At 63.8% G+C, this 113,674-nt stretch carries 93 protein-coding genes and 1 riboswitch (1 of these 94 only partly in view); of the genes, 58 read left to right on the top strand and 35 right to left on the bottom strand.

All coding sequences use genetic code 11. The annotated features are described in order from the left end of the window. Positions 1–157 precede the first annotated feature (157 nt). Positions 158–1,957 (bottom strand): acyl-CoA dehydrogenase, encoded by a 1,800-nt coding sequence (locus tag BVH03_RS20950; protein WP_075962981.1) that lies wholly within the window; start codon positions 1,955–1,957, stop codon positions 158–160. Positions 1,958–2,117: 160 nt separating this feature from the next. Here BVH03_RS20950 and BVH03_RS20945 point away from each other — a divergent pair, with 160 nt between their 5' ends. Then, positions 2,118–2,963 (top strand): 23S rRNA (adenine(2030)-N(6))-methyltransferase RlmJ, encoded by an 846-nt coding sequence (locus BVH03_RS20945; protein WP_075963001.1) that lies wholly within the window; start codon positions 2,118–2,120, stop codon positions 2,961–2,963. 234 nt (positions 2,964–3,197) lie between these two features. Here the strand turns inward: BVH03_RS20945 and BVH03_RS20940 are convergent, their stop codons facing one another. The 6 genes from BVH03_RS20940 to aceE form a co-directional block, all read right to left on the bottom strand. Further along, the gene (locus BVH03_RS20940) at positions 3,198–4,448 is read right to left on the bottom strand and encodes an HD-GYP domain-containing protein (RefSeq protein ID WP_075962980.1); all 1,251 of its coding nucleotides are present in this window, start codon (positions 4,446–4,448) and stop codon (positions 3,198–3,200) included. A 71-nt stretch (positions 4,449–4,519) separates the two neighbouring features. Continuing rightward, positions 4,520–4,717, bottom strand: coding sequence for a putative motility protein (locus tag BVH03_RS20935; RefSeq protein WP_075962979.1), 198 nt, complete (start codon positions 4,715–4,717; stop codon positions 4,520–4,522). Between the two features lie 16 nt (positions 4,718–4,733). Continuing rightward, a complete protein-coding gene (gene msrA / locus BVH03_RS20930; protein WP_075962978.1) occupies positions 4,734–5,387 on the bottom strand; it encodes a peptide-methionine (S)-S-oxide reductase MsrA in 654 nt (217 codons plus the stop codon). 57 nt (positions 5,388–5,444) lie between these two features. After that, complete coding sequence (locus BVH03_RS20925) at positions 5,445–8,108, bottom strand: EAL domain-containing protein (protein WP_075962977.1); 2,664 nt, start codon at positions 8,106–8,108, stop codon at positions 5,445–5,447. A gap of 312 nt (positions 8,109–8,420) precedes the next feature. Then, positions 8,421–10,409: a dihydrolipoyllysine-residue acetyltransferase gene (gene aceF / locus BVH03_RS20920; protein ID WP_075962976.1), complete on the bottom strand. Its 1,989-nt coding sequence runs from the start codon at positions 10,407–10,409 to the stop codon at positions 8,421–8,423. An 11-nt stretch (positions 10,410–10,420) separates the two neighbouring features. After that, positions 10,421–13,069 carry a pyruvate dehydrogenase (acetyl-transferring), homodimeric type gene (aceE, locus tag BVH03_RS20915; protein WP_075962975.1) on the bottom strand — a complete coding sequence of 883 codons (2,649 nt, stop codon included), beginning with the start codon at positions 13,067–13,069 and terminating at the stop codon, positions 10,421–10,423. 268 nt (positions 13,070–13,337) lie between these two features. Here aceE and glnE point away from each other — a divergent pair, with 268 nt between their 5' ends. The 15 genes from glnE (at position 13,338) to BVH03_RS20840 (ending at position 31,184) form a co-directional block, all read left to right on the top strand. Then, positions 13,338–16,283: a bifunctional [glutamate--ammonia ligase]-adenylyl-L-tyrosine phosphorylase/[glutamate--ammonia-ligase] adenylyltransferase gene (gene glnE / locus BVH03_RS20910; RefSeq protein ID WP_075962973.1), complete on the top strand. Its 2,946-nt coding sequence runs from the start codon at positions 13,338–13,340 to the stop codon at positions 16,281–16,283. A 43-nt stretch (positions 16,284–16,326) separates the two neighbouring features. Next, positions 16,327–17,364, top strand: a complete 1,038-nt coding sequence (gene waaF / locus BVH03_RS20905) for a lipopolysaccharide heptosyltransferase II (protein ID WP_075962972.1) — start codon at positions 16,327–16,329, stop codon at positions 17,362–17,364. After that, positions 17,365–18,366 carry a lipopolysaccharide heptosyltransferase I gene (gene waaC, locus BVH03_RS20900; protein ID WP_075962970.1) on the top strand — a complete coding sequence of 334 codons (1,002 nt, stop codon included), beginning with the start codon at positions 17,365–17,367 and terminating at the stop codon, positions 18,364–18,366. It begins immediately after the preceding gene. 20 nt (positions 18,367–18,386) lie between these two features. Further along, entirely contained in the window at positions 18,387–19,508 is a 1,122-nt protein-coding gene (locus BVH03_RS20895; RefSeq protein WP_075962969.1) for a glycosyltransferase family 4 protein, read from the top strand. A 133-nt stretch (positions 19,509–19,641) separates the two neighbouring features. Further along, entirely contained in the window at positions 19,642–20,469 is an 828-nt protein-coding gene (gene rfaP, locus BVH03_RS20890; protein ID WP_075962968.1) for a lipopolysaccharide core heptose(I) kinase RfaP, read from the top strand. Beyond that, positions 20,466–21,203, top strand: coding sequence for a lipopolysaccharide kinase InaA family protein (locus tag BVH03_RS20885; RefSeq protein ID WP_075962967.1), 738 nt, complete (start codon positions 20,466–20,468; stop codon positions 21,201–21,203). The genes rfaP and BVH03_RS20885 overlap by 4 nt, the downstream gene beginning before the upstream one ends. Then, positions 21,200–21,949 (top strand): lipopolysaccharide kinase InaA family protein, encoded by a 750-nt coding sequence (locus tag BVH03_RS20880; RefSeq protein WP_075962965.1) that lies wholly within the window; start codon positions 21,200–21,202, stop codon positions 21,947–21,949. The genes BVH03_RS20885 and BVH03_RS20880 overlap by 4 nt, the downstream gene beginning before the upstream one ends. Next, positions 21,946–23,376, top strand: coding sequence for a lipopolysaccharide kinase InaA family protein (locus BVH03_RS20875; RefSeq protein ID WP_075962964.1), 1,431 nt, complete (start codon positions 21,946–21,948; stop codon positions 23,374–23,376). Before BVH03_RS20880 ends, BVH03_RS20875 begins: the two co-directional genes overlap by 4 nt. A gap of 76 nt (positions 23,377–23,452) precedes the next feature. Continuing rightward, the gene (locus tag BVH03_RS20870) at positions 23,453–25,228 is read left to right on the top strand and encodes a carbamoyltransferase (protein WP_075962963.1); all 1,776 of its coding nucleotides are present in this window, start codon (positions 23,453–23,455) and stop codon (positions 25,226–25,228) included. Between the two features lie 2 nt (positions 25,229–25,230). Next, positions 25,231–26,307, top strand: coding sequence for a polysaccharide pyruvyl transferase family protein (locus BVH03_RS20865; RefSeq protein ID WP_075962962.1), 1,077 nt, complete (start codon positions 25,231–25,233; stop codon positions 26,305–26,307). Positions 26,308–26,541: 234 nt separating this feature from the next. After that, positions 26,542–27,669: a glycosyltransferase gene (locus BVH03_RS20860; protein WP_075962961.1), complete on the top strand. Its 1,128-nt coding sequence runs from the start codon at positions 26,542–26,544 to the stop codon at positions 27,667–27,669. A gap of 19 nt (positions 27,670–27,688) precedes the next feature. Next, the gene (locus tag BVH03_RS20855) at positions 27,689–28,597 is read left to right on the top strand and encodes a DUF6625 family protein (protein ID WP_075962960.1); all 909 of its coding nucleotides are present in this window, start codon (positions 27,689–27,691) and stop codon (positions 28,595–28,597) included. Continuing rightward, positions 28,594–29,508 (top strand): glycosyltransferase family 2 protein, encoded by a 915-nt coding sequence (locus BVH03_RS20850; RefSeq protein ID WP_256574771.1) that lies wholly within the window; start codon positions 28,594–28,596, stop codon positions 29,506–29,508. Before BVH03_RS20855 ends, BVH03_RS20850 begins: the two co-directional genes overlap by 4 nt. 37 nt (positions 29,509–29,545) lie before the next feature. Further along, positions 29,546–30,298: a glycosyltransferase gene (locus BVH03_RS20845; RefSeq protein ID WP_218189556.1), complete on the top strand. Its 753-nt coding sequence runs from the start codon at positions 29,546–29,548 to the stop codon at positions 30,296–30,298. A gap of 34 nt (positions 30,299–30,332) precedes the next feature. After that, positions 30,333–31,184: a glycosyltransferase gene (locus BVH03_RS20840; RefSeq protein WP_256574774.1), complete on the top strand. Its 852-nt coding sequence runs from the start codon at positions 30,333–30,335 to the stop codon at positions 31,182–31,184. Here the strand turns inward: BVH03_RS20840 and BVH03_RS20835 are convergent. Then, on the bottom strand, positions 31,165–32,406 hold the full coding sequence (locus tag BVH03_RS20835) for a hypothetical protein (RefSeq protein ID WP_143486017.1): 1,242 nt from the start codon (positions 32,404–32,406) through the stop codon (positions 31,165–31,167). The two genes, BVH03_RS20840 and BVH03_RS20835, sit on opposite strands and share 20 nt — an antisense overlap. Positions 32,407–32,429: 23 nt before the next feature. Between BVH03_RS20835 and BVH03_RS20830 the strand changes: the two genes are divergently transcribed. The 6 genes from BVH03_RS20830 to BVH03_RS20805 all read left to right on the top strand — a co-directional run bounded on the left by BVH03_RS20830 (position 32,430) and on the right by BVH03_RS20805 (position 39,233). Then, positions 32,430–33,206, top strand: coding sequence for a lipopolysaccharide kinase InaA family protein (locus BVH03_RS20830; RefSeq protein ID WP_075962955.1), 777 nt, complete (start codon positions 32,430–32,432; stop codon positions 33,204–33,206). A 116-nt stretch (positions 33,207–33,322) separates the two neighbouring features. After that, complete coding sequence (gene msbA / locus BVH03_RS20825) at positions 33,323–35,143, top strand: lipid A export permease/ATP-binding protein MsbA (RefSeq protein ID WP_075962954.1); 1,821 nt, start codon at positions 33,323–33,325, stop codon at positions 35,141–35,143. Positions 35,144–35,253: 110 nt separating this feature from the next. Further along, on the top strand, positions 35,254–36,306 hold the full coding sequence (locus BVH03_RS20820; RefSeq protein ID WP_083640130.1) for a glycosyltransferase family 9 protein: 1,053 nt from the start codon (positions 35,254–35,256) through the stop codon (positions 36,304–36,306). Next, on the top strand, positions 36,306–37,217 hold the full coding sequence (locus BVH03_RS20815; RefSeq protein WP_075962952.1) for a glycosyltransferase family 2 protein: 912 nt from the start codon (positions 36,306–36,308) through the stop codon (positions 37,215–37,217). The genes BVH03_RS20820 and BVH03_RS20815 overlap by 1 nt, the downstream gene beginning before the upstream one ends. After that, entirely contained in the window at positions 37,210–38,358 is a 1,149-nt protein-coding gene (locus BVH03_RS20810) for a glycosyltransferase (RefSeq protein WP_075962951.1), read from the top strand. The genes BVH03_RS20815 and BVH03_RS20810 overlap by 8 nt, the downstream gene beginning before the upstream one ends. Next, on the top strand, positions 38,355–39,233 hold the full coding sequence (locus tag BVH03_RS20805) for a glycosyltransferase (RefSeq protein WP_075962950.1): 879 nt from the start codon (positions 38,355–38,357) through the stop codon (positions 39,231–39,233). Before BVH03_RS20810 ends, BVH03_RS20805 begins: the two co-directional genes overlap by 4 nt. A 28-nt stretch (positions 39,234–39,261) precedes the next feature. Here BVH03_RS20805 and BVH03_RS27000 read toward each other — a convergent pair whose 3' ends face one another. Then, a complete protein-coding gene (locus BVH03_RS27000; protein ID WP_075962949.1) occupies positions 39,262–39,924 on the bottom strand; it encodes a lipopolysaccharide kinase InaA family protein in 663 nt (220 codons plus the stop codon). Next, positions 39,921–41,105, bottom strand: a complete 1,185-nt coding sequence (locus BVH03_RS26995; protein WP_256574770.1) for an O-antigen ligase — start codon at positions 41,103–41,105, stop codon at positions 39,921–39,923. The genes BVH03_RS27000 and BVH03_RS26995 overlap by 4 nt, the downstream gene beginning before the upstream one ends. Positions 41,106–41,213: 108 nt before the next feature. Between BVH03_RS26995 and BVH03_RS20790 the strand changes: the two genes are divergently transcribed. From BVH03_RS20790 to hldE, 3 genes are all read left to right on the top strand, one after another. Continuing rightward, on the top strand, positions 41,214–42,110 hold the full coding sequence (locus BVH03_RS20790) for a GNAT family N-acetyltransferase (RefSeq protein ID WP_075962948.1): 897 nt from the start codon (positions 41,214–41,216) through the stop codon (positions 42,108–42,110). Positions 42,111–42,114: 4 nt separating this feature from the next. Next, the gene (locus BVH03_RS20785; protein ID WP_075962947.1) at positions 42,115–43,536 is read left to right on the top strand and encodes a PIG-L deacetylase family protein; all 1,422 of its coding nucleotides are present in this window, start codon (positions 42,115–42,117) and stop codon (positions 43,534–43,536) included. Between the two features lie 82 nt (positions 43,537–43,618). Continuing rightward, positions 43,619–45,040: a bifunctional D-glycero-beta-D-manno-heptose-7-phosphate kinase/D-glycero-beta-D-manno-heptose 1-phosphate adenylyltransferase HldE gene (gene hldE, locus BVH03_RS20780; RefSeq protein ID WP_075962946.1), complete on the top strand. Its 1,422-nt coding sequence runs from the start codon at positions 43,619–43,621 to the stop codon at positions 45,038–45,040. Positions 45,041–45,095: 55 nt separating this feature from the next. Here hldE and BVH03_RS20775 read toward each other — a convergent pair whose 3' ends face one another. The 4 genes from BVH03_RS20775 to BVH03_RS20760 form a co-directional block, all read right to left on the bottom strand. Then, positions 45,096–46,055 (bottom strand): metal ABC transporter ATPase, encoded by a 960-nt coding sequence (locus tag BVH03_RS20775; RefSeq protein WP_075962945.1) that lies wholly within the window; start codon positions 46,053–46,055, stop codon positions 45,096–45,098. Between the two features lie 70 nt (positions 46,056–46,125). After that, positions 46,126–46,962 carry an aldo/keto reductase gene (locus tag BVH03_RS20770; protein ID WP_168175655.1) on the bottom strand — a complete coding sequence of 279 codons (837 nt, stop codon included), beginning with the start codon at positions 46,960–46,962 and terminating at the stop codon, positions 46,126–46,128. Continuing rightward, entirely contained in the window at positions 46,959–48,131 is a 1,173-nt protein-coding gene (locus BVH03_RS20765) for an FAD-binding oxidoreductase (RefSeq protein WP_075962943.1), read from the bottom strand. Before BVH03_RS20765 ends, BVH03_RS20770 begins: the two co-directional genes overlap by 4 nt. A 39-nt stretch (positions 48,132–48,170) precedes the next feature. Beyond that, positions 48,171–48,503 (bottom strand): multidrug efflux SMR transporter, encoded by a 333-nt coding sequence (locus BVH03_RS20760; RefSeq protein ID WP_042553924.1) that lies wholly within the window; start codon positions 48,501–48,503, stop codon positions 48,171–48,173. An 86-nt stretch (positions 48,504–48,589) separates the two neighbouring features. On the opposite strand from BVH03_RS20760, the gene BVH03_RS20755 reads away from it, so the two are divergent. Continuing rightward, a complete protein-coding gene (locus tag BVH03_RS20755) occupies positions 48,590–49,477 on the top strand; it encodes a LysR family transcriptional regulator (RefSeq protein ID WP_075962942.1) in 888 nt (295 codons plus the stop codon). A gap of 51 nt (positions 49,478–49,528) precedes the next feature. Further along, positions 49,529–50,809, top strand: coding sequence for a lipid IV(A) 3-deoxy-D-manno-octulosonic acid transferase (waaA, locus tag BVH03_RS20750; RefSeq protein WP_075962941.1), 1,281 nt, complete (start codon positions 49,529–49,531; stop codon positions 50,807–50,809). A 170-nt stretch (positions 50,810–50,979) separates the two neighbouring features. On the opposite strand, the gene BVH03_RS20745 is transcribed toward waaA, so the two are convergent. Next, the gene (locus tag BVH03_RS20745) at positions 50,980–52,410 is read right to left on the bottom strand and encodes a TolC family outer membrane protein (RefSeq protein ID WP_075962940.1); all 1,431 of its coding nucleotides are present in this window, start codon (positions 52,408–52,410) and stop codon (positions 50,980–50,982) included. A gap of 140 nt (positions 52,411–52,550) precedes the next feature. Beyond that, positions 52,551–52,657: riboswitch (TPP riboswitch) on the top strand. A 309-nt stretch (positions 52,658–52,966) separates the two neighbouring features. Here BVH03_RS20745 and thiC point away from each other — a divergent pair. Next, positions 52,967–54,853 (top strand): phosphomethylpyrimidine synthase ThiC, encoded by a 1,887-nt coding sequence (thiC, locus tag BVH03_RS20740; protein ID WP_075962939.1) that lies wholly within the window; start codon positions 52,967–52,969, stop codon positions 54,851–54,853. Positions 54,854–54,897: 44 nt separating this feature from the next. On the opposite strand, the gene BVH03_RS20735 is transcribed toward thiC, so the two are convergent. Then, positions 54,898–55,653 carry an RsiV family protein gene (locus BVH03_RS20735; RefSeq protein WP_256574769.1) on the bottom strand — a complete coding sequence of 252 codons (756 nt, stop codon included), beginning with the start codon at positions 55,651–55,653 and terminating at the stop codon, positions 54,898–54,900. Positions 55,654–55,823: 170 nt separating this feature from the next. On the opposite strand from BVH03_RS20735, the gene BVH03_RS20730 reads away from it, so the two are divergent. From BVH03_RS20730 to BVH03_RS20690, 9 genes are all read left to right on the top strand, one after another. Next, a complete protein-coding gene (locus tag BVH03_RS20730; RefSeq protein WP_075962938.1) occupies positions 55,824–56,441 on the top strand; it encodes an NUDIX domain-containing protein in 618 nt (205 codons plus the stop codon). After that, positions 56,432–56,884 (top strand): DUF1249 domain-containing protein, encoded by a 453-nt coding sequence (locus BVH03_RS20725; protein ID WP_075962937.1) that lies wholly within the window; start codon positions 56,432–56,434, stop codon positions 56,882–56,884. Before BVH03_RS20730 ends, BVH03_RS20725 begins: the two co-directional genes overlap by 10 nt. Positions 56,885–56,998: 114 nt before the next feature. Continuing rightward, positions 56,999–57,817, top strand: coding sequence for a 3',5'-cyclic-AMP phosphodiesterase (cpdA, locus tag BVH03_RS20720; RefSeq protein ID WP_075962936.1), 819 nt, complete (start codon positions 56,999–57,001; stop codon positions 57,815–57,817). A 65-nt stretch (positions 57,818–57,882) separates the two neighbouring features. Further along, positions 57,883–58,464, top strand: a complete 582-nt coding sequence (locus BVH03_RS20715; RefSeq protein ID WP_075962935.1) for a YqiA/YcfP family alpha/beta fold hydrolase — start codon at positions 57,883–57,885, stop codon at positions 58,462–58,464. A gap of 45 nt (positions 58,465–58,509) precedes the next feature. Beyond that, positions 58,510–60,408: a DNA topoisomerase IV subunit B gene (parE, locus tag BVH03_RS20710; RefSeq protein ID WP_075962934.1), complete on the top strand. Its 1,899-nt coding sequence runs from the start codon at positions 58,510–58,512 to the stop codon at positions 60,406–60,408. Then, positions 60,408–61,391: an esterase-like activity of phytase family protein gene (locus BVH03_RS20705; RefSeq protein ID WP_075962933.1), complete on the top strand. Its 984-nt coding sequence runs from the start codon at positions 60,408–60,410 to the stop codon at positions 61,389–61,391. The genes parE and BVH03_RS20705 overlap by 1 nt, the downstream gene beginning before the upstream one ends. Next, a complete protein-coding gene (locus BVH03_RS20700) occupies positions 61,388–61,912 on the top strand; it encodes a TIGR02281 family clan AA aspartic protease (protein ID WP_075962932.1) in 525 nt (174 codons plus the stop codon). Before BVH03_RS20705 ends, BVH03_RS20700 begins: the two co-directional genes overlap by 4 nt. 7 nt (positions 61,913–61,919) lie before the next feature. Next, a complete protein-coding gene (parC, locus tag BVH03_RS20695; RefSeq protein WP_075962931.1) occupies positions 61,920–64,175 on the top strand; it encodes a DNA topoisomerase IV subunit A in 2,256 nt (751 codons plus the stop codon). A gap of 255 nt (positions 64,176–64,430) precedes the next feature. Continuing rightward, positions 64,431–65,135 carry a membrane integrity-associated transporter subunit PqiC gene (locus tag BVH03_RS20690; protein ID WP_083640129.1) on the top strand — a complete coding sequence of 235 codons (705 nt, stop codon included), beginning with the start codon at positions 64,431–64,433 and terminating at the stop codon, positions 65,133–65,135. A gap of 10 nt (positions 65,136–65,145) precedes the next feature. Here BVH03_RS20690 and BVH03_RS20685 read toward each other — a convergent pair whose 3' ends face one another. Then, on the bottom strand, positions 65,146–66,087 hold the full coding sequence (locus BVH03_RS20685; RefSeq protein ID WP_075962929.1) for a LysR family transcriptional regulator: 942 nt from the start codon (positions 66,085–66,087) through the stop codon (positions 65,146–65,148). 143 nt (positions 66,088–66,230) lie between these two features. Here BVH03_RS20685 and BVH03_RS20680 point away from each other — a divergent pair, with 143 nt between their 5' ends. Both BVH03_RS20680 and sstT read left to right on the top strand, forming a co-directional pair. Beyond that, positions 66,231–67,619 carry an L-serine ammonia-lyase gene (locus tag BVH03_RS20680; protein WP_075962928.1) on the top strand — a complete coding sequence of 463 codons (1,389 nt, stop codon included), beginning with the start codon at positions 66,231–66,233 and terminating at the stop codon, positions 67,617–67,619. Between the two features lie 251 nt (positions 67,620–67,870). Further along, a complete protein-coding gene (gene sstT / locus BVH03_RS20675; protein ID WP_075962927.1) occupies positions 67,871–69,112 on the top strand; it encodes a serine/threonine transporter SstT in 1,242 nt (413 codons plus the stop codon). Positions 69,113–69,328: 216 nt separating this feature from the next. On the opposite strand, the gene BVH03_RS20670 is transcribed toward sstT, so the two are convergent. Further along, positions 69,329–70,513, bottom strand: a complete 1,185-nt coding sequence (locus BVH03_RS20670; RefSeq protein ID WP_075962926.1) for an NAD(P)/FAD-dependent oxidoreductase — start codon at positions 70,511–70,513, stop codon at positions 69,329–69,331. 265 nt (positions 70,514–70,778) lie between these two features. On the opposite strand from BVH03_RS20670, the gene BVH03_RS20665 reads away from it, so the two are divergent. Beyond that, on the top strand, positions 70,779–71,513 hold the full coding sequence (locus BVH03_RS20665; RefSeq protein ID WP_075962925.1) for an ABC transporter substrate-binding protein: 735 nt from the start codon (positions 70,779–70,781) through the stop codon (positions 71,511–71,513). Between the two features lie 7 nt (positions 71,514–71,520). Here BVH03_RS20665 and BVH03_RS20660 read toward each other — a convergent pair whose 3' ends face one another. The 8 genes from BVH03_RS20660 to BVH03_RS20625 all read right to left on the bottom strand — a co-directional run bounded on the left by BVH03_RS20660 (position 71,521) and on the right by BVH03_RS20625 (position 82,573). Next, positions 71,521–72,753 carry a diguanylate cyclase domain-containing protein gene (locus tag BVH03_RS20660; protein ID WP_075962924.1) on the bottom strand — a complete coding sequence of 411 codons (1,233 nt, stop codon included), beginning with the start codon at positions 72,751–72,753 and terminating at the stop codon, positions 71,521–71,523. A 23-nt stretch (positions 72,754–72,776) separates the two neighbouring features. Next, positions 72,777–74,156: an ATP-dependent RNA helicase DbpA gene (dbpA, locus tag BVH03_RS20655; protein ID WP_075962923.1), complete on the bottom strand. Its 1,380-nt coding sequence runs from the start codon at positions 74,154–74,156 to the stop codon at positions 72,777–72,779. A 73-nt stretch (positions 74,157–74,229) separates the two neighbouring features. Next, positions 74,230–75,645, bottom strand: a complete 1,416-nt coding sequence (mdtD, locus tag BVH03_RS20650; RefSeq protein ID WP_075962922.1) for a multidrug transporter subunit MdtD — start codon at positions 75,643–75,645, stop codon at positions 74,230–74,232. 110 nt (positions 75,646–75,755) lie between these two features. Further along, positions 75,756–77,465 carry a choline dehydrogenase gene (gene betA / locus BVH03_RS20645; protein WP_075962921.1) on the bottom strand — a complete coding sequence of 570 codons (1,710 nt, stop codon included), beginning with the start codon at positions 77,463–77,465 and terminating at the stop codon, positions 75,756–75,758. 139 nt (positions 77,466–77,604) lie between these two features. Beyond that, positions 77,605–79,077: a betaine-aldehyde dehydrogenase gene (betB, locus tag BVH03_RS20640; RefSeq protein WP_075962920.1), complete on the bottom strand. Its 1,473-nt coding sequence runs from the start codon at positions 79,075–79,077 to the stop codon at positions 77,605–77,607. Between the two features lie 384 nt (positions 79,078–79,461). Further along, the gene (gene betI, locus BVH03_RS20635) at positions 79,462–80,052 is read right to left on the bottom strand and encodes a transcriptional regulator BetI (protein WP_075962919.1); all 591 of its coding nucleotides are present in this window, start codon (positions 80,050–80,052) and stop codon (positions 79,462–79,464) included. A 314-nt stretch (positions 80,053–80,366) separates the two neighbouring features. Beyond that, on the bottom strand, positions 80,367–81,050 hold the full coding sequence (locus tag BVH03_RS20630) for a response regulator (protein WP_075933483.1): 684 nt from the start codon (positions 81,048–81,050) through the stop codon (positions 80,367–80,369). Continuing rightward, positions 81,047–82,573: an ATP-binding protein gene (locus BVH03_RS20625; RefSeq protein ID WP_075962918.1), complete on the bottom strand. Its 1,527-nt coding sequence runs from the start codon at positions 82,571–82,573 to the stop codon at positions 81,047–81,049. The genes BVH03_RS20630 and BVH03_RS20625 overlap by 4 nt, the downstream gene beginning before the upstream one ends. Positions 82,574–82,741: 168 nt before the next feature. Between BVH03_RS20625 and BVH03_RS20620 the strand changes: the two genes are divergently transcribed. Then, a complete protein-coding gene (locus tag BVH03_RS20620) occupies positions 82,742–84,616 on the top strand; it encodes a potassium transporter Kup (protein WP_143486016.1) in 1,875 nt (624 codons plus the stop codon). Positions 84,617–84,874: 258 nt separating this feature from the next. Here BVH03_RS20620 and BVH03_RS20615 read toward each other — a convergent pair whose 3' ends face one another. Beyond that, positions 84,875–85,510 (bottom strand): class I SAM-dependent methyltransferase, encoded by a 636-nt coding sequence (locus BVH03_RS20615; protein WP_075962916.1) that lies wholly within the window; start codon positions 85,508–85,510, stop codon positions 84,875–84,877. Positions 85,511–85,611: 101 nt separating this feature from the next. Between BVH03_RS20615 and BVH03_RS20610 the strand changes: the two genes are divergently transcribed. The 9 genes from BVH03_RS20610 (at position 85,612) to BVH03_RS20570 (ending at position 94,176) form a co-directional block, all read left to right on the top strand. After that, a complete protein-coding gene (locus BVH03_RS20610) occupies positions 85,612–87,969 on the top strand; it encodes a DNA polymerase II (RefSeq protein ID WP_075962915.1) in 2,358 nt (785 codons plus the stop codon). Between the two features lie 93 nt (positions 87,970–88,062). Beyond that, positions 88,063–88,614, top strand: coding sequence for a sugar O-acetyltransferase (locus BVH03_RS20605; protein ID WP_075962914.1), 552 nt, complete (start codon positions 88,063–88,065; stop codon positions 88,612–88,614). A gap of 135 nt (positions 88,615–88,749) precedes the next feature. After that, a complete protein-coding gene (locus BVH03_RS20600; RefSeq protein WP_075962913.1) occupies positions 88,750–89,388 on the top strand; it encodes a peroxiredoxin in 639 nt (212 codons plus the stop codon). A 9-nt stretch (positions 89,389–89,397) separates the two neighbouring features. Continuing rightward, complete coding sequence (gene ssuE, locus BVH03_RS20595) at positions 89,398–89,985, top strand: NADPH-dependent FMN reductase (protein WP_075962912.1); 588 nt, start codon at positions 89,398–89,400, stop codon at positions 89,983–89,985. 103 nt (positions 89,986–90,088) lie between these two features. Further along, positions 90,089–91,054, top strand: coding sequence for a sulfonate ABC transporter substrate-binding protein (locus BVH03_RS20590; protein WP_075962911.1), 966 nt, complete (start codon positions 90,089–90,091; stop codon positions 91,052–91,054). Positions 91,055–91,109: 55 nt separating this feature from the next. Continuing rightward, positions 91,110–92,258: an FMNH2-dependent alkanesulfonate monooxygenase gene (ssuD, locus tag BVH03_RS20585; protein ID WP_075962910.1), complete on the top strand. Its 1,149-nt coding sequence runs from the start codon at positions 91,110–91,112 to the stop codon at positions 92,256–92,258. A 50-nt stretch (positions 92,259–92,308) separates the two neighbouring features. Then, positions 92,309–93,100, top strand: a complete 792-nt coding sequence (gene ssuC, locus BVH03_RS20580) for an aliphatic sulfonate ABC transporter permease SsuC (RefSeq protein ID WP_075962909.1) — start codon at positions 92,309–92,311, stop codon at positions 93,098–93,100. Continuing rightward, positions 93,097–93,909: an aliphatic sulfonates ABC transporter ATP-binding protein gene (gene ssuB, locus BVH03_RS20575; protein WP_075962908.1), complete on the top strand. Its 813-nt coding sequence runs from the start codon at positions 93,097–93,099 to the stop codon at positions 93,907–93,909. Before ssuC ends, ssuB begins: the two co-directional genes overlap by 4 nt. Positions 93,910–93,960: 51 nt before the next feature. Continuing rightward, positions 93,961–94,176, top strand: coding sequence for a molybdopterin-binding protein (locus BVH03_RS20570; RefSeq protein ID WP_013793202.1), 216 nt, complete (start codon positions 93,961–93,963; stop codon positions 94,174–94,176). A 316-nt stretch (positions 94,177–94,492) separates the two neighbouring features. Here BVH03_RS20570 and BVH03_RS20565 read toward each other — a convergent pair whose 3' ends face one another. Further along, positions 94,493–96,025 carry an AhpA/YtjB family protein gene (locus BVH03_RS20565; RefSeq protein ID WP_075962907.1) on the bottom strand — a complete coding sequence of 511 codons (1,533 nt, stop codon included), beginning with the start codon at positions 96,023–96,025 and terminating at the stop codon, positions 94,493–94,495. Between the two features lie 179 nt (positions 96,026–96,204). Here BVH03_RS20565 and serB point away from each other — a divergent pair, with 179 nt between their 5' ends. Beyond that, on the top strand, positions 96,205–97,413 hold the full coding sequence (gene serB / locus BVH03_RS20560) for a phosphoserine phosphatase SerB (protein WP_075962906.1): 1,209 nt from the start codon (positions 96,205–96,207) through the stop codon (positions 97,411–97,413). Between the two features lie 255 nt (positions 97,414–97,668). Here serB and BVH03_RS20555 read toward each other — a convergent pair whose 3' ends face one another. The 5 genes from BVH03_RS20555 to BVH03_RS20535 form a co-directional block, all read right to left on the bottom strand. Further along, positions 97,669–99,732: an EAL domain-containing protein gene (locus BVH03_RS20555; protein WP_075962905.1), complete on the bottom strand. Its 2,064-nt coding sequence runs from the start codon at positions 99,730–99,732 to the stop codon at positions 97,669–97,671. A gap of 63 nt (positions 99,733–99,795) precedes the next feature. After that, positions 99,796–101,592 carry a molecular chaperone gene (locus BVH03_RS20550; RefSeq protein WP_075962904.1) on the bottom strand — a complete coding sequence of 599 codons (1,797 nt, stop codon included), beginning with the start codon at positions 101,590–101,592 and terminating at the stop codon, positions 99,796–99,798. A gap of 129 nt (positions 101,593–101,721) precedes the next feature. After that, positions 101,722–102,579 carry an archaetidylserine decarboxylase gene (gene asd / locus BVH03_RS20545; protein ID WP_168175653.1) on the bottom strand — a complete coding sequence of 286 codons (858 nt, stop codon included), beginning with the start codon at positions 102,577–102,579 and terminating at the stop codon, positions 101,722–101,724. Positions 102,580–102,636: 57 nt separating this feature from the next. After that, the gene (locus BVH03_RS20540; protein WP_075962902.1) at positions 102,637–103,452 is read right to left on the bottom strand and encodes a rhodanese-like domain-containing protein; all 816 of its coding nucleotides are present in this window, start codon (positions 103,450–103,452) and stop codon (positions 102,637–102,639) included. A 66-nt stretch (positions 103,453–103,518) separates the two neighbouring features. Next, on the bottom strand, positions 103,519–105,030 hold the full coding sequence (locus BVH03_RS20535) for an HDOD domain-containing protein (protein ID WP_075962901.1): 1,512 nt from the start codon (positions 105,028–105,030) through the stop codon (positions 103,519–103,521). 121 nt (positions 105,031–105,151) lie between these two features. On the opposite strand from BVH03_RS20535, the gene motA reads away from it, so the two are divergent. After that, the gene (motA, locus tag BVH03_RS20530) at positions 105,152–106,003 is read left to right on the top strand and encodes a flagellar motor stator protein MotA (RefSeq protein ID WP_075962900.1); all 852 of its coding nucleotides are present in this window, start codon (positions 105,152–105,154) and stop codon (positions 106,001–106,003) included. A gap of 5 nt (positions 106,004–106,008) precedes the next feature. After that, entirely contained in the window at positions 106,009–107,043 is a 1,035-nt protein-coding gene (gene motB, locus BVH03_RS20525; protein ID WP_075962899.1) for a flagellar motor protein MotB, read from the top strand. A 28-nt stretch (positions 107,044–107,071) separates the two neighbouring features. On the opposite strand, the gene rsgA is transcribed toward motB, so the two are convergent. Further along, on the bottom strand, positions 107,072–108,103 hold the full coding sequence (gene rsgA / locus BVH03_RS20520) for a small ribosomal subunit biogenesis GTPase RsgA (RefSeq protein WP_075962898.1): 1,032 nt from the start codon (positions 108,101–108,103) through the stop codon (positions 107,072–107,074). A 118-nt stretch (positions 108,104–108,221) separates the two neighbouring features. Here rsgA and BVH03_RS20515 point away from each other — a divergent pair, with 118 nt between their 5' ends. Further along, complete coding sequence (locus BVH03_RS20515; RefSeq protein ID WP_075962897.1) at positions 108,222–109,013, top strand: class I SAM-dependent methyltransferase; 792 nt, start codon at positions 108,222–108,224, stop codon at positions 109,011–109,013. Between the two features lie 27 nt (positions 109,014–109,040). Continuing rightward, positions 109,041–109,583: an oligoribonuclease gene (gene orn, locus BVH03_RS20510; RefSeq protein ID WP_075962896.1), complete on the top strand. Its 543-nt coding sequence runs from the start codon at positions 109,041–109,043 to the stop codon at positions 109,581–109,583. Here orn and queG read toward each other — a convergent pair whose 3' ends face one another. Then, complete coding sequence (queG, locus tag BVH03_RS20505; protein WP_075962895.1) at positions 109,584–110,654, bottom strand: tRNA epoxyqueuosine(34) reductase QueG; 1,071 nt, start codon at positions 110,652–110,654, stop codon at positions 109,584–109,586. Between the two features lie 58 nt (positions 110,655–110,712). Between queG and BVH03_RS20500 the strand changes: the two genes are divergently transcribed. The 3 genes in view from BVH03_RS20500 to BVH03_RS20490 are tightly spaced (at most 8 nt apart) and all read left to right on the top strand, a layout consistent with a single transcriptional unit that may run on beyond the window. Beyond that, on the top strand, positions 110,713–112,212 hold the full coding sequence (locus BVH03_RS20500; RefSeq protein ID WP_075962894.1) for a bifunctional ADP-dependent NAD(P)H-hydrate dehydratase/NAD(P)H-hydrate epimerase: 1,500 nt from the start codon (positions 110,713–110,715) through the stop codon (positions 112,210–112,212). Further along, entirely contained in the window at positions 112,200–112,667 is a 468-nt protein-coding gene (gene tsaE, locus BVH03_RS20495) for a tRNA (adenosine(37)-N6)-threonylcarbamoyltransferase complex ATPase subunit type 1 TsaE (RefSeq protein WP_075962893.1), read from the top strand. Before BVH03_RS20500 ends, tsaE begins: the two co-directional genes overlap by 13 nt. 8 nt (positions 112,668–112,675) lie before the next feature. After that, positions 112,676–113,674, top strand: the 5' portion of a protein-coding gene (locus tag BVH03_RS20490) for an N-acetylmuramoyl-L-alanine amidase (protein ID WP_218189557.1). Its footprint extends 432 nt past the window's final position; 999 of the gene's 1,431 nt are visible here — the first part of the coding sequence; the start codon lies at positions 112,676–112,678; its stop codon lies off the right edge, out of view.

Genomic DNA, 113,674 nt, shown 5'->3' with positions numbered 1-113,674 from the left:
ACTGCTTTGCCCGCGACCTTCGCCCTGGATATAACCCATAAACGACAATGCCCCTATCAACCGATAGAGGCATTGTCTTCAACTCACCCTCGGACTGCTAGGTTTTCACACAGTCTGGTCTGGACCCGTTTTTTATTGTGGACTTTCCTCGCAGGGCCTAGAACCAGGCGTCCTGCATCGCCAGGCAGGTATCGTCGCGGCGCGCCAGGATGTCCAGGTCGTGGTGGCAGCTTGGCACTTCGCGCAGCAGGAAGTAGCGCGCGGCCTGCAGCTTGCCCTCATAGAAGTCGATATCGGCGCCAGTGCCCGCCAGCCGGCCTTGCTCGGCGCGCACTGCTTGCTCCAGCCAGCGCCAACCAAGCACCAGGTGGCCGAATGCCTTGAGGTATAGCGCCGAGTCGGCGAGTGCGACGTTGACGCGACCCTGTTGCAGATCACCGAGCAGGCCCAGGGTAACCTCGGACAAGCGTGCCAGCAGGGCTTGCAAGGGCTGGCGCAGGGCGTCCAGCTCGCTGAACGGCTCGGCCCGCTGGCAGGTGTCGGTGATTCGCTGGTGCAAGGCCTGTAGTGCGGCGCCGCCGTGCTGACCGACCTTGCGGCCCAACAGGTCGAGGGACTGAATGCCGTGGGTGCCCTCGTGGATCGGGTTGAGGCGGTTGTCGCGGTAGTACTGCTCCACCGGGTGGTCACGGGTGTAGCCATGGCCGCCGAGAATCTGGATCGCCAGGGCATTGGCCTGCAGGCAGTATTCGGACGGCCAGGATTTGGCGATCGGCGTGAGCAGGTCGAGCAACTGGGCGGCCTGTTCACGCTGGGCGGCGTCCTCGAGGGTCTGGCTGTCGTCGACCAAACGTGCGCAGTACAGCACCAGGTCGAAACCGCCTTCCACGTAGGCTTTCTGCGCCAACAGCATGCGGCGCACGTCGGCGTGCTCGATGATCGCCACCTGGCCGCCGGCCTGCTTGGCATCGGGCAGGCGCCCCTGGGGGCGCTGGCGGGCGTAGTCGAGCGAATACAGGTAGCCGGCATAGCCGAGCATCACCGCGCCCATGCCGACGCCGATGCGCGCCTCGTTCATCATCTGGAACATGTAGGCGAGCCCGGCGTGGGGTTTGCCGACCAGATAGCCTACGCAATTGCCCTGATCGCCGAAGTTCAGCGCCGTCGAGGTGGTGCCACGCCAGCCCAGCTTGTGGAACAGGCCCGCCAGCACCACATCGTTGCGGGCGCCGAGGCTACCGTCGTCGTTGACCAGGAATTTCGGCACGATGAACAGTGAAATACCCTTCACACCGGCTGGCGCGTCGGGCAGGCGGGCCAGCACCAGGTGGACGATGTTCGCGCTGAGGTCGTGGTCGCCACCGGAAATGAAGATCTTGTTGCCCTTGAGCCGGTAGCCGCCGTCGCCTGCCGGCTCGGCGCGGGTGCGGATATCGGCCAGGGAGGAACCGGCGTGGGGCTCGGTCAGCGCCATGGTGCCGAAGAAGCGCCCGTCGATGATCGGCTGCAGGAAATGGCGCTTCTGCACGTCGTCGCCAAAGGCTTCGATCAGGTTGGCGGCGGCCATGCTCAGCAGCGGATAGGACGCCGTGGCGATATTGGCCGCCTGGAAATGCGCGAAGCAGGCCTGGGACAACAGGTTGGGCAGCTGCATGCCGCCCAGCTCGAAATCTCGCGTGGCGTTCAGGAAGCCGGCCTCGTTGAAGGCCTGCAGCGCTGGCTTGACCTCGGCGATCAGCTGCGCGCCGCCATCGACGAATCTGGGCTCGTGTTCGTCGTTCTTGCGGTTGTGCGGGGCGAACAGGTTTTCGGCGATGCTGCGTGCGGTGCCCAGCGCAGCGTCGAAGGTTTCCCGGTTGTGCTCGCTGAATCGCGGGCGCTGGCTGAGTGCCTCGGCATCGAGCACTTCGTAGAGTTCGAATGCCAGGTTGCGGGCGCTGAGCAAGGTATCGGACATGGTGGCTCTCCGGTGGAATGAAGCCAGTCTAGAGGGCAGCTCGGGCGTGGCCAGCATCATCGAAGCCGGTGATACCCTGGGAGAAGCCGGACGGCGTCCGCCGGGCGCTGCGCCAGGCGCCCAGGCCGGCTACAATTCGCCTCCTGCTCAGGAGCCGATGATGAATTACCGCCACGCCTTCCACGCCGGCAACCACGCCGATGTGCTCAAACACCTGGTGCTCTGCCGCCTGTTCGCGCTGCTGGCGCGCAAGGACGCGCCCTATGCCTACCTGGACAGCCACGCCGGCGTCGGCCTCTACGACTTGCAAGGTGACCAGGCCAGCCGTACCGGTGAATGGCGCGAAGGCATCGGCCGGCTGTGGGAGGCCACTGACGCACCCGAGGCGCTGCTCGACTACCTGGAAGTGATTCGTGCGATGAACCCCGATGGCGTGCTCCGTCATTACCCCGGCTCGCCCGAACTGGCCCGCTTGCAGACCCGTGAACAGGACCGCCTGCACCTGAACGAGAAGCACCCGGACGACGGCCAGGCGCTCAAGGAAAACATGGCCGGCGACCGCCGCGTGGCCGTGCACCTGGGCGAAGGCTGGCACCTACCGCGTGCCTTGCTGCCAACGCGCGAGAAACGGGCAGTGATGCTGATCGATCCGCCGTTCGAGAAGGCCGATGAGCTGGAGCGCTGCGTGACCGCCCTCAACGAGGCGATCGGGCGCATGCGTCAGACCATCGTGGCGGTCTGGTACCCGATCAAGGACGAGCGCCAGCTCAAGCGCTTCTACCGCGACATGCAGAAGAGCGCCGCACCAAAGTTGTTGCGCGCCGAGCTGCTCGTCCACCCGGCCGACGATGCCGGGCGCCTCAATGGCTCCGGCCTGCTGATCAGCAACCCACCATGGGGGTTGGAAGAGGAGCTGCGGGCATTGCTGCCCTGGTTGGCCGAACGCCTGGCGCAAAGCCAGGGCAACTGGCGGCTGGATTGGCTGATCGCCGAGCAGCAGCCCTGATGACCTATTAACGATCTTTAAGCGTCGATTTTGGCAGCAAAGTGGCGGGAGCGATCGTTCGCGTAACTCGTAGGAGGGGCTTTAGCCCCGAGCTCTTTGCACCCTCATATAGCTCGGGGCTAAAGCCCCTCCTACAAAAAACAGCAGAGCCCGATGTCCGCTTCTGCCTTTAGCTGCCGCTTCATGCGTAATAAAGATCATGAACACTGCCGCAAACGTTCAAGCCGACGGCTGCTAGCGGCGCCGTGGGTCGACAAAATAGCTCAGTTGCTGGCGCGGGTTGAGGTATTCCAGCGCTTCGGGTGGTAGCTGGGAGGGGCGGATGCTGGCGGCGATGGCCAGTTTCGGCTCGGCTTCCAGGTTGACGATCAGCGCTTCCTCCTTTGGCACTGCCGGATCGTAGATGATCAGGGTCGGTTTCAGCGGCAAGGTCGGGTGCATGCCCAGCACCAGCGCATAGCGTTCGTCCTCGAGCTGCACCAGGCTGCCAGGCGGATAGACGCCCATGCAGCGGATGAAGGCCTTCAGGGCGACGTCGTCGAAACGCACCCGATACTGCGGCAGGAACATCCGTGCCAGCGCCTCGTGGGGGCTCAGGGCGGTTCGCGGGTCGATCGGGTTGCACAGGTTGTCGAAGTGGTTGGCGATGCACACGATGCGGCTCAGGCGGCCGATGGAAGCCTCGCGCAGCTGCTGTGGATAACCGCTGCCGTCACAATGTTCATGGTGCTCGTGGATGATGCGCAGCACATCGTCATCGAGCATCAGCTTCTCGCCCATGCGCTTGCCGTAGAGCGTGTGCATTTCCAGCAACTGTTGCTCGGCGCGGGTCAACGGTGGCGGCTTGAGCAGCACCTTGCTGGGCAGTTCCAGCTTGCCGATGTCATGCAGCAGGGCGCCCATGCCGAGCATGTGGCTGGCTTCGGCGTCCAGGCCCAGTTGGCGGCCGAGCATCATCGACAGCACGGTGACGTTCAGCGAGTGCAGGTAAGAGTCCTCGGCTGCCTTGCCATTGATGCTGTGCAGGGCGACGCCATCTTCGCCGAGCATGGTGGTAACCAGCTCGTTGACCAGCGCACCGGCCTGCTTGACCGATTCCTCCGGCTGGTTGCGCAGGCTCTGGTTGAGGGTCTTGACCCGCTGGCTGGCTTGCACGAAGGCGCGGTCGACTTCCGACAGGCGTTTGCGCAGCACGCTGAGCTGCTTGACCCGCGCCTGACGGGCCTGTTCCTGGGGATCGGGCGGCGGCGGCGCGGCAGGCTGTTCGACCGGCGCTTCGGCCAGTGGCAGGGGCGCGCAGTCACTGCGCGCCGGATCATAACGCAGGCGCTTGAGACCCAGGGTGCGCAGCTGCTTGAGCTGGCCGTCGTCCTTGATCTTGAAATTGCTGAACGCGAACGAATGTTCCCACCAGCTCAAATCGAGCTGGATGTAGAGCCCGACGCAGAGCTGCTCGGGCGAAATGTAGGGCAGGTTGGCGGGCATCCGGTGCTCGTCGATTACTGGCTAATTGCCCACAAGTCTAGTCGGGCTGACGATGGGATGGCAGTAATTCGTCAGGCCATCACGTCGATGCTGTTGCCCAGGTTTGGCGGATTGGCGGGAGCACTGGCGGGTGAAGCGGCCTGCACCAGGCCGCTGACGCTGGCGGCCTGCAGTTCGAGCGTCTTGCGCAGCAGCAGGAGCGACATCTGCGCGGAGAACTGCGCCGATGCCTGACTCGATACCTGACTGGCGATGCTACTCAGCTCCACGGTCGCTTGCTCCTATTCAGGCCTGCGCTGGCAGGCACACACCGGTGCCGCCCAGCCCGCAGTAGCCCTCGGGGTTCTTGGCCAGGTACTGCTGGTGGTAGGCCTCAGCGTAGTAGAAGGTTGGCACGGAAGCGATCTCGGTGGTGATCTCGCCCAGGCCGGCCTTGCGCAGCTCCTCCTGGAACTGCTGCTGGCTGTGCCTGGCGGCGGCGAGCTGCTGTTCATCGACGCAGTAGATGGCCGAGCGATACTGGCTGCCGATGTCGTTGCCCTGGCGCATGCCCTGGGTGGGGTTGTGCACTTCCCAGAACACCTTGAGCAGATTTTCGTAGCTGGTCAGCTTGGGATCGAACACCACCAGTACGACTTCGGCGTGACCGGTCAGGCCCGAGCAGGTCTCTTCATAGGTCGGGTTCGGCGTATGGCCGCCGGCATAGCCCACTGCGGTGGTCCAGACGCCGGGCTGCTGCCAGAACCGCCGCTCGGCGCCCCAGAAGCAGCCGAGGCCGAACAGCGCGGTCTGCAGGTCAGCGGGGAAGGGGCCTTGCAGCGGGTTGCCGTTGACGAAATGCGCCTCTGGCACCGAAATCGGGGTTTCGCGACCCGGCAGCGCCTGCTCGGCGCTGGGCAGTTCGAGTTTGTGGGCGAGAATTTCCGAGCGTAGAGCCATGTTGACCGTTCTCCGAATCGTTGTGCTGGGTAGACCACGGTGGCTGACGGAGGTTGTTTACCGTCTGGCGGCCGGGCGTCGCGAGTAGCGCTTGAGACTTTCTACCAGATCACGGCCCGGTATGGGGCGATCGAATAGATAGCCCTGGCCGATATCGCAATGCTGACGGCGCAGGAAAGCCAGCTGCGCGTGCGTCTCGACGCCTTCGGCGACGACCTTGAGCTTGAGGTTGTGGGCCATGGCGATCACCGCGGAGGTAATCTCCATGTCATCCTCGCTCTCGGGGATGTCCTTGATGAAACTGCGATCGATCTTGATCACGTCGATGGGAAATTTCTTCAGGTAGCTGAGCGACGAGTAGCCGGTGCCGAAGTCGTCCATGGCCAGGGTCAGGCCCAGTTGCTTGAGGGCGTTGAGCTGGCTGCGGGTGCCGTCGGTGGCCTCCAGCAGCAGCCCTTCGGTCAGTTCCAGTTCGAGCAGGTTCGGTGGCAGCTGTTCTTCTTGCAGAATCGCGGCGATCGAGCCGACCAGGTCCGGGTCGCTGAACTGCTTGGGCGACAGGTTGATGGCCACCTGGAGATTGCCCAGCCCGACGGCGGTGAGTTGCTTGCTCATTCGGCAGGCCTGGCGCACCACCCATTTGCCGATCGGCACGATGAGCCCGGTTTCCTCGGCCACGCTGATGAACTGGTCCGGGCGGATCATGCCTTTTTCCGGGTGCTGCCAGCGCAGCAGCGCTTCCATGCCCAGCAACTGACCGGTCTTCAGGCACAGTTTGGGCTGGTAGAACACCTCGAGCTCGTTCTGCGTCAGGGCGCGGCGCAGGTTGTTCTCGACGAACAGCTTGTAGTTGGCTTCCTCGTTCAGCACATCGGTGAACACCTGCATCTGGTGCTTGCCGTTGGCCTTGGCCTTGTGCAGTGCCAGGCCGGCATGTTTCATCAGGGTTTGCGGGTCGGCGCCATGTTCGGGCGAGCAGGCCAGGCCCACGGAGCCGCTGATGATGATCAGCTGGTTGTCGACGAACAGGGGCTTGTCGAGGGTTTCCAGCACCTGCTGGGCGATCAGTTGGCCACGCTGGCTCTCGCAGTTATCGAGCAGGATGGCGAATTCGTTGCTGGCGAAGCGCGCCAGGGTGCCTTCGCCGCTGAAGCTGTTGCGCAGGCGCTTGGCGAGGCTGACCAACAGCTTGTCGCCGGTCTGGTGGCCGAGGGTGTCGTTGATGCGCTTGAAATTGTCGATGTCCACCAGCAGCAGGCTGACCGGTGCGGTACCGCTGCTGAAGCGCTTTTCCAGCGCGCGGATGAAGGCGTAGCGGTTGCCCAGGCCGGTGAGGTTGTCGCTGTAGGCCAGGCGTTCGATGCGCTGCTGAGACTGCTTGGTCTCGGTGATGTCTTCGTAAATGCCGATGTAGTGGGTCAGGGTGCCGTCGTCGGCATGTACCTTGGAGATCGAGAACTGGCTCCAGTAGGGTTCGAGGTTCTTGCGCCGGCTCTTGAACTCGCCCTGCCAGCTGTTCTGCTCGGCGAGCCCGGATTCACTGTCGAACAGCAGTTCGCTGAGGTTTTCCAGGGCCGGCAGCTCGGCGAGCTGACGGCCCTGCACCTCGTCGGCGCTGTACTGGGTGATGGCCGTGAAGCTGGGGTTCACATACTCCACCATGCCGTCACGGTTGAGCAGGATGAAGGCGCTGGCGCTCTGCTCGACGGCGCGCTGAAACAGATACAGGGCGCTGGTGGCGTTGCGTCGTTCCTGGTTGCTCAGCACGTTGGCGTACTGGTCGGCCAATTCGCCGACAAAGGCGACTTCGTCCGCCTGCCAGGCGCGAGGGCCGCCGGTGTGCTCCAGGCACAGCACGGCCACCAGTTCGCCGCCGACTCGAATGCTGGCATCGAGAATCGCCGACACCGATTTGGGGCGCAGATAGTCGTCGAACAGCTCGCGGGTACGGGCGTCGTTCTCGGCATCGTGGGCGTGTAGCGCGCGCCCCTCCTTGAGTGCACGCAGGTAGTTCGGGTAGCGCCGGCCGTCTATCGGCAGCGGCGTCTCGTGACGGCCTTGCTCCTGCAGGTAGAGCGCCACGGGTTCGAGGGTATCGCCATTGATATGCCAGATGCCGGCACGCGCCACCCCGTAGATCTCGCAGGCGCTGCGGGTGATCAGTTCGGCGGCCTCGCGGCGCTGGTCATTGCCCTGATAGCGCTGACTGGCCAGGCGCACGATGAGCTGCTGCTGGGCGAAGGCACGGGTTTGCTGCTGCAGCTCGCTTTGGCTGCGCTGCAGGTCTTCGAGCGAGTCTTGCTGCTTGAGGGGCGTGGCGGTTGTCTCGTCGCTGGTAACCAGCAGGTAGCCGCGCAGCAGGGCCCGGCCACGTTGCTTGAACGGCTCGCCAAGCTCCATCAGCCGCAGCGGGCCCTGGGGTGTGTGCAGGGTGTAGCGCACCAGGTAGCGCGAGTTTTCCACCAGCTGCTGCTGGATGGAGTCGTGCAGCCGGTAACGCGCCTCGGGCTCCATCAGGCTCGCGTAGGGTGTTTCCACGAGGTTGCAGAGATCGCTGGGCGGGATGCCGAACTGTTTTTCGCAGGTTGCATCGATGAACAGCAGGAGCCAGTTCGCCTCATTCATCCGCTCGAAACGCATCATGCCGAGCCGCGAGGGCACGGGTAATTGCGTCACGACCTCGGCCATGGCACGGCCTGCGGTATCGGGATGGCTCTTCATCGAATGGCTGTATCCATCGGCTGGCACAGGTTACTGCCCGGCCACTTCACTATAGCGCTAACGAGGGGATTACCGTATCTGCTCCAGCCACCATGGGGCGGTAGTGGAGGCCTAGGTTGCACCATGGTGTGGCGGCTGACAAGAAGTCTAATGGCATTGTGCTGTCTTTATTTCAACTGTCTGATTTGAAAAGGATATTGGATCGAGAAAAAGGGGGATGAACGGTCGGTCGTATACCATCGACAGGGTAAAAAAAACCCCGCCGGATCGGGCGGGGTCGAGGATACGAGCGTGGCGCTCGAAACGGTTCGCTTACAGCAGCATGGTGCGGATGTCGGTCAGCACATCGCCCAGGCGCTTGGTGAAGCGGGCAGCGGCCGCACCGTTGATCACGCGGTGATCGTAGGACAGCGACAGCGGCAGCATCAGCTTGGGCTGGAAGGCCTTGCCATCCCACACCGGCTGGATGGTCGCCTTGCTGACACCGAGGATCGCCACCTCCGGCGCGTTGACGATCGGCGTGAAGCCGGTGCCGCCAATGTGACCGAGGCTGGAGATGGTGAAGCAGGCACCCTGCATGTCGTCAGCCGACAGCTTCTTGTTGCGCGCTTTCTCGGCCAGTGCAGCGGCTTCGGCAGCCAGTTGCAGCAGGCTCCTCTGGTCGACGTTCTTGATCACCGGTACCAGCAGGCCGTCCGGCGTGTCGACGGCGAAGCCGATGTGCACGTACTTCTTGCGGATCACGGCCTTGCCGCTCGGCGCCAGCGAACTGTTGAAGTCCGGCAGCTCCTTGAGCAGGTAGGCGCAGGCCTTGAGCAGCAGTGGCAGTACGGTCAGCTTGACGCCCGCTTTCTCGGCGACGGCTTTCTGGGCGACCCGGAAGGCCTCCAGCTCGGTGATGTCGGCCGAGTCGAACTGGGTCACGTGCGGCACGTTGAGCCAGCTGCGATGCAGGTTGGCGGCGCCGACCTGCATCAGGCGGGTCATCGGCACTTCTTCGATTTCACCGAATTTGCTGAAATCGACGGTCGGGATCGGCGGAATACCGGCACCGCCGGTCGCGCCGGCAGCAGAAGCGGCAGGCGCCGACTTGGCCTTCTGCAGCTCGGCCTTGACGTACGCCTGCACGTCTTCCTTGAGGATGCGACCTTTCGGGCCACTACCGGGCACCGCGCCCAGCTCGACGCCGAACTCGCGGGCCAGCTGACGCACGGCCGGGCCGGCGTGTACCTTGCTGGCATCGCGGCTCGGAGCAGCGGCAGGAGCGGCTTGCGGCGCGGCTTTGGCAGGTGCGCTGCCCTGCACGTTGGCCGGCTTGGCCTGCTCGGGAGCAGCAGCAGGCGCCTGGGCAGCGGCGGCCGGTTTGGCGGCAGCCTTGCCTTGAACCTTGAGGGTCAGGATCAGGTCGCCGGTCTTGGCTTCGTCACCGACCTTGATGGCGATGCTTTCGATCACGCCGGCTTTGGGAGCGGGGATCTCCATGCTCGCCTTGGCCGATTCCAGGGTGATCAGCGATTGCTCGGCTTCCACACTGTCGCCAGCCTTGACCAGCATCTCGATGACGCTGGCAGCGTCGGCGCCGATGTCCGGGATACGCACTTCTTCAGTGCTCTCACCGGCCGGCTCTTCGGCAGCGGCAGAGGCAGGTGCTTCGGCCTGGGCCTGGGCCGGAGCGGCCGCAGGAGCTGGCGCGCTGGCAGCCTGCTTCTGGGCGCCTGCAGCACCCTTGAGCACCAGGATCAGGTCGCCGGTGCCGACCTCGTCACCGACCTTGACCGATACGCTTTCCACCACGCCGGCAGCCGGCGACGGGATTTCCATGCTGGCCTTGTCGGACTCGAGGGTGATCAGCGATTGATCGACCTCGATGGTGTCGCCCGGCTTGACCGCCACTTCGATGATGCTGGCCTTGGCGCTGGAACCGATGTCCGGCACCTTGACTTCCTGAGGCTCGGCGCTGCCAGCCGACTGAGCTTGCGGCTCGGCGGCCGGTTGCTCGGCGGCAGCAGGCGCTGCCTGTTCGGGCGCCTGCTCCTGCTTCTGCTCGGCCGGCGCGGCCTCGGCGTCGCCTTCCACGTCCAGTTCGAGCAGCTCGTCACCTTCTTTCAGGGTGTCGCCGAGCTTGACCTTCAGGCTCTTGACGACGCCGGCCTTGGGGGCCGGGATTTCCATGCTGGCCTTGTCCGACTCGAGGGTCAGCAGGCTTTGGTCGGCCTCGATGCGGTCGCCGACCTTGACGAACAGCTCGATGATTTCACCCTCACCGCCGCCGATGTCGGGTACGCGAATCAATTCACTCACAATGCGTCTCCTCAGCAGTCCAGTGGGTTACGTTTTTCGGGGTCGATACCGAACTTGACGATGGCCTCGGCCACGGCCTTGCGTTCGATCTGACCGCGGTCGGCCAGCGCTTCGAGCGCGGCCAGAACGACCCAGCGGCGATCCACTTCAAAGAAGTCACGCAGTTTGCGACGGCTGTCGCTGCGGCCGTAACCGTCGGTGCCCAGGACCTTGTATTCCTTGACCGGAACCCACTGACGAACCTGTTCGGCGAACAGCTTCATGTAGTCGGTGCTGGCAATGACAGGGCCCTGACGGCCGCTCAGGCACTGCTCGACATAGCTCTTCTTGGGCTCCTGCTCCGGATGCAGGCGGTTGCTGCGCTCCACGGCCAGGCCGTCACGACGCAGTTCATTGAAGCTGGTCACGCTCCACACATCGGCGCCGATGTTGTAGTCGTTACGCAGGATCTTCGCCGCTTCGCGAACTTCGTTGAGGATGGTGCCGCAGCCCAGCAGTTGCACGTGGTGGGCGGCTTCCTTGTTGTCCTCTTCGAGCAGGTACATACCCTTGATGATGCCGCCTTCGACACCGTCGGGCATGGCCGGCTGCTGGTAGTTCTCGTTCATCACGGTGATGTAGTAATAAACGTTTTCCTGCAGGGTCATCATCCGGTGAGTGCCTTCGCGCATGATCACCGCCAGCTCGTAGGCGTAGGTGGGGTCATAGCTGCGCACGTTGGGGATGGTGCTGGCCAGGATATGGCTATGGCCGTCTTCGTGCTGCAGGCCTTCGCCGTTCAGCGTGGTGCGACCCGAGGTGCCGCCCAGCAGGAAGCCGCGGGTCTGGCCGTCGCCGGCAGCCCAGGCCAGGTCACCGATACGCTGGAAGCCGAACATCGAATAGAAGATGTAAACCGGCAGCATCGGTGTGTTGTAGTTGCTGTAGGCGGTACCGGCAGCGATGAAGGAGGAGAACGCGCCGGCCTCGTTGAGGCCTTCCTGGAGGATCTGGCCGTCCTTCTCTTCGCGGTAGTACATCACCTGGTCGCGGTCGACCGGCTCGTACAGCTGACCGACAGGCGAGTAGATACCTAGCTGGCGGAACATGCCTTCCATACCGAAGGTACGCGCCTCGTCAGCGAGGATCGGCACGATGCGGCTGCCCAGCTCCTTGTCCTTGACCATCGAGGCAAGGATGCGCCCGAACGCCATGGTGGTGGAGATTTCGCGGTCACCCGAGCCATCCAGAACGGCCTTGAGGGTTTCCAGCGGCGGGGTGGGAATGCTGATACTGCCGCGGTTGCGTTGCGGCAGGTGGCCACCGAGCTTCTCGCGGCACTTGCGCAGATATTTCATTTCCGCGCTGTCTTCGGCAGGACGGTAGAACGGCAGTTCTTCGAGCTGCGAGTCGTTCAGCGGAATGTCGAAGCGATCGCGGAATTTCTTCAGCGACTCGATATCGACCTTCTTGGTGTTGTGCGCGGTGTTCTTCGCTTCGCCGGCGCCGGTGCCATAACCCTTAATGGTCTTGGCCAGGATGACGGTCGGCTGGCCTTTGTGGTTGACCGCCTGGTGGTAGGCCGCATAGACCTTGTACGGGTCGTGGCCGCCGCGGTTGAGGTTGAAGATTTCCTCGTCCGACAGCTTCTCGACGCGCTTGAGCAGTTCCGGATCGGCACCGAAGAAGTGCTTGCGCACGTAGGCACCGTCTTTGGCCTTGTAGTTCTGGTATTCGCCGTCGATGGCCTGGTCCATGCGGCGCTGCATGCGGCCGTCTTCGTCCTGGGCGAACAGCGGGTCCCACATACGGCCCCAGATGACCTTGTTGACGTTCCAGTTGGCCCCGCGGAACACGCCTTCGAGCTCCTGGATGATCTTGCTGTTGCCGCGAACCGGGCCGTCGAGGCGCTGCAGGTTGCAGTTGATGACGAAGATCAGGTTGTCGAGGTTCTCGCGGCCGGCCAGGGAGATGGCGCCCAAGGTTTCCGGCTCGTCGGTCTCGCCGTCACCGATGAAGCACCATACCTTCTGCTTGCCGGCCGGGATGAAGCCGCGGTTTTCCAGGTACTTCATGAAGCGTGCCTGGTAAATCGCGGTGATCGGGCCCAGGCCCATGGAAACGGTCGGGAACTGCCAGAAGTCCGGCATCAGGTGCGGGTGCGGGTACGACGACAGGCCGCCGCCGTCCACTTCCTGGCGGAACTTGAGCATCTGTTCTTCGCTCAGGCGGCCTTCCAGGAAGGCACGGGCGTAGATGCCGGGCGATGCGTGGCCCTGGTAGTAGATCAGGTCGCCGCCGTGTTCTTCGGTCGGCGCCTTGAAGAAGTAGTTGAAGCCGATGTCGTAGAGGGTCGCGCTGGAGGCGAAGGTGGAGATGTGGCCACCCAGATCGGGGTCCTGCATGTTGGCGCGCATGACCATGGCCAGTGCGTTCCAGCGAACGATCGAGCGGATGCGGCGTTCCATGAACAGGTCGCCCGGCATGCGCGCTTCACGCGTGACCGGAATGGTGTTGCGGTAGGGAGTGGTGATCGAATAGGGCAGCTGTGTGCCGCTACGAGTGGCCAACTCACCCAGGCGCGTCATCAGATAGTGGGCACGGTCTTCGCCTTCCTTGTCGAGGACGGATTCCAGCGCGTCCAGCCATTCCTGGGTTTCGATTGGATCGAGGTCTTGCATGGCTTGCTCCAGAGCGGAAAGGCTTCCAGAATCGGAAACCAGATGCGTGGCCGGCTTTTTGGGCGGGCACATTAATTCTTGGATGTACCGGTTGGGTAGATCCGGCTTCGTGTAGTTTTACTACATTTCGTCGGCGATTTCAGCTTTCTCGATCGACTCAGTCGTAGCGAAACTACAATCAAATCAGGCGAGAGCCAGAAGCGGCGAGCCTTCGCAGGGTCTGCGCCGGTTTTCCACCAGGCTCGCAGCCCGCCGAAAAGGATAGACCATGAGCTTGCCCGCGCTCGTCTCTTTGCCTGCCACGCTCCACCCCATCGCCCAGCGTGCCGAACAATCGCTCGCCGAGGCGTTCATGGCCTCGTCCGCTGACGCCGCTGCCGCTTTCGTCGCCTGGCCGGCCCAGCGCAAGGAGCACCTGCAGCGCGTGACGGCCGCCAGTGACTTCGTGACGCAGCAGGGCCTGCGCGACCCGCAGATGCTGCTCGACCTGGCCGCCAGCGGCGAGCTGGAACGGCGCCTGGCGGGCGGTGAATTGCGCGCTCAGCTCGCCGAGCAGTTGCAGGCATGCGCGGACGAGAACGCCCTGGCGTGCAGCTTGCGGCGTTTTCGCAACCGCCAGCAGGTGCGCATCATCTGGCGAGACATCAGCCGCCAGGCGGATCTGGTGGAAACCTGTCGCGACCTGTCCGACCTGGCCGATGCCTGCATCGACCTGGCCTATCACTGGCTGTACCCCCGGCATTGCGAGCAATTCGGCATGCCGGTCGGGCGCCGCAGCGGTGAGCCGCAGCACATGGTCATTCTCGGCATGGGCAAGCTCGGCGCCTTCGAGTTGAACCTGTCGTCGGATATCGACCTGATCTTCGGCTACCCGGAGGGTGGCGAGACCCAGGGCGTGAAGCGTCCGCTGGATAACCAGGAGTTCTTCATCCGCCTGGGCCAGAAGCTGATCAAGGCGCTGGACGCCATCACCGTCGACGGCTTCGTGTTCCGTACCGACATGCGCCTGCGCCCCTATGGGTCGAGTGGCGCGCTGGTGTTCAGCTTCAATGCGCTGGAGCAGTACTACCAGGACCAGGGGCGCGACTGGGAGCGCTACGCGATGATCAAGGCGCGGGTGGTCGGCGGCGATCAGCAGGCCGGCGCGCAACTGCTGGAGATGCTGCGCCCGTTCGTCTATCGCCGTTACCTGGACTTTTCCGCCATCGACGCGCTGCGCACCATGAAGCAGCTGATCCAGCAGGAAGTGCGCCGCAAGGGCATGGCCGAGAACATCAAGCTCGGTTCCGGTGGCATTCGTGAGGTGGAGTTCATCGCCCAGGCGTTCCAGCTGATCCACGGCGGCCGTGACCTCAGCCTGCAGCAGCGCTCTTTGCTCAAGGTGCTGCAAACGCTCAAGGATCAGGGCTACCTGCCTGGCCAGGCGGTCGACGAGTTACTCGCCGGCTACGCCTTCCTGCGTTACACCGAACACGCCCTGCAGGCCATCGACGACCGGCAGACGCAGATGCTCCCGGACAACGACCAGGATCGCGCGCGGGTGGCCTTCATGCTCGGCTTCGGTAGCTGGGATGCCTTCCATGAGCGGCTGATGCACTGGCGCGGCCGGGTCGACTGGCACTTCCGCCAGGTCATCGCCGACCCCGACGAGGACCAGGAGGGCGACGAGGAACCCATGGTCGGTGCCGATTGGTTGCCGCTATGGAACGACGACCAGGATGAAGAAGCCGCCTGCCGCCAACTGGCCGAGGCCGGTTTCGCCGACGCGTCGGCCGCCTGGCAGCGGCTGGTGGGGCTGCGCAACGGCAACCAGGTGCGCGCCATGCAGCGTCTGGGCCGTGAGCGCCTGGATGCCTTCATCCCACGGTTGCTGGCCGCTACCGTCGAGCAGGAAAAGCCGGATCTGGTGCTGGAGCGCGTGTTGCCGCTGATCGAGGCGGTTGCGCGCCGCTCGGCTTACCTGGTGCTGCTCACCGAAAACCCCGGGGCCTTGCTGCGGCTGTTGACGTTGTGCGCCGCCAGCCCGTGGATCGCCGAGCAGATCAGCCGCTTCCCGCTGCTGCTCGACGAGCTGCTCAACGAAGGGCGCCTGTTCAGACCGCCCCATGCGCCGGAGCTGGCCGCCGAGCTGCAGGAGCGGCTGACGCGCATTGCCGAGGACGATCTGGAGCAGCAGATGGAGGCGCTGCGTCACTTCAAGCTGGCCCACGGCCTGCGCGTGGCGGCTTCGGAAATCGCCGGCAGCCTGCCGTTGATGAAGGTCAGCGATTACCTGACCTGGCTGGCCGAGGCCATTCTCGACCAGGTAATGGCCCTGGCCTGGCGGCAGATGGTCAGCCGCCACGGCACGCCGCTGCGCGCCGATGGCAGCCCGTGCTCGCCGGACTTCATCATCGTCGGCTACGGCAAGGTCGGCGGCATCGAACTGGGCCACGGCTCGGACCTGGATCTGGTGTTCATCCACGACGGCGACCCGCAGGCCGAGACCGATGGCGCCAAACCCATCGACGGCGCGCAGTTCTTCACCCGCCTGGGCCAGCGCATCATTCACCTGCTGACCGCGCAAACCAACTCCGGCCAGCTCTATGACGTCGACATGCGCCTGCGCCCCTCCGGCGCGGCGGGGTTGCTGGTCAGTTCCCTGGGCGCCTTTCGTCGCTACCAGGAGGGCGAGGCCTGGACCTGGGAGCATCAGGCGCTGGTGCGCGCCCGGGTACTGGTCGGCTGCGAGCGCGTGGGCGCCGCCTTCGCCGAAGTGCGCAGCGCCGTGCTGGGCCGTGAGCGTGATCAGGCCAGGTTGCAGGCCGAGGTCAGCGAGATGCGCGGCAAGATGCGTGACAACCTGGGCAGCCGTGCCACCGCCGCCGGCACGGCGGAGAATGCCTTCGACGCGGCCTCGCCCTTCGACCTCAAGCAGGACGCCGGAGGTATCGTCGATATCGAATTTATGGTGCAATACGCGGCCCTGGCGTGGTCGGAGCAGCACCCGGCGCTGCTCGAATTCACCGATAACATCCGCATTCTGGAAGGCCTGGACCGGCTCGGCCTGCTCCGCGATGGCGAGGCGACCCTGCTGCAGGACGCCTACAAGGCCTATCGCTCGGCAGCCCATCGGCAGGCCTTGCAGAAGCAGCCCGGGATCGTGGGCGGCGACCAGTTTCACGAGCACCGGCGCAATGTGATGCGCATCTGGCGTGAGCTGGGCCTGAGTTGATGGCTGTCGTCCGCCATCGGGCTTCTCTACCGAAACTGAGCTTATGAATATTCTGATCATCGGCCCTTCGTGGGTAGGCGACATGGTGATGGCGCAGACATTGTTCCAGTGTCTGAAGCTGCGTCATCCCGACTGCGCCATCGACGTATTGGCCCCGGACTGGAGTCGGCCGATCCTCGAGCGCATGCCCGAGGTTCGCCAGGCCTTGAGCTTTCCCCTGGGCCATGGCGTGCTGGAACTGGCCACGCGGCGCCGCATCGGCAAGTCCCTGGCCGGCCGTTACGATCAGGCGATCCTGCTGCCCAACTCCATGAAGTCGGCGCTGGTGCCGTTCTTCGCCGGCATCCCGCTGCGCATCGGCTGGAAAGGCGAGATGCGTTACGGCCTGCTCAATGACGTGCGCAAGCTGGACAAGGATCGCTACCCGCTGATGATCGAGCGTTTCATGGCCCTGGCCTATCCGGCTGGCGCCGAGCTGCCGCAGCCGTATCCGCGCCCGTCCCTGCGTATCGACCCGGCGACTCGTGACGCGGCCCTGGCGCATTTCGGTCTCTCCCTGGACCGCCCGGTTCTGGCCCTGTGCCCCGGCGCCGAGTTCGGCGAGGCCAAGCGCTGGCCCTGCGAGCATTACGCCAAGGTTGCCGAGGCGAAGATCCGCGAGGGCTGGCAGGTCTGGCTGTTCGGCTCGAAGAAGGATCACCCGGTGGGCGAGGATATTCGCTCGCGGCTGATTCCCGGCCTGCGCGAGGAGGCCGTCAACCTGTCCGGCGAGACCAGTCTGGCGCAAGCCATCGACCTGCTGTCCTGCGCCGCCTCGGTGGTCTCCAATGATTCAGGGCTGATGCACGTGGCCGCAGCGCTCGACCGTCCGCTGGTGGCGGTGTACGGCTCGACCTCGCCGCAATTCACGCCGCCGCTGGCCGAGCAGGTGGAAATCATCCGCCTGGGCATCGAATGCAGCCCGTGCTTCGAGCGCACCTGCCGCTTCGGTCATTACAACTGCCTGGTGCAGCTCGAGCCACGGGTCGCCGTCGATGCGCTGCAGCGGCTGGTTGGCGAGCCGGTCGAGGTCATGCCCTGAATGCGCGTGCTGGTGATCAAGACCTCATCGCTGGGCGACGTGATTCATACCCTGCCGGCCCTGACCGACGCGGCCCGGGCGATCCCGGGCATCCGGTTCGACTGGGTGGTGGAAGAGGGCTTCGCCGAGATTCCGGCCTGGCATCCGGCAGTGTCCCAGGTGATTCCGGTGGCCATCCGCCGCTGGCGCAAGCACCCGCTGAAAACCCTGCGCAGTGGCGAGTGGACGCGGTTCAAGCAGCGCCTGCGCGAGAGCCATTACGACCTGGTGATCGACGCCCAAGGATTGCTCAAGAGCGCCTGGCTGACCCGCTACGTCGAGGCGCCGGTGGCAGGGCTCGATAAAAAATCTGCCCGCGAGCCTATCGCTGCGCGCTTTTATGATCGCCCCTACAGCGTGCCGCGGGCCCAGCATGCGCTGGAGCGTACCCGTCAGCTGTTCGGCCAGGCGCTGGGCTACAGCGTGCCCGCTGGTCTGGGCGACTACGGGTTGAATCGCGCCCAGCTTGCAGATCCTGCCGCGAGCCCTTATCTAGTGTTCCTGCACGGCACCACCTGGGCCAGCAAGCACTGGCCCGAAGCCTACTGGCGCGAGCTGGCCGAACAGGTCGCCGAGCAGGGCTGGGCGATCCGCCTGCCATGGGGCAACGAAGCCGAGAAGGCGCGCGCGGAGCGCATCGCCGCCGGCATCGAAAACGCCGCCGTGCTACCCAAGCTGAATCTGGCAGGCGTGGCCAAGGTGCTCGCCGGTGCTCGGGCCTGCGTGGCCGTGGACACCGGCCTGGGTCATCTGGCAGCCGCGCTGGATGTGCCGACCGTGTCGCTGTATGGCCCGACCTTGCCGGGCCGGGTGGGCGCCTACGGGCGCTCCCAGGTGCACCTGTGCGCCAGCGGCCCGGATGCGGGCAAGGGTGACCGCGACAAGCCCTGTTTCGATGATTTGAAACCACAACGGGTGTTCACCGAATTACATGCCCTGCTGCTGGACCTGGGGCTGGACTGATGCAAGCGAGCGGAGGGCCGATGCGCCTGGCTTTTATCCTCTACAAGTACTTCCCCTATGGCGGGCTGCAGCGCGACTTCATGCGTATCGCCCTGGAGTGCCAGCAGCGCGGCCACAGCATCCGCGTCTACGCGCCGATCTGGGAAGGTGACGTGCCAGAGGGTTTCGAGGTGGTGGTGGTGCCGGTCAAGGCATTGTTCAACCATCACCGCAACGAGAAGCTCACCGCCTGGGTGCAGGCCGACTTGCGCGAGCGTCCGGTCGACCGCGTGGTCGGCTTCAACAAGATGCCCGGCCTGGACGTCTACTACGCCGCCGACGGCTGCTTTGAAGACAAGGCGCAGACCTTGCGCAACTCGCTGTATCGCCGCTGGGGCCGCTACAAGCATTTCGCCGAGTACGAGCGAGCGGTTTTCGCGCCGGAGTCGAACACCGAGATCCTGATGATTTCCGAGGTGCAGCAGCCGCTGTTCGTCAAGCATTACGGCACACCCGCCGAGCGCTTCCATCTGCTGCCGCCGGGTATCGCCCTGGATCGTCGCGCACCGGCCAACGCGGTTGAAATTCGTGCCGAGTTCCGCCGCGAGTTCGCCCTGGCCGACAGCGACCTGCTGCTGGTGCAGATCGGCTCGGGCTTCAAGACCAAGGGGCTGGACCGCAGCCTCAAGGCGCTGGCCGCCTTGCCGGAAGCATTGAAGAAGCGTACCCGGTTGATGGTCATCGGCCAGGATGACCCAAAGCCGTTCCTGCTGCAGATAAAGGCGCTCGGCCTGAGCGACCAGGTGCAGATTCTCAAGGGGCGCAGCGATATTCCGCGCTTTCTGCTCGGCGCCGACCTGCTGATCCACCCGGCCTACAACGAAAACACCGGCACCGTGCTGCTCGAGGCGCTGGTCGCCGGGCTGCCGGTGCTGGTCACCGATGTCTGTGGCTACGCCCATTACATCAGGGATGCCGACGCCGGCCGCGTGGTGCCCAGCCCGTTCGAGCAGTCCACGCTGAACCGCCTGCTGGCCGAAATGCTGGCCGACGACGCTGCGCGCGCGAGCTGGAAGCAAAATGGCCTGGCCTATGCCGACACGGCCGATCTGTACAGCATGCCGCAGCGGGCTGCGGATGTGATTCTGGCAGCGCACGGGTGAGCAATCCAATCGCTTTGGCAACCATCGATCTCGTAGGGGCGTCGCCCTCGGCGCGTTGCACCCGTGATCGTTCCACAAGGCTCGCATTGCCTTCAGCATTCGCCGCGAGACCGCGGCTTCTACAGGGAGGCCTATGCGCCTGATTCTTGCTGAACCATTCAAGTCCCTATGGGACGGCAAGGATGCCTTTGAAGCGGTCGAGGGCCTGCAGGGACAGGTGTACCGCGAACTCGAGGCGCGTCGCACGCTGCGCACAGAGGTGAATGGCCAGGGCTATTTCGTGAAGATTCACCGTGGCGTGGGTTGGGGTGAAATCGTCAAGAACCTGATCACCGCCCGTCTGCCAGTGCTGGGGGCGGGGCAGGAGTGGACGGCCATCCAGCGTCTGCACGAAGCCGGTGTGTCGACCATGACCGCAGTGGCTTACGGCGAGCGCGGGAGCAACCCGGCGCAGCAGCATTCGTTCATCATCACCGAAGAGTTGGCGCCCACCGTCGACCTTGAGCAATTGACGCTGACCTGGCTCGAACAGCCGCCAGCGCTGCTGCTGAAACGGGCGCTCGTTCGCCGCGTAGCGCAAATGACCGGGCGCATGCATGCCGCCGGCGTGAACCACCGGGACTGCTACATCTGCCACTTTCTGTTGCATACCGACAAGCCTTTCGATGCCGACGATTTCCGCCTGTCGGTGATCGATCTGCATCGCGCCCAGGTGCGTAATGCCGTACCGAAACGCTGGCGCAACAAGGACCTGGCTGGTCTGTATTTCTCGGCCTTGCATATTGGTCTCAGCAGGCGCGATCTGCTGCGCTTCATCAAAATATATTTTGGCGTTGTCGACAGCCGCCCCCTGCGTCAGATCCTGCACGACGAGGCCACCCTGCTGCGCTGGTTACAGGGCAAGGCCGACCGCCTGCGCGCGCGTTACGCGCGCAAGTACCAACCGGAGGGTGGAGCATGAGTCAGTGGCGCGTCACCGCCTTGGCCTCGCCAGAGGCGGCCAGGGCATTCGCTTCGCTTGATGCGGTCTTTGCCCTGCAGGGCGAGGCCATTACCCACGATCCGTTGTCGGACGTTATTCGTGTGGAGTTCGATGGGCTGCGTTACTACGTCAAGCGCTACCACGGTGCCGGCAAGGGCGCTCGGCGCTTCGTTGGCCGGCCGCGGGTCAAGGCCGAGTGGCAGAACCTCAAGCATTTCGCGAGCTGGGGCATTCCCACTGCCCCTGTCGCCGCTTACGGGCTGGAGCGCAAGGGGGCGGCCTTTCACCGAGGTGCACTGATTACCCAGGAGCTGGTCGATACCACGGACATGTGGCGGCTCGCCTCCTCGGGTGACGCGCGCCTGCGTGACCGGGCCTGGGTCGACGATGTCAGCTGTCAGCTGGCGCGTGCCACGCGCATTCTGCATGATCATCATTTCGCTCATAACGACCTGAAGTGGCGCAATCTCCTGGTCGACGAGCACCGCCGTCTGTACTTCATCGACTGCCCGACCGGTGCATTCTGGCGAGGGCCGTTTTTGCGTCGGCGCATCGTCAAGGATCTCGCCTGTCTGGACAAGGTGGCCAAGTACCACCTGTCGCGCACCCAGCGCCTGCGTTTCTACTTGCAGTACCGGGGGCGTGAACGGCTCAACGACAGCGACAAACAGCGTATCGGCCAGATCGTGCGGTACTTCGAGGGAAGAGAATGAAGGACTTTATCGACCGCGATGATCAAGCGCTGCTCGAACGTCATGGGCTAGCCAGTTTCGAGGCGCTCTGGACGCTCGAATTGCATGCGGTCGACGAGCCCAACCAGGCGCCGCGCGGCGGCTGGAGCACGGTCTATCGACTCGATCTGGAAGGCCATGGCTATTACCTCAAGCGCCAGAGCAACTACCTGACGCACAGCCTGGAGCGCCCCTGGGGTGAGCCGACGCTGGCGCGGGAGTTTCGCAACATCCGCCGGTACCGGCGCCTGGACATTCCGGCGATGAGCGCCGCGTTCTACGCCGAGCGGCGCATCGCCGGTGAGCGCCGGGCCGTTCTGCTGACCCGCGCGCTGGATGGTTGGCGCGACCTCGACAGCTGGTTGCCCGAATGGCATCAACTTGCAGTGGAACAGCGCCAGGCGATCGTGAGTGCTTGCGGGCGTCTGGCTCGGCGCGTGCACGAGAAGGGCCAGGTGCATGGTTGTTTCTACCCCAAACATATCTTCCTGCAACCGCGGGATGGAGGTTTTGCGGCGCAACTGATCGATCTGGAGAAGACCCGGCCGCTGTTTCTCGGCGAGCGTGACAGGGTCAAGGACATCGAGCCGTTGCTGCGTCGCACCAACCCCTGGAATGAAGTGGATCACCGGGGTTTCCTGACGGCCTACCTGGGCAGCGGGCAGCATGTGGAACACTGGTCGCAGCGCCTTACAGCGCGTTTGAAGGACAAGGCCCAACGCCCATGAAACTGGTTCACCTCAACGAGGCAGGGCGCAGCCCTGCGCTGCCGCTGCCGATCGACCTGCCGGGCGGTGCGTCGCTTGAATTGCAGAGCCTGCTGCGTGTCCTGCCGGGGCAGCGTTACGTCGGTGGGGCGCAATGGCAGGGGCGCCAGGTGCTCGCCAAGATGCTGGTCGGCAGCAAGACCGAGCGGCATTTCGCCCGGGAACTGCAGGGTGCCCAACTGCTGGCGGACCAAGGATTGTGCACCCCCTTGCTGCTCGATCATGGCGTATCGGCGGGCGAGGGCGGCTGGCTGTTGTTCGAGTTCCTGGAGGGTGCCCGCAGCCTGGCGGATGACTGGCAGGCCGCCGCTGACCAGCCCTGGCTGAGCGATACGCAGCAGCAGGTGCTGGGCGAGGCGCTTGGCGTCATCGGCCAGCTTCATCGTCGTGGGTTGTGGCAGGAAGACTTGCACCTGGACAACCTGCTGCGCCATGACGGGCGTCTGTACCTCATCGATGGTGGCGGCATTCGCGCAGAGACGCCGGGGCAAGCCCTGTCCCGAGCCCGCGTGCTGGAAAACCTGGGGCTGTTCTTCGCGCTCTTCCCCCGCGCCATCGACGACTTCATCGAAGAATTGTTGGTCCACTACCTGCTGGCCAACGGCGAGCATGCGCTGCCGCTGGAGGCCCTGCTCAAGGCCGTGGCCAAAGCGCGCGAGCTGCGCCTTCACACGTTCATGGCCAAGATCCAGCGTGAGTGTACGGCGTTCCGCGTCTGGAGCGGGCCGTCGCGCCTGCAGGTGGTCAGGCGTGAAGAAGCCACGGCGCTGGCGCCCCTTCTTGCCGACCCCGACGCGGCGATCGCGGCAGGCGAGCCACTCAAACTGGGCGGTTCCTCGACCGTGGCCCGCGTCCAGCAGGCTGGTCGGCAATTGGTCATCAAGCGCTACAACATCAAGGGTTTCGGCCATTGGTTGCGGCGTTTCTGGCGGCCTAGCCGGGCCTGGCACAGCTGGTGCGAAGGCAACCGCCTGGATTTTCTCGGTATCGCCACGCCCAGGCCGCTGGCCGTGCTGGAGCGGCGTACGCTGTGGTTGCGCCGCCAAGCCTATCTGATTACCGAACACACCCCGGGTATGGATATAATCGCCCGTTTCGCGCCGTGCGGGGCGGATGAGCTGCCGCCAGAGGCGGACTTGCAGGCGTTGGAAGCGTTGTTCGCAGCGCTGTTGCGCGAGCGCATCAGCCATGGCGATTGCAAGGGCAACAATATTCTCTGGCAGGATGGCCGTTGGGCGCTGATCGATCTGGATGCCATGCAGTTCCATGGCCAGGCCAGCAGCTTCAAGGCCGCCTATGCACGTGATCGCGCGCGCCTGCTGCGCAACTGGGCCGCCGACAGCGCCCTGTATCGTGAACTCGACCGGCGCTTGCCAACATATATTTGAGCCTTCCGAACAAGGCTCAGCGAAATCAAACCGTATCGGTTGTCGACCCAGGCAGCCGCGTTAAGAGGCTTTACCCGTGGCATTGACGATTCTTGGCCTGTCCGGCGCCCTCAGTCATGACCCCTCCGCGGCGTTGTACATCGACGGCAAGTTGATTGCAGCGGCTGAAGAAGAGCGCTTCGTGCGTGACAAGCACGCGAAGAATCGCATGCCCTACGAGTCGGCCAAGTTCTGCCTGGAGCAGGCTGGTATCAAACCCGCGGACGTCGATGTGGTGGCGATTCCCTTCGCGCCCATCAGCCTGTTCGGCAAGGCGCGCTGGCACTACGCCAAGCGTTACTGGTATGCACCGGATCGCGCCCTCGACGCGATCCTGATGGGCAACCGCCGCTACAAGCGCTATCGCAAGAAAATCGTCTGGTGCCTGGAGCAGCTGGGCTTCGACGCCAAGAAGGTCAAGATCGAGCCGGTCGAGCACCATTTGGCGCATGCGGCCAGCGCCTACCACTGCTCGGGTTTCACCGAGAAAACCGCCATCCTCGGTATCGACGGCAAGGGTGAGTACGCCACCACCTTCTTCGGGTATGGCGAAAACGGCCGTATTCACAAGATCAAGGAATTCTTTGACCCGGACTCCCTGGGTGGCCTGTATGGCGCGGTCACCGAGTTCCTCGGTTTCGAGATGCTCGACGGCGAGTTCAAGGTCATGGGCATGGCGCCCTATGGCGATGCCAGCAAGTACGATTTTTCCCGCCTGGCCAAGTTCGAGAACGGCGAGCTGGTGATCAATACCGACTACGCCAACGTCATCGGCCTGCGCCGCCACAAGGAAAAGGGCAAGGGCTTCTACTTCTCGCCCAAGCTGATCGAGTGGCTGGGGCCCAAGCGCGAAGGCGACATTGCCGACGACCCGTACATCCACTACGCCGCCAGCATGCAAGCGCTGTTCGAGAAGCTGGCGCTGGAGATGATGGATTACTACCTCGGCGACATTCTCCGCGAAACCGGCAAGATCGCCTTCGCCGGCGGTTGCGCGCTGAACGTCAAGCTCAACCAGAAGATCATCGCCCGTCCCGAGGTCAAGGAACTGTTCGTGCAACCGGCCTCCGGTGATGCCGGTACTTCGGTCGGTGCCGCTGCCTACGTTTCCCACAAGCGTGGCGTGCCCGTGGAGAAGATGGAGCACGTCTATCTCGGCCCGGCCTATTCCAACGAAGACGTCATTGCCGCCTGCGCTCGCCACCCGAACGCGCCGAAATGGCAGAAGATCGACGACATGCCGCAGCGTATCGCGCAAATCATGGTCGATGGCAACCCGGTCGCCTGGTTCCAGGGGCGTATGGAATTCGGCCCGCGCGCCCTGGGTGGCCGCTCGATCATCGGTTGCCCGAGCATTCCCGGCGTGGCCGACCGCATCAACGAACAGATCAAGTTCCGCGAGCGCTGGAGACCTTTCTGCCCCTCGATGCTCGACACCGTCGCCGAGCAGATGCTCAAGGTCGATCACCCGAGCCCGTTCATGACCTTCACCTTCGAAGTCAACGACGAGTGGAAAGAGCGCGTCAGCGAAGTCGTCCACGAAGACGGCACCTCTCGCGCCCAGGTGCTCAAGCGCGAGTACAACCCGCGCTGGTACGACCTGATGCTGGAGCTGGAACGACTGACCGGCAACGGCGTGTCGCTGAATACCTCGCTGAACCGTCGTGGCGAACCGATGATCTGCTCGCCTACCGACGCCCTGAACATGTTCTACGGCTCGGACCTGCAGTACCTGATCATGGAAGACATTCTGGTGATCAAGGACGACGTGACTGCGTCGAACGATGAGTTGCTCGGCAGCGTGGAGCCTTAGGTTTGGATGGCAACCAAGCAGTTTTGAAGGCGCTGTTGTTCAACGACACGTCTTCAGAGGGGCACCACGGTTGTCATTTGGTGATGCAGCAGATTTACACGCTGGCCGAGCAGGCTGGCCTGGAGATCTTGCGTTCCTGCCCGATGCACCATGACTGGCAGACAGATGATCAGCTACAAAGCGACATCCGCGCGGCTGATATCTGCCTGGTCAACGGCGAAGGCACCATGCACGACGACGCGCCGCTGGCCCTGCGTTATGGAGCGTTGGCACGGTATTGCCGGGAACATGGCGTGCCATGTTTTCTGATCAATTCAGTTTGGCAGAACAATGTTCGGCTCAATGCCGATGCGCCTCTGTTTACCCGTGTGTTCGTGCGAGACGTGCTGAGTCAGGCCGCGCTGGATGAGATCGGCGTGTCGGCCGAGGTGGTTCCGGATCTCACGCTGACTTATCGGTATGAGGGCGCTACTCCCAATCGTCGGGGGCTGTTGATCAACGGTAGCGTACTCACGGAGCGCTTGCGCGAGGCGTGGCGGATCAGCTGTACCAATGCGCGTCTGCGTTATGTCAGCATCCGCACCGTTGCGCCTCTGCAGCTGGGAAAAGGTTTCGATGTCTATCTACGCAAGAATCTGCGCAAACGGCTGAAGGCTTATCGGCGTATCGCGGCCAGTTATCTGCATCGCTATCCAGCCGAACTGCCCAATTCCCTAATAGACAGGTTGCGCTGGCGCTACGCCGTGCTCGCTCCGCTTCGCTTTCTCGCTCTGTTGCGCCGTTCGGAGGGAGTGGTCACTGGCCGTTTTCATCTGGTGACCTTGTGCCTAGTCACCGGAACCCCGTTCTATGCCATTCCCTCGAATACCCACAAGATCGAAGCCTTACTACGGCAAGTCGGGTTGATCGAGCGCCTGCGTCTCTCTTACGAGCAGGCCGTTGCTGATGCGCACTGCGTCGCATTCAGCAAAACAGAGCAAGCGCTTATCGAGAGCTTCCTGCACAAGGCCCGCCAGCAAGCTGACGCGATGTTCGCCCAGATGGCTCAAATTGCTCGAAATCAACGCGCGTCGCATTAATACGCAAAGCTGCACCCGTGGGTTTTCTATGTGACCGATCGGTCAGAAACCCATGCTGTGCGCCGCCCGTCAGGTACATTGAACCATGTTGACTCATGCATCTCCGACCTCAATGGTCGAGGTTTCGCCTGCCCTGATTTTTAGGCGTTGACGTCTGATTTCCGGCTGCAGCCGATGCGACTTTCACGGGTGCTTACCCGTATCTGAATCGTTGCCGTGATGAGAGTTGGATTAATGAATACTAATAATATGAGCCAGGCATGGGTGCTGCAGATCTGCCATGGCTATGAAGGTCCGTTTCTCGATTGTGCCCGCCAATACGCCGTGCTATTCGCCGATACGCCCTACAAGGTCCTGACGGTTTATCTGAGTGGTAAATACGACGCGCAGGTAGAGGCCGAGTCCGCTTCCGATGAAGTGGTCTTTCTCGAATACAGCAGCAAGGCGCTCAGAGGGCTGAAGCTCGGCGCGATCCGCGCCATTCGCCACCTCGTTTCTGAGCGTAACTTCGCGCTTTGCATTGCCCATCGCTTCAAACCGACCTATATCGCTTGCCTAGCCACGCGGCTACCCGTCATTGGCGTGAACCATGCCTTCGGTGTCTATCGCAGGCGATTTCGCCAATGGTTCGCCAATGCGTTCAGCAAGCGCTTGATGCTCCTCGGCGTGTCCAATGCAGTGCGCGACGATCTGCGTGCGAGCCTGCCTGCATGGCCTGACTCACGTATCGAAACCTTGTACAACCGCATCGATATCGACGCCTTGAAGGCGCAACAGGTGACGCGCGAGAGCGCCAGGGAGCACCTTGGCCTGCCTCAGGATGTCTGGGTCGTCGGCAACGTCGGGCGTTTGCATCCGGACAAGGATCAGGAAACGCTGATTCGCGGCTTTGCCAAGGCTCTACCGGATTTGCCTGCGGGCAGCCTGCTGGTGATCGTCGGCCGTGGTCGTCTGGAAGCCAGGTTGCGAGCATTGGCTGAAGAATTGGGCATCGAGCATGCTGTACGATTGCTCGGGCAGATCCCCAATGCCAAATACTATTTCAAGGCATTCGACGTATTTGTCTTGACCTCGGATCATGAACCCTTCGGCATGGTACTCCTGGAGGCGATGGTGGCGGGGATACCGCTCATCTGTTCTGATTGCGGGGGCGGACGTGAAGTGGTCGATAGCGTCGGCATACTGTTCCCTCAAGGCCAAATCGATGCCCTTTCGCAGAAAGTCGCAGCGGTTTGTGCTTCGCAAGAAGTTGAACTTAAGAGCTGCCGATCATCAATGGTTGCTCGCTTGAACGATCAGTTTTCGGATCGGGCTGTCGAGTCCCGTTTTTGGGCCTTGCCCTTTCTCACCCATTTATCCTGACTGATCTGGAAGCGTATTGATGTCTTTACCGCAAGCCGCTGAAAACGGTTTACCACGTATCCGTTTCATCATCCCGTATTTTGGGCGGTGGCCATTCTGGTTTGCGTTTTTTTTAGAAAGCTGCCGACGTAATCCGAGCATCGACTGGCTGCTGTTCACGGATTGCGAAGTGCCTGAGCAAGCACCTGAAAACGTGCAGTTCGTGCTGATCTCTTATTCAGATTATTGCGCGAAAGTTTCTGAACGGCTGGGTATCGATTTTCACCCTAGCAATGCGTACAAGCTCTGCGACATAAAGCCAGCTCTGGGTGCCGTGCATCAGGACGTGTTGGAAGGCTACGACTTCTGGGCGTTTGGTGACATCGACGTCGTTTACGGAGACCTGCGCAGGTATTTCACTGCGCAACGCTTGAGCACCAAAGACTTGTTTGCCACTCACCCGCGTCGTATTTCAGGTCACTTGTGTTTATTACGAAACACGCCGCTCATGCGTAATGCTTTTCGGCGAATACCCGGTTGGCAGGAACGTTACGAGGACGAGAAACACCAGGCTTTGGACGAGGGCGCATTCAGCCGCCTGTTCATCCGCCACAAGAACTGGCCTGAGCCGTTGCGTCGGCTCGCTTCTCGGTTCAATTCCTGGAGCAGGCGCAGCGAGTTCATTGAGGCACATAGCACCTACACGCTCCACGCCGATGGCCGTCGGGTTGTTGCGGATAGCTGGTTCTATCGGAGTGGACGGTTGACCAATAGCGAGCAAGGCGAACAGATTCTTCCGTATCTACATTTCATGATGTGGAAGAACGTGGATTGGAAAGGTCAGCTCCCGGAAGAACTGCTAGGGCCAGCGAACCTGCATCTTGCAGATTCCTGGCGGATCGATACCCGGGGCTGGCATGCATGGCCGCAGCAGGAGGCTGGGGCGTGAGTGTCTTGGATCGACCGCTCGTTTCAGTAATCGTGCCTTGTTATAACTATGCCGCCTATGTCGCCGATGCGCTGCGCAGCGTCTTGTCCCAGGATTACGAGAACTTCGAGTTGATCGTCATCGATGACGGTTCTCGTGATGACAGCGCCAAGGTGATCGAGCAGGTTCTGCAGGCTCATCGTCAGTCGAGCAAAGTGAAGCGAATCGAGTTCGTCAGGCAGGAAAATCAAGGCGTCAGTGCCGCGTTGAATACCGGCCTGGCCCTGGCTGGCGGGGTTTTCGTGGCGACCTTCGATGCTGACGATGTGATGCCGGCTGGCCGCTTGGCGCTGCAGGCTGCCTACCTCGAAGGGCATCCCGAGGTAGGGTGCCTGGGAGGCGTGGCGGTGAGGATCGACGAGCACGGTACGATCCTGCCCAAAAGGGACAAGAAACGGTTGGTTCGTCGCTACGATTTCCACGAAGCGCTAGCCGCTGCGCTCGTCGTGGGCGGCAACATCGCCGTCTATCGGCGTGACGCCATGCACGCTGTTGGCGGCTACGATCCAGCGATCAAAGTGCAGGATTTCCAGATGACGCTAAAGATCGCGCATGCGGGAAGTTACGTGGATGTACTGCCTGACGTGGTGACGCTCTACCGTAAACATCCACACAGTTTGTCGAAGCAATACAAGTCTGAATATGACTATGGAATGCAGGTGATAGCGGCATACCGCGATCATCCAGCTTATCCCTCTGCCAAGGCACGGCTGATTACCAAGGCGTTACGTATGGCCGTCACCGATGACAAGGCATATGCCTGGCAGCTGTTGCGTCAGGTTCCGCTCAGGCAATGGGACCGGCAGTTACTCAAGCGAATGAGGCACCTGCTTTTGAAGAAGGGCAGGCTAGAGAGAACAGAGCATGTGTGAAGTGCGAGTACCATCAGATCAAGCTGTTGTTATAGACGTGGTAATACTCAGCTTTGCCAAAGACGCGGCCCTGCGTCAGGTCACCGAGCACTGCCTCGATACGCTGTTGGCATCCGAAGACCCGGAGCGTATTCGGCTACGCATCTGGGTGCTCGAGTCCAATGCCCAGGCACCGACCTATGCGCAGCCAGGGGTTGCAACGCTCTATCCCGAGGCGCCCTTCAACTACCACGCCTATATGAACATCGGTATCCGCAAAGGGCAGGCGCCGTTCGTGGCCATCTGCAACAACGATCTCTCTTTCCATCCCGGCTGGGCTTCGGAGCTGCTACGGGTGTTCGAGCAGGATCCGAGCGTCAGCAGTGCCAGCCCGGCCTGCTCCCTGCATCATCCGCGTAATGGTTTCGCGCTCAACAGCGGTGTTTACCCAGGCTATGGGGTGCTGAAGGAAATTTCCGGATGGTGCCTGGTTTTTCGCCGCTCCATCCTGGAGGTGATCGGCGCTCTGGATGAGCGGTTCTTCTTCTGGTACGCGGACAATGACTATGCGCTGACGCTCCAGTCCAAGGGGTTACGGCATGTGCTGGTCACCTCTTCGGTGGTCGATCATCTCGACAGCCGCACGCTGCGTACACACACCTCGGCTCGTCAGTGGTTGATGACCAAGCGCGCCAAATACACCTTCGAGGAAAAATGGCTGGGTCGCAGCAAGGGCTACCTGATGCGCAAGAAACTCAAGCTATACCTCAAGTTTCCACTCTATTACCTGGGGCTGAAGCAAGTTAAATGAACGACCGTTTTTCGGGGTGCCCGAGTTGATCTCCGTGATCATCTGCAGTGCTCAGCCCGCCCGCTTACAGGCAGTGGCCCTCAATATCGAGGCCACGATCGGTGTCGAATACGAACTGATCGCCGTGGACAACAGCATTGAGGGCCGAGGCATTTGCGCGGTCTACAATGAGGGCGCCTCCAAGGCGTGCCATCCGTTCCTGTGCTTCGTGCATGAGGACGTGGAGTTCCTGAGTCAGGGCTGGGGCGCGCGGGCGCTCGCTCATTTTTCGCAAGACGAGAGCCTTGCCCTCGTCGGCCTGGCAGGGAGTCGTTACAAGCCGGCAACACCTTCCGGTTGGCACAGCGGTGATGATGATGATCTGTGTATCAACGTGTTGCACGGTGCGTCGAGCGTGCGTGCCAGCGCTGCTTTTGCCAAGCCTGCCGACAGTGGATCGAACCGCTGCGTGCCGGTCGTCGCGCTGGATGGCGTCTGGCTGTTCGCCCGTCATTCGGCGTGGGCTGCAACGCGCTTTGATGAGCGCTTAGAGGGCTTTCATTTCTATGACGTCGATTTCAGCCTACGGGTCGCCCAGCAGGGCAAGGTCGCCGTCGTTTACGATATCGAGCTTTTACATTTTTCCCTTGGCAGCTTTGCTGAGGCCTGGGCCAGGCAGGCGCTCGCCTATGCCGCTGCGGCACCAGTGGCGCTGCCGTTTTCTTGCGGCGCAGCCCTGAATCCAGGCCGGACGCGCCGCAAGGAAGAGGCGGCAGTGCGTTACTGGCTGCGCTTGCTGAGGCGAGCGCAACTGCCATGGGGGTTGCGGGTTCGCTGGCTCCGGGCTGTCGGTGTTCTGCGCTACCCCGCCCAGTGGCGCGTGGCGCTCAAGCTTCTGCTGCGTTGATGATTTCAGCATAGCGAAAGCAGGACGCCCCCAGGATGTATTCGGCAAGCTGGCGCGTGTCGATAGGGGCATCGGCGAGTTGCACCAGCTCATCGGCATTGGAAAAGCTGGGTATGCCTTCGGCTACCAGGTTCAGGCTCTGTGCTTGGAACAGCGCGCAAGGTACGCCGAACAGCATGGCTTCAAACAGGCTGGTAGTATTGAACCCGATTGCCAGGTCGTAATGTCCGGCACGCAGCGCATGCGCGAGGGTTGGGCTGTCGTCGAGCGAGGCGCTTGATGGCAGGGCAGCCATCAATGCTGCGTCTTTGGCGAGCAGCGGATGCAGGCGTACCGTCAGCCGGTAACGCGGAGTCAGCGAGGCCAGTAGATGGAGCAGTTCGATGCTGTCGCCCACATAGCGTTTGCCCGGCAGCACGCAAAGAAGCTGTTTGTCCGCCTGCTTCGATGCTGTTGAAGCGGTTTGGGGCTCGGGTGGATCGATATAGCCTGCGACCTGCATCTGGTAATCGGGCGTGCGGCCAATTTCATGGTGGAATGCAGCAATTTCGGCGCGGCAGAACTCGCTCCAGACCAGCAAGGTGCTGGCCGTGACGTTTTCATAATTGATGATGTCGATCGGTCGTTCGCCGCGATAACGATGATACAGCCCGTGCTGCAGCGAGTAGGTCGGCAGGCCGTGGTGCCGGCAGGCGGTGACCAGAAAACACTCGGGAATGTTGGCGCTGTTGAAGCTGACCAGTGAAGTCAGTTGCTGGGGGATCCGCAACCTGTCGATGGCTCTGAAGTGCTTGATGGTATGGCACAGCGCGCTGAATACGTAGAACTGCAGCAGCAGGGGCAACGAACAGCACCGTGTTATCCTCCAGGCTGCGTACATGGCGCGCCAATCCAGGGATTTGCTGGCGTCCTCCCTAATGGCGGGCATGTAGCTGATGTTCCGGCGTTGTTTTTCGCTGAGCCGGTTGCCGATGCCCAGGGCCAGCCTGGTCTGATCGTCGCGATCGCAATGCCAGATGTACGCGTCACCCTTCAGCTGATCATGGTGGCGGTAACGCGGGGTCAGGCGAATCAACTTGAAGGCGCTGCGGATCTTCTTACGGGTCGAGCGCTTGTCGAACAGCAGATGCGCCAACACGGCTGCCGTAGGGTTGCAGAGGTTGTAGCCACCATAAGTGGCCATCCTGAGCTTTTCTTTTGTCTGGGCGTAGAGGCTGTACATGAACCGGTCCATGGGGCAGCGGCATGCTGCACTGCAAGCACCTGATGCTCGCGGGGAGGCTTGAGGTGGGCAAAACGCTAGTCTTTCAAAATGAGCGCATCGGGCGCAAACAGATCCGAGCATTGAGAGGGCTTCTCGTCGATCTCGTCGACTTCGCACCTGGCCGTGCGGTTGCCCGTATCGGTCATGGAGACGAAGCCCTGTTCGTCAAACGCTATCGGCGATCCATGAAACCCTGGTGGAAGCGAATTCTACGCCGGCCCTACCAGTCTCCATTGCACAATGAGGCGATGCTGCTCGCCAGGCTGAAAAAGCTCGGTTTTCCTGCGCCTGAACCTTTGCTGTATACGGAATCGCGTCATCCAGAGTTTCATGAAAGTCTGTTATTCACACGCTTTTTGCCAGGCGTGCCGCTGGCTACCCTGACGGGGGAGACATTGCAGCGAGGCGCGCACCAGGCGCTGGGCCTGCTTGGTCAGCTGCATAGTCATGGATTCGCTCACGGCGACTGTAATCCGTACAATTTTCTGGTGGCCGAGCAGGCATATCTGCTGGATTTCGAGCGGGCTGAGGATTTCAGCCGTGCAGCTGGCATCGACGACTTCAAGAAGATCATGCTGCGTCTGCGTGACCTGGGGTTGAGCGACAGCGTGCTCGAGGCGCTTGCCGCACGCTACGCCTCAGCGACTGACTCGCCGGTATTAGATGCCCAGGCGATGCTGGCCGAGTTGCAAGGGTTGAGTGTGGTTCGCAAGCCAACACGCTGGCGCCCGCCGCAGCAGCTGCAAGGCTCGCTCTGAACAGCTAGTCATCGTAATCAGGCATTCAGGGAGCGCGGCTCGCTGGTTTTAAGGCGCATTTGGTTGCGGGTTGCCTGGTGGTACAATCGCCGGCTAAATCCCAGAGCCAGCATCTCATGCCTGATTCAAGCGCCAAATCGCCCTCGATCTCCAGCTTCAAGTTGTACATGCGGCTGTTGAGCTACATGCGGCGCTACTGGTTCATGTTCGGCGTGAGCATGATCGGTTACATCATCTTCGCCTCGACCCAGCCAATGCTCGCCGGGCTGCTCAAGTATTTCGTCGACGGCCTTGCTGCCCCTGAAGCCGGTATGGTCGAGCTGCCGCTACTGGGCAGTATGCAGCTGCTCTACGGTGTGCCGCTGGCGCTGTTGCTGATCACCATCTGGCAAGGCTTAGGCTCATTTCTCGGCGGCTATTACCTGGCACGGGTATCGCTGGGGCTGGTACAGGACCTGCGCATTGCGCTGTTCAACAACCTGCTGACACTGCCCAACCGTTACTTCGACAACCATTCTACGGGTTACCTGATCTCTCGCATCACTTACAACGTCGGTTCGGTTACCGGCGCAGCGACGGATGCCTTGAAGGTCATGGTGCGCGAAGGTCTGACGGTGGTTTTCCTGTTTGGCTATCTGCTGTGGATGAACTGGAAGCTCACCATGGTGATGGTGGCGATCCTGCCGCTGATTGCCCTGATGGTTAAGAGCGCGAGCAAGAAATTCCGTAGCCAGAGCCGCAAGATCCAGAGTGCCATGGGTGAATTGACCCATGTGTCGTCCGAGACCATCCAGAACTACCGGGTAGTTCGTAGCTTCGGTGGCGAGCGCTATGAACGTGAGCGCTTCTACGAGGCGAGCGAAGACAGCACCCGCAAGCAACTGCGCATGACCCGCACCAGCGCGATCTACACGCCCAGCCTGCAATTGGTGAACTACGCCGCCATGGCGTTCCTGATGTTTCTGGTGCTGTTCCTGCGCGGTGATGCCAGCGTGGGCGATCTGGTGGCCTACATCACTGCGGCCGGCCTTCTGCCCAAGCCGATTCGCCAACTCTCGGAAGTCAGTTCGACCATCCAGAAAGGGCTTGCCGGCGCCGAGAGCATTTTCGAACAACTGGACGAAGTGACCGAGCCCGATAACGGAACGGTCGAGAAAGAGCGGGTAACCGGTGCCCTCGAAGTAAAACACTTGAGTTTCGTTTACCCAGGGACCGAGAAAATCGTGCTGCAGGACATCAGCTTCACCGTCGAGCCTGGGCAGATGGTGGCGCTGGTGGGTCGCTCGGGTAGCGGCAAGTCGACCCTGGCCAATCTGATCCCGCGCTTTTATCAGCACGACCAGGGGCAGATCCTGCTCGATGGCACGCCCATCGAGGACTATCGCGTCGAAAACCTGAGGAAACATATCGCACTGGTCACGCAGCAGGTTTCGCTGTTCAACGACACAGTCGTGAATAACATTGCCTATGGCGATCTGCGTAACTTGCCACGCGAGGCAGTCGAGGACGCTGCTGAGGCTGCCTATGCACGTGAATTCATCGATCTGCTCCCGCAGGGCTTCGACACCAAGGTGGGCGAGGACGGCGTGATGTTGTCGGGTGGCCAGCGGCAACGCTTGGCGATCGCCCGGGCGTTGCTCAAGAGTGCGCCCGTGCTGATTCTCGATGAAGCGACCTCGGCCCTGGATACCGAATCCGAGCGCTACATCCAGGCAGCGCTGGACAAGGTGATGGAAGGCCGCACCACGCTGGTCATTGCGCATCGTCTGTCGACCATCGAGAAAGCCGATCTGATCCTGGTGATGGATCAGGGGCGCATCGTCGAGCGCGGCTCTCACGAGTCCCTGCTGGCGCAGAATGGCTACTACGCTCGTTTGCATGCCATGGGGCTGGAGGAAAAGGACGAGCCCGGTATGCAGGATCAACCTGAGCCGTGAGCGGCTGGAGTTGTGTGTAGCAACGATATCGCGTTCGAACGACCGGATGTGCCCTGGTGAAGGTTTGCAGTACATGATCACGGACGATACTGGATTATGCGGGAGTTCTGATGGCCGAAGTTTTAACGCACGCTGATACCTCTCTATCGGTGGCGCCGGATGATTGTCGGATCGCGTTGGTGCCTTCAATGGGGCTTGGTGATGGCTGCATCTATCTAGTGCTGGCCGCCAATCTGGCACGTGCTGGCTATCAGGTAACAGTGCTGAGCAATCATTTCGGGGCGCTCGATGAGTGGTTGCCGCTGTTCGAAGCCCGACTACTTCCGGCACCTGCGGAAACGTTCGCGGTGCTCGACGATTTCGATCTGGTCATCTCCGACATGGGCAGCATGCTGACGCGCCATGCCGAGGCGGCCGAAACGCTGGCCAGGCGATACGTTTTCGTTGGCACGCTGAAAATCGATTCGCGATTCGCACGAGAGCCAGCAGCCGAGACCTTGGCGCGGCTTCCTGCAGGCAAGGCTCGCCTCCTGGCTCCCCTGGCTGCGGCGGCGGGCCCGCTGCGCTGCCTGCCGGATGATAGCGTCAGCATGGTCGAGCAGGCCGTAACCTTCTGCCGCACGCGCTTGGGGCTGGCTGAGGCCAGTAGCGATATTGGCCTGCAGATGCCTTGCGCGCTGAAGCACCGCCGCCATGCAGATCGGGTGATGCTGCATCCGCTCTCATACAATGTGAAGAAGAATTGGCCCGCGCTTAAATACCTTGCCTTGGCCAGGCGACTGCGCGCTGAGGGCTATGAGCCACAGTTTGTGCTGTCACCCAAGGAGCGCTGTGATCATCTCGAGGTGTTCGCTTCCGAGTTCGAGGTTCCTGAGTTTCCCGATGCCAAGGCGTTGGCCGCCTACCTGTACGAGTCCGGCTATGTGATTGGCAATGACTCGGGCGTTGGCCACCTTGCCTCGGCGTTGGGTGTGCCGGTGCTCACCCTATACCGAAAGCGGCGCGATGGTTTTTGCTGGCGCCCAGGCTGGGGTGCAGGCCAGGTGGTGCGCCCGGTGTTCTCGCTGAATTTCATGCGCGAGAAGTGGGCGATGTTCATGAGTGTCAATCGGGTGGCCAGGGGCTTCCAGATGTTGAGTCAAAAGGTCGGAGGAGGCCGATAATGAGTGGGTCTGCCGCGATCACGATCGTCATTCCGGCGTACAACTACGCCAAGACACTGGGGCGCACCGTTCGCTCGGTCGTACCGCAACTGAGTGCTGACGATGAACTGCTGATCATCGATGACGGCTCCAAGGATCACACGCCGCAGGTCATCGAGGCGCTGAAAGTCGAATTCCCAGCGCGGTTCACGGCGTTGCGCAAGGATAACGGTGGTCTGGCCTCCGTGCGCAATCTGGGTATCGAGATCGCGCGCCATGACTGGCTGATCTTTCTCGATGCGGATGATGAAATGGCGCCAGACAGCCTGGCTCTGATTCGCGCGCATCTGGCGGCCAACCCAGATACTCGGATGGTCATTGGCGGACACTGGTCGGTCGACCAGGCAGGGCGACGTCGCCGGCATTCGCCCGACAAGCTGCCGCAGACGGCGCTTGAGCGAGTGAAGGCCTACCTGCTGGAAAAGACATTGAGCATTTCCAACGGTGCGTGCGTGATGCACCGTTCTATCTTCGAAGCTGGCGACTATCCTGAGCGTTTTCGCAATGCCGAGGACATCCCGGTATTCGCGCAGACGCTGGCGGCCTACCCGATTACCCTGTTGCCGGAGCCGTTGGCAATGATTCACAAGCACAGCGACAGTCTGCGCCATGACTTCGGCTCGAGCCTGGCGGGCGGAGTCGAACTGGTCGACGAGGTATTCGGGCGGCTCCCTGAGCAATTGCAGCAGCTGCGTGCCGCGTTTTACCAGCAGCGTTGCCTGTCGCTGTTTCGCAGTGCCTGTCTGGCGGGCGATCCGGTAGCTGCCAAGCAGTTTTACCGCCAGGCGGTGGCAAGCGACTGGCGTGTGTTGCTGAAACTGTCGTATTTGCGCAAGGCGATCCGCCTGTGGATGGGCCGCCTGGATGGTTAGGCCGCTGAAAGTCCTGCAGTTGCAAACCCGTTACAACGCGGGCGATACCAACTCCGACCTGGGCGAGCAGATCCTGCAGGGGCTGCCGGGCGAGCGCTTCGAGGTGGTCAATGCTTATCTCGAGGGCCGGCCGGCTGACGGCGCACCTCATCCTGCCGGTCGCCGCCAGGTATTCTTCGAGTTCAACGAGAAGGACATGAGCGGTTTGCGTCGTAAGGTGCGCGCCCGCTTATTGGCGTTTTGTCGGGAAGAAGCCTTCGACGTGGTGTTGCTGCATCGCTTCAAGGCCGTCAACCTGTTCATGCACCTCAACAAAGAGCTGCGAATCACCCGCTGCATCGGCGTCTCCCACGGCTTCGGCGAGTACGACAGGTTCTATCGGCGCTGGCAGGCCAAGCGCTTGATCGATGAATGCTGGCGTTTCGTCGGTGTGTCGCCGGCAGTGGTCGATTACCTGGTTTCGCTGCGCTGCGGTTTCACGAAGGCGAACACGGTGGCGATCACCAATGCCCTAGATATCGACCTGGCCGAGTCCCTGCAGCTGTCGCGAGAAGAGGCGCGTAAAGCGCTGGATTTACCGATGACACCAGTGATCATCGGTGCTATCGGGCGCTTGGTTCCAATCAAAGGGCACACCCATCTGATTCGGGCCTTCGCTGCCGTCAGTCAGGAATTCCCCCATGCGAATCTGGCCATCATCGGTGGCGGGCGAGAGCGGGACAATCTCGCTGCGCTGATCGCCGAGTCCGATTTGCAGGGCCGTGTGCACCTGTGCGGCACTCAGCCCGATGCCATGCGCTACGTAAGGGCCTTCGACATCTTCGCCATGCCTTCGCTACAGGAAGGCCTCGGGCTTGCCCTGCTCGAGGGTATGTGCGGGCGCCTGCCGGTAATGGGGTCGGATATTCCGGCGATGCGCCCCTTGTTGCACGGCGCTGGCGGCCGACTGTTCGGCCCGGGCGATGTGAGCTCGTTGACCGAGCAGCTGCGTGCAAGCCTGCTCGATAGCGAAGCCGAGCGAGTCGAGCAGGGTGAGCGGGCTTACCGCTACCTCAGGTGCGAGCACGACATCGAGGATTTTCGCCGCAAATACCGTGAGCTGCTCGAAGGCGATCAGCCGCTGACAGGATCGTCTCAATGACCGATAGCACCCACCCGCTGCCTTTGGTATCGGTACTGATCTCTTCCTACAACCATGCTGACTTCATCGAGGCCAGCATTCGCAGCGTTTATGCGCAGAGCTATCCCATCATAGAGCTGCTGGTGGTCGACGATGGTTCACGTGACGGCAGCGTCGAGCTGATTCAACGATTGCAGGCGGAGTTCGGCTTCGACTTCGTCGCGCAGACGAACAAGGGGCTGTGCACCACGCTCAACGAGATGATCGCCCGAAGCAAGGGCCGATACATCGCGCCGCTGGGCTCGGATGACGTGATGCTGCCCGAGCGGCTTTCCTTGCAGATTCCATTTATGGAGCAGCATCCGGAGACCGGAATCTGTGCGGGCGGCATCGTGCTCATCGACGGCGACGGCAAGCCGTTGCCCGACAAGAAGCAGCGGCATCGCCCGGCCAGGCGCCTCGACTTCGATGACCTGTTCATGGATCGCAAGCCTGGGCCACCAGCGCCGACCCTGCTGTTTCGCCGCGATGCATTGGAGGCGGTGGGCGGCTTCGATCCGACCATCCGGATCGAGGATTACTTCGTGGAGCTGCGCATCGCGCGTGCCGGCTATTTCATCGACATACTCCAGGAGCCGCTGGCGCTGTACCGTGTGCATGGCCGCAACACCTACAAGAATCGGCGTCTGATGATCGAAACCGAGCTGGCGATCTATCAGCGCTTCAGTGACCATCCGGGTTACGAGGCGACGCGCCTGCGCTACCTGAACGCCATGTTCACCAAGGTTGCCAACGAGGATCGAGCGCTGGCCAGCGAGTTGCTGGCGCAGATCCCGTGGCGCTCGCGCAACCTGAAGACACTCAAGGGGCTCTGGCGCTACTGGCTCAAACGCTGAGCGCCAGCCGTAGCGCTCGGTGGCCTGGCTACCGGACCTGCAGCCACTTTTTCAGGTCGCGGCTGAAACGCTCGGTGTCGCATCGGCTGGCGCTCTCCGCATAGCCTTCTAGCCAGCTACCGAGATGCTGTTGCGTGAGCCAGTCGATATCCTCGGCATAGCGCAGGATGTGCTGCAGGTTGCGCCGCCTCTTCCAGGGGGCGAGCGGACGGCTTTCCAGCTTCATGTCCGACAGGTCGATCAGGCCAAAGCTGCCGTCTGGCAGCAGTAGAACGTTGCCCAGATGCAGCGAGCGGAAATAGACGCCAAGCTGATGCAGCTCGCCGAGAAAAGTCCCGAATCGTTTTACCAGTGCCGGACGCTGCCGCGCGTCGAGTTGGCGTAATCGATTGCGCAGGGTGTCGCCTGGCAAGGGCTGATAGAGCACGGCGCTCAGGCGGCGTTCGCTGATCATCAGGACATCGAGCACGTACGGTGCGGTGATCCCCAGGCGCAGCAAGCCTCTGGCGTTGTCGGCGAAACGCTGTGCCGGTAAATCCCAGAGGTCGGAGGACAGCAACCGCTTGCGACGATACAGCTTCAGAAAGTCGCCGCTGCCCAGTCGCGCCACTTTGACGCCAAGGCCATCTTCTTCGATGGTTTTGGCGCCCTCCAACAGAGCATCCAGCTGTGCCGCATCGATACGCTTCATGGCTTAGCCTGCCGATGCCGGATGGACAGTGCAGCGACCAGCGCCATCGGGATCCAGATCAAAAACCAGCTTTCATTGGGGCGCGACAGGTAGTTGCCGCCCTCCGTAAGCCCTGCACAGAGCCCATAGATCAGCAGTGCCGAAGCGATCTGGAATTGCGGCAGGGCGCGCAGGCGCAGGCAGCGAAACAGTGCGAAGCCGTACATGATGGCCCAGATACCCAACCCGATCATGCCCAGCTCGAGAAGAACCGCCAGCTCGACGTTGTGCGGGTCGTGCAATGGTTGATGAGAGCCGGCAACATTGAACTCGAACTTGCTTTCATAACCGGCGCCTAGCCAAAGATGCTGGCCCGCCTGGCGCCAGGCATCGCTCCACAATTCCGGGCGGTAGGACATACCGCGCTGCAGAATGATCTCTGGCGCAACCAGATAGGCGGCAATCGCGCCGAACAGCAACGCGGCGACCAGATAAATGGCCCGTCTGCCGCTCATCGACAGCATCCAGACGCTGGTCAGTGCCAGCCCCATCAGCGGCGTGCGCGAACCCGTGGCCAGTAGCGCCGCCAGCAAGGGAAGCGCCATCATGATCGGTAGCCAGTCATGACGCTCGTTGCGTGATAGCCAGGCTGCGACCCAATAGGTGCATAAAAAGCCTAGAACGTGAGAGGTGAGTAGCGGGTTGCGCAGAGCTCCGGTACCGATCAGTCGTTCGCCCGGCGCTGCGATGTGCAGGAACCAGGCGACGTTGACCAGCGCCGCCAATGCACCGACGCCTTCTCCTAGGCGCAAGGTTTTCAAGAACAACTCATCATTACGCAGAGCGATCAGTGTGCAGCCCACGAACAGCATGAATACATAAAGCGGACGCTTGGCCAGGCTGCCGAAGCCATCCTCGGTGCGACTCCAGCCCAGGGTTATGAGCAGCCACGCGCTCAAGACCAGAAAGCAGAGGACCATAGGTTCACTTAGCAGGGGTTTGATCTGGCGAGGCATGATCATCACCGCCAAAAGAGCAGGTGCCGCGCTCAGTGCGTAATAGAATTTCGTGTACTGACTGCCGTCGGGAATCCAGAACAGGCCTGTCAATAAAACCAGATAGCCGCCGACCAGCCAACGGGTGGTGATGAAGTCGAAAAGACGCGTACGCAAGGCGTCGGGCTGTGGGGAGGGTAGCTGCACCAGAGATCCTAAAGCATGGGTAAAAAGGCCTATCTTAAAGCATCGTCCGGCAGTAGGCAGCGACCGCGTGATAAGCTTGGCGATCTTTTCGCCCGAGCCGGATGCCTGATGTTCAACCCGTTACAACGCTGGCGCGAGCGAGGCTGGCAGCCGATAAGCGCCGATGTCTATGCGCAGGTGTGGGCGCGGTTCGGCGGCAGTGTCATGACTCAACCAGACGTCGTTTCCCGGCTGTCTGTGCTGGCGGGCATTCCCGTTCGCTACCTGGGCTGGCCGCGGCAGGGCGAGTTGCAGGCTGCGGTTCCAGTCTGGGGAAATGCGTTGGCACTTTCTCGCGATGTGCTCAAACGCAAGGGTCGTCGCGACCTTTTCGACCTCGGCAACGCCGAGGTGATACTGCCCGTCGCGCCAGGAGCGGCCGCACCGGTTCGGCATCGAATGCGCTATGTCTCCGCCTTGAATGAGGGCGCGATATCGACGTTGCGCACCCAGTCGGAGCAGCTGGCGCTGGCCAGGCAGCCGGAGGAGTACGGCAAGAAGTTCCGCTACAACCAGCGTCGTGAACTACGGATGCTCGAAGAGGCGGGCGGCGAGGTTGTGCCGGTTTCCGGCTTGTCGGCCCATGCGCTGGCCGCAATTTATACGGAGCTGTTCGAAAAGCGCTGGGGCTTCGACGTGCCTGGCAAGCAGTATCTCGTCGAGGTTTTCGAGGCGCTGAAAGAGTTTCTCTGGGGCGCGTATCTGCAGCTCGATGGAAAGCCCATAGCCGTTCAGGTTCTATACAGGGTCGAATCGCCAGGCTGGATTAGTATCGAATACATCAACGGTGGAGTGGATCCAGCCTCTCGTGACTTCAGCCCTGGCAGTGTACTCAGCTTTATCAATACCCAGTCCGCATGGGACGATGCGCGCCTGCGAGGAAAGCCGCTGCGCTACTCCTTCGGCAGAGCGGATGTTGAATACAAGGATCGTTGGTGTAATCGCCAGCCTGTTTTTCGGGTGTAAGTGAATGGAAGCACGCAAGCAGCGGTTGGTACGCCGGCATCGGCGTAACAAGCGTATTCTCATGGTCGTGGCATTGCCGATTCTGGTGGCGCTCGACTGGTTCGGTTCGTGGGGAACGGCGCCCGTCGTTCTGGTGCTGGCATGGATTGCCCACGAAGCCTGGTTTTCCGACCATCTTTTCTACTCGCCCCGTGACGATTACCGCCACGCGTTCCCGCCGGACAGTTTCAGTCTGTCGGTGATGCTCGATCGCGATGGGAAAATCTTTCCACATGGCGGGGAGTGGCCCGAGGAGGCCGACACACTGGTGCTGGCCCTGCATGTTCGCAGCAACTGGCTGGGGCGTTGCCTCGACCCCCATGTCCTGATCGGTGAGGACAAAGACCTCGACCGCCAAGATTTCGAGCGCGGCGTCAACGGCGTACGGTTTCTCAATCTCTCCAGCTGCCTGCCACTATTGCGCGATGGACGACTGAGGCTGCGCGGGCGCTTCTGCAAGCTCGGGCGCGAAGCAACGCTGTATGGCTTCAGCAATCCCGACTACTCACGCAAGCGCGTCATGGTGCTTGCTCCCCACGCGGATGATGCCGAGCTGGCTGCTTTCGGTCTTTACAGTCGCAGCCAAGAGGTGTCTATCGTCACCTTGACCCAGGGCGAGATCGAGGCCGACTTCTACCGCCGTCTTGGCCTCAGCGATGCCGCCGCCGCGCGCCTCAAGGGGCGGCTGCGCAGTTGGAGCAGTCAAACGGTACCTCTGTGGGGTGGCGTCGAGCCCAGTCGATGCGTGCAGCTTGGCTATTACTGCATGCAATTGCGGCAGATGGAGGCCGAGCCAGGCACAGCTTGTGCGTCGCGCGAGTCGGGCGACTCGGATATCCGCAGTGTTCGTCGTTTCAATGCATTGAAGCTTCCTGGCGATGTAGACGGGGCACCGACGTGGAATAACCTGATCGCCGACCTCGCGGCGTTGTTGCGGCACTTCAAGCCGGAAGTCGTCGTGTTTCCGCACCCCGAGCTCGATCCGCACCCCGACCATATCCAGACGGGCCGAGCGTTGCGGCAGGCCATCGAGCAAAGTGGCTGGCAGCCTGACGTGCAACTGCTCTATGCCAATCACCTGACGGACAATGACCGCTGGCCCATGGGGCCGGCCGGCAACGGCGTGGCATTGCCGCCATGTATCGAACCCTTGCCAGCCGATCAGCTGTGGTGCCTGCAACTTGATGACAATGTATTGCTCGACAAGAGTCAGGCATTGGCGATGCAGCACGATCTGCAAACGCCGCTACCCTTCAAGAAGCGTCTGCGTCGGTTCATCCAATGGTGCCTGGCTGCACGCCGCTGGCCGCAGGCAGGGGAAGACGAGTTCTTCCGCAAGGCGGTGCGTCGCCACGAGTTGTTCTGGGTTCGCCCGTTCGAGCGCTAAGCGGTGCTGAAACGTGCGGCGGCGGTTCGTAATAGCCGATGTGCTATTCTCCGCGGCGATTTTGCAATTCCGGAGTTTCCGCATGAAGTTATCCATGCCCCGTTTCGATCAGGCACCCGTATTGGTGGTGGGTGATGTCATGCTCGACCGGTATTGGCACGGCGCTACCTCGCGTATATCGCCCGAGGCTCCGGTGCCGGTGGTCAAGGTCGAACAGATCGAGGATCGCCCCGGCGGTGCGGCCAATGTCGCACTGAATATCGCCGCTCTTGGTGCGCCGGCTGTTCTGGTTGGCGTTACCGGCGAGGACGAGGCTGCACAGAGTTTGCAGCAGAGCCTGGAAGCCATCGGCGTGAAGACCTACTTCCAGCGTATCGAGAACCAGCCGACCATCGTCAAGCTGCGGGTCATGAGCCGTCATCAGCAGCTCTTGCGCATGGATTTCGAAGAGCCGTTCCAGACCGACGCCGAGGCGTTGGCGCGGCAGGTCGAGCAGTTGCTCGATCAGGTCAAGGTGCTGGTGTTGTCCGATTACGGCAAGGGTGCGCTGCAGAATCATCAGGCCTTGATCACGGCAGCGCGCAAGCGCGGCATCCCGGTGTTGGCCGACCCGAAAGGCAAGGATTTCTCCATTTACCGCGGCGCCAGCCTGATCACTCCGAACCTCAGCGAGTTCGAGTTGATCGTCGGTCGCTGTGAGGATGAAGCCGAGTTGGTCAGCCGTGGCGCGCGCCTGATGCGTGAGCTCGACCTGGGCGCCTTGCTGGTTACCCGTGGCGAGCATGGCATGACGCTGCTGCGCCCTGATCATGCGCCGCTTCACCTGCCGGCGCGTGCGCGCGAGGTGTTCGATGTGACGGGCGCGGGCGATACGGTGATTTCCACGCTGGCCGCCTCCATCGCGGCAGGCGAGGAGCTACCCCAGGCCGTGGCGCTGGCCAATCTGGCTGCCGGTATCGTGGTGGGCAAGCTGGGCACCGCGGCCATCAGCACGCCTGAGCTGCGCCGTGCCGTGCAGCGTGAAGAGGGCTCCGAGCGTGGTGTGCTGAGCCTGGAGCAACTGCTGCTGGCCACCGAGGATGCGCGCGCCCACGGCGAGAAGATCGTCTTTACCAACGGCTGCTTCGATATCCTGCATGCCGGCCACGTGACCTATCTCGAGCAGGCGCGGGCGCAGGGCGACCGTCTGATCGTGGCGATCAATGACGACGCGTCGGTGAGCCGTCTCAAGGGCCCAGGTCGGCCGATCAATGCCGTGGATCGCCGCATGGCGGTGCTGGCCGGTCTTGGCGCCGTGGACTGGGTGGTGAGCTTCAGCGAAGCCACGCCCGAGCGCCTGCTCAAGCAGGTGCAGCCCGATGTGCTGGTCAAAGGTGGCGATTACGGCATCGACCAGGTGGTCGGTTCCGATATCGTGCTGGCCTACGGCGGTGAAGTGCGGGTGCTGGGGCTGGTCGAGAACAGCTCGACCACGGCCATCGTCGAGAAGATCCGCAGTCGCTGATCGCGCAAACAAAACCCCGCCACTTGGCGGGGTTTTGTTTTGTGACGCTTGCCGGTCAGACCGCCGCGGCGGTATCCAGGCGAACCCTTGAAGATACCTCGGGCCCCGTGCTGAACACGTCGGGCTTGCTGGGTTTCGGTGTCAGGTTCTGCAGCGTCAGCCAATCCTTCCAACGGATGCGTTCATCACGCACCAACCAGCCGTCCTGGGCGGCAAAGCTTTCCGCCAACCACAGGCCGCGGGTGTTTACTGGCACCAGTTGGCCTTGGCGCAGGGTCAACAGCTCAGCGGTGGGGCGACCCTGCTCCAGGGGGATCAGGTACAGATCGGGACGGGCGTGATCCAGGCGCGCGATCAGCTTGCCATTCTCCAGGTGCTCATCGACGTGCAACAGACTGGGTTGCTTCGCCTCTTTGGGCAGATCCAGGCGTAGGTCGTAGACCAGCTGCAGCGATGCGGTGGGTACATGCACGTAGGCCCGTGGGCGCTCCAGCAAGGTCAGGTTGCCGCATTGCACCGGACGAGCGGCACCAGACAGGGGGCTGAGCCGAAAATGGACGTTATCCCGATACTTGAGTGTGCCCTCGTAGGGCGCAGGCAGCCAGGTGTCGCCGAAGCGGCCGTAGAGCCAGCCTTCGCTGGTTTCCAGCAGGCATTCCTCGGCCACTTCCTGGATGGCGGTCAACAGCGGCAGGTTGAGTTCGTGGGCCGGTACGTAGCCGGAAATCAGCTTGAGCACGACATCGCCGCGGTCATGGCGGCGCTGGCGCACCAGCAGCCAGTATTCGCGGCCCTGCCAGTGCAGGGTCAATCGCACCGATACCCCCAGGTTGGCCAGCTCCGCCGCGAAGCGCTGGCTGTCGGGCAGCTCGACCGGTTTGCGGCGTTCGAGCATTTCGCTGAAATTCAGTGGGCGGCCAAGGCTCTGGTAGGCGATGCCATCAGGCGTTGCCTCGACGTATAACGGCAAGGTCTTGAAGGTGGCGGGGTCCTTGCGGGAAATGATGCGCGGCATGTCGGCTCCTTCTTGCGTCGGGGTCGGCCGCCTGGGCGGCGTCAAAAGGCGTTATCGGAACGCCTGTTCATCACTCTGCTGATCCTCTGTTACCACGTTTAGTGCCGAAAATAACCTCGGCAGCCACTGCCACGTTGTGCGCCAGATGCAGTGGGTTGATGGTGCCGACGATGGCGCTGCCCACACCTGGGTGAGCGAAGATCAGCTCGAAGCTGGCGCGTACCGGGTCGACACCGCTGTCCAGGCAGACATGGCCGCTGGCCAGGGCTTTCTTGATCAGCACGCCTTTGGCGTGACTGGCAGCATAGTCCAATACCGGGCGTTCCTGCTGCTCGCCCAGGTTGTAGGTGACCATGGCGCAGTCGCCGCGCTCCAGTGCCAGCAGGCCACCCTCGACCGTCTTGCCGGAGAAGCCGAAGCCGCGAATCAGCCCGGCCTGCTTGAGCTCGGCCAGGGTCTCGTAGACCGCTTCATGCTGCAGGATCGCCAGGTCGTCGCCGTTGGAGTGCACCAGCACCAGGTCAAGATAGTCCGTTTCCAGACGTTTCAGGCTGCGCTCCACCGAGCGCCGGGTGTGCGCGGCGGAAAAGTCGAAATGCGACAGGCCGTTGTCGAACTCCTCGCCCACCTTGCTGACGATCACCCAGTCGTGGCGCTGGCCACGTAGCAACGGGCCCAGGCGCTGTTCGCTGGTGCCGTAGGCCGGCGCGGTATCGAGCAGGTTGATGCCCAGCTCCCGGGCCAGGCCGAGCAGCTGTAGCGCCTGCTGGTCATCGGGAATGGTGAAACCGTTGGGGTATTTGACGCCCTGATCGCGGCCCAGCTTGACGGTGCCCAGGCCAAGGGGGGAAACGCTCAGGCCGGTGGAGCCCAGCGTGCGGTGCAGCTCGTGCAGGTCGCGCATCAGAATGCCGCCTCCCACGCAGTACGGCCGATAACCGGGCGCGGCAGTTCGGGCAAGGCAGCTCGAGCCGCCGGGCGAATGCCGTCGCGCTCGAGATGGCTCAGCACGCGATCGGCGAAGTCCGGCGCCAGGGCCAGTTTGGTTGGCCAGCCGACGAGCAGGGCGCCCTGGTCGCTCAAGAAAGCATTGTCCGGGCGCACCAGGCCGCTTTGCGCGGGCTCCGCACGCTCGACGCGCAGGGTCGCCCATTGCGCTGTGGACAAGTCGATCCACGGCAGCAACTGGGTGAGCTCCTTGCGCGCCGCTTCGATCTGCGCGGCTTCGTCGCGTGCCACGCCGTCCGCCTCGGCCAGGTCGCCGCCCAGGTACCAGACCCATTCGCCATCGGCGCTCGGGTGGCTGGTCACGGTAATCCGCGGCTTCGGGCCTCCGCCCAGGCAATGGGCGTACAGCGGCTTGAGGCTCGGCCCTTTGACCATCACCATGTGCAGTGGGCGCAGTTGCTGGCTGGGTTGTGCAATGCCAAGGCTGGCCAGCAGGTCGGCGTTGCCGCGACCGGCGCTGAGCACGATGCGCTGGGCACGGATTTCACGACCATCGACACGCAGGCCGACCAGTTGGCCGTTGTCGTGCAGCGGCTCGATGGCATCGGCGGCGAGCAGGCTGTCGCTGGCGAGTTCGGCCAGGCGGGTGATCAGGCTTGGCACGTCCACCACCAATTCCGCCAGGCGATAGACCTTGCCCTTGAATTTCGGGTTCTGCAGCGCCGGCGGCAACTGTTCGCCCTTGACCTGGTCGACGCGCCCGCGCACGGCCTTGCTGGCGAAGAAACTGGTCAGGTTGCCGGCCAGGGTGCCTGGCGACCACAGGTAATGGGCGTCGGAAAGCAGGCGCACGCCGGACAGGTTCAGCTCGCCCGTGCCATCCAGCGCCTCGCGCCAGCGCCGTGGCATGTCGGCGATGGCTTCCGATGCACCGCTCAGGGCGCCATGCAGGGCGTACTTGGCGCCGCCGTGGATGATGCCCTGGGACTTGACGCTCTGACCGCCGCCAAGGCTTTCGCGCTCCACCAGCAGCGTGGCGTAGCCCTTGGCACGCAGCCGTGCATTCAGCCACAGGCCGGCAACGCCGCCGCCGACGATCAGGACGTCTGTGCTCAGAGTTTGGGACATGCGGGCGCCTCTCGGAAAAACAGGCGCGCAGTATAACGCTCAGTGGCCGGTGACGCGGGAGAACAGCTGGATCACCACCACGCCGCTGACGATCAGGCCCATGCCCAGCACGGCTGGCAGGTCCGGTTTCTGGTCGTAGACGAACATCGCCGCGATGCTGACCAGCACGATGCCCAGCCCGGCCCAGATGGCGTAGGCGATACCCACTGGAATGGTGCGTACCACCAGGATCAGCATCCAGAAGGCGATGCTGTAGCCAGCGATTACCAGCAACAGCGGCAGGGGTTTATTGAAACCATCCACGGCCTTCATGGAAGTGGTGGCGACGACTTCGGCGGCAATCGCCAGGGCGAGATAGAGATAACCATTCATCGGCAGAACTCCTCTTGACGGGCTGACAATTTTACCGCCGTCCGCTGTTAGGTAAACTGATTACCTATCTATATGGGAGATAGGTCGTGCGCTGGAATCTTGAGCAGTTGGACGTTTTCGTCGCGGTCGCCGAGGGCAGCTCGTTCTCGGGCGTAGCGCGTCGCCTGGGTCGTGTGCAGTCGGCGGTCAGCACGGCAGTGGCGGCATTGGAAGATGATCTCGGCGTGCGCCTGTTCGAGCGCAGCAGCGGGCGCCAGCCGCGTTTGACGGAGGCCGGCCAGGCGCTGCTGGAAGAGGCGCGCGAATTGTTGCGCCAGTGCGAGCGGCTGGAGGGCCGAGCGCTTGGCCTGGCCAAGGGCGAGGAGGCCTGCCTGCGACTCGCCCAGGACGAGGCCTTGCCGCTGCCTCCGGTGCTCGACAGTCTCGAGGCCCTGGCACGCGCCTTTCCAGGTGTGGAAGTGCAGATGACCAGCGGCGGGCAGGGCGTGGTGGCGCGTCGGCTCATCGAGCGACGCGCCGATCTTGGCCTGCTGTTCCACCATGAGGGCATGCCGGCGGAACTCGAACGACGGCGCCTGGGCATGGTGGAAATGGTCATGGTGTGCGGGGCCGGCCATCCGCTGGCACAGGCTGGCGCGGTCGGGCGCCGTGAGCTGGCGCGCCACCGCCAACTGCTGATCACCCTGCAGGATACCCAGTACCCAGGCAACGAACGGATCAGCCCCTCAGCCTGGTATGCAGACAGCTTCTACGCGATGGCCGAGCTGCTGATGCGCAACCTGGGCTGGGCCTGCCTGCCGCGGCACGTGGCCCAGTACCCGACCTATCATGGGCATCTGGTGGAGCTGCGCAGCGACTGGATCGCACCGCCGCTGCCGCTGGAAATGGTATTCCGCCGTGACGAGGCGCTCGGGCCGGCCGCTCAGTGGCTGGCAGCGGCGCTGGCCGAACGGCTGCGGGTACTCAAGGCATGAGCCCGTGGCGCGACTTGTGCTGCCCCGCCCGCATCCCTAAGCTTCGCCGCCATGAATCGATATCTCTATAGCCTGCTGTTTCACCTCTGTTTGCCGCTGATCGGCCTGCGCCTGGCTTGGCGCGCCTGGCGTGCGCCGGCGTATGCCAAACGCATCGGCGAGCGCTTCGCCCTGCTGCCGCCACTGCGCCCCGGCGGTATCTGGGTACATGCCGTATCGGTGGGCGAAAGCATCGCTGCGGCGCCGCTGGTGCGCGAGCTGCTGGCCCGCTATCCGGACTTGCCGATCACCCTGACCTGCATGACGCCCACCGGCTCCGAGCGCATCCGTGCGCTGTTTCCCGAGACGCAGTTCGCCGGCCGGGTGCAGCACTGCTATCTGCCCTACGACCTGCCCTGGGCCGCGGCGCGCTTTCTGCAGCAGGTGCGGCCGAAGTTGGCAGTGATCATGGAAACCGAGTTATGGCCCAACTACATCCACCAATGCGCTCGCCGCGGCATTCCGGTGGCGTTGGCCAACGGTCGGTTGTCTGCGCGTTCGGCCAGAGGCTACGGCCGTTTCGCCAAGCTCACCGCGCCGATGCTCGCCGAGCTGAACCTGCTCGCGGTGCAGACGCAGGTCGAAGCCGAGCGTTTCATCGCCCTTGGCGCGCGACCCGAAGCCGTCGAGGTGACCGGCTCGATCAAGTTCGACCAGCAGGTGGACGCCGAAGTGAGTGCCCGCGCCAGCGCGCGGCGCGAACAGTGGCAGGCGCGGCAGCGACCGGTGTGGATCGCGGCGAGCACCCGCGAGGGCGAGGATGCGCTGGTGATTCAGGCGCACCGGCGATTGCTCACCAGCCAGCCGGATGCCTTGCTGATCCTGGTGCCGCGCCACCTGGAGCGCTTCGACACGGCGGCGGCACAACTACGTGAAGCGGGCCTGAACTATGTGCGGCGTTCCTCGGGCGAAGCGGTTGGCCCCGATGTGCAGGTGCTGCTCGGCGACAGCATGGGCGAGTTGATGTTTCTCTACGCCCTGGCCGATATCGCCTTCGTCGGCGGCAGCCTGGTCGAGACCGGCGGCCACAATCCGCTGGAGCCGGCTGCCCTGGGCCTGCCGGTGATCATGGGGCCGCACCGCTTCAACTTTCTGGAAATCACCGCGCAACTGCTCGAGCACGGCGCGCTCAGCGAAGTCGCAGATGCCGATGCGCTCGGCGATCAGGTCGCAATGCTGCTGAGTAATCCCGCAAGAGCAGCCGAGATGCGCGATGCCGGGCTGGCGGTGCTCAAGGCCAATCAGGGGGCGTTGAAACGCCTGCTGGATGGGTTGGGAAGGCTACTCGTTTAAGGCCTGCTCAATTGGCCTGGATGTGGCCGCAACGCTGCGCACAGCCTCGATTCATGTGGGAGCGCGCGGGGACGCCTAGTTCATGCCCGCGAATTCGCGCGCATGGCGCGCTCCCACGATTGGCTGCTTAACAACTGCCTTTGTATTCCTCGTCCTGAGCGCCCTTTTGCTTACTCGCCCTGCAAACGCGCTTCGCCAGCCTTGGCCAGATCCGTTGGCAGGAAATCGCGATCCGGGTTGTAGTCCGGTTTCAGGTAGGCGCCCAGTGCTTCCAGGTCGGCCGGGCTGAGGGTGCCGGCGGCCTGCTTGAGGCGCAGGTTGTTGAGGATGTAGTCGTAGCGCGCATCGTTGTAGTTGCGCACGGCGCTGTATAGCTGACGCTGGGCGTCGAGCACGTCGACGATGTTGCGGGTGCCGACCTGATAACCGATTTCCGTGGCCTCCAGCGCGCTCTGATTGGAGATGATCGACTGGCGGCGCGCCTGCACGGTTTCCACGTCGGTATTCACCGCCCGGTACAGGTTACGAGTGTTCTGCACCACCTCGCGGCGCAGCCCTTCGCGGCGTTGTTCGGACTGGCTCAGGCGCTGGTAGGCCTCGCGCGCCTGGGAGCTGGTCAGGCCGCCGCTGTACAGCGGGATGTTCAGCTCCAGGCCGATGCTGCGCTGCGACACGTCGCTGCCGTAGTTCTGCCCGGTGTAGTTGGGATTGCTCAGGCCGAAGGCGTCGTTGTCGCCGCGCTGGTAGCTGGCCACCGCGTCGAGGGTCGGGGCATGGCCAGCCTTGCGCTGGCGCAGGGTTTCCTCGGCGGCATCGACCGCGAAGTTGCTGGCCTGCAGGTTGAGGTTCTGGGCTGCCGCGGTGTTGACCCAGGCGGTCGCGTCATTGGGCATCGGGGTGAGAATCGGCAGGCTGTGCTGGATACCCTCGATGCTGCGGTATTCGCGGTTGGTCAGGGTGATCAGCGCCTCGAAGGCATCGTCGACCTGGCGCTGGGCGGTGATGCGGTTAGCGCGCGCACTGTCGAAGCCGGCCTGGGCCTGCAGTACGTCGGTCTTGTCCGAGAGGCCGACATCGAAGCGCTCGTTGGCCTGGTCGAGCTGGCGGTTGAAGGCGGCTTCCTCGGCCTTGGTCGAGGCCAGGTTGTCCTGGGCGCGCAGTACCGAGAAATAGGCTTCGGCGCTCTGCAATATCAGGTTCTGTTCATTGGCTGACAGCTCCAGCGCGGCCTGCTCGCTGACCGCCTCGGCGGCCTGCAACTGGAACCAGCGATCGGCACGGAACAGCGGTTGGCTGAGGTTGGCCTGGTAGACCGTGGCGCTGCGCGACTGGGTGGCCGAAGGCTGCTGCAGGGCTGTGCGGGTGTCGTTGACCCGGGCGCCGGCACTGAGGTTCGGCAGCAAGCCGGCGCGGGCCTGGGGTACGCCCTCACGCCGGGCCTGGTAGTCGGCGCGGGCCGCGGCCAGATCGGCATTGTTGGCGGCGGCTTCCTGGTACACCGATATCAGGTCGGTACGCACCGATAGCGGCGCGGGTTCTGCCCAGGCCGTGGCGGTTGAAGTGGCGGTCACGGCAACGGCCAGGGAGAGTCTGCGCAGCATGTCGGTGGATCCTAGAGGGGCAGTAGCAGGCGAGACTAAGCCTGGCCATCGGGGTGGTCAAGGCGCGACGGTGGCGGCCACCACGCGACCAGCGGGTCGCCTTCGCATTGCCGCCACCGGCGGCTGCCAGTAGACTGGCCGGGTTCTTGTCGGGGTGCCTCGAATCGGAGGCTGAGATCGGAGAGTTCCGGATCCCGTTGAACCTGATCAGGTTAAGGCCTGCGTAGGGAACAAGAGGTATCCACCTCTACAGATCGTTTAAAAACGTAGGCGAGGCAGCCAGCGCAAGGCAAAAAGTGGCGAAAAAGCGGAGTGTACGAGTAGTACATGAGCATTTTGAGCCGGTTTTTAACGCCGCGATGGCAACGCAGATAGTTTTTCATCGATCTGCATGGTGGATTCCCCCACACCACACTCGTGGTGTGCCCGCGCCCTGGCTGTTTGATCATGCCGGCGCTCTTCAAGACTCCTGCATGCTCGAATAGTCTCGGCTCGGCGTTGCTTCATCGCGCGTGTCCGTCAGGTTCTCTCCGACATTCAGCCGAGGAGCCAACCGATGAGCGTCAAACAACAACAGCAGAACCTCAGTGAATCGGCCCAGGTCGACCAGCAGTCGATCCAGCCTTTCCCGCGGTCGCAGAAAGTCTACGTACAGGGCAGCCGCCCGGATATTCGCGTGCCGATGCGCGAGATCAGCCTGGACGTGACGCCCACTGATTTCGGTGGCGAGATCAACGCGCCGGTCACCGTCTACGACACCTCCGGCCCGTACACTGACCCGAACGTGACCATCGACGTGCGCAAGGGCCTGGCCGATGTGCGCAGCGCCTGGATCATCGACCGCGACGACACCGAGGTGCTGCCAGGGTTGACCTCGCACTTCGGCCAGCAGCGCCTGGCCGATGCCGAACTGACCAAGATGCGCTTCAGCCATGTGCGCAACCCACGCCGCGCCAAACCGGGCAAGAACGTCAGCCAGATGCACTATGCGCGTCAGGGCATCATCACCCCGGAGATGGAATACATCGCCATCCGCGAGAACATGAAGCTCGCCGAGCACCGCGCCGCCGGCCTGCTTAAGGAACAGCATGGTGGCAACAGTTTCGGTGCCAGCATCCCCAAGGAAATCACCCCCGAATTCGTTCGTGACGAAGTCGCCCGTGGCCGCGCCATCATTCCGGCGAACATCAACCACACCGAACTGGAGCCGATGATCATTGGCCGCAACTTTCTGGTGAAGATCAACGGCAACATCGGCAACTCTGCGCTCGGTTCGTCGATCGAAGAAGAGGTCGCCAAGCTGACCTGGGGCATTCGCTGGGGCTCGGACACGGTCATGGATCTGTCCACCGGCAAGCACATCCACGAAACCCGTGAGTGGATCATCCGCAACTCACCGGTCCCCATCGGTACGGTGCCGATCTACCAGGCCCTGGAAAAGGTGGGTGGCGTGGCCGAAGACCTGACCTGGGAGTTGTTCCGCGATACCCTGATCGAGCAGGCCGAGCAGGGCGTCGACTATTTCACCATCCACGCCGGCGTACTGCTGCGCTATGTACCGCTGACCGCCAAGCGGGTCACCGGCATCGTCAGCCGCGGCGGCTCGATCATGGCCAAGTGGTGCCTGGCCCACCACAAGGAGAACTTCCTCTACACCCATTTCGAGGAAATCTGCGAAATCATGAAGGCCTACGACGTCAGTTTCTCGCTGGGTGACGGCCTGCGTCCCGGCTCGATTGCCGACGCCAACGACGCCGCCCAGTTCGGTGAGCTGGAAACCCTCGGCGAGCTGACCAAGATCGCCTGGAAGCATGACGTGCAGTGCATGATCGAAGGCCCCGGCCACGTGCCGATGCAACTGATCAAGGAGAACATGGACAAGCAGCTGGAATGCTGCGACGAGGCGCCGTTCTACACCCTCGGCCCGCTGACCACCGATATCGCGCCGGGCTACGACCACATCACCAGCGGCATCGGTGCGGCCATGATCGGCTGGTTCGGCTGCGCCATGCTCTGCTACGTCACCCCCAAGGAACACCTGGGCCTGCCCAACAAGGATGACGTGAAGACCGGGATCATCACCTACAAGATCGCCGCCCATGCGGCCGACCTTGCGAAAGGTCATCCGGGCGCGCAGATCCGCGACAACGCCCTGTCCAAGGCGCGCTTCGAGTTTCGCTGGGAAGACCAGTTCAACCTTGGCCTGGACCCGGACACCGCCCGTAGCTTCCATGACGAGACGCTGCCGAAGGACTCGGCCAAGGTCGCGCACTTCTGCTCGATGTGCGGGCCGAAGTTCTGCTCGATGAAGATCACCCAGGAAGTGCGTGAATACGCCAAGGAGAACGGTCTGTCGGACGAGAGCAAGGCGGTCGAAGCCGGCTTCAAGGAACAGGCCGAACGCTTCAGGGAAGAAGGCTCGGTGATCTACCGGCAGGTGTGAACCTCGGGCGCAGGCGCGACGGACACCGCGCCTGCGCCTGGGCTCTAGCGCGAAGCGCCAGGCATGTACGCTGGGCGCAGGATGCCCTGTAGCTGGCTGTAGGGGATGAGGATTTCCGGGTGGCCGTCGGAGTAGGGCGCCAGGCGGGCGACATCGTACTTGAGCATCACCGCATCGGGATTCAGGGCGATGTTGGCGGTGCGCTCGAACGGCCAGGTCTTGCGGTATTCCACGTCGTTGCCGTGGCCCTGGGCGATCAGCCAGGCCTGGTGGGCGCGCTGAGCGATCTGCCAGAACGCCGGTTCCTCGCCGGGCACCAGCATGTCCTGCAGGCTCAGCACCTCGTTCTGCTCACGATCGTAATTGAGGTAGGTGCGCCCAGGCACGCCGTGGGCGCCGCCGATGAAGTGGTAGCTGGACAGCTCAATCACCACGAGTTGGTCATGCTGGCTAAGCACCTTGGCTTGCAGGTAGCTCACCCAGCCCGGCTGGCCGTTGGCGAGAAAGTCGCGCTCGTGTTCGGCCAGCGACGCGGGGCGCGTGCCGGTGGCGGCTTTCACCAGGTCGAGCAGGGTGGCGTCGATGCGCGCATTGAGGGCCGGTTGATCGGTCACGCGTTGCAGTTCGACGTTGACCAGCGGGCAATCTTGGGCGCTGCAGTCGGCTGGCTTGTGCTCCCACTTCTCATGGCTGGTGGCCACCCCCGCCGGTGCGTCGGAACGGGACAGGCTCTGGCAAGCACCGAGCAGTAGGGCGAGGCTGAAAAGAGCACCGAGACGGGCAATGCGGGACATGTTCATGCAGGAAAAGCCATTGGCAGAGGACGGGCGTTCGACTGCCTGATGGCAGGGGAGTTCGCGATTATTCGCCAATGCGAGCAGATCGGCCAGGCTTTCGATACGTCGCTTGCGGGAGAGCCTTAACAGCCCCTAGGATGGTTCCAATGTGTAGGTGAACGAGAGAACAGCAGATGACCGAAACCTTCAACCCCGGCCCGGACGCGGTGGAAATCATCGAGCGTGAGGAATGCTTCCGCGGGTTCTACCGTCTGGATCGCTTTCACCTGCGCCATCGGCAGTTTTCCGGTGAAATGGGCCCGGTGCTGCGCCGCGAACTGTTCATCCGCCACGATGCCGTGTGCGTGCTGCCTTACGATGCGGTGACCGACAGCGTGGTGCTGATCGAGCAGTTCCGCGTCGGCGCCATGCACAAGGCCACCAACCCGTGGCTGGTCGAACTGGTGGCTGGGCTGATCGACAAGCACGAGGAGCCGGACGAAGTCGCACTGCGCGAAGCCGAGGAAGAGGCCGGGCTGACGCTGACCTCGCTATGGCCGATAACCCGCTATTTCCCATCGCCAGGTGGCTCGGACGAGTTCGTGCACCTGTTTCTTGGTCGTTGCGACAGCGCTGGCGTCGGCGGCATTCACGGCCTCGAGGAAGAGGGCGAAGACATCCGCGTGCAAGTATGGCCATTCGAGGATGCGCTGCAGGCGGTCAAGGATGGCAAGATCAACAACGCGGCGAGCATCATCGCCCTGCAGTGGCTGGCGCTCAACCGCGCCGAGGTCAGGGGGCTATGGGGTTGAATCTGCTGCGCGAGCGCTACCGGGTCGACTTGATCGAGCTGCAGGCGGCTTGCGAAGCCAACTATGCGCGGCTGATGCGCCTGCTGCCCGGCATGCGCGAAGCCCAAGGGGCTCGGCGGGTCGCACTCAGCCAGGGCGAGCGGCAGCTCGGCGTGCTGGCGCTGGAAGTGGTCGAGAGCTGTCCGTACACCTCCACGGTACAGGTGCGCCAGGAGCACAGCCTGCCGTGGTTGCCGGTGCCCCAGCTGGAAGTGCGCGTCTACCATGATGCGCGCATGGCCGAGGTCACCGGTGCCCAGAGCACGCGACGCTTTCGCGGCATTTACCCCTATCCCAACGCCGCCATGCACCAGCCGGACGAGAAAACCCAGCTCAACGTGTTTCTTGGCGAATGGCTGAGTCATTGCCTGGCCTGCGGGCATGAAACCGAGCCGCTGATGTGATTGATGGCCTTTGGCCATGTAACTGCATCGGGTTTCTGTGAACCAGTGCTTATTTGCGGGTTTACCGCCTCGCTTGACGATTCCATAATTCGCACTCATTCAAGGAGAAGCACCTTGGCGCGTGCGGCCATTTCCCCCTCAGCCGATTCTTCGGTGCTGCTGGTGCAGCTCACCGACAGCCACCTGTTCGCCGATGCGGACGGCCGGCTGTTGGGCATGGATACGGCCGACAGCCTGAACCGGGTGGTCGAGCAAGTGCTCAAGGAGCAGCCGGCCATCGACCTGATCCTGGCCACCGGCGACCTGTCCCAGGACGGCAGTGCAACCTCCTACGCGCGCTTCGTCGAATTGAGCGCGGCGATCGCTGCGCCGGCCCGCTGGATTCCCGGCAACCACGACGACATTCCCGCCATGCAGGCCGCCTGCGTAGGCACCGACTTGCTCGAGCCGGTCGTCGACCTGGGCAATTGGCGGATCACGCTGCTCGACTCGTCCATTCCCGGTGCCGTACCGGGCTATCTCCAGGAGCCCCAACTGGCGCTGTTGGAACGGGCCTTGAGCGAAGCGCCGGATCGCCACCACCTGATTTGCCTGCACCATCATCCGGTGGATATCGGCTGCCAGTGGATGGCGCCGATCGGCCTGCGCAACCCGGATGCCCTGTTCAACCTGCTGCAGCGCTTTCCCCAGGTGCGCGCCGTGCTCTGGGGCCACGTGCACCAGACCATCGATACCCAGCGTGGTGACTTGCGGCTATTGGCTTCGCCTTCAACCTGCGTGCAGTTCACGCCTGGCAGCGAAGACTTCCAGGCCGACAGCGCAGCGCCGGGCTATCGCTGGCTGCGTCTGCACGATGACGGTCGCCTCGATACCGGCGTGTCGCGGGTCGAGGGCTTCGTGTTCGAGCCCGACTACAGCGTTGGCGGCTACTGAGGCTTGTTGGTCGGCCGCAACGGCAATGCTTGCAGCCTGCAGGCTGGCGCTAGTAGCCTCCCGTTATGACCAATAGCATTCTTTATATCCACGGCCTCAACAGTTCGCCGGCTTCCACCAAGGCCAGCCAGCTGACCGCCGCCATGACCGCCCGTGGCCTGCAGGCCCAACTGCGGGTTCCGGCCCTGCATCATCATCCTCGCCAGGCCATTGCCCAACTCGACGCGTTGATCGCCGAGCTGGGGCGCCCTACGCTGGTCGGCAGCTCGCTGGGCGGCTACTATGCGACCCACCTGGCCGAGCGGCACCGGCTCAAGGCGCTGCTGATCAACCCGGCGGTGCGGCCCCACGAGCTGTTCGACGGCTATCTGGGCACGCAGACCAACCTTTACAGCAACGAGACCTGGGAGCTGACCGCCGATCACGTGACGGCCCTGGCCGAGCTCGCTGTCGAGCCGCCAGCAGACCCGACTCGTTACCAGGTGTGGCTTCAAACCGGCGACGAAACCCTCGACTACCGGCGCGCCCAGGCCTACTACCGGCACTGCGCCCTGCGTATCGAAGCGGGCGGTGACCACGGTTTCCAGGGCTTCGCCGAGCGCCTGCCGATGTTGTTCGCCTTTGCCGGCATTGCCCCCGCTGCCTGAGTGGCCGCGCCGAATCCCCGATCAATCAGAGCATTGCAGAGACCCATGGCCCAGCAAAACGCCTATAACGCCGATGCCATCGAAGTGCTTTCCGGCCTCGACCCGGTGCGCAAGCGCCCGGGGATGTACACCGATACCACGCGCCCCAACCACCTCGCCCAGGAAGTCATCGACAACAGTGTCGACGAAGCCCTGGCCGGCCACGCCAAGTCCATCCAGGTGATCCTCCACGAGGACAACTCCCTGGAAGTGATCGACGACGGCCGCGGCATGCCGGTGGACATCCATCCCGAAGAGGGCGTGCCAGGCGTCGAGCTGATCCTTACCAAGCTGCATGCTGGCGGCAAGTTCAGCAACAAGAACTACCAGTTCTCCGGCGGCCTGCACGGCGTCGGTATCTCGGTGGTCAACGCCCTGTCGACCCGCGTGGAAGTGCGCGTCAAACGCGATGGCAGCGAGTACGCCATGGCCTTCGCCGATGGCTTCAAGGCCAGCGACCTGGAAGTGACCGGCACGGTCGGCAAGCGCAACACCGGCACCAGCGTGCACTTCTGGCCGGACCCCAAGTACTTCGATTCCCACAAATTCTCGGTCAGCCGCCTCAAGCACGTGCTCAAGGCCAAGGCCGTGCTGTGCCCCGGCCTGGCAGTCAGCTTCCACGACAAGGCCAGTAACGAAAAGGTCGAGTGGCTGTACGAAGACGGCCTGCGCTCGTATCTGGTCGACGCGGTCAGTGAATTCGAGCGCCTACCGGGCGAGCCGTTCTGCGGCAGCCTGGCCGGCAACAAGGAAGCCGTGGACTGGGCGCTGCTGTGGCTGCCGGAAGGCGGCGACGCGGTACAGGAGAGCTACGTCAACCTGATTCCCACGGCCCAGGGCGGCACCCACGTCAACGGCCTGCGTCAGGGCCTGCTGGACGCGATGCGCGAGTTCTGCGAGTTCCGCAACCTGCTGCCCCGCGGCGTCAAGCTGGCGCCGGAAGACGTCTGGGAGCGTATCGCCTTCGTGCTGTCGATGAAGATGCAGGACGCCCAGTTCTCGGGGCAGACCAAGGAGCGCTTATCCTCCCGCGAGGCGGCTGCGTTCGTCTCTGGCGTGGTCAAAGATGCCTTCAGCCTGTGGCTCAACGCCCACCCGGAATTCGGCCAGCAGCTGGCCGAACTGGCGATCAGCAACGCCAGCCGCCGCCTCAAGGCGGGCAAGAAGGTCGAGCGCAAGAAGATCACCCAGGGCCCGGCGCTGCCCGGCAAACTGGCCGACTGCGCGGGACAGAACCCGCTGCGCTGCGAGCTGTTCCTGGTCGAGGGTGATTCCGCCGGCGGCTCGGCCAAGCAAGCGCGGGACAAGGAGTTTCAGGCGATCCTGCCGCTGCGCGGGAAGATTCTGAATACCTGGGAAGTGGACGGCGGCGAAGTGCTGGCCAGCCAGGAAGTGCACAACATTGCCGTTGCGGTCGGCCTCGACCCCGGCTCCAGCGATCTGAGCCAGCTGCGTTACGGCAAGATTTGTATCCTCGCCGACGCCGACTCCGACGGTCTGCACATTGCCACGCTGCTCTGCGCGCTGTTCGTGCAGCACTTCCGTCCATTGGTCGATGCTGGCCATGTCTACGTGGCGATGCCGCCGCTGTACCGCATCGACCTCGGCAAGGAAATTTACTACGCCCTCGACGAGCCCGAGCGCGACGGCATTCTTGACCGTCTGGTTGCCGAGAAGAAGCGCGGCAAGCCGCAGGTCACCCGTTTCAAGGGGCTGGGTGAGATGAACCCGCCACAACTGCGGGAAACCACCATGGATCCCAATACCCGGCGCCTGGTGCAGCTGACCCTCGATGATTTCGAGGGCACGCGCGAGGTGATGGACATGCTGCTGGCCAAGAAACGCGCCAGTGACCGCAAATCCTGGTTGGAGTCCAAGGGCAACCTGGCCGAGGTACTGCTCTGATGCGCCACCTGGTCGGCGCCATGCTGTTTGCAGTCGTGACGCCGGTGCTGGCCGACACGCCGCTCGAAGAACTCAAGCTGGTCAGCGAACACCCGGTGGCCGGCATGGACGCTGGTAACCTGTCGGGGCTGGCCTGGTGCGGCGACGCGCTGTGGGCAGTGTCCGACCGCGAGGATGATCGCCTGTACCGCCTCGATTCGTCGGCCAGCGTCTGGCAGGCCGAGGCCGAGCGTTTCGTGGCGCCGCCAGCACCCGACATGCCGTTGCCCTGGGGGTTGCGCATGCGCTCGTGGGTAGCCGGTCTGGTGCGCGGTGGTCATCTGGATTTCGAAGGTATTTCCTGCGACGCCAAGGGCAATCGCTATCTGGTCAGCGAAACCCGCGCGGCGGTGTTGCAGGTACCGCCGGCTGCCGATGCGCAATGGCTGAACCTGCCCGAAGGCATGGTGCGCCAGGCACGGGCCAGCGGCATGCTGCTGCACTTCAATTCGCTGTTCGAAGGCATCGCCATCGACCCGGCCGGCGAGCGCCTTTGGCTGGCCGCGGAGAAGGAGCGGCGCGGCCTCGTGGTGTTGCATAACCGGCGCGCCGCTTGGCGCTGCGAGGGCGGTTGCGTACTGCTCAACGAGGGCGGTGAGGAAATCTCGCCCGAGGCGCTCGGTGGCCGGCCCGCGCCGGTGGATTTCTCCGACCTGGCCTTCTTCGAAGAGAAACTCTATACCCTCGAACGCCAGGCTCACCGTATCTGCCGGCGCACGCCGGCCAACGGCGAGGTCGAGCGGTGCTGGTCGTTCGCCGCCGAAGCGCTGACCGAAGAGCGCCGCTATCCGCTGCACTACGGCGTTGCCGAAGCCCTGTCGGTGGATGCCGAGGGCGCCTGGATCGGCCTCGACAACGGTGGCCAGGCCCGCGGCGACGGCGAGAAGCGTCCGCTGGTCTGGCGCTTCGCTGCGCCCGCCGGCGGCTGGGGGGCTGCGCAGTGAGCGAGCAGCCCGCAGGCCGCCGCGCCGGCCGGGTGATGCTGGTGCTCGCCTGGGGCGCCGGCCTGCTGATGGCTACGCATTTCTTCGGCAATTGGGAGGATGCCAAGCAGCATCCCAATCGCCAGCCCGAATCGGTGCATGGTGATGATTACGTCGAAGTACGCTTGGCCAGCAGCCCCGGTGGGCATTATCGGGCCGATGGGCAGATCAACGGCGAGGCGGTGAGCTTTCTGCTCGACACCGGTGCCACCCAGGTCGCCATCCCCAGCCAGGTCGCTCGCGACCTCGGTCTGCAGGCCGGCGCGCCGGTTCAGATCCGTACCGCCAACGGCATCGCCACGGCCCACCGCACGCGCCTTGAGCGCTTGCAGCTCGGCGATATCATCTTGCATGACGTGTCCGCACTCATCGTGCCCGGCATGGATGGTGACGAAATCCTGCTGGGCATGAGTGCCCTGAAACACCTTGAATTCAGTCAGCGCGACGGCACCTTGATGCTGCGCCAATCAACCTTGCAATGAGGCACGCATGAGCGAAACCCTCGATCTGAGCCTGGACGGCGTCGAACGCCGCTCCCTTGCCGACTTTACCGAGCAGGCTTATCTCAATTACTCCATGTACGTGATCATGGATCGCGCGCTGCCGCATATCGGCGACGGTTTGAAGCCCGTGCAGCGGCGCATAGTCTATGCCATGAGCGAGCTGGGCCTGGACGCCGATTCCAAGCACAAGAAGTCGGCGCGTACCGTCGGCGACGTGCTCGGTAAATTCCACCCCCACGGCGATAGCGCCTGCTATGAGGCCATGGTGCTGATGGCCCAGCCGTTCAGCTACCGCTACACGCTGGTCGACGGCCAGGGCAACTGGGGTGCGCCGGATGATCCCAAGTCGTTCGCCGCCATGCGTTACACGGAGGCGCGCCTATCGCGTTATTCCGAAGTGTTGCTCAGCGAGCTCGGCCAGGGCACCGTGGACTGGGTGCCGAACTTCGATGGCACCCTGAACGAGCCGGCGACCCTGCCGGCGCGTTTGCCGAACATTCTGCTCAACGGCACTACCGGTATCGCCGTGGGCATGGCCACTGACGTGCCGCCGCACAACCTGCGCGAAGTCGCCACCGCGTGCGTACGCCTGCTCGATGAGCCGAAGGCCACGGTCGAGCAGCTCTGCGAGCATATCCAGGGCCCGGATTACCCGACCGACGCGGAAATCATCACCCCGCGTGCCGACCTGCTGAAAATCTACCAGACTGGCCGCGGCTCGATACGCATGCGCGCCGTGTATAGCGTCGAGGACGGCGATATCGTGGTCACCGCGTTGCCGCATCAAGTGTCCGGTGCCAAGGTGCTCGAACAGATCGCTGCGATGATGCAGGCCAAACCCTCCAAGGCGCCGCAGATCGCTGACCTGCGTGACGAGTCCGACCATGAGAACCCCTGCCGTATCGTGATCATCCCGACCGGCAGCCGGGTCGATCACGATGCGCTGATGCAGCACCTGTTCGCCAGCACCGATCTGGAGTCCAGCTACCGGGTCAACACCAACGTCATCGGCCTCGACGGCAAGCCGCAGGTCAAGGACCTGCGCACCCTGTTGGTCGAGTGGCTGCAGTTCCGTGTCGGCACCGTGCGCCGCCGTCTGCAATTCCGTCTGGATAAGGTCGAGCACCGCATGCACCTGTTGGAAGGCCGCTTGATCGCCTTCCTCAACCTCGATGAAGTGATCCATATCATCCGCACCGAGGACCAGCCCAAGCCGGTGCTCATGGAGCGCTTCGGCCTTACCGAGATCCAGGCCGAGTACATTCTGGAAACCCGTCTGCGCCAACTCGCCCGCCTGGAAGAGATGCAGATCCGTGGCGAGCAGGATGAGCTCAGCAAAGAGCGCGACAAGCTGCTGGCACTGCTTGGCAGCGAAGCCAAGCTGAAGAAGCTGGTGCGCAAGGAAATCCTCGAAGACGCCGAGAAGTACGGCGATGACCGTCGTTCGCCAATCGTCGAGCGCGCCGAAGCCAAGGCGCTGTCCGAGCACGATCTGCTGCCGAACGAAAAGATCACCGTGGTGCTCTCGGAAAAAGGCTGGGTGCGCTCGGCCAAGGGCCATGAAATCGATGCCACCGGTCTGTCCTACAAAGCTGGCGATGGCTTCAAGACTGCTGCGCCGGGCCGCTCCAACCAATATGCAGTATTTATCGACTCCACTGGGCGCAGCTATTCGCTGGCCGCTCACACCCTGCCGTCTGCCCGAGGTCAGGGCGAACCGCTGACCGGTCGTCTGACGCCACCGGCCGGTGCCACCTTCGAGTGCGTGTTGCTGCCCGATGATGAAGCGCTGTACGTGATCGCCTCCGATGCCGGTTACGGTTTCGTGGTCAAGGGCGAAGACCTGCAGGCCAAGAACAAGGCCGGCAAGGCGCTGCTCAGCCTGCCCAATGGCGCGCGCGTCGTAACGCCGCGGCCGCTGGTCAGCCGCGAGGAAGACTGGCTGGCTGCAGTCACCACCGAAGGCCGTCTGCTGCTGTTCAAGGTCGCCGACCTGCCGCAGCTGGGCAAAGGCAAAGGCAACAAGATCATTGGCATTCCCGGCGATCGCGTGGCCAGCCGCGAAGAGTACCTCACCGACCTGGCCGTACTGCCAACGGGCGCGACCCTTGTGTTGCAGGCTGGCAAGCGTACTCTGTCCCTGAAGGCCGATGACCTCGAACACTACAAGGGCGAGCGTGGCCGTCGCGGCAACAAATTGCCGCGTGGCTTCCAGCGCGTGGACGCTCTGCTGGTCGAGTAGGGCTGCTGGCCAATGGCCTGGGGCTGGAGTTAACGGGCGGTTTATCGGATGATACCGCCCCTCGCATGCCCGCCGGACGGTGGGCCATCTGCCACCCTGGTATTCAGTCGTCGGGTGGCAGGCGCATTGCATGTAGACAGGGATTATTTGCATCGTTTCGGCGCTGGCCGACGCGATGATTTATCTATTTTTTTGTTATTGGCTTTTTCACCTGTAGCCACGATCGCTGGCCCTGCCGCCAGCCGGAAGACATTGATGATTGCTAAACGGCTTCCTCTCACCCTGCTTCTCAGCGGGCTGCTGCTGCTGACCGGTTGCTCGCACCTGATGCCCGTATCCCTCTACCAGCTCGACGGCGGCCCGGCACCGACCAAGACTGCGGACAAGGACGGCATGAGCGTATTACTGGGCCCGATCACCGTCGCCGATTACCTGCAGCGCGAAACCCTGCTGCAGCGCCAGGACGACGGCAGCCTGAGCCCCGCCCGGACCTCGCGCTGGGCCGGTAGCTTGGCCACCGACCTGGATCGCCAGGTGCTACGCCAGTTGTCGAACCGCATCAACAGCCAGCGCCTGGTGCTGGCTTCGGACAACCCGAATTACAAGGCCCAGGTGCAGGTGCTGCTGTCCATCACCCGCCTGGACTCCGGCCCGCATCAGCCGGCGGTGCTCGAGGGTCAGTGGCGCCTGGTCGGCCGTGACGGGCAGTTGCTCGACACCCGCCTGGTGCGCCTGGAAGAAAAGCACAAGGGCTCGGTCGCCGATCAGGTTCGCGCCCAGAGCGAAGTGGTTCAGCAACTGGTCGGGCAACTGGCCACCGCGGTGAAGAATCACGGCAACACCCCGCTGGCTGCCGAAGAACCACGCCGCAAGGCGCCGGTGCCGGCTGCCCGGCAAGAGCCACCAAAGATGCCGGTGGCCGAGCCGATCCGCATCGACGCGGAAGTGTTCCGCTTCTGATGTCGGCGGGTCAGGCCTGGCCTGGCCCGCTTTCGCCGTCTTCTCGCTGATAGCCCTCCAGCACGCCCGCCGTGCGTACCGCCTCGTCGAGAAAGACGGTGACGGCCGGGTGCTTGCGCTCGCCCTTGCGATAGGCCAGAAATATCTTGCGTTGAATTGCCGGGGCGAGGCGCACGGCGGTCACGCCTTCCACCGGCCTTAGCAGGCGCAGACCGGAAACCACCGAAATCGAATTGCCCGAGGCGACCATCGCCGCGACCATTTCGAAGCCTGCGCAGTGCGCATTGATGCGTGGCGTAAAGCCCGAGCCGCGGCACAGGTTGGCGATGAATTCGCCGAACGAGCTGTTGGTGGAGTCCAGCGCCCAGGCTTCGTCCTGCAGGTCGGCGATGGTCAGCGTGGTACGTGATGCCAATGGATGGCTGACGGGCAGCAGGACGTGCAGACGGTCCTCGGTCAGCGGAATCAGCTCGTGATGTTCCTGCCGCGCCTTGCTGGCGCCGGCCAGGTCATCGACCACCGCCACGTCGATCTGCCAGGCGTTCAGTGCGCTGAGGCTTTCCCGGGGCTCCAGGTCGGCGACCACCACTTCCAGGCGCGGATAGGCCTGGCGCAGGTTGTGCACGATGGGCGCGACCAGTGCCACGGCGATCGAGGGAAATGCGGCGACGCGCAGTTCGCCAGCGATCTCGCTGCGCATCTGTGCCAGCTCCGAGCGCGCCTCGTCGAGAATCACCAGAATCCGCTCCACATGGGCCACCAGCCGTATGCCGGCCGGTGTCAGTACCACGCCACGGCCACGTCGCTCGATCAATGCCACATCGGCCTCACGTTCCAGCTGCGCGACCTGTTGGGACACGGCAGACGGCGTCAGGTGCAGGAATTCGGCAGTGGCCGCCATGGTGCCGCAGCGGGCCAGCTCACGAAGGGTGCGTAGGCGGATCAGATCCATGCCAGATACTCGATAGGTAAGATTTGCTAATCAATACAGTAAGAATAAATCAGTATACATAACGGAATTGCGCTTTTAGATTTTCCTCACCGACGCTGCCTGACCGTGCAGCCGTCCTCACCCCAACAGAAGAAAAATCAGCCATGGCCGTCAGCGTATTCGACTTGTTCAAAGTGGGCATCGGCCCATCGAGTTCACACACCGTTGGCCCGATGCGGGCGGCCGCCCTGTTCACCCATGCGCTGGAGAATCAGGGGCACATGCCGGGTGTGGTGCGTGTGGTCGCCGAGCTTTATGGTTCGTTGGGTGCCACCGGCAAGGGGCATGGCAGCGACAAGGCGGTGCTGCTGGGGCTTAGCGGCTACGAGCCGGATACCGTGGATGTCGAAAAGGTTGCCGGCTATATCGACGCCATTCGCACTGACAAACGTATCGTGCTGCCAGGCGGTCACGCGGTACCGTTCAATGAAAAAACCGACCTGAAGATGATCCGCAAGGCACTGCCCCTGCATGCCAACGGCTTGCGGTTCGCCGCTTTCGACGCCGCCGGTATTCAACTGCACGAGGCCACCTATTACTCGGTGGGGGGCGGCTTCGTGGTCAGCGAGGCGGTGCTCGCCGATGGCTCCAAGCACAAGGTGATCGCCCCGGACGCCACCGCGCTGCCGCTGCCGTTTCGCACCGGTGCGGACCTGCTGCGCCTGAGTCGCGAGTATGGTGTGGGCATCGCCGAGATCATGCGTCGCAACGAGCGCCACTGGCGTACCGACGAGGAAGTCGACAATGGCCTGTTGGCCATCTGGAAGGTGATGCAGGGCTGCGTCGAGCGTGGGTGCCGCACCGAGGGCATCCTGCCCGGCGGCTTCAAGGTACGACGTCGCGCGGCGATCCTGGCGCGCAAGCTGGGCGGCTTCCAGCGCAGCTACACCGAAGATCCGCTGCGCATGCTCGACTGGGTCAACCTGTGGGCCCTGGCGGTCAATGAAGAGAACGCCGCCGGTGGCCGGGTGGTTACCGCGCCGACCAATGGCGCGGCCGGGATCATTCCTGCGGTGCTGCATTACTATGCCAACGCCATTTCTGGTGCCACCGACCGTGGCATCATCGACTTCCTGCTCACCGCCGGGGCAATTGGCATCCTGTACAAGGAAAATGCCTCGATCAGCGGCGCTGAAGTCGGCTGCCAGGGCGAAGTCGGCGTGGCCTGTTCGATGGCTGCCGGTGCCTTGTGCGCGGTACTCGGCGGCACCCCGGAGCAGGTCGAGAACGCCGCCGAAATCGGCATGGAGCATCACCTGGGCCTGACCTGCGACCCGGTCGGCGGCCTGGTGCAGATCCCCTGCATCGAGCGCAACGCCATCGCCTCGGTGAAGGCCATCAACGCGGCGCGCATGGCGCTGTACGGCGACGGCGCGCACTACGTGAGCCTGGACAAGGTGATCAAGACCATGCGCGAAACCGGCGCCGACATGCTGACCAAATACAAGGAAACCGCTCGCGGCGGCCTGGCCGTCAATATCATCGAGTGCTGATTGCAGCCGCCCGGCTAACCAACGCCAACTAATACGCCCGCGCCTGACCTGAGTCTGTTCCGGTTTCAACGCGAGCCGTGCGTGAAACCGGAACAGACCCTTGCACACCACCTGGGTAGCGCTGTCACCCGTTCCGTCCCTTATAATCGGCGGATGTCTTGGGGTGACCTGCCCGGTTGGCGTGGTTCATTCCCTTGCTGACCTGTCCCCCCAATGCCGTCAAGCCTAGAATTCTGGACAGCGTCTACAACATGAATACTCTTAAACGCATTGCTTGTGCCTACTCGAATACCAGCCTGGTGCTACGCATCTTCATCGGCCTGGTACTCGGCATTCTGCTCGCCTATTTCGCCCCGGACGCCGCACTCAAGGTCGGTCTGCTCGGCGAACTCTTCGTCCTCGCCCTGAAGGCCGTTGCGCCGGTGCTGGTGCTGGTACTGGTGATCTCGTCCCTGGCGGCCCACCAGAGTGGTCAGCCCACCCACATCCGTCCGGTGCTGCTGATGTACCTGATCAGCACCTTCAGCGCCGCGGCCCTGGCAGTGTGTGCCAGCTTCCTGTTCCCGACCATGCTGTCGCTGGACGTCGGCTCGGCCGAAGGCAACCCGCCGGGCAGCATCATCGACGTGCTGCACAACCTGCTGACCAGCATCTTCGTCGGCCCGGTGCAGGCGCTCAATACCTCCAACTACATCGCCATCCTGGCCTGGGCGGTCGCCCTCGGCCTGTTCCTGCGCCACGCCGCACCGAGCACGCGCACCATGCTGCATGACGTGTCCAACGCTTTCACCCAGGTGGTGCGTTTCGTCATCAATCAGGCGCCGATCGGCATCTTCGGCCTGGTCGCCAGCACCCTGGCCGAGTCCGGTTTCGATGCGCTGTACGGCTACGCCCGCCTGCTGATGGTGATGGTCGGCTGCATGCTGATCGTGACTCTGCTCATCAACCCGCTGCTGGCCTACCTGAAGATGCGCCGCAACCCTTACCCACTGCTGTTCACCGTGCTGCGCGAAAGCGCCGTGACGGCGTTCTTCACCCGCAGCTCGGCGGCCAACATCCCGGTCAACCTGCGTCTGTGCGAGAAACTCAAGCTGGACAAGGACACCTACTCGATCACCATCCCACTGGGGGCGACCATCAACATGGCCGGCGCGGCGATCACCATCTCCGTGATGGCGCTGGCGACCACCCATACCCTGGGTATCAACGTCGACCTGCCGACCGCATTGCTGCTGTGCGTGGTGTCGTCCCTGGCGGCGGCAGGCGTGTCCGGTGTGGCCGGGGGCTCGCTGCTGCTGATCCCGATGGCCACCAGCCTGTTCGGCATCGACACCGAGATCGCCATGCAGGTCGTCGCCATCGGCTTCGTCATCGGTGTGGTGCAGGACTCCTTCGAGACGGCGCTGAACTCCCACACTGACGTGGTGTTCACCGCCGCGGTTTCCTACGCTGGCGAGGGGCGTGCGGAGCAGGCCAATCGGGTCGACGCATAACCCGCCTCAGCCATTAAAAAACGCGCCATCAGGCCGTGTGAAAACTACTGCGCTCGGTCATGCGGCGTTAAAAACCGGCTCGGATGCGAGTCCAATCAAAATGCTCATTTACAGCTCGTAAACTGCGCTTTTTCGCCGGTTTTTGCCTTGCCTGACCTTCGCTCGCTACGTTTTCACAAGGCCTGATCTGGCGCGTTTTTCATGGGCGGTTCCCGCCTACACGTACTGCGCAGCGGCGTAGCCGGAGGCCCAGGCCCACTGGAAGTTGAAGCCGCCCAGGTGGCCGGTCACGTCCAGCACCTCGCCGACGAAATACAGCCCTGGCGACTTCAGCGACTCCATGGTCTTGGACGACACCTCGCGGGTATCGACCCCGCCCAGGGTCACTTCCGCCGTGCGATAGCCTTCGGTGCCGGCCGGCACCAGCTGCCAGTCGGCCAGGCGCTCGGCAATCGTCTTCAGCTCGCCCGGGGTGTATTGCTTCATCGGCTTGGAGGCGAACCACTGGTCGGCCAGCAGGCCAGCCATCTTCTTGGTGAACAGCTCGCCCAGCAGGGTTTTCAGTTCGCTGTTGGGCCGCTCTCGCTGCTGGGTCTGCAGCCATTCGGGCAGGTCGATGTGCGGCAGCAGGTCGATGCTCAGCGTGTCGCCGGGCTGCCAGTAGGAGGAGATCTGCAGGATAGCGGGGCCGCTGAGGCCGCGGTGGGTGAACAGAATGTTTTCCACGAAGCTCTGGCCATTACAGCTGACGCGACAATCTTCCACCGAAGTGCCCGACAGCTCCGTGCACAGAGTCTTCAATTGCGGGTCGGTAAGCGTGAAAGGCACCAGGCCGGCGCGGGTCGGCAGCAGTTCGTGGCCAAACTGGCGGGCGATCTGGTAACCAAAGCCGGTGGCGCCCAGCGTCGGGATCGACAGCCCGCCGGTAGCGATCACCAGCGACTCGCAGGCTACCGCGCCGAGGCTGGTAGCCAGGCGGTAACCGGCGCCTGCACGTTCGATGGCGCTCACCGAGGTATCCAGGTGCAGATCGACGCCGACCTGCCGGCACTCGTCCAGCAGCATCGCGAGGATGTCGCTGGACTTGTTATCGCAGAACAGCTGGCCGAGTTTCTTCTCGTGGTACGGCACGCCGTGCTTGGCGACCAGGGCGATGAAATCCCACTGGGTGAAACGCGCCAGCGCCGACTTGCAGAAGTGCGGGTTGTGGGAAAGGAAGTTGCCGGGCTCGCAGTACATATTGGTGAAGTTGCAGCGCCCGCCGCCGGACATCAGAATCTTCTTGCCGGCCTTGTTGGCGTGGTCGAGCAGCAGCACGCGGCGACCGCGGGCAGCGGCGGTCATCGCGCACATCAGCCCGGCGGCGCCGGCACCGATGATGACAACCTGGGGTGAAAGCACGGCACGTTCCTCATACGCTGGGCGCCGGGCATGGCTGGGCCGACGCGAAACGGCGCAGTTTACCTGAAGGCATGCGGGCACTGTGGCGCCGGCCTCCGTGCGGCCGGCTGGTACGCTTTCTCGAACTGCGGCTGCCCCGTTCAAGTCTAGGTGATAAGCATCAATCGCAAGGCATGATGGCGATTTGCCGCTATCTTGTTTATCGGCCTCGCCGTTGTGTCCTATCGCGGTCCCTTTCCCGTCCACCCTGCAGGGCTTGCCACCATTGAAAACCTGGCGCGTCTGGTTGCTGTCGCTGGTGCTGTTGCCGTGGGCTGCGAGTGCGCAGCCCCTGCGTCTGGTTGCCGACAGCTGGCCGCCGTTTACCGATCAGCGCTTGCCAGGCAATGGCGTCGCGGTGGAGTTGGTGAGCGCCGCGCTGAGCCGCGCCGGGTATGCCAGCGACTACCGCGAGGTACCCTGGCAGCGCGCCGTGCTGGGGCTACAGCGTGGCGACTACGATGTATTGATCACTGCCTGGTTCAGCCACGAGCGGGAGGCGTTCGGGCATTTCTCCGCGCCTTATCTGGTCAACCGGGTTCGCGTGGTGCAGCGCAGGGACGCGGGTATCGTCTTCGATCAACTCGCCGATCTGCACGCCCATCAGGTCGCCGTACGGCGTGGCTACGCCTATTCGCCGGCATTCGTGGCCGACGACCAGTTGCAGAGGGTCGAGGTCAGCAGCTTCGAGAGCGCGGCGCATATGGTGCAGCGTGGCCGGGTGGATCTGGCGCTGGAGGACGAGTACGTCGCCCGTTTCCTGTTCGCTACTTCGCTGAAGGCGATCGCCGATGATCTGGAATTCCTGCCGATGCCCCTGAGCGAGAATGGCCTGCACATTCTCATTCGCCTCACCCACGGCGAGCACGCCGAGATCGCCCGCCGTTTCGATGCCGCCATCGCCGCCATGCAGGCCGACGGCAGCTACGCGGCGATCATGAAGCGCTATGGTCTGCAGTGACCACCGACTACCAGTTGGTGCGCCCGCGACCCTGATGCTTGGCCTGGTAGAGTTGCTGGTCAGCCAGGTGCAGCAGGCTCTCCAGATCCTCCGGTGGGCCGTGGTGGATACCGGCGCTGAATGACAGTGGCGGGGCGCCCACGGCGTATTTCAGCTGCCTGCAGTGCGCACGCAGCAAGTCCAAGGCCTGACCCAGTTGCTCGGCGGGTTGCGCGCTGACCATGGCGAATTCCTCACCGCCCAGGCGACCGAGCAAGGTGTCCGGGAAGGCGGCGCTGAACGCGCGGCTGAAGGCGATCAGTGCGGCATCACCGGCGGCGTGGCCGTGCTCGTCGTTGATCTGCTTGAACAGGTCCATGTCGAGCATCGCCACGCTTAGCGCGTAGCCTTCGCGCTGCGCCTGCTGGAACTGCTGCACGCCCTGCTCGTAGAAGGCGCGGCGGTTGTTCAGGCCGGTCAGGGCATCGTACTGCGCGACCTTCTTGAGGGCGCGCAGCATGTCGCGGCGCTCCAGGGTGGAGATCACTCGGCAATTGAGCTCTTCGGGGCAGAACGGCTTGCGCAGGAAGTCATCGGCGCCGTGCTTGATGAACATGGCGCTGAGCGAGCCTTTGGTGTCAGCGGACAAGCCGAGAATCACCAGGTCGTTGCGCTTCATCTTCTGGCGCAGCAGCTTGACCAGATCGAAGCCACTGATGCCCGGCATGCTGTGGTCGACCACCAGCATATCGATGTCCGGCTGTTCCTTGAGAATGCGCAGGGCTTCGTCACCGTCGCGGGCGTCGATGATCTGGTAGCGATGGGGCGCCAGTACGTGGCGGATGAAGTTGCGCGTGGCCTCGGAATCCTCGGCAACCAGGATCTTCACCTGGCTGTTGCTCTCCAGGCGGTGCAGCAGGCGAAAGGCGTACTCGTAGGAATGCTGGCTTTCCTTGAGCACGTAGTCGACCACGCCCTTGAGCAGCAGGTCGTCGCGACGCTTCTCGTTGTACGAGCCGCTGAGCACGATGCAGGGCAGGGCATAGCGCATCACCAGGTCGACGCTTTCGCCGTCCGGCGCGTCAGGCAGGTGCAGGTCGACGATGGCGGCGAAGAACAGGTCTGCCGAGGTTTCCAGCATCACTTCGGCTTCGCCGAGCGAGGCGCAGAATACCGGCTGCAGGTCCGGCTCCTGGCGGAACAGGTGATCGAGGATCTTGAGCACCAGCGGACTGTCTTCGATGACCAGGATATTGCGCACGAACCCCCTATGCCCGCTCTGCTCTAAAGCGTGCGCACGCGCAGCGAGCGACCTTTTATCTTGCCTTCGCTCAGGCATTTGAGCGCTTTCACGGCCAGGCTGCGTTCGACGGCGACGTAGGCCTGAAAGTCGAAAATGGCGATCTTGCCGACCTGCGCGCCAGGGATACCGCCCTCGCCGGTGAGGGCGCCGAGAATATCACCGGGGCGCAGCTTGTCCTTGCGCCCGGCGCCGATGCACAGCGTCATCATCAGTGGCTGCAGCGGCGCGCCGCCTTGATGTTTCAGGCTGCTCAGCGGGTGCCAGTTCAGCGGCGATTTCTGCAGGTTCTCGATGGCCTGGGCGCGATGACCTTCGGCCGGGGCAACCAGGCTCATGGCCAGACCTTTCTCGCCTGCACGGCCGGTGCGGCCCACACGGTGGATGTGAATTTCCGAATCACGCGCCAGTTCGACGTTGATCACCATGTCCAGGCCGTCGATATCCAGGCCGCGTGCGGCCACGTCGGTGGCGACCAGTACCGACAGGCTGCGGTTGGCGAACATCGCCAGCACCTGGTCACGCTCGCGTTGCTCCAGGTCGCCGTGCAGGGCGGCGGCGGAGATACCCTTGGCGGTGAGGTGGTCGACCACCTCCTGGCACTGCTGCTTGGTGAAGCAGAAGGCCACGCAGGAGGTCGGGCGATAGCTGTTGAGCAGCTTGACCACGGCGTCCATGCGCTCTTGCGGGGCGATTTCGTAGAAGCGCTGTTCGATCTGGCTGTCGTCGTGCAGCGCCTCGACCTTGACCTGCTGCGGATTGCGCATGAAGGTCGCCGACAGCTGCTTGATGCCGGCCGGGTAAGTGGCCGAGAACAACAACGTCTGGCGACGCTCCGGGGTCTGGCCGATGATCTCGGCGATGCTGTCGTAGAAGCCCATGTCGAGCATGCGGTCGGCTTCGTCGAGCACCAGGGTGTTGAGACCGTCCAGCTTCAGCGTGCCCTTGGCCAGGTGTTGCTGCACGCGCCCCGGGGTGCCGACGATGATCTGCGCACCATGCTCCAGCGAGCCGATCTGCGGGCCCATGGGCACGCCGCCGCACAGGGTGAGAATCTTGATGTTGTCTTCGCTGCGGGCCAGGCGGCGCAGCTCCTTGGCGACCTGGTCGGCCAGCTCGCGGGTCGGGCAGAGCACCAGCGCCTGGCAGCCGAAGTAGCGCGGGTTGAGCGGCGCCAGCAGGCCGATTCCAAAGGCCGCGGTCTTGCCGCTACCGGTCTTGGCCTGGGCGATCAGATCCAAGCCCTTGAGCATCACCGGCAAGCTCTGCGCCTGGATGGGCGTCATCTGCGCGTAACCGAGGGACTCGAGGTTAGCCAGCATGGCGGGCGACAGGGCAAGCGAGGAAAAAGCGGTGGCGGTCACGGTACGGGCCTGAAGAGCGTTCGGAAAGAGCCCTAGTGTAACAGGCGCCACGTCATGGCCTGCCGACTGCTCGTCATTCGTCGACGTCGACCTTCACGCGCCTGGCACTGCGCCCGTCCTCCGCCGATAGCTGCAGAAAGATGCCCGCTGCCAGGATCGTCAGCAGGCCGATGCACAGGTAGGTGGCCTGGAACGCGCTGAGCACGCCATCGGCCGCATCCGCGTTGTCCAGGCTGAAGCCGCTGAGCAGCGCCGCGCCGGTGGCGATGCCCATGCTGATCGACAGCTGGACCACCACCGACAGCAGGCCATTACCGCTGCTCGCCTCGCTGTCGGGCAGGTCGATCAGGGTCACGGTGTTCATGGCGGTGAACTGCAGCGAGTTGAAGGCGCCGATCAGGCTCAGCTGGATGGCCAGCTGCAGGTGCGAGGTCTGGCCGTCGACCAGCGCCATGCTGGTGATCAGCAGGCCCAGCAGCACGGTGTTGAAGGTCAGGATGCGGCGGTAGCCGAGGCGGTCGATCAGCGGCTTGGCCAACGGCTTCATGGCCATGGCGGCGAGCGCCAGGGGAATCATGCTCATGCCCGCCTGGGCCGGCGAATAGCCCATGCCCAGTTGCAGCAGCAGTGGCGTGAGGAACGGCAATGCACCGGTGCCCAGACGCGCGAAGATGTTGCCGAAGATGCCCACCGCGAAGCTGCGGGTGTTGAACAGCCGCGGCGGAAACAACGCATGGGCCGTGCGCCCGGCGCGCAGCCAGTAGGCGGCCAGGCAGGCCAGGCCGGCGAGCAGCAGGAGCACCACGCGCATGTGCGGCAGGTGCAGTTCGCCAAGGCCTTCGAGGGCCATGGTGATCAGCAGCATGCTGGCGCCGAACAGCAGGAAACCGAGCAGATCGAAGCGTGTGCGCTCGCTGCCGCGCAGCTCCGGCATGAAGCGGTAGGCGGCCCAGCAGCCCAGGGCGCCGACCGGCAGGTTGAGCAGGAAGATCCAGTGCCAGCTGGCGTACTCCACCAGCCAGCCGCCCAGGGTCGGGCCGATCAACGGGCCGAGCAGGCCGGGCAGGGTGATGAAACTCATGATGCGTACCAGCTCGGTACGCGGGTAGGCGCGCAGTACCACCAGACGACCCACCGGCATCATCAGCGCGCCGCCCAGGCCCTGGATGATGCGCGCGATCACCAGCATGGTCAGTGACTGCGAGACTGCGCACAGCAGCGAGCCGAGGCTGAACAGGGCGATGGCCCCGAAGAAGATGTGCCGCGTGCCGAAGCGATCGGCCAGCCAGCCGGAGGCCGGAATCAGCAGCGCCACGGTGAGCATGTAGGCGATGACCACCGACTGCATGCGCAGCGGGTCTTCGGACAGGTCCGCCGCCATGCTCGGCAGGGCGGTGTTGAGGATGGTGCCGTCCAGCGTCTGCATGAAGAATGCGATGGCGACGATCCAGGGCAGCAAGCGGGCAGTACGGGCGTCGAGCAGGGTCATGGCGATTGGTGATCAGCGATGGCTGAAACAGTTTGACCCAACTTGGCGACAAATGTCGCAACAAATGGGCACACCGCGCCCTGATTCAGGCGCGGGGGGTGTCAGTTGGCTCAGGAGGCCGAGCGCATGTCCTCGACCACCCGTTGCGGGGTGCGGCGTACCGGCGCGCCGTTGGCCACGTAGTAAGGCGCGGTGCTGCGCGGCAGCGCTTGGCGACCGCGGATACGGTCGGCGATTTTCTCGGCGATCATGATGGTGGTGGCGTTGAGATTGCCGGTGATGATCTCCGGCATGATCGACGCATCAACCACGCGCAGCCCTTCGAGGCCGTGCACGCGGCCCTGACCGTCGACCACTGCCATGTCGTCCGAGCCCATCTTGCAGGAGCAGGACGGGTGGAAGGCGGTTTCCGCGTGCTCGCGGATGAAGGCGTCCAGTTCCTCGTCGGTCTGCACGTGGGCGCCCGGGCTGATCTCGCGGCCGCGGTACGGGTCGAGCGCCGGCTGGTTCATGATCTCGCGGGTCAGGCGGATGCCGTCACGGAACTCCTGCCAGTCCTGCTCGCTGCTCATGTAGTTGAACAGGATGCTCGGGTGCTGGCGCGGATCCCTGGATTTCAACTGCACGCGGCCACGGCTCGGCGAGCGCATGGAACCGACGTGAGCCTGGAAGCCATGCTCGTTGACCGCGTTGCTGCCGTTGTAGTTGATCGCCACCGGCAGGAAGTGGAACTGCAGGTTTGGCCATTCGAACTCCGCGCGCGAGCGAATGAAACCGCCGGCTTCGAACTGGTTGCTGGCACCGATGCCATCCCCCGCGAACAGCCACTTGGCGCCGATGCCCGGCTGGTTGAGCAGCTTGAGCGCCGGGTACAGCGACACCGGCTGGGTGCAGGCGTACTGCAGGTACATTTCCAGGTGATCCTGCAGGTTCTCGCCAACGCCCGGCAGGTCATGCACCACGTCGATGTCGTGGCTGCGCAGCAATTCGCCGGGGCCAACGCCGGAGCGTTGCAGGATCTGCGGCGAAGCGATGGCACCGGCGCACAGCAGTACTTCGCGGCGGGCATGGGCGATGGTCGCCTCGTTCGCATTGCCGATCAGGTAAGCGACGCCATTGGCGCGCTTGCCATCGAACAGGATGCGGTCGGTGGTGGCGTGGGTGACGATGGTCAGGTTCGGTCGCTCGCGGGCCTGATCCAGATAGCCGCGGGCGGTACTGGCGCGACGGCCTTCGGGCGTCACGGTGCGATCCATCGGCCCGAAGCCTTCCTGTTGATAACCGTTGAGGTCATCGGTACGCGGGTAGCCGGCCTGCACGCCGGCCTCGACCATGGCGTGGAACAGCGGGTTGTTGCCGGCCTTGGGCGTGGTCACGCTGACCGGGCCACTGTCGCCGTGGTAGTCGTTGGCGCCGGTGTCGCGGCTTTCCGCCTTGCGGAAATAGGGCAGGCAGTCCAGGTAGCTCCAGTCTTCCAGGCCGGGCTGCTTGGCCCAGTTGTCGAAGTCCATGGCGTTGCCGCGGATGTAGCACATGCCGTTGATCAGCGACGAGCCGCCCAGGCCCTTGCCGCGCCCGCATTCCATGCGGCGATTGCCCATGTGCGGCTCCGGGTCGGTTTCGTAGGCCCAGTTGTAGCGGCGGCCTTGCAGGGGAAACGCCAGAGCGGCAGGCATCTGGGTGCGGAAATCGAGGCGGTAGTCAGGGCCACCGGCTTCGAGCAGCAGTACGCTGACATCCGCATCCTCGCTCAGGCGGGTCGCCAGCACGTTACCGGCCGAGCCGGCGCCAATGATGATGTAATCGAATTCCTGAGTCATGGCTCCTCCTGTTACCCGGCTGTGGTCCGGGAGAACACGGTGACTGTTGCCGGATGGCATCCGGGCTACGGGACTGCGACTTTCTCGTGTGAGCAGCTAAGCGGTGCGCTGCCCGGCTGCTCCCACTCCGTGGTGGCGATCAGAACACCGAGGCGTAGTCGCCCAGCTCGACCTGCACGGACTTGATGCGCGTGTAGTGGGCCAGGGTGGTCAGGCCGTTCTCGCGGCCCACGCCGGATTGCTTGTAGCCGCCGACCGGCATCTCGGCCGCCGACTCGCCCCAGGTGTTGATCCAGCAGATGCCCGCTTCCAGCTTGTGGATAACTCGGTGCGCGCGGTTCAGGTCGCGGGTCACGATGCCGGCTGCCAGGCCGTAGGTGGTGTCGTTGGCGCGGCGGATCACTTCGTCTTCGCTGTCGTAGACGAGGATGCTCATCACCGGGCCAAAGATCTCCTCGCGGGTGATGGTCATGTCGTCACGGCAGTCGGTGAATACCGTGGGTGCCACGTAGGCGCCGTTGGCGTAGTCACCGTCGATGACGCGCTCGCCGCCGATCAGCAAGCGCGCGCCCTGCTGGCGGCCTTGCTCGATGTAGCCGAGCACGCGTTCCATGTGGGCGAAGCTGACCAGCGGGCCGAAATTGGTGTTGTCGTCCTGGGGGTTGCCCAGGCGGATGCGTTTGACCCGCTCGACGATCTTGCTCTCGAAACGCGCCTGCAGGGCGCGGGGTACGAATACCCGGGTACCGTTGGTGCACACCTGACCGGTGCTGTAGAAGTTGGCCATCATGGCGATGTCCGCGGCGCGGTCGAGATCGGCGTCTTCGCAGACGATCAGCGGCGACTTGCCGCCCAGCTCCATGGTCACTTCCTTGAGCGACGAGCTGGAGGCGCTGGCCATGACCTTCTTGCCGGTCACGGTGCCGCCGGTGAAGGAAATCTTCTCGATGCGCGGATGCTCGGTCAGCCACTGGCCGACCTCCGCGCCCAGGCCGGTCAGCACGTTGAACACGCCGTCCGGCACGCCGGCCTCGGTGTAGATTTCGGCGAGCTTCAGAGCGGTCAGCGAGGTGACTTCGCTGGGCTTGAAGATCATCGCGTTGCCGGCGGCCAGGGCCGGCGCGGATTTCCACAGGGCGATCTGGATCGGGTAGTTCCAGGCACCGATGCCGGCGACCACGCCCAGCGGTTCGCGGCGGGTGTAGACGAAGCTGGTGTCGCGCAGCGGGATCTGTTCACCCTCGATGGCCGGTATCAGGCCGGCGTAGTACTCCAGCACGTCGGCGCCGGTGACGATATCGACATAGCGGGTTTCCGACAGCGGCTTGCCGGTATCGAGCGTTTCCAGCTCGGCCAGCTCATCGTTGCGCTCACGCAGGATGTCCACGGCGCGGCGCAGGATGCGCGAGCGCTGCATGGCGGTCATCGCCACCCACACCTTCTGGCCCTGTTCGGCGCTGGCCACGGCGCGTTCGACGTCGTCCTGGCTGGCGCGCTGCACGTTGGCCAGCACCTCGCCGTTGGCCGGGTTGATGCTTTGAAAGGTGGTACCGCTGCTGGCGTCGACGTACTGGCCGCCAATGTAGAGCTGCTGGTCTGCGAATCGGGCCATGGGGCGTCCTCCTGATCGGGGCAAGACGCGTGTCGGGCGCCTTGCCGAATGGATCGACTGAGCGAGGTGAAAAGGGATGTCAGCCGAGTTGGTCAAAAAACAGCCTACTTTATTTTTATTGATCGATCAATCAATAAAGAATCCTGGGGACGACCGAAACCGTGCCAGATGCGGCATAGATGCTGGGTTTCAGGTTTTTTGCGGAGGCTCTCGACGAACAATCTCTGTAGGAGGGGCTTTAGCCCCGAGCTTTATTGGGGACAAAGAGCTCGGGGCTAAAGCGGAGCGCCGCCCGGCCCCTCCTACAATTTTCGCGAACGGCTGCTCCCGCCACTTAGCTGCCAGAATCGGCGAGCCTGGGCTGGAACTTGGAGATGGTTGGGCTCAGTCCGCCTTGGCGAGCTGCAAATCCAGATAGTCGTAGGCGATCTGCGCGGCCTGGCGGGTGTCGAAGTTCTCGCCGGTCAGTGCGCCGCGCAGCCACAGGCCGTCGATCAGCGCTGCGAGGCCGCGGGCGGCGGCGCGGGCTTGTGCTTGCGGCAGGGCGCGGCTGAACTGGCCGCACAGGTTGGAATACAGGCGCTGGTCGTTGACCCGCTGCAGGCGGCGTAGGGCCGGCTGGTGCATGCTGCTGGCCCAGAACGCCAGCCAGGTCTTCATCGCCGGGCCGCTGACCTGGGTTTCGTCGAAGTTGCCGTCGATGATGGCGCGTAGGCGTGCCCGTGGGGTGTCTTCGCGCAGCAGCCGATAACGTGCATGTACCGCCTCGCGCAACGCCTGCATGAGGTGACGCATGGTCGCCTCTAGCAGGCCGTTTTTGTCTTGGAAATAATGGCTGATGATGCCGTTCGATACGCCGGCAATCCGCGCGATGTAGGCGATGCTGGCATCGCTCATGCCAACCTGGTCGACGGCTTCCAGGGTTGCCGCAATCAGCTGGGAGCGGCGGATCGGCTGCATTCCGACCTTGGGCATCGTGTTCTCCGGCAAGGGGTGTTTCCCGAGTCTAACAGAGCGCGTGGAGTTGTCGGCGTGCCCAGGTTTCTTGGGGCCTGTTCACGATCGATATGCGCATGAAGCGGTAACTGCAAGGCAGAAGCAGACACTCAAACCAACCTGTGGGAGCCCCGACCTCGGGGCGAAACGATTGCAGCCTGACTGCCTATTTCGGCGGTGGCTGAGCGATTCGCCGCGAGGTCGCGGCTCCCACAATGGATCGGATAACGACCGCTCCCGCCACTTAGCTGCCAAAATCGACGAATCTGGGCTGAAAGATCATGAACAGGCGCTCAGGCGATCAGCCGGTAGCCGACACCCGCTTCGGTAATGATCAGCCGCGGCGCCGCCGGGTCATCACCGAGCTTCTGGCGCAGATGAGCGATGACGATACGCAGGTAGTGGCTGTGCTCGATGTGGGTCGGGCCCCAGATGTCGCGCAGCAGTTGCTGCTGGGTAACGACCATGCCGGGGTGACGGGCGAGGGCTTCGAGTACCGCGTATTCCTTGCGCGTCAGGCTGATTTCCTGGTCATCCAGGGTCACGCGGCGAAAGGCGAAGTCGACCCGCAGCGGGCCGCTGGCGAGGGCTGCGGCGGGCTTTTCGCCCGCTGGCCGGCTGCGCAGCAGGGCGCGCACCCGGGCGAGAAATTCCTGCACGCCAAAGGGCTTGCTGACGTAGTCGTTGGCGCCGTTGTCCAGGGCCTGCACCTTGTCCTTTTCGCCGGCGCGCACCGACAGCACCAGCACCGGCACGGCGGACCATTCGCGCAGGCGGGTCAGTACCTCCTGGCCGTCCAGGTCGGGCAGGCCGAGGTCGAGCACCACCAGGTCGGGTTGTTCCAGGGCCGCCAGGCGCAGGGCCGCCTCGCCGCAGTCGGCCTCCAGTACCTGGTAGCCCTGGGCCTGCAGGCCGATGCGCAGGAACTTGCGGATCGCCGCTTCGTCGTCGACCAGGAGGATGCGCGCTTCAGTCATGCCGGGTTCTCGTCAGGGGCTTGCAGGGGCAGTTGCAGGATCAGGGTGGTGCCCTGGCCGGGCATCGATTCAACCCGCGCCGTGCCGCCGTGGGCGTTGAGCATGCCCAGGCAGATCGCCAGGCCGAGGCCGGTGCCCTGGCCGCCGCGATCGCCTCGGGCTGCGGTGTAGAAAAGGTCGAAGATCTGCGCCTGTTCGTCGGCGGGGATCCCCGGCCCCTGGTCGGCGATGGCGAAGCTGAACGTCTCGCCATCGTGGCTCAGGCGGATGTCGATGACGCCGCCGGGCGGCGAGAAGCGCGCGGCGTTGTCCAGCACGTTGACCAGCGCCTGTTCGATCAGCGCACCCTGCACCCACAGCAGCGGCAGGTCGGCGGGTACATCCATACGCACCTGCAGGTGCTGCAGCACCGGCTGCAGACGCTGCAGGGCGGCAGCGAGCAGGTCGCTGGCGGCTACCCAGTCGCGCTCCAGGTGCAGGCCGCCGTGGCCCAGGCGGGTCATGTCCAGCAGGTTCTGGATGTAGCGATCCAGGCGCGAGGCTTCGCTGGCGGTGCTTTGCAGCAGGTCGTCGCGGGTCGCCGCGTCCAGGCTGTCGATGAACAGCTGCAGGGTTTCGATATTGCCGCGCATGGCGGTCAACGGCGTGCGCAGGTCGTGGGACACCGAGGCGAGCAGGGCGCTGCGCAGGCGCTCGGTTTCATGTTGCAGGCGCGTATGGCCGAGGGTCTCGACCAGTTGCACACGGGCCAGGGCGTGGGCCAGCAGCGGCAGCAGAACGTCGATCAGTTGGCGCTGCTCACCCGCTGGCGGGTCGCCTTGGGCGGTGCGCATGCCCAGCAGCGCCAGTGGCTGATCGTTGTCCATCAATGGCCACCACCACCAGTGTGGATGAGTCAGGCTGTGGCTGTCGTAACCGCGCGCCTGGCGGCTCTGCCAGGCGTGTTCGGCGCTGATGCGCTCCAGCTCGCTGAGCGCCAGCCGGCTGCCGTCGGCCTGATACCAGTTGCCCTGGGCGTCGCGGCTGAGCAGGCACAGGCGCTCGGCCGGCAGGTCCAGCTGGCTGAGCATGGCGGCCAGCAGGTCACGCTGGTCCTGGGCGCTGGACAGCCTGCCTGCGAAGCCCAGCAGGCTTTCGGTCTGCCGCTGGGCCACCTGCAGGTCACGGAACTGCTGGCGCTGGCGGGCGGCGAGGTTGCCGGTCAGCAGAGCGATGAGCAGGAAGAACATCAGGGTCAGCACGTCCTGCTCGCGCTGCACCACCACTGACCAGGTCGGTGGCAGAAAGCAGAACCCGTAGGCGGCGAACGACAGCAGGGCGCACAGCAGGGCCGGGCCGACACTGCTGCGCACCGCCACCACCAGTACCACGGCGAGAAACACCAGGGAGATGTTCGGCAGGTCCAGCCAGCTTGAGATGGCCAGCGCCAGCAGGCAGCCTAGCCCGGCGGCGAGGGCGGCCAGCAGGTAGTCGCGTGCCGGCGCTGGCGTGCGGCGGGTGAGGCGATCGGTGGCGGTAGGCATGCGCAATTCCGGTGCGGGGCGTGGGCAGATCATGGCGTCGTGCAAGGTTGGCGTAAAGAAGCGCGCCTGCGCGTAAAAAAGCCGTAAAACTGCGTGACGTAAAGCTGCCGCGCGCGTAAAGCCGGCGTATACCTAAGGGTAATCGAGTTCATCACGGATACCTGCAACGTGAGCACCCCCTCCCGTACCTCGCCCATTGCCCTGTTGGTCGGCGCCGTCGGTATCGTCTACGGCGACATTGGCACCAGCCCGCTGTACAGCCTCAAGGAAATCTTCTCGCCGCATTACGGCGTCGGCCTGTCCCAGGCCAGCGTGCTGGGCATCCTGTCGCTGATCTTCTGGTCGCTGACCCTGGTGGTCACGGTCAAGTACGTGATGTTCATCCTGCGTGCCGACAACGGTGGCGAGGGCGGCATCATGGCGCTCACCGCCCTGGCGCAACGGGCGGCCGCCGATTATCCGCTGCTGCGTACCGTGCTGATCATGCTCGGCCTGTTCGGCGCCGCGCTGTTCTACGGCGACAGCATGCTCACGCCGGCGGTCTCGGTGCTTTCCGCAGTCGAAGGTGTCGGCCTGGTGGTCGACGGTATCGACCACTGGGTGGTGCCGCTGGCGCTGGTGATCCTGATTCCGCTGTTTCTGCTGCAACGCCATGGCACCGCGCGCATCGGTTACCTGTTCGGCCCGGTGATGGTGGTGTGGTTTCTGGTGCTCGGCGCCCTGGGCGTGCATGGCATCGTGCAGCGTCCAGACGTGCTGCTGTCGCTCAATCCCTATTGGGCGCTGCAGTTCTTCATCGCCAATCCGCTGCTCGGCCTGACGGTGATGGGCGCCGTGGTGCTGACCATCACCGGCGCGGAAGCCCTGTACGCCGATCTCGGCCATTTCGGCCGCAAGCCCATCGTGCATGCCTGGCTGTTCCTGGCATTCCCGTGCCTGATCCTCAATTACTTCGGTCAGGGCGCGCTGCTGCTTGGCGACCCCGAAGCGGTGCGCAACCCGTTCTACCTGCTGGCACCGGGCTGGGCGCTGATCCCGCTGATCGGCCTGTCGACGCTGGCCACCATCATCGCCTCCCAGGCGGTGATCACCGGCGCCTTCTCGGTGACTCGCCAGGCCATCCAGCTTGGCTACGTGCCGCGCATGCAGATCCTGCACACCTCCAGCGCCGAGCAGGGGCAGATCTACATTCCGTTGATCAACAGCATGCTGCTGGTCGGTGTGGTGCTGCTGGTGCTCGGCTTCCAGTCGTCCAGTGGCCTGGCTGGCGCCTACGGCGTGGCGGTGACCGGCACCATGCTGTGCACCACGCTGCTGGTGTCGTCGGTGATCCTGCTGCTGTGGCGCTGGCCGAAGGTGCTGGCCGTGCCGCTGCTGGCGGTATTCCTGCTGGTCGACGGTATCTTCTTCGCCGCCAACGTGCCGAAGATCATCGGCGGCGGAGCGGTGCCGATGGTCGTCGGCCTGCTGCTGTTCGGCCTGATGACCACCTGGAAACGCGGTCGCCAACTGGTGCTCGAGCGGCTCGACGAACATTCCCTGGTGCTGCGCGACTTCATCGCCAGCATTGCCCTGCAACCGCCCCATCGGGTGACCGGCACGGCAGTGTTCCTGACCAGCCGGGTCGAAGTGGTGCCCCATGCGCTGTTGCACAACCTGCTGCACAACCAGGTGCTGCACGAGCGGGTGATGCTGCTCACCGTGCTCTACGAGGATCGCCCGCGGGTGCCGCTGGCCGAACGCTTCGATCTGGAGGCCTACGACCAGGGCTTCTATCGCGTGCGCCTGCGCTTCGGTTTCCTCGAGGCGCCGGACATCCCTCAAGCCCTGGCCCAGTTGAGTGAAAGGGGCATCGACTGCCCGCCGATGCAGACCACCTATTTCCTCAGCCGGGAAACGGTGATTCCCTCCGAACGTATCGGCATGGCCATGTGGCGCGAGCGCCTGTTCGCTGTGCTGCAGAAGAACGCTGGCAGCTCGCTGGGTTTCTTCCGGCTACCGGTGAATCGGGTGATCGAGCTGGGGACGCAGGTGGAGATTTAGGACGTTTCAAGGTAGGAGCGGTTGGCAGAAAGCTTTTGTGGGCGCGGCGCCACGCGCGCGAAATCGCGGGCATGGCCCGCTCCCACAGAAGCGCGGCATCACAGCTTCTAGCGCCTGGGCGGTAATGCCTCGAGTGCCTTCACACGGAGCCAAGACTTATCACCAATCTCCGTGGGAGCGGGCCACGCGCGCGAAAATCGTGCGGATGGTTCGTTCTCACGTGGTGGCTCCGGATGGCCAGAACCGTCGCCCGTCGAATCAAACCATCTCCCGCTTGCGCCACACACTCGCCAGCCACGGTTGCTGCTCACGGGGCAAGCCGGTAGGGCGGTAGTAATGTTCCAGTTCCTCGAAACCGGCGGCGTCGAGCAGGCGGCGCCAGCTGGCCAGGTCATGCCAGGCGCCGTAGCGTTCGCCGCTCCAGCCTTCTTGGTTATCGCCGCGCGGGTTGGAGCTGAACAGCACGCCGCCGGGCTTCAGGCTGCCGTGCAGCTCGCCTAGTACGCGCGGTAGCTCCTGGCTCGGAATATGGAACAGCACGGCATTGGCGAAGATGCCGTCGAAGCGTTCGGCCGGCAGATCCAGGGCCAGAAAGTCCTGCTGCCAGACTTCGCAGCCGCTCTCGGCGCGGGCCATGGCGACGAATTCGGGGCAGCCGTCGAGGCCGACAGGCTGGTGGCCCAGGGCCTTGAAGGCGCGCAGATCCCGACCCGGGCCACAGCCGAAGTCGAGGATGCTCAATGGCGCGCTGCCCTGCACATGACGCAGCAGCGCCGCGATGTTCTGGCTGACGTCGTGGTCGCGGGTGCCCTCGCGAAAGTCTTCGGCGCCGGTCTGGTAATGGGCCAGCGTGCGGGTGGTGATCTGTTGCAGCTGTTGATGATCGAGGGGCATGGCGAGCCTCCGTACAAAACCTGGCGGCCATTTAACCCCATTCTGCAGGCGTTGCGCCGCCGGGTTACCATCGCACCCTGAACAGCATTCGAGGTGGCAGGGTGGATCTACAGCAGGGCTTCGTCCTGACCCGGCACTGGCGCGACACGCCGGCCGGCAGCCAGGTGGAATTCTGGCTGTCGACCGACGCCGGTCCGCGCCTGGTGCGCCTGCCGCCGCAAACCTCGGTGGCCTTCATTCCTGCCGAACAGCGCGCCCGCGCCGAAGCGCTGATCGCCGGCGACAAGCAGTTCGAACTACGCCCGTTGCAGCTGCGCGACTTTCATCAACGGCCGGTGCTCGGTCTGTACTGCCGGCAGCAACGCCCGCTGCTCCAGCTTGAACAGACCCTGCGCCAGGGCGGTGTGGCCGTTTACGAGGCCGATATCCGCCCGCCCGAGCGCTACCTGATGGAGCGCTTCATCACTGCCCCGGTGCTGTTTGGTGGCACCGCGACGGTAGACGGCGTGCTGGTTGACGCGCAGCTCAAGCCAGCGCCGGACTACCGCCCGCAGCTCAAACTGGTGTCCCTGGATATCGAGACCACCGCCCGGGGCGAGCTGTATTCCATCGCACTGGAAGGCTGCGGCCAGCGCCAGGTGTACATGCTCGGGCCGCCGAATGGCCACGCCGAAGTCGATTTCGATCTCGACTATCTGGATAGCCGCGCCGCGCTGCTGGAGGCGCTGAACGGCTGGCTGGAGCGCTTTGATCCGGACGCCATCATCGGCTGGAACGTGGTGCAATTCGACCTGCGCGTGCTGCACGAACATGCCCAGCGCCTGCAGGTGCCGTTGCGCCTGGGCCGTGGCGGCGAATTGCTGAGCTGGCGCGAGCACGGTTCCAAGCAGCATTTCTTCGCCAGCGCGCCGGGCCGGCTGATCATCGATGGCATCGAGTCGCTGCGTTCGGCGACCTGGAGCTTCCAGTCCTTCAGCCTGGAAAGCGTCGCCCAGCAACTGCTCGGCGAGGGCAAGGCGATCGACAACCCCTATCAGCGCATGGACGAGATCAACCGCATGTTCGCCGAGGACAAGCCGGCCCTGGCCCGCTACAACCTCAAGGACTGCGAGCTGGTCACGCGCATCTTCGCCAAGACCGAGCTGCTCACCTTCCTGCTCGAACGGGCCACGGTCACCGGTTTGCCGGTGGATCGCAGCGGCGGCTCGGTGGCGGCGTTCAGCCACCTGTACATGCCGCTGATGCACCGCCAGGGCTTCGTCGCGCCCAATCAGGGCGAGCGCCCACCGGAGGCCAGCCCCGGCGGTTTCGTGATGGATTCGCGGCCGGGGCTTTACGAGTCGGTGCTGGTGCTCGACTACAAGAGCCTGTATCCATCGCTGATCCGCACCTTTCTGATCGACCCGGTGGGGCTGGTCGAGGGCCTGCGCCAGCCCGACGACGAACACTCGATTCCGGGGTTTCGCGGCGCGCGTTTCTCGCGTACCAGGCATTGTCTGCCGGCCATCGTCGAGCGCGTTTGGCAGGGGCGTGAGGCGGCCAAGCGCGCCGGCAACGCACCGCTGTCCCAGGCGCTGAAGATCATCATGAACGCCTTCTATGGCGTGCTCGGCTCCAGCGGCTGCCGCTTCTTCGATACCCGCCTGGCGTCGTCCATCACCCTGCGCGGTCATGAGGTCATGCGCCGTACCCGCGAGCTGATCGAGGCCGAAGGCCACACGGTGATCTACGGCGACACCGACTCCACCTTCGTCTGGCTGCGCCGCGCTCATTCGGAGGCAGACGCCGAGCGTATCGGCCGTGGCCTGGTGCAGGGCGTCAACGCCTGGTGGCGCGAGCACCTGGCGAACGAATTCGGCTTGCAGAGCGCCCTGGAGTTGCAGTTCGAAACCCACTTCAGCCGCTTTCTGATGCCCACCATCCGCGGCATGGAGGAGGGCAGCAAGAAGCGCTACGCCGGGTTGATCCGTCGCGCCGATGGCCGCGAGGACATGGTCTTCAAGGGGCTGGAAACCGTGCGCAGCGACTGGTCGCCGCTGGCCCAGCAATTCCAGCAGGAGCTGTATCTGCGCATCTTCAAGGGCCAGCCCTACCGGGACTACGTGCGCGATTACGTGCAACGCACCCTGGCTGGCGAGTTCGAAGAGCGTCTGGTGTACCGCAAACGCCTGCGCAGGCGCCTCGACGACTACCAGCGCAACGTGCCGCCCCACGTGCGCGCCGCGCGTCTGGCCGATGCTCACAACGACGAGCAGGGCCGCCCGCGCCAATACCAGAGCGGCGGCTGGATCAGCTACGTGATCAGCGTCGCTGGCCCGGAACCGCTGGAGCTGCGCCGCGCACCCATCGACTACGGCCATTACCTGAGCAAACAGCTGCAGCCGGTGGCCGACGCCATCCTGCCGTTCGTGGACGATGACTTCACCGCATTGATCGGCGGGCAATTGGAGCTGTTCTGAGCCGGGGTCGTTGTAGAGACCGTCGACCGGTTAGCCGGAACCTCACCTGCGCCCCGTGTTCTTTACTGGACATTCGTAAGGAGGCAACCCGCCATGGCGCTCAGTGAAAAACACAAGATGCTCACCGGCGAACTCTACCTGGCCAGTGACCCGGAACTGCAAGCCGAAAGCGCCGCGACCATGGCTTGGTTGGCGCGCTACAACGGCAACCTCGGGCTGTCGCAGGCCGAGCGCAATCAGGTGCTGGGCGAGCGCCTGGCAGCGGTCGGCAAGGGCGTGGTGGTGCGTTCGCCGTTTCACTGCGATTACGGCTTCAACATCAGCCTGGGTGATGGCGTGTTCATCAACTTCAACTGCGTGATTCTCGACGTGGTGGCGGTGAGCATCGGCGACAAGACGCAGATCGGCCCGGGCGTACAGATCCTCACCGCCGATCATCCGCGCGACGCCGCCGAGCGCGAATCCGGCCTGGAGTTCGGGCGGCCGGTGACCATTGGCCGCAACGTCTGGATCGGCGCCGGGGCGTTGATCCTGCCGGGCGTGACGGTGGGCGACGATGCGCTGATCGGTGCGGGCAGCGTGGTGACCCGCGACGTGCCAGCGGGTGCCACGGTGGTCGGCAACCCGGCGCGAATACGCGATTGAGCGCAACGATGGGGGCTCGTGTGCCGAGCGAGTCCTTGTTTTTTGTTATAAATAAATCATTATTTATTCTTTTTAATATTTTCCGATCCTCAGCATAGTGAGCGCCACGCAACGACTCACCTGAGGAGCACACCCATGAGCATTCGCCTGGGCGACATCGCCCCCGACTTCGAGCAGGATTCCAGTGAAGGCCGCATTCGTTTCCACGAGTGGCTGGGCAGCCAGTGGGGCATCCTGTTTTCCCACCCGGCCGACTTCACCCCGGTGTGCACCACAGAGCTGGGCTTCACCGCCAAGCTGAAGGACGAGTTCGCCAAGCGCAACGTCAAGGCCATCGCCCTGTCCGTCGATCCGGTCGATTCGCACCTGAAGTGGATCGGCGACATCAACGAGACCCAGAACACCGCGGTCAACTTCCCGATCCTCGCCGATGCCGACCGCAAGGTGTCCGAGCTCTACGACCTGATCCACCCCAATGCCAACGACACCCTGACGGTGCGTTCGCTGTTCGTCATCGACCCGAACAAGAAGGTGCGCCTGACCATCACCTACCCGGCGAGCACCGGGCGCAACTTCCATGAAATCCTGCGGGTGATCGATTCGCTGCAGCTCACCGACAGCCACAAGGTGGCCACGCCCGCCAACTGGCAGGACGGTGACGAGGTGGTGATCGTGCCGTCGCTCAAGGACGAGGACGAGATCAAGCAGCGCTTCCCCAAAGGCTATCGCGCCGTGAAGCCTTACCTGCGTCTCACCCCGCAGCCCAACAAATAAGGACGTCTCATGTTGGTGGTTTTTCTCGGCGGCAGCCCGAGCCTGAGGTCACGCTCCAACGTGTTGCTGGGTAAGGCGAGGCAGTGGCTGCAGGCCCATGGTGTCGAAGTGGTGACTTATCAGGTGCGCGACTTCGAGGCCGAAGACTTGCTCTTTGCCCGCTTCGACAGCCCGCGAATCCAGGGGCTGCAAGCTCATGTGGCCGCTGCCGATGGCCTGGTGGTGGCGACGCCGGTGTACAAAGCGTCGTTTTCCGGTGCCCTGAAGACCTTGCTCGACGTACTGCCCGAGCGCGCGTTGCACCACAAGGTGGTGCTGCCGGTTGCCACCGGTGGCAGCAGCGCGCACATGCTGGCGGTGGATTACGCCCTGAAGCCGGTGCTGTCCGCGCTCAAGGCCCAGGAAGTGCTGCACGGCGTGTTCGCCGATGACAGCCAGATCAGTTACACCGAGGACGGCGGCGACTTGGCGCCGGCCCTGGAACAGCGTCTGGACGACGCCTTGCAACATTTGATTCAGGCGCTCAATCGCCGACCCCGGCCCATCGAGCCGGGTGTGTTGAACGAGCGTCTGCTCAGTGGGCGCTGGAGCGCCTGAAGCAAGCCAACCTACAGATCCCAGGCAGTTCGCTGCCGCCCCACCTTACTAGCCCGTCAACGAGGCAGCAGGTGGCCACACACTCAATGCAGAGGAGAGCGCCATGCGCACTGTCACCCTGCGTCGGAGTCTGGTCGCCTTGTTTGCCGCGGCCATTTCCTTCGGCGCCATCACCCAAGCCCAGGCCGAGACATTGCGTATCGGTTATCAGAAGTACGGCACCCTGGTGCTGCTCAAGGCCAACGGCGCGCTGGAAAAGCGCCTGGCCGCCAAGGGCATCGACGTCAAATGGACCGAGTTTCCCGGCGGGCCGCAACTGCTCGAAGGGCTGAACGTCGGCTCGGTGGACTTCGGCACCACTGGCGAAACGCCGCCGGTGTTCGCCCAGGCCGCGGGTGCGGATCTGCTCTACGTGGCCTTCGAGCCGCCAGCACCGACCAGCGAAGCCATCCTGGTCGCCAAGGATTCGCCGATCCAGTCGGTCGCCGAACTCAAGGGCAAGAAGGTCGCCCTCAACAAGGGCTCCAACGTGCACTACCTGCTGGTGCGTGCCCTGGAAGAGGCCGGCCTGAAATACAGCGATATCCAGCCGGTTTACCTGCCGCCCGCCGATGCCCGCGCCGCCTTCGAGCGTGGCAGCGTCGATGCCTGGGTGATTTGGGATCCCTTCCAGGCCGCCGCCGAACAGCAGCTGCAGGCGCGCACTCTGGTCGACGGCAAGGGCCTGGTCAGCAACCACCAGTTCTACCTGGCGACCCGCCCCTATGCCGAAAAGCACCCGGAAGTGATCGAGGCGCTGGTCGAGGAAATCCGCGCCATCGGCGAGTGGGTCAAGGCCAATAACGATGCGGCCACTGCTCAGGTCGCGCCGCTGCTCGGTCTGTCGGCGGACATCACCCGCCTGGCCGTGGAGCGCCAGAGCTACGGTGCCCAACTGATCACCCCTGAGGTGGTCGAGGCCCAGCAGAAGATCGCCGACACCTTTACCGCGCTCAAGCTGATTCCCAAAAAGCTGAACATCAGCGACGTGATCTGGCATGCCCCGGCCACCAAGGTCGCCCAGCAATGAACCCTCGCCCCTACCTGTAGGGCGGGGGCATCGCGATTTCCAAGGAGACCACTCCATGAGCCTCAATATCTTCTGGTTCCTGCCCACCCACGGTGATGGCCACTATCTCGGTACCTCGCAAGGGGCCCGAGCCGTCGACCACGGCTACCTGCAGCAGATTGCCCAGGCCGCCGACCGCCTGGGTTTCGGCGGCGTACTGATCCCCACCGGGCGATCCTGCGAGGATTCCTGGCTGGTCGCCGCCTCGCTGATCCCGGTGACCCAGCGGCTGAAATTCCTCGTTGCCCTGCGGCCGGGGATCATTTCCCCGACCGTGGCGGCGCGCCAGGCGGCGACACTGGATCGCCTGTCCGGTGGCCGCGCGCTATTCAACCTGGTAACCGGCGGTGACCCGGACGAGCTGGCCGGTGACGGCCTCAACCTGTCCCATGCCGAGCGCTACGAAGCCTCGGTCGAATTCACCCGCATCTGGCGCCGCGTGCTGGAAGGCGAGGTAGTCGATTACGACGGCAAACACATTCAGGTCAAAGGCGCCAAGCTGCTCTATCCGCCTGTTCAGCAACCACGCCCGCCGCTGTATTTCGGCGGCTCTTCGGAAGCGGCGCAGGACCTGGCCGCCGAGCAGGTCGAGCTGTACCTGACCTGGGGCGAGCCGCCCGCCGCGGTGGCCGAGAAGATCGCCCAGGTGCGTGAGAAGGCCAAGGCTCAGGGCCGCGAAGTGCGTTTCGGCATTCGCCTGCACGTGATCGTGCGGGAGACCAATGAAGAGGCCTGGAAGGCCGCTGACAAACTGATCGCCCATGTCGACGACGACACCATCGCCCGCGCCCAGGCGTCCCTGGCGCGCTTCGATTCGGTCGGCCAGCAGCGCATGGCCGCCCTGCACGGCGGCAGCAAGGACAACCTGGAAGTGTCACCCAACCTCTGGGCCGGCGTTGGCCTGGTGCGTGGCGGTGCCGGCACCGCGCTGGTCGGTGATGGTCCGACGGTCGCCGAACGGGTCAAGGAATACGCCGCGCTGGGCATCGATACCTTCATCTTCTCCGGTTATCCACACCTCGAAGAATCTTATCGCGTCGCCGAGCTGCTGTTCCCCCATCTGCAGGTGAACCGCCCGGCGCTGCCGGAAGGCGCCAACTACGTGAGTCCGTTCGGTGAAATGGTCGCCAACGACATTCTGCCCAAGGCGGCTTCGGCCAGCTGAACCATGGCCGGGCGTGGATGGCCCGGCCCGCGATGATTTCGAGGTACGCGATGAGCAAAGCATCTTCCAACAGCCTGGCCCTACGCCTGGCGCCCTGGGCCTTGCCCGTGGCACTGCTGGTCGCCTGGCAGGGCTCGGTAGCGCTGGGGCTGTTGTCCACGCGCATTCTGCCGGCGCCCAGCGCGGTGTTCGAGGCCGGCTGGCAACTGCTGTCCAGCGGCGAAATCTGGACGCATCTGGCGATCAGTGGCTGGCGCGCTGGCGTCGGTTTCGCCATCGGTGGTGGTATCGGCCTGGCGCTGGGCTTCATCACCGGTTTGTCGAAGTGGGGCGAGCGGCTGATCGACAGCTCGGTGCAGATGATCCGCAACGTGCCGCACCTGGCGCTGATTCCCCTGGTGATTCTGTGGTTTGGCATCGACGAGAGCGCGAAGATTTTCCTGGTCGCCCTCGGCACTCTTTTCCCGATCTACCTGAACACCTACCACGGCATCCGCAACGTCGATCCGGCGCTGGTGGAGATGTCGCGCAGCTACGGCCTGTCTGGCTTCGCGCTGTTCCGTCAGGTGATCCTGCCCGGCGCGCTGCCGTCGATCCTGGTCGGTGTACGCTTCGCGCTCGGCCTGATGTGGCTGACCCTGATCGTCGCCGAGACCATTTCCGCCAGCAGCGGCATCGGTTACCTGGCGATGAACGCCCGCGAATTCCTGCAGACCGATGTGGTGGTGCTGGCCATTCTGCTCTACGCCGTGCTCGGCAAGCTGGCCGACGTCGCTGCCCGTGGCCTCGAACGTGCCTGGTTGCGCTGGCACCCGGCTTATCAGGGAGCGGCTGCGAAATGAATGCCCCATTGAACGCTTTACACAACCTCAAGCGAGGCACGCCGCTGACCATTCGCGGCATTCAGAAGTCCTTCGGTGAGCGCCAGGTGCTCAGGGATATCGACCTGCGCATCCCGGCTGGGCAGTTCGTCGCCGTGGTGGGGCGCAGTGGTTGCGGCAAGAGCACCTTGCTGCGCCTGCTCGCCGGGCTCGACGCGCCCACGGGTGGTGAACTGCTGGCCGGCAACGGGCCGCTGGCAGCGGCTCGCGAGGATACTCGGCTGATGTTCCAGGAGGCACGGCTGCTACCCTGGAAGCGGGTGATCGACAACGTCGGCCTTGGCCTCACAGGTGACTGGCGGCCCAAGGCTGAGCAGGTGCTCGATGCGGTGGGCCTGGCCGATCGCGCCAACGAGTGGCCGGCGTCCCTGTCCGGCGGCCAGAAACAACGTGTCGCCCTGGCCCGCGCGCTGATTCACGAACCCCGCCTGCTGCTGCTCGACGAACCCCTTGGCGCTCTCGACGCGCTGACCCGCATCGAGATGCAGCAACTGATCGAAAGCCTGTGGCAGAAGCACGGTTTCAACGTACTACTGGTCACCCACGATGTCAGCGAAGCGGTAGCCACCGCGGACCGGGTGATCCTCATCGAGGACGGCGAGATCGGTCTCGACATTGAGGTGAACCTGCCGCGTCCACGTAATCGCGGCTCTGCACACTTGGCGGCCCTGGAGGCCGACGTGCTCAACCGCGTGCTGCAGATACCGGCGCTGCCTGCCGAACCGGATCCGGTTTCACCCCTGCCGACCCAGCTGCGCTGGGCGCTCTAACCCTGACTTCATGCCCTTTGTGGGCAGCCTAAAACCCCAGGAGACTTAGCCATGACTATCAAAGCCATCAACGTTCGCAACCAGTTCAAAGGCACCATCAAGGAAATCGTCGAAGGCGACGTGCTGTCGGAAATCGACGTGCAGACCGCCGCCGGCATCGTCACCTCGGTGATCACCACCCGTTCCGTGCGCGAGCTGGAACTGGGCGTTGGCAGCGAAGTGATCGCCTTCGTGAAATCCACCGAAGTGTCGATCGCCAAGCTTTGATCGCGCTGCGTGTTCACTGGCAACTTGTGAGAGCGAGCCGTGCCTGCGAAATCGCGCGCGTGGCGCGCTCCCACAGGTCGTGGCTTCAGCGTCTGCGTCTTCCTCGGATGTTCGTAAGTTGGCGCTTAAACCAGGCTACAAAGGTGCTCCCTGGAAAGGGCATTGCTGGTTGATACAACAACCGTGGGAGCGGGCGGGGACGCCTAGTCCATGCCCGCGAAAAAACGCCCACGCCACGCTCTCTCAAGTCGACTGCAAATGGGCATAAAAAAGGCCGGCATATACGCCGGCCTTTCTCATTTCCACTGCTGAATCGCTAGCGCTCTTCGCGCAGCTTGGCCATTTGCCGCTCCAGCAATGCCGGATACGGATCGAGCAGGCGCTCGACGCAGCTGGCACCCTCGGGGCTGGCGATGGCGCGGATGCGCGCACGCTGGCGCAGGGTGGCATCTTCGCCGACGCGGCGCTCGACCAGCAGCAGGTTGCGGCTGTGCTGCGACAGCGCCAGGGCATCCTGGGCGGTTTCGCTGAGTAGCAGCTCGCCCTGACTCAGGCCCCGCAGGTCTTCACCCAGGGTCAGGCCCAGTTGCAGGTGCAGGGTGATACCGCTGTCGGCCACCTCGATCTGCAGGGCGTGGCCGAGAGCACGCAGCAGTTCGCCGCAGCAGATGGCGTGGGTCAGGTAGTCGTCCCCGCTGGCCTCGTGGTGGAACAGCATCAGGCTGCTGCCATCGTTGAGAGTGTGCAGTTCGGCCTTGTAGAGCGTCGCCGCCTTGTCCAGGCAGCCGCGATAGCTTTCCAGCAACTCCATCAGGCGCGTGCGCGGCAGGTGCCGCAGTTGTTCCTGGGCGCCCAGCTGAACGGCCAGTACGGCACTCTTGCGAGGGGCCGCCGGCGCCGTTGGTGCAGGCGCGGCCGGGCTGTCTTCATCGTCGTACAGGTCGGCGAAGGCATCGTCATCGTGCTCGTCGCGACGCCGGCTCGGCGGGTCGTAGTCGTCCTCGCTGTCGAAGCGAGTGTCGCGCAGGTCACGCATCGCGAAGCTGGGAGCGGGGCGCTCGTCACGCTCATCGCGGTCGTCTTCGTGCTCGTCGTCGAGGAAATCCTCGCCCAGCACATCAAGGTCGTCGAATTCCGGCTCCGGCTCCGGCGGTTTTTCGGGGGCCAGGCGCGCCTGTAGCTGGCGCGCCAGATCGCCGATCTCGTCCTGGCGGTTGCCACCTGGAGCATAGTCGTCCGGATCGCGCAGCCATACGCGCATCTGCATCAATGGCGTGGAAATCTGCCGGCCCAGGCGCAGGCTCAGCGACAGGGTCAGGGCCAGCAGAATCAGGCTGAGAATGCCCATGCTCTGCAGGCTGATGGTCATCGGCTGTTCGAACTGCTGCATGTCCAGGCTGATGCGCAGCTGTCCGGCCATCACCTCCTGGAAGGTGATGGGCGTCGAATACAGGCCTTCGGTTTCACCGAGCATGCTTTTGCTCGGGCGCGTGCCGGCTTCGGCGAGGATGCGGTTATCCACGCTATAGATGGCCGCGTGGGCCACCAGCGGGTTCTTCACCAGATTGTTGAGCAGCACGTTGAGGCTGAGGATGTCGTTGGACACCAGCAGCTCGGTGGCCGAGGCAGCCGTCTGGGTAATCAGGCTGCTGCCCAGCGCTTCGGCTTGCTGCTGCATGGCCTGCTTGAACTGCATGCCGATCACCCAGGCATAGATCACCAGCGCCATGGCCACCAGCAACAGGCTGTGACTGACGATACGCAATGCCAGCGGCACGCGACGTTGGCGCAGCGCACGGAAGAGCAGGAGGAAGAAGTTGTCGGGCTTTACGGGGGCGGGCCGGTTCACAGAGCTCGGCTCTCGTTGACTGGAAGTGGCGCGCAGTATAGCGAGCGACCCGCACAGGGCAAAGCGCCGCGCGTGCCCGCGGGGTGCCGAAATGGTTAGAATGTGCGTTTTTTTACCGGCCCTGCTGCACATTGCCGTTCGGCAGACCGTTCATAGTCCTGCGAGCCCCGGAGTACGCCTTGCGCCAAATCGTCCTGATCAACGTTACCGGTGAAGATCGGCCCGGCCTCACGGTAGCCGTTAGCGGCGTGCTGGCCCAGGCCGGCGTGAACATCCTCGACATCGCCCAGGCTGCCGTACACGGCGCCGCGTCGTTGGGCATCCTGATCGAGGTGGCTGATCAGGCCTCGCTGCCGGCGCTGTCCAGTGCCGTGTTGGCTGCCGCCCAGGCGCTGGGTCAGCAGGCCCATTTCACCCCGCTCGACGAAGCCGATTACCGGCGCTGGGTCGAAGGGCAGGGCAGTGCGCGCCACATCGTCACCTTGTTGAGCCGCCAGGTCACCGCCGAGCAATTGCAGCGCGTCAGCGCACTGACTGCCGAGCAGGGCCTGAGCATCGAGCGTATCGAGCGGCTGTCGCTGCCGGTGCCGGTGGATGCGCAACCGGGCAACGCCTGCATCGAGTTCTCCCTGCGCGGCGAGCCGGGTGATGCTGCCGGCCTGCGCGCCGAGTTCCTGCGTGCCGCCGACGAGCTGAACATGGATATCGCCTTCCAGGTCGACTCACTGCAGCGTCGCCACCGCCGCCTGGCGGTGTTCGACATGGACTCGACGCTGATCGAGGCCGAGGTGATTGACGAACTGGCCAAGGCCGCCGGTATCGGCGACAAGGTTTCGGCCATCACCGAGCGGGCGATGCGCGGCGAGCTGGATTTCCGCGCCAGCTTCAAGGAGCGCCTGGCGTTGCTCAAGGGTCTGGACGTCGGCGTGCTGGACGAGATAGGCGCCTCGCTGCGCCTGACCGAGGGCACCGAGCGGTTGTTCGCCGAGCTCAAGCGCCTGGGCTACAAGACCGCCATCCTGTCCGGCGGCTTCACCTACTTCGCCAAGCAACTGCAGGACAGGCTGGGCATCGACTACGTGTTCGCCAACGAGCTGGCAGTGGTCGATGGCAAGGTCACTGGTGTCGCCGTCGAACCGATCGTCGACGCCCAGCGCAAGGCGGATCTGCTCCGTGAGCTGGCGCAGAAGGAAGGCCTGCAATTGGAGCAGACCATCGCCGTGGGCGACGGCGCCAATGACCTGCCGATGCTGGCGATCGCCGGCCTGGGCGTGGCGTTCCGCGCCAAACCGCTGGTCAAACAATCGGCCAGGCAGGCGATCTCGACCCTTGGGCTGGATGGCGTTTTGTATCTGCTGGGTGTGCGCGAGCGCGATCAGCAGCGCTAAGCACCTGTTTTCGGTCTTGGTGCGCATGAAGCGGCAGCTACAAGGCAAGAGCAGTTCGTAGGAGGGGCTTTAGCCCCGAGCTTTTTATCAAGGCAAACAAAGAACTCGGGGCTGAAGCCCTCCTGCAAGTATTCAGTTCACCGGCCGCTCCCGTCATTTAGCTGAGCTGCGAAAGTCGACGAACCTGGGCTGAACGATTATGACCAGGTTCTAAGGTATTTGAGGCAGAGCGGGGCGCTTGGGCTGCCCCGCCGATCAATCGTCTGACGAGAAGTTGTAGTCCATCGACTGGCTGGGGCCCTGCAGGTAGTAGCCCTGGATGTAGTTGGTGCCCGCCTGCCACAGGGTGGCCAGCACGCTGGCCGACTCCACGAACGGCACGATGGTCAGCTTGGCCTGGCTGTGCAGGCCGGCCAGCATGGTCTTCAGGGTTTCCTGATTGGCTGGATCGCTCAGCTCCTTGGTGAAAGAGCCATCTACCTTGACGAAGTCCACCGGCAGGTGGCGTAGCGTATTGAACGGGTTCAGGGCGCAGCCGAACTGGCTGAGCGCGATATGGCAGTGCAGGTCCTTCAGGCCCTGGACCAGCGCCTTGGCCTGCTTCAGGTAGGTGATCGCGTCCGGCTCGCTGAGCTGGAATACCAGGGCGTCGGAGGGCAGCCGTGCGGCTTTCAGCGCGACGCTGAGCCACGGCAGCAACGTCGGGTCCTGCAGGCTGGCGCTGGACAGGTGCACGAACAGGCGCGTGGCGTGGCCCTTGGCGCGGTGGTCGGCAAGCAGCTTGATCGAGCTGAGAATCACCCAGCGGTCGATCTTCTCGCCCATTCCCGACTCCCTGGCCACGGCCAGGAATTCATCGGGCGGCACTTCCTGCCCGGACGGGCTGAGCAGGCGCAGCAATACTTCGTAGTGCTCGTGCTCGTCGCCGCGCAGGCTGATCACTGGCTGGAACAGCAGGCGGAAGCTGTTCTGCTCCAGCGCCTGCTGCACCATGGCCACCACGCTGCCGCGGTTGGCAGCGGCTGCCAGCTCCTCGGCCGGGTCGAACAGCTTGAGGGTGCCGGGCTCGTCCAGTTGATCGGCGCAGCGCTGGGCGCGGTCGATGACTTCCCCGGCCTTAGGCGTGGTGTCATTGAGCCCGGCGACGCCGATCGACAGCGTGGTTTGGGCGGTACGGCCGTTGATGTCGAACAGGTGGGCTTCGGCTTTCTTCAGCAGCGCTTCGAGCAGCGGGCGTTGCTGCTGCGGCGAAAGCCCGGTCTGCAGGACGGCGAACACATCGTCGCCGAAACGCGCCAGCTGCGCATCCTTCGGGAAGTGGGCACGCAGCAGGGCGCCGAGGTCGGTGAGCAGCAGGTCGATGGCGCCCAGACCCATGTCGGCGAGCAGCGCGGCATAGCGGTCGACGCGGATATAGGCCAGGCTGGCGGGCTGCTCGTCATGCACGGCGTGGTGGGCGGCGTTGTCCATCAGCTCGAGGAAGTGGGGGCGGTTGTACAGGCCGGTGACCAGATCCAGGCTGCTGATCTCGCGCAACTTCTCTTCCAGTTCGGCGTTGGCGGTCTCGGCGCGGATCACCACCTGAATGCAGGGTTCGCCGTCGTAGGCGGCCGGCGACAGGGTGATGCGCGCCGGGAAGTTGCTGTCGTCGGTGCGCACGCCAGCACAGCCGAGTTCGTGGTTGTCCATCTGCTGATGGTTCTTCAGGAAATCCTTGAATGCCGCCTGATCGCTGGCACCGATCAGGTCGATCATCGGCAGGCCTTCGAGCGCCTCGGCGTCGTCGAAGCCGAACAGTTCCAGATACGCACGGTTGGCGTAGATGTGCATGCCGTCGTGGACGTAGGCGATGGCATCGACCGAGCTGTCGAGTAGCAGCTGGCAGCGTTTCTCGGCTTCACGCAGGGCCACTTCTGCCGCACGGCGGGCGCGGCGTTCCTCGAGGTTGACCAGTTCGCGGCGGGCGACCAGCACCAGGCGCTCGTCTTCGCCCTGGGGCAGGGCGTCCTGGGCGCCGAGCATCAGCGCTTCGGTGACGCTGTCCGGCTCGTTGTCGGCCAGCAGCAGGATCACCGGGATGTCCTTGCCCTCACGGCGGATGCAGGCGAGCGCATCATGTGGCTCCAGGCTGTCACTGGCTGGCGAGCAGATCATCAGGTCCCAGCTGTGCCTGAGGGCTTCGAGCAGGTCTTCGCTGGAGATCAGGCGGTGTACGCGGGTGGCATTACCAGCATTGCGGAACAGGCTGACGAGACGCTCGGCCTCGTTCTGCGAATCTTCGAGAATCAGCAGGCGGATGGTTTTCTTTTCGATGGCCATTAGCGAAGTCGAATCTGCGATAAAACAGCAGAAGAGGGCAGGAAATTGAGGGTTTCCGGCAATCTACAGCGACTTCCAGAGTGAGTCAAAGTCTTCCTCCCCGGCCGGGCGCTGGGTGCCGGAGGCTGTGACGGAGGTCGCGGGATCCGCGCTTTTATGCTCCAGATCGTGGTACTCGAACTGGCTGAAACTGCCGGTGCTGACCTGTTTCTGGCTGAGCACCGCGCGGCGCTCCTTGCCGTTGATGTTGATCAACACCTTGCTGCCTTCCTGAAACGGCAGGCGCGGAGTGATCAGTGTGGCCGGCCGGGAGATGGCGGCGATTTCCGGCAGTAGCAGGGCACGCAGGTACTGGCTGTTCTGTTCGGTCTTGCGCACCAGTTGCAGGCCGCAGGATTGTGCATGGGGCGCGATCAGCTCGATGCCCATCTGCGTGCCGCCGCCGCGTACCTGGCGGATCCAGCGCACCACCGCGACGCTCCAGCCCTGCTGGGGATTGTCGCGAATACCGAGAATCTCGCCGGCCTGCAGCTGGCTGGGCACTTCCTTGGGCCACGACAGGCAGTAGCCGCCGGGGCTGTGGTTGACGATGGCCAGCTCGAAGGTCGGGAAGCTTTCCCCGGCGCCAGACGGCGCGTCCTGCTCGCTGGCGGGTTTGGGGTATTCGATTTCCTCGAAGGAGAGGCCGTTTTCCCATTCGTTGCGGCGTGCATCCGGGGCGCTGGCCCATACATCGGGCTCGCCGCTGCGTGGTTTGAACGAGGCGGTGGTGTCGACCTGCTGCTTGAGGATCTCGCTGAATACCCGGCCATTGGCCAGGTAGTAGTTGAGCGCGCTCATGCCGATGCACAGGATCATGCTGCCGGTGCCCTGGGTGCGCTGAAAGGTGCGCTCGGAGATATCACCCCAGGCCGCGGCGGCGTGCTGCAGCATGTCCACGGTGAATCCGTCGGGCACCTGCAGGCGCGAGCGGGCGCGTTCCTCGGGTTGCAACGCCAGGTGATCCTTGATGGCGTCGACCAGCGGGGTCGGGTCGATGCCCAGTGCACCCTGCAGCTCGCTCGGCTGAAACAACGACGTATAGCGGGGCGGGCCATCGAGCTGCGGCGCGACGGCGAAGATGCTGCTCGGCTGGCCGCCGGGCTGCAGGTTGACCAGTGTGCTCCAGGCCTCCAGCGCTTCGGCGAGGCGGGCAATGGCACTCTGGCGCATCTGGTTGCAGCGCGAGCAGCCGATCAGCAGGGCGACGATATAGCCCTGCTCGACGCTCGGCCCCTGGGTGTGGCGCGCCAGCGGGTCACGAATCACCACCTTGTGCAGTTCGTGACGACGGGCGATCAGGTAGAGCTGGTGCAGCTCCAGCCAGAGGCCTTCGGGCACCGGGCAATACAGCTGGCTGGTGCGGATCAGCGGGCCATTGAGGCTATGCACCGCACGTTGCAGCGCAGTGCCGAGCAGCGCATTGCGCTCGCGGCTGGGCTGCGCGGCGAGGCGCGAGATGATCAGTTTGTAACCGATGGCCAGATGGTTCTGTAGCGCCTGGCATAGGTTGGCGACCTTGCGCGGGCGCTCATCGAGCACGATGGCCTGGTTGAGGAAGTGACGCTCCAGGTGCTGGCAGACGAAATACACTTCCGGGCGCAACAGCTCGAGCAGCTGTATGCGATTGTCCGAAGGGGTCAATAACTGGTTGAGTTCGATCAGCGCCTGATACAGCTGACGGGCGGTTTCGCCGATGTTGGCCTTGGGCAGGCCGGCGATCCAGCGTTTCAGGTCGCGTGGCGTGGCGTCGCAGAAAGTCAGGCCCTGCTTGGTCGGCGTCGGGACGCGGAGCAAAAGGTGGGGGCTCTGTTTATCCATCTAGCTTCGTTACTCCGGCGCCAGCATTCGAACGACTGATTGGTCAGGTTTAAGCGACTCTAGCAGCATCTTGCTATCGTCGCAGCCTTTGCGGCGCCGCAGGCCAAGGCTGCAAGACGAAGGATCCGCTCACTGCCCGAGCAGCTGGCCCATGCGCACCGGGCTGTTGGCGCCCAGTTCCTCGGCCCATTTCACCTGCTCTGGGCCGAACAGTACAATGGTCGTGGAGCCAAGTTTGAAACGGCCCAGCTCGGCGCCTTTTTCCAGACTGATCGGTGCGCGGGCGGCCTCATCGTAACGTGTGGTCTTCAGTTCGCGCTTGGGCGGGGTGATCAGCCCGGCCCACACGGTTTCGATGGAGGCGACGATCATCGCGCCGACCAGAACCACGGCCATCGGCCCGCGCTCGGTATCGAACAGGCACACCACGCGCTCGTTGCGGGCGAACAGCTCGGGTACGTTTTCCGCGGTGGTCTGGTTTACCGAGAACAGTCGGCCCGGCACGTAGATCATTTCGCGCAGGGTGCCGGCCAGCGGCATGTGCACGCGATGGTAATCCTTCGGCGACAGGTACACGGTGGCGAAGTCGCCGCCCATGAAGGGCGCAGCACGCTCACTGTCACCGCCCAGCAACTCGGTCACGCTGTAGCTGTGGCCCTTGGCCTGGAAGACCCGGCCATGCTCGATGCGGCCCAATTGGCTGATCGCGCCATCGGCAGGGCAGAGTACGGCGCCGGGTTGGTTGTCCAGCGGGCGGGCGCCTTCCTTGAGCGCACGGGTGAAGAAGGCGTTGAAGTGCTCGTAGGCAGTGAGGTTTTCGACCTGCGCTTCGCTCATGTCGACCTGATACTGCTTGGCGAACCAGCCGATCAGGCGGTTCTTGAACCAGGCAGCGCGGCACTGCGCGGCGCAGCCGATCAGCCGCGAGAGCAGATGGTGCGGAGTCAGGTGCTGGCTGAGGATAAACAGGCGTTCTTTCATCTTTATTCCTTGGCTGCCCGGCCGTGCATGCTGGGCATATGAGAGTGGACAGTCAGGTCGAACTCAACGTTCGACAGGTGTGTCGGTCAGGTTGCCCCACTCGCCCCAGGAGCCAGCGTAGGCCTTGACCCGCGGATAGCCCAGGGCCTTGGCGACCAGGTAGGTGAAACCGGAGCGGCGATGGCTCTGGCAGTGGGTGATGATTTCCTTGTCGGCGCTCAGCCCGCGCTGTTCGAGCTGCTCGGCGATGTCCTGGCGAATGCGCAAGGCACGTGCGGGGTCCATGCCCGCGGTCCATTCGAAGTGGATGGCGCCGGGGATGTGGCCACCCCGTGCGGCCTGCACCTTTTCGCCGCGGTACTCCTCGGCCGAGCGGGCATCCCAGATGGCCAGGTCGGCGGCGCCCAGGCGCGATTTCAGGTAGTCCGCGCTGGCGGTAGGCGCATCGCTGAGGGTCAGCGAAACCGTCGCGTGCTGTGGCGCAGGAACATCCTGGCTGAGCGGCAGGCCTTCGGCTTGCCAGGCCGTCAGGCCACCATTGAGAAAGTGATAGCGCCCGTGGCCAATGACATCCAGCAACCAGATGAAGCGTCCGGCCCAGCCGCCGCCCTCGTCGTCGTACACGACGTAGGTAGCCTGCGGGTGATGGCCGAGTTGGCTGAATAGCTGCTCGATCTGCGCTTTTTCCGGAAGCAGGCCGGGGGCCGCAGGCGGGCTGGCCTGGGTGCGTTTGCCGTCGACGAAGCGGGCGCCGGGAATGTGCCCGCTCAGGTAGCGCTGATGGCTGCTCAGGTCGACCAGAATTAGGTCGGGCGCTTGCAGTCGTGTGGCGAGATCCACCGGTTCGATGACCAGCGGCAGTTCGTCGAAGGCTGTCATACAGGCCTCGTTGGCGGAGTTAAGAGGGCGATTGTAGCGCAGATGAATACCGTGAAGCGGTGGCGCTCAGCGCTTACGTTTGCTGAAGGTGTCCAGCGCACGCTCGATGCACTGCGTGGTCTTGGTGAAGGTCTGCACGATGGTGTCGTTGATTGCCTGGCCGCCCTGGTCGGCGAACAGCAGCATCACCACCCGTTCGTTGCTGGCCAGGGAGCGGATCAGCAAGTGCTCGCTGGGCAGCAGGGCCTTCAGATCACCGGGCAGCAGGGCGGAGAATTGGGCGATGTTGGCCGGTGTGAGGCGCAGTTGCGCGGGCTTTTGCAGCAGGCGGCGCAGTACTTGGCTTTGCGCCGGGTCGAGAGTCAGGCCGCTGGCACTGGCGGCCAGGCCGGCATGTTGCTGCAATTGCAGGCGCGTGTGAGTGCGGTCGGCGAGCAGCATCACCACCCGCGACAGACCGGCGGCCTGCACGGCCTGGCGGGCGCAGATGGTGAGCTGCTGGACGTTGCTGAATGGCGAAGGCTGGGCGAGCAACCGCGTGCACAGCTGTCGCCAATCGCTGACCTGCGGCGTTGGCGCTGGTTTGCGCGGTTGAAAGTGGCGAGCGCTCCATGGCCACAGCAGGGCCTCGGCAGGGTGCCAGAGGCCGACCGTGTCCAGTTGCCGGGCGCTGTGTGCCGCATTCTGGTGAATCTGTTGCTGCAGTTCGGCCAGCGGCAGTTGCAGGTAAAGACTGTTGAGCCGTTGCCAGCGCCGGGTGTGACTGCCGCTCCAGGCGTTGTGCGCCGACACGGCGATGACGTTGGCGAGCAGGATGCTGTTGGCAGGCTGGGTGAGCCAGCGCTGCAGCGCCGGGTCGGCGTCCAGTTTCTGCTGCTGATGCAGCGGATCGTCGTGACGGCGGGCGATGTGCAGCGCCTTGCCGAGCAGGCGTCGATCATCGATCAGCAGGCGATAGCCCTGGAGGATCCAGGCCGGCAGGCGCCAGCGCTCGGCCAGCGCCAGACACAGGTCGAACAGCGCTACGCCGAGCAGGTCGCGCTCGACCTTGACCGCCGGCTCGCTGTCTATCAGCACCCGCTGCTCCCAGGCTTCGAACAGATGGGGATGGGCGGCCAGCAGGGTCCATACGGGCGCCAGAAACAGCAGGCTGCCCCAGTGGATTTCCTGCCACAGACGCGCCAGACGCGCGGCGAACAGGCCGTTGGCCTGGTAGGCCGCGTGCTGGCTGATCAGCTGGATCTGCCGAAGCGACGGCGGGATGTCGGCCCGTGCCCGCGCTGGCAGGCGCGCGAGCAGCTCTTCGGCGCGCTTGAGGCCCAAGCGGGTGAGTGCCGTCTCCAGGCTCTCCGCCGCTTCACCCAGGCTGCTGCCCTTGCTGTTGGCCTCGCGCAGTACGCTGAGCGCCAGCGCCGGGCTGTCCTGCATCAGGTCGGCGATTTCGCGCAGCGAGCGGCGGCTGTCGGCCAATGCACGGCGAACCTGCTGGTGATGATCGGCTGCGATGGGCAATACCTGACCGTCCAGCTGCTTGAGCCAGGCGTCGAGAGTGCGCGGTAACGGCGTGCTTGCGACCATGGGGCTGTGCCAAAATGGCTTTTTTTAGACTTAACTGACTATAGTCTGGCGCATCTCTTCCGATAAGTAGAAGGGGATTCGCGCGGTCGCCCTTTCTTTTCACCTGCTCAAGTTTCTTTCTATGGCCAAAATCATCGGCATCATCGTTGTATTCGCTTGCGTCTTCGGCGGCTTCGTCGCGTCGGGTGGCCATCTCATGGCCCTGGTGCATCCCTTTGAAGTGCTGATCATCGGCGGTGCGGCGCTGGGCGCCTTCCTGCAGGCCAACCCAGGCAGCATGTTCATGACCGTCTTCAAGAAATCCTTGAAGATGTTCAAATCGCGCTTCACCCACGACTATTACCTGGAAGTGCTGCGCCTGCTCTATGAAATCCTCAACAAGGCGCGCCGCGAAGGCATGATGGCCATCGAGGCCGACCTCGAAGATCCGGCCGCCAGCCCGATCTTCAGCAAGTACTCGGCGGTGCTGGGCGACGAGCGCATGGTCGCGTTCATCTGCGATTACCTGCGCATCATGTCCTCCGGCAACATGGCGCCCCACGAGCTCGAAGGCCTGTTCGACATGGAGCTGGTCGGCCTCAAGGAGGAACTCGATCATCCGGCTCACGCCGTGGCGAAGATCGCCGACGGCATGCCGGCGATGGGTATCGTCGCCGCGGTACTGGGGATCGTGATCACCATGTCGATTCTGGCCGAGGCGGACAACGCGCAGATCGGCGAGAAGGTCGGTACCGCACTGGTCGGCACCTTCCTCGGTATTCTCGCCTCCTACGGTTTCTTCGGCCCGCTCTCCGCTGCGCTCGAACACGACGCCAAGGAAGAGCTGAACGTCTACGAGGCCATCAAGGCCGGGCTGGTCGCCTCGGCGTCGGGCATGCCGCCATCGCTGGCCGTCGAGTTCTCGCGCAAGACCCTGTACCCGGCGCACCGCCCGAGCTTCAGCGAGCTTGAGCAGGCCATGCGCGGAAATTAAACACCATGGAAAACAACCAGCCGATCATCGTCAAGCGGGTCAAGAAGGTTGCCGGCGGCCACCACGGTGGTGCCTGGAAGATCGCCTTCGCCGACTTCGCCACGGCGATGATGGCCTTCTTCATGGTGATGTGGCTGATGTCCTCGGCCACCCCCGAGCAGAAGAAACTGATCTCCGGCTATTTCAAGGACCCCATTGGTTTCTCCGAGAGCGCCAGCCCCTACGTGATCGACCTCGGTGGCTCGCCGACGCCGTCGCCGGACCGCACCCTCAACGAGCAGCCCCAGGAGTCGCCGGGCGACGAAGCGGACACTGACCCGAAGGACCCCGCCGAACTGGATGCCGAGCAAGCCGAGGCCAAGGCCGAAGAAGTCGAGCGCGAGCGCCTGGAACTGCTGTTGCAGGAGTTGCAGACCAAGGTCGAGCAGGACCCGCAATTGCAGCGCTTCAAAGATCAGATCCTCTTCGAGATCACCCAGGACGGCCTGCGCATCCAGATCGTCGATGCCGAGAACCGGCCGATGTTCGCCCTCGGCAGTGCGCAGTTGCAGCCGTACTTCGAGGACATCCTGTTCGCCCTCACCGACACCATCAAGGCGGTACCCAACAAGATCAGCATCAGCGGCCATACCGATGCCAAGCCGTTCGCCGGCGCCGGTGGTTTCGGCAACTGGGAGTTGTCAGCCAACCGCGCCAATGCGGCGCGGCGCGTGCTGATCGCGGCGGGCTACGACGATGCCCAGGTGGCACGGGTGGTCGGCTATGCCTCGTCGGCGCTGTTCGATCGCGACGATCCGTTCAACCCGGTGAACCGCCGCATCGATATCGTGGTACTGACCAAGAAAGCGCAGCGCGACATCGAGGGCGAGCAGGGCGGTGGCGCGCTGGCGCCGGACCCCGCGCCGGGTTCGCCTTTCGGTGGTACTGACGCAGGCTCAGGGGCGGCGCCTGCTGCCGAGCCGCTTTCCAATGATCAGGTGCGCGAGAAGCTGAATATCTTCGAGGACGGCACGCTGAAGATGGATCAGCCGACCGAGTGATCGGCTGGCACCCCGGCGTGCCGGGCGCTCAATACTCCGGCTCTGGCAGGCTGGCCAGAATGTGCCGATAGCTGTTCATCCGCTGCGGCTGGATACGCCCTTCTTCGAGCGCCTTGAGCAAGGCGCAGCCGGGTTCGCGGTCATGCTTGCAGTCGCGGAAGCGGCAGTGACCGAGCAGGTCGGCGAATTCGATGAAGCCCGCTTCCACATCGTCGCGGCTGACATGGCCGAGGCCGAATTCGCGAATGCCCGGCGAGTCGATCAACTGACCGCCGCCGGGAAAATGGAACAGCCGTGCGGTGGTAGTGGTGTGGGTGCCCTTGCCGGTCAGTTCCGACAGCGCGCCGACGCGGGTGTCGACGCCCGGCAGCAGGCTGTTGACCAGCGACGACTTGCCGACGCCCGACTGTCCCACGAAGACGCTGATGTTGCCGTCGAGCTGCCTCTTGAGCTGCTCCATGCCATCGCCCTCCAGCGCCGAGACTTCCAGTAATGGATAACCCAACTGGCGATAGACGCCGAGCAGCGCGTTCAGCGCGGTTTCGTTCTGTGCATCGATCAGGTCGGCCTTGTTGAGCAGCAGCAGTGGGCGAATGCCGGCATGTTCGGCGGCGACCAGGTAGCGGTCGATCAGGTTGGCGTGCGGTTCCGGCAGCGGCGCAAAAACGATGACGATCAGGTCGACGTTGGCCGCCACCGGCTTCAGCTGGCCGCGGGTGTCCGGGCGGCACAGCTCGGTGTCGCGCGGCAGCTGGGCGACGATCACGCCGATGCCCTGGTTGCCCGGCCGCCACACCACGCGGTCGCCAGTGACCAGCGTCGGCAGGTTGGCGCGCAGGTGGCAGCGGAATACCTGGCCGCTCAGTTCGCCGTCGGTGGCTTCGACTTCCACCTGCACGCCGAAGTGGGCGATCACCAAGCCGGTCTGCTCCGGGCCCAGATCGCCGCCTTCCAAGGTTTCCATCACGCGGGATTCGCGCTTGGCGGCGCGTGCGGCGCGCTCGCCCTGGATCTTTTCGATACGCCAGTTTTGCCGGCGGTTGAGTTGGCGTTTGGCCATGGGGCTTCCGAGTCGTGCTGCGCTTGAAGTGGTCGCGATTCTAGCACGCCTGATGGGGCGGCAATTTGTCGAGGCCGGCGCTAGACTGGTCGACCGTTCTTCTGTGAGCCCCGTCGGCATGGCTGCTTCCTACCGCGCGCTGCACCGCCTGGGTGAGCGTTACCCGGCCCTTATGGCCCTGCTGATTCAGTTGGTGATTACCTTGGCCATGGGCGTGGCGATCATTGCTGCTGCCCGGCTGTTCGACCTGCGCGCCAGCCCGTTGGCCGCCGGTTTGCTGCATGGCCTGCTCTGCGCCTGTCTGGCTCGCTGGCTCGGCCTGTCGCGCTGGTGGGGGTGGCTGAATCTGCTGTTCGTGCCGGGGTTGCTGTTGGCCAGTGGTGCGCCTTTGCCGTCCTGGCTGTTTTTGCTCGGCTTCCTGCTGTTGTTGTTGCTCAACTGGAACAGCGTCGGCGAGCGCGTGCCGCTTTACCTGACCGGCGCCAGTACCCGACATGAACTGGCCCGCCTGCTCGAGGGCCGCGGCGAGCGATTCGGCTTCGTCGACCTGGGCTGCGGCCCGGCCGGCACCTTGCTGTGGCTGGCGCGGCGTTTTCCCCAGGCGCAGTTCACCGGCGTGGAAACCGCGCCGCTATCCTTCGCCATTGCCTGGCTGCGCTGCCTCGGCCAGCGCAACTGCCGGATTCGTTATCAGAATCTTTGGCGTGCGAACCTGAGCGCCATCGACGTCGCCTACTGCTTTCTATCACCTGCGCCGATGCCCGCGCTGTGGGACAAGGCCCATGCCGAACTGCCGACAGGCGCCTGGCTGATCAGCAACACCTTCGAGATTCCCGGCGTGGCGCCGCAGCGCGTGGTCGAACTCGAGGACTGGCGCGATTCACGCCTGCTGCTCTGGGAGATTGGCTAGAATGACGAACCCAAAGAGGAGCGCAGCATGCAGAACCCACAGAATCTGATCTGGATCGACCTGGAAATGACCGGTCTCGATCCCGAAACGGACGTCATCATCGAGATGGCGACCATCGTCACCGATACCGAGCTCAACGTGCTGGCCGAAGGCCCGGTGATCGCCGTGCAGCAGAGCGACGAGCGCCTCGCGGCGATGGACGAGTGGAACACGCGCACCCACGGCGAGAGCGGCCTGACCCAGCGCGTGCGCGACAGCAAGGTCAGCCAGGCCGAAGCCGAGGCGCAAACCATCGCCTTCCTGGAAAAGTGGGTGCCGAAAGGCAAGTCGCCGATCTGCGGCAACAGCATTGGTCAGGATCGTCGCTTTCTCTACAAGTACATGCCAGCGCTGGAAGCCTACTTCCACTATCGCTATCTGGATGTGTCGACCCTGAAGATTCTTGCCGAGCGCTGGGCGCCAGGGGTCAAGGAAGGTTTCGTGAAAACCGGTACGCACCAGGCGCTGGACGACATTCGCGAGTCCATCGCCGAACTCAAGTACTACCGTCAGCACCTGCTCAAGGTCTGATCACCCCTGGCGCTGGGCGTGCTGCTCCAGCGCCCACTGCACATGCTCGCGCACCAGCTCCGATGGGTGCTCGCGGCGCGCCTCCAGCGCTTCCAGCACCGGAATGCTCGACGGTGCGTTGCCCAGGCCGACGGCCAGGTTGCGCAGCCAGCGCTCATAGCCGGCGCGGCGCAACGGTGAGCCTTCGGTGCGGCTGAGAAATTCCTCCTCGCTCCAGCGAAACAGCTCGGCCAGTTCGGCATTGTCGAGGCTGTGCCGTGGCTGGAAATCGCCCTGTTCGGTAGGTTTGGCGAAGCGGTTCCAGGGGCAGACCATCTGGCAGTCGTCGCAGCCGAACACGCGGTTACCGATGGGCGCGCGCAGCTCTTGCGGAATCGGCCCCTTGAGCTCGATGGTCAGGTAGGAAATGCAGCGCCGCGCATCGAGCACGTAGGGCCCGACGAAGGCGGCCGTCGGGCAGATGTCCAGACAGGCGCTGCAACGCCCGCAATGCTCGCTGCCATGGGGCGCGTCTTCGGGCAGCGGGATGTCGACGAACAGCTCGCCCAGAAAGAAGTAACTGCCCGCCTTGCGATTGAGCACCAGGGTGTTCTTGCCGATCCAGCCGAGACCGGATTGTTCGGCGATGGCTTTCTCCAGTACCGGCGCGCTGTCGACGAAGGCGCGGTAGCCAAAGGGGCCGATGGCCTGCTGGATACGCTCGGCCAGCTGCTGCAGACGTTTGCGAATCAGCTTGTGGTAGTCGCGGCCCAGGGCGTAGCGCGACACGTAGGCTTTTTCCCGCTCCTGCAGGCGCTGGGCCATTTGCGTGTCGCCGGGCAGGTAGTCCATGCGCAGCGACACCACGCGCAGGGTGCCGGGCACCAGTTCGTCTGGATGTGAACGTTTGCGGCCATGTGCGGCCATATAGTCCATCTCGCCCCCGTAGCCGGCATCCAGCCAGCGCTGCAGGTGTGCCTCGTGCTCGCCCAGCTCCAGGCCGCTGATGCCCACCTGCTGGAAACCCAGTTCACGCCCCCAGTCCTTGATGGACTGGGCGAGGCTGGCGAGGTCGGGGGTGGCGTCGGTCATGCTGGGCGGGAATCTGCAGTAGGCGGCGTATAATTCTGCCAGACATCGGAGCTCAGGCATGCGGCATTCATCAGACGATCTTCCCATCGCGCTCTACAGCGCCGCTCAGGTGCGGGCACTGGATGCGGCGCTGATCGCTGCCGGCACGCCAGGTTTCGAGCTGATGCAGCGCGCGGCCCATGCTATCTGGTGGGCACTGCGCCGCGAGTGGCCTGACGCTGGCGCGGTGACCGTGCTGGCCGGGCACGGCAACAATGCGGGTGATGGCTATCTGGTCGCGGCGCTGGCCCAGCGCGCCGGCTGGCAGGTACGGGTGCTGGCCGTCAGCGAACCACGACGTTTGCAGGGTGATGCGGCGCTGGCCCGTGACGAGGCCCGTGCTGCCGGTGTCGAGATACTCGACTGGCAGGCGGACTCCGAGCCTCGGGGCGTGCTGGTCGACGCGTTGCTCGGCACCGGCCTGGCCGGCGAGGTACGCGAACCTTATGCCGCGGCCATCGACTGGATCAACCGCAGCGGCCAGCCCGTGCTGGCCGCTGACATTCCTTCCGGCATCTGCGCCGACAGCGGTCAGGTACTGGGCGTCGCGGTGGCCGCGCAGCTTACCGTGACCCTGATCGGCCTGAAGATCGGGCTGTTTGTGGGGCAGGCGCTCGATCATGTCGGGCGCCTGGCGTTCGATGACTTGCAGGCTGATGAGGAAATCGTGGCGAGCCAGTCTGGCGTAGCGAAGCGCCTGGCTGACCCGCTTCTGCCCAGCGTGCCCGCCCGCCAACCGAACACCCATAAAGGCCAGCTTGGCCACCTGCTGGTGGTCGGTGGCGATCAGGGCACTGGCGGCGCGGCGTTGCTGTCGGCGCAGAGCGCCCTGCGCAGTGGAGCTGGCATGGTGTCGCTGGCGACCCGAGGGGAGCACATCGGTGCTGCGCAGGCACGCCTGCCCGAGGTCATGAGCCTGGCCATCGCCTCGGCGAATCAGCTGCAGGGGCTGGCCGACAAGATTTCGGTCTGGGTCGTCGGGCCCGGGCTCGGCCAGGGCGCATGGGGTCGCAGCCTGTTGTCGGCAGCGGTCGCCGCCGGAGGTGCTCAGGTGTGGGATGCCGATGCGCTCAATCTGTTGGCGGCGGGCACCGCGCGTATCGCGCCTGGCAGTGTGGTCACCCCGCACCCTGGCGAGGCCGCGCGCCTGCTGGGCATCTCCACGGCGGCGCTGCAGGCGGATCGCCCGGCTGCGGCCAGGGCGCTGGCTGCACGTTATCAGGTGATTTGTGTGCTCAAAGGTGCCGGTACCCTGATCGCCGATGCGGCAGGTCGCCTGTTGGTCTGTGATCATGGCGACCCGGTGATGGCCGGCGCCGGCTTCGGCGATGTGCTGGCCGGCTTGATCGGCGCCTTGATCGCCCAGGGCTGCAACCCGTGGGAGGCGGCCAGCCTTGGCGTGTGGGTGCACGCCCGGGCGGGTGAATATTTGGCAAATAAAGGAAATGGTCTGGCGGCCAGCGATCTGTGCGACGCTATCCGCCATTTGTTACAGGAGCGAGCCGCTTGTCGGAAATAGAACTGTTCGCCGCCGATGAAGGCGCCATGCTGGCGCTCGGCGCGCGCATTGCCGCTGCCACTGGCGGGCGTGGTGTGATTTACCTGGAAGGCGATCTGGGCGCTGGCAAGACCACGCTGTCACGCGGCATCCTGCAAGGCTTCGGGCACCGCGGTGCGGTGAAGAGCCCCACCTTCACCCTGGTCGAGCCCTACGAGATCGGTGAAGTCCGGGCCTTTCATTTCGACCTCTATCGTCTGGTCGATCCTGAGGAGCTGGAGTTTCTCGGCATCCGCGATTACTTCGAAGGTGACGCCCTGTGCCTGATCGAGTGGCCCCAGCGCGGTACCGGCGTTTTGCCAAAGGCCGACCTTGACATTACCATTAGCCCGCGAGCGGGTGGTCGGTCGCTGCTGCTTCGCAGTCATAGTGCGAAGGGTGAACACTGGTGTGCCGCTTTGGCACCCGGAGCATGAACGATAGAGTGGGGGCGGGTATGCGCATAGGCGCGCGAATGATCGCGGTCGGGCTGATGTTGGCGGTCATGGCTGCCGACGTGTGGGCCGCGTCGGATGTGCGCAGCGTTCGTCTGTGGCGCGCACCGGACAACACGCGGCTGGTCTTCGACCTCTCCGGTCCGGTGCAGCACAGCGTGTTTACCCTGACGGCTCCGGATCGCATCGTCATCGATATCAGCGGTGCCAAACTGGTCACCCCGTTGGACAAACTCGCCCTGAGCAACACGCCGATTACTGCCGTGCGCTCGGCGCAGCGCACACCGGATGACCTGCGCGTGGTCATCGACCTGTCGGCCCAGGTCACGCCCAAGAGCTTCACCCTGGCGCCCAACCAGCAGTATGGCAATCGCCTGGTCGTCGATCTGTTCGATCAGGCTTCGGATGCGGCGCCCAGCCTGCCGTCCACCACCACTGCCAGTGCGCCGCCCGTGCCGGTCACGCCGACCCAGGCGCCGCCCAAGCTGGCGCCAGTGCCCGGCGGCAAGCGCGATATCGTGATCGCCATCGACGCCGGCCATGGCGGCGAGGACCCTGGCGCGCTGGGCCCGACCAAGGGCCAGTTCGAGAAGAACGTGACCCTGTCCATCGCCAAGGAGCTGCAGCGCCAGATCAACGCCCAGAAGGGCTTCCGCGGCGAACTGGTGCGTACCGGCGACTATTTCATCCCGCTGCGCAAGCGCACCGAGATCGCCCGTAAAAAGGGCGCCGATCTGTTCGTCTCCATTCACGCCGATGCCGCGCCGCGAGCAGCGGCCTTCGGCGCCTCGGTGTATGCGTTGTCCGACCGCGGTGCCACCTCGGAAACCGCGCGCTGGCTGGCGGATGCCGAGAACCAGTCCGACCTGATCGGCGGTGCCGGCAATGTCAGCCTCGAAGACAAGGATCGCATGCTCGCCGGCGTACTGCTCGACCTGTCGATGACCGCCTCGCTGTCCTCCAGCCTCAACGTTGGGCAAAAGGTGCTC

It is taken from the genome of Pseudomonas sp. PA15(2017), from assembly GCF_001945395.1.
Taxonomy (GTDB): Bacteria; Pseudomonadota; Gammaproteobacteria; order Pseudomonadales; family Pseudomonadaceae; genus Aquipseudomonas.
Note: the sequence above shows the minus strand (reverse complement) of the source record. Positions and strands in the feature narration are given on the sequence as shown.

Excerpts from the sequence above, each read along its gene's own strand:
- BVH03_RS20950 (WP_075962981.1), bottom strand. The coding sequence starts at position 1,957 with ATGTCCGATACCTTGCTCAGCGCCCGCAACCTGGCATTCGAACTCTAC.
- BVH03_RS20945 (WP_075963001.1), top strand. The coding sequence starts at position 2,118 with ATGAATTACCGCCACGCCTTCCACGCCGGCAACCACGCCGATGTGCTC.
- BVH03_RS20940 (WP_075962980.1), bottom strand. The coding sequence starts at position 4,448 with ATGCCCGCCAACCTGCCCTACATTTCGCCCGAGCAGCTCTGCGTCGGG.
- msrA (WP_075962978.1), bottom strand. The coding sequence starts at position 5,387 with ATGGCTCTACGCTCGGAAATTCTCGCCCACAAACTCGAACTGCCCAGC.
- BVH03_RS20925 (WP_075962977.1), bottom strand. The coding sequence starts at position 8,108 with ATGAAGAGCCATCCCGATACCGCAGGCCGTGCCATGGCCGAGGTCGTG.
- aceE (WP_075962975.1), bottom strand. The coding sequence starts at position 13,069 with ATGCAAGACCTCGATCCAATCGAAACCCAGGAATGGCTGGACGCGCTG.
- glnE (WP_075962973.1), top strand. The coding sequence starts at position 13,338 with ATGAGCTTGCCCGCGCTCGTCTCTTTGCCTGCCACGCTCCACCCCATC.
- waaF (WP_075962972.1), top strand. The coding sequence starts at position 16,327 with ATGAATATTCTGATCATCGGCCCTTCGTGGGTAGGCGACATGGTGATG.
- waaC (WP_075962970.1), top strand. The coding sequence starts at position 17,365 with ATGCGCGTGCTGGTGATCAAGACCTCATCGCTGGGCGACGTGATTCAT.
- BVH03_RS20895 (WP_075962969.1), top strand. The coding sequence starts at position 18,387 with ATGCGCCTGGCTTTTATCCTCTACAAGTACTTCCCCTATGGCGGGCTG.
- rfaP (WP_075962968.1), top strand. The coding sequence starts at position 19,642 with ATGCGCCTGATTCTTGCTGAACCATTCAAGTCCCTATGGGACGGCAAG.
- BVH03_RS20885 (WP_075962967.1), top strand. The coding sequence starts at position 20,466 with ATGAGTCAGTGGCGCGTCACCGCCTTGGCCTCGCCAGAGGCGGCCAGG.
- BVH03_RS20880 (WP_075962965.1), top strand. The coding sequence starts at position 21,200 with ATGAAGGACTTTATCGACCGCGATGATCAAGCGCTGCTCGAACGTCAT.
- BVH03_RS20875 (WP_075962964.1), top strand. The coding sequence starts at position 21,946 with ATGAAACTGGTTCACCTCAACGAGGCAGGGCGCAGCCCTGCGCTGCCG.
- BVH03_RS20860 (WP_075962961.1), top strand. The coding sequence starts at position 26,542 with ATGAATACTAATAATATGAGCCAGGCATGGGTGCTGCAGATCTGCCAT.
- BVH03_RS20855 (WP_075962960.1), top strand. The coding sequence starts at position 27,689 with ATGTCTTTACCGCAAGCCGCTGAAAACGGTTTACCACGTATCCGTTTC.
- BVH03_RS20835 (WP_143486017.1), bottom strand. The coding sequence starts at position 32,406 with ATGTACAGCCTCTACGCCCAGACAAAAGAAAAGCTCAGGATGGCCACT.
- BVH03_RS20830 (WP_075962955.1), top strand. The coding sequence starts at position 32,430 with ATGCTGCACTGCAAGCACCTGATGCTCGCGGGGAGGCTTGAGGTGGGC.
- msbA (WP_075962954.1), top strand. The coding sequence starts at position 33,323 with ATGCCTGATTCAAGCGCCAAATCGCCCTCGATCTCCAGCTTCAAGTTG.
- BVH03_RS20820 (WP_083640130.1), top strand. The coding sequence starts at position 35,254 with ATGGCCGAAGTTTTAACGCACGCTGATACCTCTCTATCGGTGGCGCCG.
- BVH03_RS20815 (WP_075962952.1), top strand. The coding sequence starts at position 36,306 with ATGAGTGGGTCTGCCGCGATCACGATCGTCATTCCGGCGTACAACTAC.
- BVH03_RS20810 (WP_075962951.1), top strand. The coding sequence starts at position 37,210 with ATGGTTAGGCCGCTGAAAGTCCTGCAGTTGCAAACCCGTTACAACGCG.
- BVH03_RS20805 (WP_075962950.1), top strand. The coding sequence starts at position 38,355 with ATGACCGATAGCACCCACCCGCTGCCTTTGGTATCGGTACTGATCTCT.
- BVH03_RS27000 (WP_075962949.1), bottom strand. The coding sequence starts at position 39,924 with ATGAAGCGTATCGATGCGGCACAGCTGGATGCTCTGTTGGAGGGCGCC.
- BVH03_RS20790 (WP_075962948.1), top strand. The coding sequence starts at position 41,214 with ATGTTCAACCCGTTACAACGCTGGCGCGAGCGAGGCTGGCAGCCGATA.
- BVH03_RS20785 (WP_075962947.1), top strand. The coding sequence starts at position 42,115 with ATGGAAGCACGCAAGCAGCGGTTGGTACGCCGGCATCGGCGTAACAAG.
- hldE (WP_075962946.1), top strand. The coding sequence starts at position 43,619 with ATGAAGTTATCCATGCCCCGTTTCGATCAGGCACCCGTATTGGTGGTG.
- BVH03_RS20775 (WP_075962945.1), bottom strand. The coding sequence starts at position 46,055 with ATGCCGCGCATCATTTCCCGCAAGGACCCCGCCACCTTCAAGACCTTG.
- BVH03_RS20765 (WP_075962943.1), bottom strand. The coding sequence starts at position 48,131 with ATGTCCCAAACTCTGAGCACAGACGTCCTGATCGTCGGCGGCGGCGTT.
- BVH03_RS20760 (WP_042553924.1), bottom strand. The coding sequence starts at position 48,503 with ATGAATGGTTATCTCTATCTCGCCCTGGCGATTGCCGCCGAAGTCGTC.
- waaA (WP_075962941.1), top strand. The coding sequence starts at position 49,529 with ATGAATCGATATCTCTATAGCCTGCTGTTTCACCTCTGTTTGCCGCTG.
- BVH03_RS20745 (WP_075962940.1), bottom strand. The coding sequence starts at position 52,410 with ATGCTGCGCAGACTCTCCCTGGCCGTTGCCGTGACCGCCACTTCAACC.
- thiC (WP_075962939.1), top strand. The coding sequence starts at position 52,967 with ATGAGCGTCAAACAACAACAGCAGAACCTCAGTGAATCGGCCCAGGTC.
- BVH03_RS20735 (WP_256574769.1), bottom strand. The coding sequence starts at position 55,653 with ATGAACATGTCCCGCATTGCCCGTCTCGGTGCTCTTTTCAGCCTCGCC.
- BVH03_RS20730 (WP_075962938.1), top strand. The coding sequence starts at position 55,824 with ATGACCGAAACCTTCAACCCCGGCCCGGACGCGGTGGAAATCATCGAG.
- BVH03_RS20725 (WP_075962937.1), top strand. The coding sequence starts at position 56,432 with ATGGGGTTGAATCTGCTGCGCGAGCGCTACCGGGTCGACTTGATCGAG.
- BVH03_RS20715 (WP_075962935.1), top strand. The coding sequence starts at position 57,883 with ATGACCAATAGCATTCTTTATATCCACGGCCTCAACAGTTCGCCGGCT.
- parE (WP_075962934.1), top strand. The coding sequence starts at position 58,510 with ATGGCCCAGCAAAACGCCTATAACGCCGATGCCATCGAAGTGCTTTCC.
- BVH03_RS20705 (WP_075962933.1), top strand. The coding sequence starts at position 60,408 with ATGCGCCACCTGGTCGGCGCCATGCTGTTTGCAGTCGTGACGCCGGTG.
- parC (WP_075962931.1), top strand. The coding sequence starts at position 61,920 with ATGAGCGAAACCCTCGATCTGAGCCTGGACGGCGTCGAACGCCGCTCC.
- BVH03_RS20690 (WP_083640129.1), top strand. The coding sequence starts at position 64,431 with ATGATTGCTAAACGGCTTCCTCTCACCCTGCTTCTCAGCGGGCTGCTG.
- BVH03_RS20685 (WP_075962929.1), bottom strand. The coding sequence starts at position 66,087 with ATGGATCTGATCCGCCTACGCACCCTTCGTGAGCTGGCCCGCTGCGGC.
- BVH03_RS20680 (WP_075962928.1), top strand. The coding sequence starts at position 66,231 with ATGGCCGTCAGCGTATTCGACTTGTTCAAAGTGGGCATCGGCCCATCG.
- sstT (WP_075962927.1), top strand. The coding sequence starts at position 67,871 with ATGAATACTCTTAAACGCATTGCTTGTGCCTACTCGAATACCAGCCTG.
- mdtD (WP_075962922.1), bottom strand. The coding sequence starts at position 75,645 with ATGACCCTGCTCGACGCCCGTACTGCCCGCTTGCTGCCCTGGATCGTC.
- betA (WP_075962921.1), bottom strand. The coding sequence starts at position 77,465 with ATGACTCAGGAATTCGATTACATCATCATTGGCGCCGGCTCGGCCGGT.
- betB (WP_075962920.1), bottom strand. The coding sequence starts at position 79,077 with ATGGCCCGATTCGCAGACCAGCAGCTCTACATTGGCGGCCAGTACGTC.
- betI (WP_075962919.1), bottom strand. The coding sequence starts at position 80,052 with ATGCCCAAGGTCGGAATGCAGCCGATCCGCCGCTCCCAGCTGATTGCG.
- BVH03_RS20630 (WP_075933483.1), bottom strand. The coding sequence starts at position 81,050 with ATGACTGAAGCGCGCATCCTCCTGGTCGACGACGAAGCGGCGATCCGC.
- BVH03_RS20625 (WP_075962918.1), bottom strand. The coding sequence starts at position 82,573 with ATGCCTACCGCCACCGATCGCCTCACCCGCCGCACGCCAGCGCCGGCA.
- BVH03_RS20615 (WP_075962916.1), bottom strand. The coding sequence starts at position 85,510 with ATGCCCCTCGATCATCAACAGCTGCAACAGATCACCACCCGCACGCTG.
- BVH03_RS20605 (WP_075962914.1), top strand. The coding sequence starts at position 88,063 with ATGGCGCTCAGTGAAAAACACAAGATGCTCACCGGCGAACTCTACCTG.
- BVH03_RS20600 (WP_075962913.1), top strand. The coding sequence starts at position 88,750 with ATGAGCATTCGCCTGGGCGACATCGCCCCCGACTTCGAGCAGGATTCC.
- ssuE (WP_075962912.1), top strand. The coding sequence starts at position 89,398 with ATGTTGGTGGTTTTTCTCGGCGGCAGCCCGAGCCTGAGGTCACGCTCC.
- BVH03_RS20590 (WP_075962911.1), top strand. The coding sequence starts at position 90,089 with ATGCGCACTGTCACCCTGCGTCGGAGTCTGGTCGCCTTGTTTGCCGCG.
- ssuD (WP_075962910.1), top strand. The coding sequence starts at position 91,110 with ATGAGCCTCAATATCTTCTGGTTCCTGCCCACCCACGGTGATGGCCAC.
- ssuC (WP_075962909.1), top strand. The coding sequence starts at position 92,309 with ATGAGCAAAGCATCTTCCAACAGCCTGGCCCTACGCCTGGCGCCCTGG.
- ssuB (WP_075962908.1), top strand. The coding sequence starts at position 93,097 with ATGAATGCCCCATTGAACGCTTTACACAACCTCAAGCGAGGCACGCCG.
- BVH03_RS20570 (WP_013793202.1), top strand. The coding sequence starts at position 93,961 with ATGACTATCAAAGCCATCAACGTTCGCAACCAGTTCAAAGGCACCATC.
- BVH03_RS20555 (WP_075962905.1), bottom strand. The coding sequence starts at position 99,732 with ATGGCCATCGAAAAGAAAACCATCCGCCTGCTGATTCTCGAAGATTCG.
- BVH03_RS20550 (WP_075962904.1), bottom strand. The coding sequence starts at position 101,592 with ATGGATAAACAGAGCCCCCACCTTTTGCTCCGCGTCCCGACGCCGACC.
- BVH03_RS20540 (WP_075962902.1), bottom strand. The coding sequence starts at position 103,452 with ATGACAGCCTTCGACGAACTGCCGCTGGTCATCGAACCGGTGGATCTC.
- BVH03_RS20535 (WP_075962901.1), bottom strand. The coding sequence starts at position 105,030 with ATGGTCGCAAGCACGCCGTTACCGCGCACTCTCGACGCCTGGCTCAAG.
- motA (WP_075962900.1), top strand. The coding sequence starts at position 105,152 with ATGGCCAAAATCATCGGCATCATCGTTGTATTCGCTTGCGTCTTCGGC.
- motB (WP_075962899.1), top strand. The coding sequence starts at position 106,009 with ATGGAAAACAACCAGCCGATCATCGTCAAGCGGGTCAAGAAGGTTGCC.
- rsgA (WP_075962898.1), bottom strand. The coding sequence starts at position 108,103 with ATGGCCAAACGCCAACTCAACCGCCGGCAAAACTGGCGTATCGAAAAG.
- BVH03_RS20515 (WP_075962897.1), top strand. The coding sequence starts at position 108,222 with ATGGCTGCTTCCTACCGCGCGCTGCACCGCCTGGGTGAGCGTTACCCG.
- orn (WP_075962896.1), top strand. The coding sequence starts at position 109,041 with ATGCAGAACCCACAGAATCTGATCTGGATCGACCTGGAAATGACCGGT.
- queG (WP_075962895.1), bottom strand. The coding sequence starts at position 110,654 with ATGACCGACGCCACCCCCGACCTCGCCAGCCTCGCCCAGTCCATCAAG.
- BVH03_RS20500 (WP_075962894.1), top strand. The coding sequence starts at position 110,713 with ATGCGGCATTCATCAGACGATCTTCCCATCGCGCTCTACAGCGCCGCT.